Below are 112,830 nucleotides of genomic sequence, written 5' to 3'. Positions count from 1 at the left end.
CCGCTGGCCCGGGCGGTGTACGGCTGATGGTGCAGCAGCCGCCACAACTCGAAGCAGGGGTGGGAGAACGCCACCCGCACGCCGGCCCGGGCGGCGCGGGCAATTGCCTGGTCGACGTCCTCGTGCTGGTCCCGGTCGAAGATGCACCAGACGACCGGCATGAGTTCTTCCGGCAGCCCACGCACCTGCTCCCGCAGCCTGTCGAGCAGGTCGATCGCGTCCTCGACCAGATCCTTGGGCTTACGGCCCGAACCACCCGTGCCGCGTCCCCGCTGGCCCCGTGAACGGCGTGTGTCGTTGGCGATGTGGACCTCGTTGCGCCGGACGGGTTGGAGGTCCTTCACCAGGTCGACGTACTGGGGCTCCGTCAACTCCCCCTCGGTGAAGACCCACACGTCCCGCCGGCGCGCGGTCCCTCGGGGCGGCCTCTCGTACGATTCGCGGCCACGCCTGCGCACGGTCACGCGGCCCCCTCCGCGCCACGCAGCGCACGCAGCCGCCGGCCGATCTGCCCCTCACTGAGGGCAGGGACCCCGCCGAAACGGCCGGCCAGGTATGAGACGAGCAGGTCCTCGCCGGGGCGCGGCTGCGCATCGGTGAGCGGGAACAGCGAGCTCGCCCCGCTCTTGTCCTTCTCCACCAGCCACACCTGGCCCGGGTCGAGCAGGCGGTCGCCGGGCTGGGCGCCGAGGACGGTCACGTCGTGCGATGTGAAGATCAGTTGGCCGCCCCGGGTGTTCACCTCCGGGTCCTGGAAGAGCCGGATCACCTCGGCTGCGAACCGTGGGTGGAGGCTGGCGTCCAGTTCGTCGATGAGGAGCACCCTTCCCTCGTCGAGGGCGATCAGCGCCGGCCCCAGGAGGGCGAACCACGAACGGGTGCCGAACGACTCGTCCTCCCAGGCCACCGGGTAGCTGTCGCCGTGGGAACCGGCATGCCAGAGCCGGACCTCCTGTTCCGTCGAGGTGTCGTGCGGGTCGACGAGTTCGATGCGTTGGATGCCGAGGTCGGCGACGCGGAGCAGGGCCTCGATCCGGTCACGCTTCACGCCGCGCAGCTCCTGGCGGGTGAAGTCCTCCCGGATCCGCAGGTTCTTGTCGGGGCTGGCCCAGAGCAGGTTGCGCCTGAACCAGGCGAACAACGGGCCGAGCTGCGGATGGTTGCTCGCACCCGCGACCGAGAGGAACAAGGCGTCGGGGCGGGTCAACCGGACGAGTTGCGCCCGGTCCCTCAGCCGCTCGCTGGGGAACTCGAACTGTCTCGCGCGGCTGGCGTCCCGGTCTAACCAGACCTGCCGGTGGCCACGGGGATAGGCATGCAGCCACTCCCCCTCCACCCGCTCGGCGCTCAACTCGAAGCCGTACGTGTACCGGACACCCGACTCGATGAAGTCGATCTCGAAGAACGACACCCGCGAGGCCGCCTCCGGGTCGAGGTTGAAGACCTCTCGCGGTACTCCGGGCCTGGACGCCCAGTCGGCGTAGGAGCGGAGGACCGCCTGACGCATCTCGTAGAGGGCGATCAACAGGTTCGACTTGCCGGAGGCGTTGGCTCCGAAGACGCCGATGAGCGGGTAGACCGCCAAGCCCTGTCCTGCCTCAAGCTGGACGTCACGTACCCATCGGGTGTCGTCCGCCGCCTGGGCGACGAGCAGCACCTCCTGCTCGTCGCGGAAGGACCGCACGTTGGCGACCCGAAAGCTCAGCAGCATGCCGCCTCCTCATCGCGGCCAGCGTAACGAGGTGACGGCGTCGGTCCACTCGGACACGACGCGCCGGTCACGGACGCATCGGTCAGCCCGCCGGCCGCTCGGCGACGAACACCCCGACACCGTGGACACCCTCGACCCAGCCCTGCATCTGAAGGACCAGGATCGCTTGCCGCACGACCGTCGCCGACACGCCGTGCTCCAGTTTGAGCTGCGCGGTCGACGGCAGCTTGTCTCCTGGCGCAAGCTCGCCGGACTCGATCCGCTCACGGATGTTGTCGGCAAGCTGCGCCCACTTTGCCTTAGCGGGCATCCACACTCCCAGGTCTGCACCGCCATTCGACCACGAACTACTACCCACAACAAGTAAGGACCAGCTCTTCCTTGCTTTACACATCCTGTTGTGTAAAGCTGGCGGCGGCTGGCTCCCAGGTCTGCAACCCGGAGCCGGTTGTCCTGGCCAGGACGCACCCGGTCGACCATCCCCCGGTCGGCCGGGTGCCACCCCACCGATCCGGCGAGGAAGGGCGGGAAGGCGTGTACTCAACGATCGACAGGGAGCGGTTCCGCGTACCCCAGGGGTGGCGGTGAGGTGGCCGGGCCGGCAGCGCGGCGCGGCGCCGATCCCCCTCGGCCCGCGCCACCGGCGGACCTGGCGCGGATGGCGGCGCTGGTGCTCGTGCGGCCTGCGCTGGACGGCGTGCCCGGACCGGCACGCGACCCCGCCCACCGAGCCGCCGGCCCCACCGCCGCGCAACGCCCGCTGGCGGGACGGGTTCGCCGGGCCGGGCGCGCGGAACCGGCGCAACGATGGCGGTCGGTGGTGACGGGGACCGGCCGGCACCTGCCGCTACGCCCGCTCTGGCTCTGCCGGGCCTGCGCCGCCCCCTGGCCGTGCGCCACGGCCCGGCTCACCCTGCTCCGGGAGTACGCCGACGACCGGACCGCGCTACTGATCCACCTCGCCGGGCTGCTGCACGAGGCCACCGGCCACCTGTACACCCTCAACCCGCACGACGCCCCGGAGCCGGGGCAACTCTTCGACCGGTTCCTGGCGTGGGCCCGCGTCCGCCGGTCAGACGGCACGACACGCAGGGCAGCCAGCGCCGAACCTGAAGCAACCGATAACAGTCGATCAAACCGGCCGACAGCCTGAGGATCTCGGCCGCCCGACCGCCCGACCGCCAGCGAACCAGGGCATGAGGCGGCGCGCGCCTGCAAGACAGCACTCAGGATCCCCCTCGGACGGTATGACCGAGATCCCAAGATGCGGCAAGACGAACGCCGCGCCGAGGCGGCTTAGGTGGTAACAGCCCCCGTGACTAAGCTCTGACCATGCTCACGCGGCTGGAGGTGCAGGGTTTCAAGAACCTGCTCGACGTAGGTATCGATTTCGGCCCGTTCACCTGCATTGCCGGAGCGAACGGCATGGGCAAGTCGAACATATTCGATGCGATCGAGTTCCTTTCCTACCTGGCCAGCGATACCCTCGTCGAGGCCTCTCAGCGGGTACGCGGGTCCTCCGGGGTACGAGGTGGAGACCCTCGCGATCTCTTCTGGGACGGCTACCGGGATCATCAGCACCAGATCAAGCTTGCCGCAGAGATGATCGTTCCCGCTGAGGTTGAGGATGACCTGGGCACCCCAGCGGAAGCAAGTACCACGTTCTTGCGGTACGAGGTAGTCCTCGGCTTCGATCCCCCGGTCAAAGAGGGCAGCATCGGCCGGTTGAGGCTGCTGGGCGAGGAATTGCGACACATCACCCGCGGCGAGGCGCCCAAACATCTCCGCTTCCCGCACAACGCAGGCAAGTTCCGCAGCGCCGTCTTGCGCGGCGAGCGGCGGGGAGGCCCCTTCCTGTCGACCGAGCAGCGTGAGACCGGGACCGTCATCAACGTGCATGGTGACGGCGGGAGCCGTGGTAAACCGCAGCCGAGAGCGGCAGCTCGAGCTGGCCGCACCGTCCTCAGCACTGTTGCCACCAACGATTATCCGACGATTCTGGCAGCACGTCGCGAGATGCAGAGCTGGCGACGCCTGGCTCTGGAACCGTCGGCCCTGCGCACCCCCGACGGCTTCTCCGCTTCGCGATCACTAGGCCCCGACGGCCGACACCTGGCCGCGACGCTTTACCGCATCGCCAACGAATCCGGAGGGGAAGACCAGAAAGGCAACCCAGAGGCCGTCTATGCACGGGTGGCTGGCCGGCTCTCCGACCTCGTCGGTGTCGGAGTCGAGGGCGTCTCGGTCGAACTGGATCAGGTACGCGAGGTGTTCACGCTCTTCCTTGAGGAGCGAGGCGATCTGCGTTTACCAGCCCGGGCACTGTCTGAAGGAACGCTGAGATTCCTTGCCCTCTGTGTGCTACTTGAGGACCCTACCTTCACCGGGCTGATCTGCATGGAGGAACCTGAGAACGGGATTCATCCCGCCAACCTCCCCGCGATGCTGGAGCTGGTCCGTGACCTCGCCGTGGACGCGAGGAATGCTCCCGCCGAAGCCAACCCGTTCCGACAGGTCATCGTCAACACACACTCCCCCTGGGTAGTCCAGCTCTGTGATCCCGCAGATCTACTGCTGGCAGATGTCCGCCCTCGTTCGGGGCCGAGCGGCACGATCACCCGATCGCTGTCGCTACTTCCGTACGCCGAGACCTGGCGAGCATCGACTGGCGGCCCCACGTTCTCGAAGGCGGATGTGGTCGCCTACCTTGCGGCACCGGCCGGCGCTCAACTGCGGCTTCCCTTGGATCTGATCGCATGAGCATGCGGTCCTACTCCGGGCTCTTCGTCTCGGAGGGCAGCTCAGATCTCCCCTTAGCGGACATCATCGAGGCACTATTTTTCAACCGTGGCGTCACGGTCCGCCTCAGCAAGCCGGACTTCTCCCTGTTCAACAAGGTGTCGAAGGACGTGCGCTCGCGAGTTGACGCTGGGCTGAAGCTCGTCGGCGGCCCGGTCGACCTGATCGTCGTCCACCGTGACGCAGACAACGCCGGACACCATGCTCGGCAGCAGGAGATCAGGGCGGCGGTGCAGCCCGTCGGTGGGGCCGCACAGCTCGTACCCGTCATTCCGGTTCGGATGACCGAAGCATGGCTTCTGCTCGACGAAGTCGCGATCCGTCAGGTCGCCGGGAATCCCCGAGGGCGAATGAGTTTGGGCCTACCGAAGGCCCACGAGATCGAGTCGATCGCCAACCCCAAGGACGTTCTCCGCACTTGCTTGGTGAAGGCCGCAGACGAGACCGGCCGCCGCCGAGAGGCGATGGTAAAACGGTTCAACCAACACCGCCGTCAACTGCTGGAACGCCTGGACCCGACCGGTGGCGTCGTCGGGCTCGCGAGCTGGGGCCGCCTGGTCGCCGACGTGGACGAGACAGCCAAGCGATGGGACTCAGTCGACGCCGGCTGAGGCCTGTCCGCGAGGCGTGTCGTATAAGCGGATCTCCTCGCGTAGGTGGTCGTACTGGCCCTGGAGCAGTCGTAGTTGCTCCTCGACCCGCTCGGCGTACCGGTGTCGTCCAGGCAACGAAACAACACTATGGGCGTCGTGAGCCAAGCTCCTTCATCCCGCTCACCGCGTCCGATCGGGGTCGCGTGCCCGAAGATGGGGGTATGCGCATCCTCATGGCCGGCGCGTCCGGCTTCCTGGGCACCCGGTTGGTCGACCGCCTGAAAGCCGACGGGCACCAGGTCACCCGCCTGGTCCGGCGGGCGGCGCGTACCCCCGACGAGCGACGGTGGGATCCGTCCGCCGCGCAGCTCGACCCGGCGGTGGTCGCCGACGCCGACGCCGTGGTCAACCTGGCCGGCGCGGGCGTCGGCGACAAGCGGTGGAACGACGCGTACAAACGGCTGATCCGGTCCAGCCGGGTCGACACCACCACCACGCTGGCCATCACGATCGCCGGCATGCCGGCCGCCGACCGCCCGGCGGTGCTGCTGAACGCCTCGGCCGTCGGCTGGTACGGCAACACGGGCGACCGGGTGGTCGAGGAGGACGCCCCGGCGGGCGAGGGCTTCCTCGCCGACGTCTGCCGGGTCTGGGAGGCGGCCACCCGTCCGGCCGAGGACGCCGAGGTACGGGTGGTCCGGCTGCGCACCGGCCTGCCGCTGCACCGCGACGGCGGGCTGCTCAAGCCGCAGCTGCTGCCGTTCAAGCTGGGCGTCGCGGGGCGACTCGGCAGCGGCCGGCAGTGGCTGCCATGGATCTCGATGGCCGACTGGCTGGGCGTGGCGCAGTTCCTGCTGGACCGCGACGACGTGGCCGGCCCGGTCAACGGGGTCGGCCCGGCCCCGGTCACCAACGCCGAGTTCACCAGGGAGCTGGCCCGCCAGTTGCACCGCCCCGCGATCGTGCCGATCCCGGCGCTGGCCCTCAAGGCGGCCCTCGGCGGTTTCGCCCAGGAGGCGCTGACCAGCGCCCGGGTCCTCCCGGGGGTGTTGACCCGGGCGGGCTTCGTCTACCACCACCCCGACCTGCCGGGTGCCCTGCATGCCGCCCTGCGCGACTGAGCAGCCGCCCGCCGCCGCCCGGCCCCGGCGCAGCGGGCGTCGAGGGACACCAGCGCGGGCGGAAGGGCCGCGACCAAGGGACCGTGTCTGACCGGCGTGCCCAGGTCCGGTTGGTAACGTCCGCTGTGTGCCGTCCTCCCCGTCCCCGGCCACCGGACCGACGCCCGCCCCCGCCGCCGCCCCTGTTCGCAGCCGCGACCGGCGGGCCGACCTGGTCGTCGTCCTCGTGGCGCTGGCGCTCGCGGTCTGGGTGACCAGCGGGCTGTGGCGGGACCCGGACCAGCGGGCGATCACCGTGAACTCCAGCGACCAGGCGCTGTTCGAGTGGCTGCTCGCCTTCGGCGGGCACGCGCTCACCCACGGCGAGAACCCGCTGTTCACGTACCTGATCAACGTCCCCGACGGGGTGAACCTCGCGGTCAACACCTCGATCACCGTGTACGCCGCGGTGTTCGCCCCGCTGACGTACCTGGTCGGGCCGCCGGCGACGTTCCTGGTGATCCTCACCCTCAACCTGGCCGCCACGGCGGTGGCCTGGTACCTGCTGCTGTCCCGGCAGTTCGTCCACAGCCGGCTCGCGGCGGCGATCGGCGCGCTGTTCGTCGCGTACTCCCCCGGCATGGTGTCGCACGCCAACGCCCACCTGAACTGGACGGCCGGCTGGCTGGTGCCGCTGCTGGTCTGGCGGCTGTTCGCGCTGCGCCGCACCGCGCACTGGCTGCGCGACGGGATCATGCTCGGCGTCGCCGTCGCGGTGGCCTTCTCCATCGCCGCCGAGGGGCTGTTCTTCACCGCCCTGGCGCTCGGCGTCTTCCTGCCCGTCTGGGCGCTGCACCCGAGCCGGCGGGCCGCCGCCCGGGCCGCGCTGCCCAGCTTCCTGCGCGGGCTGGGCGTCACCGCGCTGACCGCCGGGGTGCTGCTGGCGTACCCGCTGTGGCTGCACTTCGCCGGGCCACAGCGGTTCCACGGCACCGGCTTCGACCCGATCATCCACTCCGAGGACATCGCCGCGTTCGGTGCGTACCCGCGCCGGTCGCTGGCCGGCGAGGCCGGGTGGGGCACCTCGCTCGCGCCCAACCCGACCGAGGAGAACTCGTTCTTCGGGGTGCCGCTGCTGCTGCTCGCCGCCGTCTGCCTCGGCTACCTGTGGCGGCGGGACCGGGCCCGTCGGGCCACCGTGTGGGCGCTGGGCGTCACCGGCGTGGTCTTCGCGGTGCTGTCCTGGGGCCCCCGTGCCACGTGGCACGGGGAGCGCACCGACCGGCCACTGCCGTTCCTGCTGCTGGACAACCTGCCGGTGGTCAACGCCGCCCTGCCGTCCCGGCTGGCCCTGGTGGTGGCCCCGGTGATCGGGCTGCTGCTGGCGTACACCGTCGACCGGCTGCGGGCAGACCCGCCCCGGCACCGCGCCGCGTCCGCCGCCTGGGGCCTCGGCTTCGCGGCGGCGCTGCTGCCGCTGCTGCCCACCCCGCTGCTGACCAGCGTCCGCGAGCCGGTGCCGGCGTTCATCACGGCGGGCACCTGGCGACAGTACGTCTCCCCGGGCGGGGTGCTCACCCCGCTGCCGCTGACCCTCGACGTGACCCCGGACGGGCAGCGCTGGCAGGCGTACGCGCTGGCCCACCGGCAGGGCGAGTTCCGCATCCCGGCCGGGTTCTTCCTCGGCCCGGGCGGCCCCGACGGCCGGGGCCGGATCGGCCCGCCGCCGCGCACCTTCGACACCCTGATGGACCAGGCCGGCAGCACCGGGCTGGTGCCGATCATCACCGAGGGCAGCATCGAGGAGTCCCTGGCCGACCTGCGGTACTGGGGCGTCGAGGTGGTCATCCTCGCCGACCGGGTGCACGGCGCCAAGTACGACCTCGACGAGGAGGCCCTGCGCCGCACCGCCACCGCCCTGCTCGGCCCCCCGCAACGCGTGGACGACGTCTGGCTCTGGAAGATCCCCCCACCCTGACCCCCGTCCCCTTCCTCCCGCGATCTTGCACTTCGGGCCCGGGCGAAAGGCGTGAAAAGGGCACCCCGGGGGCCGTAACTGCAAGATCGCGCGGGGCGGGCGGGGGCGGGGTGGGCGCGGCGGGGTGGGTGGGGTGGGCGGGGCGGGGTGGGCGGGTGGTGAGCCGGCTCACCGCAGGTGACCGGCGGGTACGGGTCTAGGGTGGTGGCGTGACCGCGACGATTCCGGGGCTGACCGCCGTACGTGCAGGGGTGCTCGACTACCAGGCCGCATGGGACGAGCAGCGGCGGCTGCACGAGTCGGTGGTGGCCGGCGAGCGCGGCGACACGGTGCTGCTACTGGAGCACCCGAGCGTCTACACCGCGGGCAAGCGCACCGAGCCGTGGGACCGGCCGATGGACGGCACCCCCGTCGTCGACGTGGACCGGGGCGGCAAGATCACCTGGCACGGCCCGGGGCAGCTCGTCGGGTACCCGATCGTGCGGCTGCCCGACCCGGTGGACGTGGTCGCGTACGTGCGCCGCACCGAGCAGTTGCTGATCGACGTCTGCGCCGAGTTCGGGCTGGCCGCCGGCCAGGTCGAGGGACGCAGCGGCGTCTGGGTGCCCGAGGACGCGAAGGGCCCGGCCCGCAAGGTGGCCGCCATCGGCATCCGGGTCGCCCGGGGAGTCACCCTGCACGGCTTCTCGATCAACTGCGACTGCGACCTGGCGTACTTCGACCGGATCGTGCCGTGCGGCATCCGCGACGCCGGGGTCACCTCGCTCACCGCGGAGCTGGGCCGCCCGGTCACCGTCGCCGACGTGCTGCCGGTCGTCGAGCGGCACCTGCCCACCCTGACCGCCTGAGGCACCTACCCTCGGCGGATGCAGATCGATCTCGTCACCCTCGTCGTCGCCGAGTACGACCCGGCCATCGCCTTCTTCACCGAGCTGCTCGGCTTCGACCTGGTCGAGGACTCCCCCGCGCTGACCACCGACGGCCGCCAGAAGCGCTGGGTGGTGGTCCGCCCGCCGGGCGCGCAGACCGGCCTGCTGCTGGCCCGCGCCGACGGGGAACGGCAGGAGGCGGCGGTCGGCGACCAGACGGCCGGCCGGGTCGGCTTCTTTCTCCGGGTCGACGACTTCGAGTCCACCTACCGCCGCCTCCTCGACGCGGGCGTCGAGTTCCTCCGACCGCCGCGCACCGAGCCGTACGGCCGGGTCGCCGTCTTCCGCGACATCACCGGAAACCCGTGGGACCTCCTCGGCCCAGCCTGACCCCGGGCCCCGGCTCCCGGGCCGGGCCGAGTCGGTCCCGGTCCGGGTCCCGGAGTTTCGGCTCCCAGCCGGGCCGGGCCGAGTCGGGCCGAGTCGGCTCGGCCCGACCCCGCTGTTCTGGCTGCCGGGCCGGGGCCGGGCCGGTTTGGCCGGGGCTGTCCCGTCCGGCGGGCGCTACGACGTGCTCCGGATGCCGGGCCGCAGCCACGGCCCGCACAGGATGATCGCGACACCGATGCCGGCGCCGATCACCGTCTCGACCCCCCGGTCGAACAGCAGCGACGAGACCGGGCGGGCCGCCGCGAGCTGGCCTATCAGCAGCGCCATCGGCGTGACGAACAACAGGGCCAGACCGTAGTTGCGCCCGACCAGCAGCTCCGTGACGATCTGGAGCACCGCCACCACCAGCACGGTGGCGACCGCCGGAAGCTTCGGCGCGAGCAGTGCCACGCTGGTCAGCAGGCCGAGCAGGGTGCCGAGGACCCGGTGCCCGGCCCGCACCAGCTGGGCGCCCCGGCCCCGGGCGCTGAGCGGGGCGACCGCCGCCACCATGGCCCAGTACGGGTGACCGATCCCGACGGCGGTCGCCGTGCCACCGGCGAGCGCCACCGCGAGGGCGTAGCGGGCCGGCTCCCAGCTCCACACGTGCGCGAGCCGGGCCGGGCGGCTGTCCAGCCGGCGGAGGAAGCCGCCGACGTTGCCGACCACGCCCGTAACGCCAGGACCAGCGGATGTGCCGCCCGCACCAACCGGGAGGATCGGGCCGCCCGTAACGCCGGGACCAGCGGATGTGCCCGTCCCACCGGTTCGACGGGACGGGCACATCGGCTACGGGGTGAGCCGGTGCAGGTCGCGGGGGAACGCGGTGACCTCGCGGACGTTGGCCGCGCCGACCAGGCGGGCGACGAAGCGTTCCAGCCCGATCGCGAAACCGCCGTGCGGCGGCATGCCGTGCCGGAACGCGTCGAGGTAGCCCGCGTACGGTCCGACCGGCTCGCCGCGCGCCGCGAGGGCGGCCAGGTAGTCGTCGTACCCGTGCAGGCGCTGCCCGCCGGTGACCAGCTCCAGCCCCCGGAACAGCAGGTCGAACCCGTTGGAGTACGCCGGCCGGGCCGGGTCGGGGTGGGTGTAGAACGGCCGCTTCGCCATCGGGTACCCGGTGACGAAGACGAACTCCGAGGAGTGCTCGGCGCGGGCCCACTCCCCCAGCGCCCGCTCGTGGGCGGGGGCTAGGTCCGGCTCGTCGGCCGGGGCGCCGGCGATCCGCAGGGCCTCGGTGAAGTGCACCTCCGGGATCCGCGCCGGCACCTCGGGCGGGGTCACGCCCAGCGTGGCCAGGGCGGCGCCGGCCCGGTCCGCCACGGTCGCCAGCATCCCGGCGAGGGTGTCCCGCAGCACGGCCATGACGTCGCGGTGGTCGGCCACGAAGCCCAGTTCGGCGTCGAGCGAGGTGTACTGGGCCAGGTGCCGGACGGTGTCGTGCGGCTCGGCCCGGAACACCGGCCCGACCTCGTACACCCGCTCGAAGACGCCCACCATGAGCTGCTTGTAGAACTGCGGCGACTGGGCCAGGTACGCGGGCCGGCCGAACCAGTCCAGCGCGAAGACGTTCGCGCCGGACTCGGTCGACGAGCCGACCACCTTCGGGGTGTGGATCTCCACGAAGTCGCGGGCGTCCAGGGCGGCCCGGAAGCCGGCCACCGCCGCCGCCGAGATCCGCAGCCCCGCCGAGCGGGTCGGGTGGCGCAGCGCGACGGGCGCGTGGTCGAGCTGGGTGGGCAGGCTCGCGGTCAGCGCCGGCCGGTACAGGTCGAACGGGGGCGGGACGGCGGGCGGGCCGAGCGGTCGTACCGTCGGGTCGGTCAGCTCGACCCCGGCGGGGGCCGCCGGGTTCGCGGTGGCCGTGCCGACCACCTCGACGACGGTCTCCTCGGTGAGCGCCTCGACGGTTGCGCGGACGGCCGGGTCGGTGACCACGACCTGGGTCAGGCCGGCGGCGTCCCGCACGATCAGGAACGTCACCGACTTGAGCAGCCGGCGGCGGTGCACCCAGCCGGCGACCCGGACGGTCGCGCCGGCGTGGGCGGGGAGCTGGGTGGACAGGATGCGTTGCACGGTGGGCTGCTCCTCGATCAATCGCAACGCCTTCGCCGCTGCAGGGCGGCGAAGCGTCGCCTCAGCCCCGGGAGGTGTGGGCGAGCGGGTCCTCGCGGTGCCACCACACCTTCGCCCCCGCTCGCGCGGGGGCCTCGTCGTCGCCTGATGACCGGGGCCAACCGGGCGGGCTCTACTGGGCGGGCGCCGGCAGGGCCGCCGCGCACGCCGTTCTTCCCGCAGCTCGGGAGGGTCTTCGCGCGCCGACGCCAGACCGCCTCGCAGCGTTCGGCGGCTCTCTCGACTGGCGGGGCGTCGCGCTACTCGGCTCCGTCACAGCTTTGCCGCAAGCTAGCACCCTGCGCGGGGGCGGGTAACGGGATTTTCGGCGGTGGCGGTGGGCGGCGTCACAGAGATCAGGGGGTGACGGCCGTCGCCTCACGTCCATCGACAGCGACCGTCCGGCGTAGGCTCGATTCGTGACGATCGAGCACTTCGCGCCGACGACGCCCCCGACCGAGCAGCCGACGACCAGCCCCGCTGCGCGTACCGCCACGGTCGCCCCCGAGGGGCGGCGCATGCTGCGGATCGAGGCGCGCAACGCCGAGACACCGATCGAACGCAAGCCGCCGTGGATCAAGGTCAAGGCCAAGATGGGGCCGGAGTACACCCAGCTGCGCGGGCTCGTCTCGCGCGAAGGGCTGCACACCGTCTGCCAGGAGGCCGGCTGCCCCAACATCTACGAGTGCTGGGAGGACCGGGAGGCCACCTTCCTCATCGGTGGCGACCAGTGCACCCGGCGCTGCGACTTCTGCCAGATCGACACGGGCAAGCCGGCCGAGTTCGACGCCGACGAGCCGCGCCGGGTGGCCGAGTCCGTGGTGTCGATGGGCCTGCGCTACGCCACGATCACGGGTGTCGCCCGCGACGACCTGCCCGACGGCGGCGCCTGGCTGTACGCCGAGACGGTCCGCCAGATCCACGCCCTCCAGCCGGGCTGCGGCGTGGAGCTGCTGATCCCCGACTTCAACGCGGTCCCCGAGCAGCTCGCCGAGGTCTTCGGCTCGCGCCCGGAGGTGCTGGGGCACAACGTCGAGACGGTGCCCCGGATCTTCAAGCGGATCCGGCCGGCGTTCCGGTACGACCGCTCGCTGGACGTGATCCGGCAGGCCCGCGCCGACGGCCTGGTCACCAAGAGCAACCTCATCCTCGGCATGGGCGAGGAGCGGGCCGAGGTGTCCCAGGCGCTGCGCGACCTGCACGAGGCGGGCTGCGAGCTGATCACCATCACCCAGTACCTGCGCCCGACGCCCCGGCACCACCCGGTGACCCGCTGGGTCAAGCCGGAGGAGTTCGTGGAGCTGCGCGAGGAGGCCGAGGAGATCGGCTTCGCCGGGGTGATGAGCGGTCCGCTGGTGCGCTCGTCGTACCGGGCCGGCCGGCTCTACCGGCAGGCGCTGGACGCCCGCGACGCCGTCCGCGCCTGACCCGCGGCGCGTCGGACGGGCCTCGGCCGCCCGGCACCATGGCCGTTCCGAACGGGGCACCGCCACGAGCCGCGCCGCGCTGGGTCGGACCGGGAGCTGCCCGGCCGACCCGGCGGGATGCGCCTGGTGACGGTCGACGGCTGCCGGATCTGGCTGCCGGGCTCCTGACCGTCGGCCGTTCGGGGCCGGTGCGGCGGCCTCACGCGTGCTAGATTCCGCGCGTTCGAGGGCCAGACGTCCCATCCTGCGGGGCGGCACTTGCCGTCAGACGTCGAAGATGGTGAATTTAGTCATGCCCCTGCCACATACGGTGATCATCGGTGCCGGTCCCGCCGGCCTGACCGCCGCCTACGAACTGACGAGGCGGAACGCCCCCGTCGAGGTGCTCGAGACGGACGACGTGGTGGGCGGGATCAGCCGCACCGTCGAGCGGGACGGCTGGCGGTTCGACATCGGCGGGCACCGGTTCTTCACCAAGGTGGCCCGGGTCGAGGCGTTCTGGCACGAGGTGCTGCCCGACGGCGACTTCCTGCTGCGCCCCCGGATGAGCCGGATCCACTACCGGGGCCGACTGTTCGACTACCCGCTGCGGGCCGGCAACGCGCTGGGCAACCTGGGGATCGTCGAGGCGGTCCGCTGCGTCGGGTCGTACCTGTGGGCGCGGATGCGACCGCCTGCGGACCAGAGCCACTTCGAGGGCTGGGTGTCGGCCCGCTTCGGCACCCGGCTGTACCGGATGTTCTTCAAGACGTACACGGAGAAGGTCTGGGGCATCCCGGCCACCGAGTTGCAGGCCGACTGGGCGGCCCAGCGGATCCGCAACCTGTCGCTGGCCGGGGCGGTGCGCAACGCGCTGCTGCCCCGCCGGGCCCGGGCCGACATCACCAGCCTGATCGAGGAGTTCCAGTACCCCAGGCTCGGCCCGGGGATGATGTGGGAACGCTGCGCCGAACTGGTCACCGAGGCCGGCGGCGTGGTGACGCTGAGGGCCCGGGCGGCGACCGTGCACCGCGCCGACGGCCGGGCGGTCGCGGTGACCGTGGCCGGGCCGGGCGGCACGCGCCGGGTCGCCGCCGACCACGTGATCAGCAGCATGCCGCTGCCCGCGCTGGTCCGGGCCGTGGACCCGCCCGCGCCGCCGGAGGTGCTGGCCGCCGCCGACGCCCTGCGGCACCGCGACTTCCTCACCGTGGCCCTGGTGGTGCCGGCCGCCGCCGGCTTCCCGGACAACTGGATCTACGTGCACACCCCGGGGGTACGGGTCGGCCGGGTGCAGAACTTCGGCTCCTGGTCGCCGTACCTGGTGCGGGAGGGGTTCACCTGCCTGGGGCTGGAGTACTTCGTCGACGTCGGCGACGACCTGTGGGACGCCGCCGACGACGAATTGATCGCCCTGGGCACCGCCGAACTGGAGGCGCTCGGGCTGGTCGACGCCGGTGCGGTCTCCGCCGGGTACGTGGTCCGGATGCCGAAGGCGTACCCGCTCTACGACGCCGGGTACGAGCAGGCCGTGGAGACCGTCCGCGCCTGGCTCGCCGAGGCGGTGCCGAACGTGCACCCGGTCGGCCGCAACGGCATGCACCGCTACAACAACCAGGACCACTCGATGCTCACCGCGATGCTGACCGTGGAGAACATCCTCGACGGCGACGAGCACGACGTGTGGACGGTCAACGTCGAGGAGGAGTACCACGAGCAGGCCGACGGCCCCCCGGCAGCCGGGTCCACCGGCCGGCACGGCACCGGCCGCGCCGCGCCGGTCCTGCCCCGCCGATCCTGACCGGCCGGAGCACCGGGCGCGGATCAACCCCGTTGTACGGCGACCACTAGACTCTGCGACATGGCAAAGCCCCAGGAGAAGGTCTCGTTCGGCCAGCGGCTGAAGCAGATCGGGATGGTGTTCCAGTTCACCGCCAAGCAGGACCGGTGGTTCGCGCCGCTGACCGCCGGCGCGGTGCTGATCCCGCTCGCGCTGACCGTGGTCGCGGTGATCCTCTGGGGCTGGTTCTGGCTGCCGCTGGGCATCCTGATCGCCCTCCTCGCCGCGCTGATCGTGCTCAACCTGCGATCCAACAAGGCGATGATGAACGCCGCCGAGGGGCAACCCGGCGCGGCGGCGCAGATCATGGAGAACATGCGGGGCGACTGGCGGGTCACCCCCGCCGTCAGCGCCACCACCCAGATGGACATGGTGCACCTGGTGATCGGGCGCCCCGGCGTGATCCTGCTGGCCGAGGGGAACCCGCAGCGGGTCCGCGGCCTGCTGGGGCAGGAGAAGCGGCGGCTGACCAAGGTCATCGGCTCCGCCCCGCTCTACGACTACGTGATCGGCCAGGCCGAGGGTGAACTGCCGATCCGCAAGCTGCGAATGACCCTGATGCGGCTGCCGCGCAGCCTCAGCGGCAAGGACGTCAACGCCCTCGACAAGCGGCTCAAGGCGCTCACCGCCCGCCCACAGATGCCCAAGGGCGCGATCCCGAAGAACATGCGCCCACAGCGCGGTGCCTTCCGCCAAACCCGAGGCCGCTAACCCCCGACCCCGCAGGGCCGCGCACCCGCGCCCGGCCCTGCAAGACGCGCTATTTCACGGAAAGAGTGGCCTCCCGGCGCTGGGAGGCCACTCTTTCCGTGAAATAGCGCTCTTTCCGTGGGCGGGGGGGTCAGGCCCCAGGGCGAGGTGGGACGGGGGTGTCCCTGGTGGGGGCGGGGTGGTCAGGGGCGGGGGGCGGGGGTGATGGCCGAGCCGGTTAGGCGGTCGTGCAGGCCGCGGCGGTGCTCGTCCATGATCAGGGCCGGGACCACCAGGGCCAGCAGGATGCCGCGCAGCAGCGCGCGGGTCAGCCCGATCCGGCCGCCGTCGGCCCAGGACACGCAGCGGATCCGGGTGATGTACATGCCGGGGGTCTGGGCGAACAGACCGAGGAAGAGGGCGTACTCGACGATCAGCACCACGACGGGGGCCCAGCCGTCGCGGACCGGGTCGGCGAAGAAGTAGGACACCAGCAGGCAGAGCACCCAGTCGATCACCAGGGCGCCGAACCGACGGCCCAGGGTGGGCGGGACGAAACCGGGGTCGGTGGCGGGGGGCGCGGGCTGCTGCGGCGTGGTCACAGTCGCCAAGGGTAGTCAGGTACGCCGGGATGGTCGGATCGGCACCGACCGCCGAATCGGACCAAAGGCGGTAATCTGCGGTACAAGGCCACGCGGGGTATCGTCCGAACGGACAACGGATGGCTACTGACCGGCGAAGATGACGCAGCGCGAGCGACGTAACACGACAGAAACACTCAAGATACGGCCGGGCAACCGCGCGGTCATAGCGTCGCCAGGAGCCAGCCACCCGTGGACGTGCCAGGAGGACGTGTGTTCGCCAATCCCGAGGAACTCCTGCGATACCTCAAGAACGAGGACGTGAAGTTCGTCGACGTACGTTTCTGTGACCTGCCCGGCGTGATGCAGCACTTCAACCTGCCGGTGGAGTCCTTCGACGACAGCGTCTTCAGCGACGGTCTCGCCTTCGACGGGTCGTCGATCCGTGGCTTCCAGACGATCCACGAGTCGGACATGCTCCTGCTCCCGGACGTCGCGAGCGCCTTCGTCGACCCGTTCCGCGCGCAGAAGACCGTCGCGCTGAACTTCTTCGTCCACGACCCGTTCACCCGCGAGGCGTACTCCCGGGACCCGCGGAACGTGGCGAAGAAGGCCGAGGCGTACCTCGCCGCGAGCGGCATCGCCGACACCGCGTACTTCGGCGCCGAGGCCGAGTTCTACATCTTCGACTCGATCCGCCACGAGACCTCGGCGCACCAGTCGTTCTACTACATCGACTCGATCGAGGGCGCCTGGAACTCGGGCCGCGAGGAGCCGGGCGGCAACCGCGGGTACAAGACCCCGTACAAGGGCGGGTATTTCCCGGTGCCGCCGGTCGACCACTACGCCGACCTGCGCGACAGCATGGTCCGCCGCCTGGTCGACGCCGGCTTCACCGTGGAGCGGTCGCACCACGAGGTCGGCACCGCCGGCCAGTCGGAGATCAACTACAAGTTCTCCACCCTGCTCCAGTCGGCCGACCAGCTCCAGCTCTTCAAGTACCTGATCAAGAACGAGGCCTGGGTCAACGGCAAGACGGCCACGTTCATGCCGAAGCCGCTCTTCGGCGACAACGGCTCGGGCATGCACACCCACCAGAGCCTGTGGCTGAACGGTGAGCCCCTGTTCTACGACGAGACCGGCTACGCCGGCCTGTCCGACATGGCCCGCTGGTACATCGGCGGCCTGCTGCACCACGCCCCGTCGCTGCTGGCCTTCACCAACCCGACGGTCAACTCGTACCGCCGCCTGGTGCCCGGCTACGAGGCCCCGGTCAACCTGGTCTACTCGCAGCGCAACCGGTCCGCCTGCACCCGCATCCCGGTGACCGGCAGCAACGCGAAGGCCAAGCGCGTCGAGTTCCGGGTGCCCGACCCGTCGAGCAACCCGTACCTCGCCTTCTCGGCGATGATGATGGCCGGCCTGGACGGCATCAAGAGCAAGATCGAGCCGCCGGAGCCGATCGACAAGGACCTGTACGACCTGCCGCCGGAGGAGTGGGGCTCGGTCAAGCAGGTTCCGGGCTCGCTGCCCGAGGTGCTCGACGCGCTCGAGGCCGACCACGACTACCTGCTCGACGGCGGCGTGTTCACGCCGGACCTGATCTCCACCTGGGTGGGCTGGAAGCGGGCCAACGAGGTCGACCCGGTGCGCCTGCGCCCGACCCCGCACGAGTTCGCGATGTACTTCGACTGCTGAGCCCTCGGGTCAGCACGCTCCTCCAGCACCGGCCGGGCCGGCTCCGCAGCACGCGGGGCCGGCCCGGCCGTCTTTCGCCCGTCACCCGATGCGCCGCCCCCAGATGCGCCGCCCCCAGATGCACTGCCCCCCGATATAACTTCGCGTCCGATATATTGAGGGCGTGGACACACCGCTGCGCGAACCAACGTTCCTGATCCTCACCGCACTGGCCGGGGAGCCGATGCACGGCTACGGGCTGATCGGCGAGGTCGCCGCCATCTCCGACGGGCGTGTCTCGCTGCGCCCCGGCACCCTCTACGGCGCCCTGGACCGGCTGGTCGACGCCGGCCTTGTGCAGGTCGATCGGGAGGAGATCGTGGACGGCCGACTGCGCCGCTACTACCGCCTCTCCCCCGCCGGCGACGCCACCCTCACGGCCGAGACCGAGCGGCTGCGCCGCAACGTCGAGGCGGCCACCGCCCGGCTGAGCCGCCGGGCTGCCGCCCGGTCGGGCACCGCACGCCTGGCGGGAGGGCTGGCATGAGCGGGAGCCAAGGGGCTCGCACGGGCGAGCTGGAGCGCCGCTACCAGCGGCTGCTGTGGGCGTACCCGTCGGCGTACCGGCGGGACCGGGGTGCCGAGCTCGTCGGAACGTACCTCGATCTCGCGAGCGAGGGCCGGCGCCGGCCCTCGCTCGCGGACGCCGCCGACCTCGTGGGCGGCGGCCTCCGCGAGCGGCTGCGGGCCGCCGGCACCGCCGGCCTGCTTTCCGGGGTACGCCTCGCGGCCGTCCTCGCCTTCCCCACAGCGGCCGCCCTCGCGGCCGGGTGGTCGGTGCTGGAATCGCACCCGCCGGCCCCGGAGTTCCAGCTGCGCACGTTCGGCCCGTTCGCCAGCCTGGGCGTGGTGGCCTGGGCCGCCTGGCTGGTCGCCGCCGTCACCCACGCGCTCGCCCCGGCCCGGCACGCGCGCTCGCTGATCGGGCTGGCCGTGCTGCTCACCGCGCTCGTGCTGCCGGCGGCGGCGCTGACCGGCGCGCCCCGGCCGCCGCTGTCCGTGCTGGTGCCGCAGCTCGCGCTGGGCCTGCTGGCGCTCGCCCTGCCGGACCGGCTGCCCCGGTGGGTCCGCCTCGCCCCGGCGGCCGTCGCCGCCCTCGCCGCCGCGCTCGCCGTCCGCTGGCTCGCGCCCGAGGGCGGCTACGTCAGCTACCACGGCGCCATGGAGTCGCTGGTCGCCGTCGGGGGCGCGCTGCTGATCGTCGCGTTGGTGCTCGCCCTCGCCCTCGCCGGCCGCCGGGACGCCCGAGGCGCCTGGGCGCTGCTGGTGCTGCTCACCCCAGCCGGCCTGCTCTCGGTGCGGGCGCTGGCCGAGCAGTTCATCGGGCAGAACCCGTACTGGGCGGCCCTGGCCGGCACCGCCGTGGCCGTCACCCTGCTCGGCCCGGCCCTGCTGTTGTTCGCGCTGGCGGCTCGCCGTGGCCGGCCAATCCCGGGGCGGGCGGGCGGCTGCTGCCCCACCTGCGGCGCGGCGCGCTGAACGATCGGTCGCCTCGCCCCGCCCCGACCGACGGGGGCGGGCGGGGCGAGGCGACCGCTCCCGTTCAGCGGGCGAGCAGGGCGTCCAGCTTGCCGAAGGAGCTGCCCCAGCCCTCCCGGGCGCCCGCCTCGACCTCCCGGGTGTACGGGCCCTGGCACAGCACGAGGCGGGTCTTGTCGTCGCCCTCGTCGTGGAACTCGATCCGCATCTCCAGCCGGGCCCCGTCCGGGAAGCCGGGGACGCCGTGCACCTCCTCGTGGCCGACGAGCAGCTCGTTCTCGACCACCTCGGTGAACGTGGCGTCGACCGGGGAGCTGAAGCTCGGGTCGGCGTCGTTGACCATGACGAACCGCTGGTGGCCGCCGACCCGGGCGTCGACGCTGACGGTCTCCCGGGGCACCGAGAAGCCCACCGGGCCGAACCACCGGGCGAGCTGGTCGGGGTCGGTGAACGCCCGGTAGACCAACTCGCGCGGCGCGTCGAAGATCCGGGTGATGACCAGCGTCTCGGTGACTTCGGTCTCGCTCATGGCGTTGTCCTCTCTCATTGCTTGCTCTCGTCGTCGGTGGGTGCCGCCTGTGCCTGCCGCATCCGCCGCAGGTGCGCGTCGAGCCGGTCGAAGTTCGCGTCCCAGAACCGCCGGTACCGCTCCATCCAGGCCGTGGCCTCCCGCAGCGGCTCCGGGTTGAGACTGCTGGAGCGCCACTGGGCGGACCTGCTCCGGGAGATCAGCCCCGCGTGTTCGAGCACCTTCAGGTGTCGGGAGATCGCCGGGAGGCTGATCGCGAACGGCTCGGCCAGCTCCGTCACCGTGGCGTCCCCCTCGGCGAGCCGGGCAAGGATCGCCCGGCGGGTCGGGTCCGCCAGCGCCGCGAAGATGACGCTGAGTCGATCGGTAGGCTCGATCTTAACCACCTCGTTAATTAACCTATCGGTTAAACATAGAGGTGGCACCCCTTTCCGTCAAGCACCTCCGGCAACCCCGATGTGGCGTGCCCACAACACAGTCGGCGCAGCACAGTCGGCGCAGCACGGTCCGTGGGGAGCGGGGTCGGGGAGCGCATACCACCGAATGAAGGCAGCAACGGGCCACGTACACGCCCGGCACAAAGACAGGAACGGGGTGGGCGCGCAGACGGGGCAGCTCCACAGGCGCGCGATGGTGTGCCCGCTCCGGCCCGGACACCGAGGACATACCCCCGGAAAACCGAGCTTCCCTTCGGGACATCGCCTGGCCCGCCGCCCTGACGGCGAGGACGGCTCAGCTCCGACGGCAGTCAGCGGGGCTGAGCGCCCCAACGTCGACGGGACGGCAGCTGGTCAGCGAGCACCAGCAGCCCAGCACCGCCGGCCCGCGCGGGCCCTGCCAGGTATCGACCGGGGGGCGATCACCGGCGCACCCCCGGTTCAGTCGGCTCCTGCGGCAGCGGGGGTCGGGGTGCGGTCGGCCCTCGCCGACCGTACCCATCGCACGACCACCCAGATCAGCAACAGCGTCATCAGCGGCGCACCGGGCACCTTGGTGTACCGGGCCAGGCCGGTGCCGTCCGGCAGCACCAGGAATGATCCGACCAGCGCGACCCCGGCGAACCACGTGCCCCGCCGGGCGGTGGCGGCGAGCACCGTCAACGGCCAGATCCAGTACCAGGGGTGCACGATCGGGGAAAACGCGACGGTGGCGGCCAGCGCCAGACCGGCGTAGAAGAACGGGTCGCGGGTGCGGGCCCGCCACCAGAGCCAGACCAGCAGCACGGCCAGCGCGACCAGGCCGACGGCCCGGGTCACCGGCAACGCGTCGACGTGCGCTCCGAAGATCACCGCGACGTAGCCGACGGTCTGGCCGACCGCCGTCGAGGGCGACGTCCAGGCGATCACGTCGCCCCCGCTCTCCAGGCCACCGATCCAGCCGAAGTCCAGGCCACCGGCGTAGGTCACCCCGACCATCGTGGCGACCGCTCCCCCGACCACCGGTGCACCGTCACGGAGCAGGGTCCGGATCCGGTACGGCCCGGCCATCGCGGCCAGCGCGGCGAACGGGATCACCACCAACCCGGTGATTTTGATCGATACGGCCAGGCCGAGCAGCACCCCGCCGGCCAGCAGCGGGCCGGGCCGCCCGGGCCGGGCGGCCACCACGGCCAGACCGGCGACCAGCAGGCCGACCATCAGCGCGTCGTTGTGCGCACCGGCCACCAGGTGCACACCGATGAGCGGGCTGGCCAGGGCCAGCCAGAGCGCCCGCCCGACGGGGACCCCGCAGCGGCGGGCCAGCACCGGCAGGCAGGCGGCGGTCAGCGCCACCCCGGCGACCGCGAGCAGCCGGAACGCGACGACGGCGGCGGTCAGCGAACCGGTCGCCTTCACCACCGCCCCGGCGAGCACCACGAACAGCGGCCCGTACGGGGCCGGGGTGTCCCGCCAGATGTACGAGATGGAGTCCAGCCACGGGCAGGGCAACGCGGACACGCCCTGCTCGTACGGGCTGATCCCGTTGGCATAGCTGGCGCCCTGGCAGGCGTACGCGTAGACGTCCCGGCTGGCCATCGGCGGGACGACCAGCAGCGGCAGCAGCCAGAGCCCGACGGTGACCAGGGCCCAGCGCGCGGACGGCGGCCCGTCCCGCAGCGACCACCACGCCCAGGCCATCAGGGCGGTGCCGAGCAGCCAGGCCGCGATGATCACCGGCCCGTTCGGCCCCTGCCAGATGCTGACGGGGGTGGGGCGCAGGTCACCCTTCGGGAACGCCCCGCCGAGGTACGCGGACACGGCGAGCAGCAGTGAACCGGTCAGACCCGTCCAACGCGCGAGGTGGTGAGGCACGCCCGCCATGCTGCCAGTACGGTGGTCGCGGTACGGAGGTGGGCATGCGACGCGGTGCGGTGGTGGCGGTGTCCGCCGGGTTCGCGGCCGTCCTGGGCGTGGGGTACCTGCTCCTGCCGAGGATGGGCTCCGACCTCTCGGCCCAGGTGGCCCGCGCCGACTTCTTCGCCGCGCACGGCCCCGCCCTGGTGGACCTGCGGTGGTACGGCGGCATCCAGCCCCTCGGCTACAGCCTGGTCTCCCCGCCGGTGATGGCTGTCCTCGGCGTCCGGGTGACCGGCGTCCTCGCGCTGGTGGGCGCGGCGGCGGCGTTCGCCGCGCTGCTGGTGCGTACCGGGGTGCCCCGCCCGCTGCTCGGCGGCCTGGTCGGGGTGGTCACCATCGCCGGCAACCTCGTCTCCGGCCGGGTCACCTACGGCCTCGGCGTGGCGTTCGGGCTCGCCGCGCTGCTCGCGCTCACCCTGCCGACGAGCGCGCCCCCGGGCCGTCGCCGCCTACGTGTCGGGCTGGCCGCTGCCGCAGCGCTGCTGGCCTCGGCGACCAGCCCGGTCGCCGGCCTGTTCGTCGGGCTGGCCGGGGTAGCGCTGCTGCTCACCCGCCGGTACGGCGACGGACTGCTGCTCGGGGTCGCCGCGGCGGTCCCGCTGGCCGTGACCGGGCTGCTGTTCGGCGAGGGCGGCTGGATGAACATCAGCCGCACCGACACAATGCGGGCGGCCCTGACCAGCCTGGTGGTGGCCGCGCTGGTGGCGTACCGGCCGGTCCGGGTGGGCGCGCTGCTGTCGGCGGCCGGGGTGCTGATCGCCGCGCTGGTGCACACGCCGGTCGGGCTGAACGCGACCCGGCTGGTGGTGATGTTCGCGCTGCCGGTGCTGGCCGCCGCCGCCCGGCTGCCGGAGCGGGCCACCTGGCGGCTGCCGGCCGCGCTGCGTCGGGGCGGGGCGGCCGGCACCGCCCTGGCGGCGCTGCTGGCCGCCGTCTGCTGGTGGCAGCCCCCGGTGGTGCCGGCCGACCTGCGTGGCGTCGGCGGCCCGACGACCGAGCCGGCCTACTTCGCCCCGCTCCGCGCCGAGCTGGCCCGACGTGGGCTCACCGGGCGGGTCGAGGTGCCGCCGACCCGCGACTACTGGGAGGCCGCCCTCCTCGGCGACGTCCCGCTGGCGCGGGGTTGGTTGCGGCAGGCCGACATCGCCCGCAATCCGCTCTTCTTCACGACCGTGCCGGGCGCCGCCGGGACCGGCGTTCCGCTGACCACCGAGAGCTACCGGGCCTGGCTGGCCGACAACGCCGTGCAGTACGTCGCCGTGCCCGACGCCGACCTGTCCTGGGTGGGGCGCGCGGAGGCGGAACTGGTCGACGGCGGGCTGCCGTACCTCACCGAGGTCTGGTCCGAGCGGCACTGGCGGCTCTACGCGGTGTCCGACCCGACGCCGCTGGTCGCGCCGCCGGGCATGCTGACGGGGCATGATGCCGGCTCGATGACAGTCGAGGCTCCCGCCGGGGCGGCCGTGTCGATCCGGATCCGGTACAGCCGATGGCTGACCACCGATCCCCCCGCGCGGCTGTCCCGCGCCGGGGAGTGGACGACGATGACCGTGCCGACCACCGGCCGGTACACGATCCGCTGACCGGCGGCTCCGCCCTGCCGGGGCTCAGACCCCGGCGTCGAGGACGCGTTCCATCGCCGCGCGGGAGCGGCGGCCGGTGCGCAGGTACTCGTCGAGGAACTCGCCCGGGTCGTCCCGGCCGAGCAGCCGGACCACCCCGGCCAGCTCCACGCCGTGCCGGGGCAACTGGTCGCCGTCCCGGCCGCGGACCAGCATCAGCGCGTTGCGGACCTGCGCGGCCAGGGTCCAGCCGGCCACCATCTCACCGGCGTCCTCCGGGGCGACCAGGCCGGCTTCGGCCGCCGCCGCGAGCGCGTCGAGGGTACGCGTGCCGCGCAGCGCCGGTAGCCGACCGGCGTGCCGGAGCTGGAGGAGCTGCACCGCCCACTCGACGTCGGCGAGGCCGCCCCGGCCCAGCTTCGTGTGGGTGGCCGGGTCGGCCCCCCGGGGCAGCCGTTCGGTCTCCACCCGGGCCTTGATCCGGCGGATCTCGACGATCTGTTCCCGGGTCAGCCCGTCGGCCGGGTAGCGCACCGGGTCGACCATCGTCTCGAACTCGGCGCCCAGGTCGGCGTCGCCGCAGACGAACCGGGCGCGCAGCAGCGCCTGCGCCTCCCACACCTTCGACCAGCGGGCGTAGTACTGGGCGTACGCGGCGAGGCTGCGCACCAGCGGGCCCTGCCGGCCCTCCGGGCGCAGGTCGGCGTCCACCCCGAGCGGCGGGTCGGGAGCCGGGGCGGACAGCAGCCTGCGCAGCTCCTCGGCGATGGCGTGAGCGGCGGCGCGGGCCGTGCCCTCCTCCGCCCCGGGCGGCTGGTCGTAGACGAACAGCACGTCGGCGTCGGAAAGATAGTTCGACTCGTACCCGCCGAGCCGGCCCACGCCGATCACCGCGAACCGCAGCCCGGTCGGGGCCGGCCGGGCGGCCCGGGCGGCGCGCAGCGCGGCGGCGAGGGTGGCGTCGGTGACGCCGGCCAGCGCGGTGCCGACGGTGGTGATGTCGGCGAGGCCGAGCGCGGCCCGCCCGGTCGGGTCGGGGCGGGTCGGGGTGGGGGCGAGCGACCCGGCGCGGCTGAGCACGTCGGCGCAGGCGATCCGGACCAGTTCCCGGCGGCGCAGGGCGCGGACCGCCCGGGTCGCCTCGACCGGGTCGGTGTGCCGGGCCGCGGCGGCGGAGAAGCCCTCGCAGAGCACCTCGCGGGGGCGCGGGGTCAGCTCGTTCTCCTCGGCCAGCAGCCGCAGCGCCTCCGGCTCCCGGGCCAGCAGGTCGGCCGCGTACCGGGAGGAGGAGAGCACCCGGGCCAGCCGGCGGGCCACCGGGCCGGAGTCGCGCAGCAGCCGCAGGTACCAGGGGGTGCCGCCCAGCTTGTCGGAGACCTTCCGGTAGTTGAGCAGCCCCCGGTCCGGCTCGGGCGCGTCGGCGAACTCGCTGAGCAGCACCGGCAGCAGGGTGCGCTGGATGGCGGCGGTGCGACTCACCCCGCCGGTGAGGGCCTGGAGGTGGCGCAGCGCCCCGGCCGGGTCGGCGAAGCCGAGGATCTCCAGCCGGTGCCGGGCCGCCTCCGGGGTGAGCCGCAGCCCGTCGGCGGGGACCCGGGCCACCGACTCCAGCAGCGGCCGGTACAGCAGCTTGGCGTGCAGCCGGCGTACCTCGGTGGCGTGGGTGACCCACTCGGCGCGGAACTCCTCGACGGCGCTGCGGCCCGGGGTGGCCGCGTAGCCGAGCGCGGCGGCGAGCCAGCGCAGCCCGGCCGGGTCGGCCGGCACGGTGTGGGTGCGGCGCAGGCCCTGGAGCTGGAGGCGGTGCTCGACGCCGCGCAGGAAGCGGTACCCGCGCAGCAGCGCCTCGCCGTCGGCCCGGCCGACGTAGCCACCGGCCACCAGTGCGCGCAGGGCGGGGATGGTGCCGGGTGCCCGCAGCGCCTCGTCGCCCCGGCCGTGCACCAGTTGCAGCAGCTGGACGGCGAACTCGATGTCGCGCAGCCCGCCCGGCCCGCGCTTGATCTCGCGGTCCAGCTCCTTCGGCGGGATGTTGTCGATGATCCTGCGGCGCATCGAGCGAACGTCCTCGACGGCCTCCGGCCGCTCGGCGGCCCGCCAGAGCAGCGGGGCGAGCTGGTCGATCCACTCCTGGGACAGCGCCAGGTCGCCGGCCGCCGGGCGGGCCTTCAGCAGCGCCTGGAACTCCCAGGTGCGCGCCCAGCGCCGGTAGTACGCCAGGTGGCTGGCCAGGGTGCGGACCAGCGGGCCCCGGTTGCCCTCGGGGCGCAGCGCGGCGTCGACCGGCCAGGCGACCAGGCCGCAGATGTGGATCAGCCGGGTGGCGACCGTGGTGGCCGCCGGCAGCTCGTCGTCCTCGGCGCAGAGGAAGATCACGTCGACGTCGGAGACGTAGTTCAGCTCGCCGCCGCCGCACTTGCCCATCGCCACCACGCCGAGGCGAGGCCGTGGCGTGCCCTCGGGCAGCTCGCCCACCGCGATGTCGTAGGCCGCGCCGAGGGTGGCGTCGGCCAGCGCGGAGAGCGCGGCCATGGTCTGTTCCAGGGCGCGACCGCCGGTCAGGTCGGCCGCCGCGATCCGCAGCAGGGCCAGCCGGTACGCCTGGCGCAGCACCGCGATCGGCTGGGCGGACGCGGTGACCCGGGCCGCGGCCGTCAGGTCCAGCCGGCCCTCGGCGGCGGGGGCGAGCCCGTCGGGGTCGGTGGCGAGCACCGGCCACTGGCCGGCGTTGGCCACCAGGTGGTCGCCGAGCGCCGACGACGCGCCGAGCACGGCGATGAGCCGCCGGCGCAGCCCCGGGTCGGCGTGCAGGGCGTCCAGCAGCGCCGGGTCGGCGGGCTCGCCGGTGGCCCGGCGCGCGGGGTCCGTCGGCCCGCCGCCTCCTCCGGTGGCACCCGTGGCCCGGCGCGCAGCCGTCGATCCGCCGCCGCCGGTGCTGCCGGCCGCGCGGCTCTCGGCCTCGGCGAGGCGGTGCAGCTGGCGCAGGGCCAGGTCCGGGTCGGCGGCCCGGGACAGCGCGGCCAGCAGCTCGGCGGCCCGCTCGTCGACCGGCTCCTGTTCCTCCGGCCGCCACAGGCCGAGCCCGGCCGGGCCGAGCAGGTCGGCGGCCCGGGAGCCGCCGTCGGCGGTGCCGAAGCCGTAGCGGGCCAGCCGGCCCCGGGCCGGTCTGCTGATCACGGGTCAGTGCCCGAGCAGGGGCAGGTTGCGTCGGACGCCGTCGCCGCTGAGCTCACCGAGGGCGAGGGCGGCGAACCGGATGGCGAACGGCTGCCACACCTCCTCGATGTCGGCCATCACCCGGTCGCAGGCGGCCACCACCAGTTCCGGGTCGTAGCCCAGCTGGTCGAGCAGGGCGGAGTCGGTGGCCCAGTCGGCGATCATCGCGGTGTCGGGCTCGATGTGGAACTGGAGCCCCCAGGCCCGGTCGCCGAGCCGGAACGCCTGGTGCGGGTAGCGGGTGGAGGCGGCCAGCAGGGTCGCCCCGTGCGGCAGCTCGGTGATCTCGTCGGCGTGCCACTGGAACACGTCGGGGATCAGCGGCACGTACCGGAACAGCAGGTCGGTCTCGGCGGCGTCCCGACGGCCGACCACGGTGGGGCCGACCTCGGGCCCGGACGGGCTCAGCTCGACGACGCCGGCGTGCGACGTGGCCAGCAGTTGCGCCCCGAGGCAGATGCCGAGGGTGGGCACCCGGTGCCGGACCGCCTTGCGCAGCAGCCCCTCCAGCTGCGGGAACCAGGGGGCCCCGAGGGTGCCGTCGGGCAGCGGGTACGGCTTCTGCTCGCCGCCGAGCACCACCAGGGCCACGTACCCGTCGAGGTCTGCGGGCAGTTCGTCCCCGGCGTGCGGGCGCAGCACCCGCAGCTCCAGGCCTCCTTCCACCAGCCATTCGCCCAGGCGGCGGACGTCGTCGGTCGGGTCGTTCTCGATCACCAGCGCGGTTGCCACGCCGTCGAGGCTATCGGGTACGCCGGCCGCGGCCCGGAACGCCTCGGCGCGGTGCTCCCCGAGGCGACAGCGGCCGGGCGTCGACGGGCCGGCCCGGGGTCCCGGCCGGCGGCTAGGCTCTGCGGCTGTGATCACCGACGACGCCGTCCTGCGCCCACCGGTCCTGCGCCCCGGGGACACGGTGATGCTGGTGTCCCCGTCCGGGCCGATCCGGCCGGAGCGGGTGGCCCGGGGCATCGAGCTGCTCACCGGCTGGGGGCTGCGCCCGGTGCTCGCGCCGAACGCGTACGCCCGGCAGGGGTACCTGGCCGGGTCGGACGAGCTGCGCGCCGCCGACCTGAACACGGCGTTCGCCGACCCGTCGGTGCGCGGGGTGATCTGCACCCGGGGCGGCTACGGCGCGCAGCGGGTGGTGGACGCCGTCGACATGGCGGCGGTGCGCCGGGACCCGAAGGTGGTGGCGGGCTTCTCCGACATCACCGCGTTGCAGCTCGCCCTCTGGCGCGGCGCCCGGCTGGCCGGCGTGCACGGCCCCGGGGCGGCCTGGCTGGACGAGCGCACCCCGCTGCGCTCGGCCGAGTCGCTGCACGCCGCGCTGATGACCACCGAGCCGGTCACCGTCGCCGCCGTGGCCGGGGAGGAGACGTTCGGCGTACGGGTCGCCGGCCGCGCCACCGGGACGCTGCTCGGCGGCAACCTCTGCCTACTCGTCGCCACGCTGGGCACCCCGGACATGCCGGACCTGACCGGGGCGGTGCTGCTGGTCGAGGACGTGCAGGAACCCCCGTACAAGGTGGACCGGATGCTGACCCAGCTGCGCCGGGCCGGTGCCTTGGACGGCCTGGCCGGGGTGGCCGTCGGGCAGTTCACCGGCTGCGCGGACGAGTGGGACACCAGCGTCGCCGACGTGCTGACCGAGCGCCTCGGCGACCTCGGCGTCCCGGTCCTCGGCGGCCTCCCGATCGGCCACGGCCAGGGCCAGCTCACGGTCGGCGTGGGCGTCCCGGCCACCCTCGACGCCGACGCCGGCACCCTCACGGTCGCGCCGGCCGTCCGCTGACCCCTCAGGGGGTCAGGTGGGCGACCGCACCGCGTTCCAGGGCGGCGTGGACCGTGCCGTCGGGCAGGACCGCGAGGCCGTGGGGCTCCGAGTCCGGGGTGGGCAGGTCGTACGCGTCGACGCGGCCGTCGGGGGTGACGTGGCCGATGCGGTTGGCCGCCCACTCGGTGAACCAGCAGCCGCCGGCCGGGTCCGCGACGATCGCGTGCGGCCGGGCGGCCCGGTCCGGCAGCGGGTACTCCTCGATCCGGCCGTCCGGGGTGATCCGGCCGAGCTGACCGGCGGCGATCTCGACGAACCAGAGGGCCCCGTCGACGCCGAGCGTGATGCCGACCGGCCCGGCGGCGTCGGTGGGCAGCGGGTGCAGGGTCACCGCGCCGTCCAGCGCGATCCGGCCGACGGCGTTCGCCTGGTTGAGGGTGAACCACAGGGCGTCGTCCGGCCCCGCCGTGATCATCGACGGGAACCCGCCGCTGACCGGCAACGGGTACGCGGTGACCGTCCCGTCGGTGCCGACCCGGCCCACGGTGTCGTTGCTCATCCCCGCGTACCAGAGGGCCCCGTCGGGGCCGGCGGCGATGCCGCAGGGTGCGGTGCCGGCCGGCAGCGCGAGCGACGTCGCCGCCCCGGCGGTGGTGATCCGGCCGATCCGGTCGTCCCCGGAGCGGGTGAACCAGAACGCGCCGTCCGGGCCCGTCGTGATGATCAGCGGGCGGCTCGCCGGGTCGCCGGGGTGGGCCCGCACCGCGCCGTCGGCGGTCACCCGGGCGATCCCGCCGGTGCCGGCCAGGGTCAGCCACAGCGCGCCGTCCGGCCCGGCGGTGATCCCGTACGGCCCGCAGCCCGCGTCCGGCAGGACGGTCTCTCGAATGGTGGGGGTAATCATGGGTGCCCGCCTGTCTGTCTGCTCGACTCGATCCACCCTGTATGCCGGGCCGTGCCGTGGCAACCGGTTTGTCCCCGATTCGAAACCCGATTTTCAGCTCGCTGACAGGGTCACCACGGCCCTTACCCAGCTCACCCCGTCACTGTCGGTGATGTCATCCCATCCGAGCAACGAAATGGAGAGCGAATGTCCCGCACGATTTCCAAGAAGCAGTTGCTGGCCGGCCTCGCGGCGGCAGGCGTACTCACCGTGGGGATCGCGGCGCCGGCCGTCGCGTTCGCCGAGGACAGCTCGACCCCGAGCGCGAGCAGCAGCGAGGGCACCGACCGGCAGCAGCAGCGGGCCGACCGGCAGTCCGAGTTCGCCGAGGCGCTCGCCAAGGAGCTGGGGGTCTCCAAGGACAAGGTGACCGCGGCCCTGGACAAGGTGCGCGAGCAGAACAAGGCCGACCGGCCGGAGCGCGGCGAGCGTCCCGACGCCGCCGACCGGCAGGCCGCGCTGAAGGAGCGGCTGAACCAGGCCGTCAAGGACGGCAAGCTGACCCAGGAGCAGGCCGACGCCATCACCAAGGCCGCCGAGGCGGGCGTGTTCCCCGGCGGGGGCGACCGGGGTCACGGCCACGGCGGCCCGGGCAAGGGCGACCAGGCCAAGGGCAAGTGACGCCCGCGCGGCCCCGCCCCTGTCGGGGTGGGGCCGCGCACCGGCGCGCCGACCGGGGAGGGGTCCCGACGTCTCGGATCCCGTCCCGTCCGCCCGGACAGGACGGTTACGGGGCGGGCGGCGTGAACACCCCGAAGTGGTTCCCCGCCGGGTCGGCCAGGTGGCCGAAGGTCAGCCCGCTCGGCGCGCCGCGCGGCGGCACCAGCACCCTGCCACCGGCCGCCTCGGCCCGCCGGCAGGCGTCCGCCACGTCGGCGACCTGGGCGTAGAAGATCGCGTAGTTCGGCGTGCTGCCGTCGGACGCGCGGATCGCCCCGCCGATCCCCCCGTCCCGGCCGTCGGTCACCCGGTACGACCGGCCCGGCGCCCCCTGCTCCTCGAACGCCCAGCCGAACAGCTCCCCGTAGAAGCGCTCCGCCTCCTCGGGCCGGTCGGTGCCGATCTCGAACCAGGTGATCGCGTTGGTCGTGGTCATGTCTGCCTCCCGTGCGCCGCGCCGGCCGGTCGACCGGTGCCGTCGGAGATCAGCCTCGACCTGTCCCGCGACACCGTCCTGTCGGTGTTTCCCGGCGGTCAGCCGGGATCGGCCGCCCCGCCCAGCGGTGCCCCGCCCCGCCGCCGATCCCCCGCCGCCCGGCGGTCGCGGGTCCGGACCCGGCCATCGCGAGTTCAGGCGAGGGTGAGCTGGCGGACGATCCGCTGTGGGATGTCCAGCTCGTCGGGGCGCAGCTCCCGGGTGACCGGCTCCGGCAGCGCCGTCACCGAGCCGATCCGGTCCACCCGGAACGCGCGCAGGCCGTCGCGCAGCCGGCACCAGGCCAGCAGATACCAGTGCCAGGGGTTGCCGAGGAAACCCAGCGGCTCCACGACCCGCTCGGTGACGGCCCCGGCCCGGTCGGCGTACCCGAGGCGCAGCACCCGGCGGGCGGTGACCGCGCCGGCGACGGCGGCCGGGACGGGCGCGGCGGGCCCACCGCCGATGAGGTGCACCCGGCCGGCGAGCCGGCGGGCCTCGGCGGCGTCGGCGGGCGGCATCACCGCGAGCAGCTTGCGCAGGGCCGTGGCTCCCGCCTCGGTGAACGGGCCGCCGCCGAGGCGGTGCAGCGCCACGGCCATCGCCACCGCCTCGGCGGCGGTGAGGTTGACCGGCGGCAGGGTGTGCGCGCGGTCGACGACGTAGCCGCCGGTGCGGCCGGTCTCCGCCCAGATCGGCACCCCGGCCTGCTGCAACGCGCCGATGTCGCGCTCGATGGTGCGTGAGCTGACCTCGAAGCGGTGGGCGAGCCAGCGGGCGCTGCGCGGCCGGGGCGACACCGCCCGCAGCTCCTCGACCAGTGCGTAGAGGCGGTCCGTTCGGTTCACGCCCGCAGGTTAGCCGCCGGGTGCGACGAGGCCGGGTCAGGCGGGGCTGGGCGAGGGCCGGGCCGCGTCAGGCGATGCAGGCGCAGACGATCAGCGCGGCCCCGAAGTGGGTGGCGGCGCTGATCCAGGCGGCCGGGTGCGGCTCGTCGGAGCAGATGACCTCGCCGAGCCGGCCCGGGGTGAGCAGGTCCAGCACGAAGAAGGCCAGCGCCATGACCAGCAGGCCGATCAGCCCGAAGATCACCGTGGAGGCCAGCCCCTTGGCGAAGTCGCTGTAGCTGGTGAGGATCGCGGTGAACACGATCCCGGCGATGCCGAGCTGGTTCGCGGCGAGCAGCAGCCCGGCGTTGGTGTTGCGCCGCACCCAGATCAGCTCGCGCAGCTTGCCCGGGGTGAGCAGGTCGACCAGGCCGAAGCCGGCCGCCATCAGACCCACCCCGACGACCCCGAACACGACGCTCTGCCAGGCTCCGCTGAGCAGGTCCTCCAGCACCGACTGCCTCCCGACCACCTACCGCCCGGCGGGGGTGCCGGCGCGGTGATCGAGACGATAGCGGCCCGCCGCAACCCCCGGCAGCCCGCGCCGGCGGTGAGCCCTACAGCGACAGGTAGCGCTGCCGCTCGTAGGGGGTGACCTCGCGGCGGTACTGCTCCCACTCGGACCGCTTGTTGCGCAGGAAGAAGTCGAAGACGTGCTCGCCGAGCACCTCGGCGACCAGCTCGGAGCCGGCCATCACGTCGATCGCCTCGGACAGGTTCTCCGGCAGCGCCTCGTATCCCATGGCGCGGCGCTCGGCGCTGCTCAGCGACCAGACGTCGTCCTCGGCGCCCGGGGGCAGCTCGTAGCCCTCCTCGATGCCCTTGAGGCCGGCACCGAGCATCATCGCGAAGGCCAGGTAGGGGTTGGTGGCCGAGTCCAGCGAGCGGACCTCGATCCGGGCCGAGTTCGGCTTGCCGTACGCGGGGACGCGGACCAACGCGGACCGGTTCAGGTGCCCCCAGCAGACGTACGCGGGGCTCTCGGTGATCCGGTCCGGCAGCGCCTGCGGGAAGAGCCGCTTGTACGAGTTGACCCACTGGTTGGTGACCGCCGTGTACTCCCGGGCGTGCGTGAGCAGCCCGGCGATGAACGACTTCGCCACCTTCGACAGCTTCATCGGGTCAGCGCCGTCGTGGAACGCGTTGCGCTCCCCCTCGAACAGCGACAGGTGGGTGTGCATGCCACTGCCGGGCTGGTCGGTGAACGGTTTCGGCATGAAGCTGGCCTGCACGCCGGTGGAGAGGGCCACCTCCTTGACCACGTGCCGGAAGGTCATGATGTTGTCGGCGGTGGTCAGCGCGTCGGCGTAGCGCAGGTCGATCTCCTGCTGGCCGGGGGCGACCTCGTGGTGGCTGTACTCCACGGAGATGCCGATCCGCTCCAGGGCCAGCACGGCTTGGCGGCGGAAGTCCCGGGCCACCGCGTGGGTGGTGTGCTCGAAGTAGCCGCCGGTGTCGACCGGGACGGGCACCGAGCCGTCCTGCGGGCCGTTCTCCAGCAGGAAGAACTCGATCTCGGGGTGGGTGTAGAAGGTGAAGCCCTTCTCGGCGGCCTTGGACAGCATCCGGCGCAGCACGTGCCGGGGGTCGGCCCAGGACGGGCCGCCGTCGGGGAGCAGGATGTCGCAGAACATCCGGGCGCTCTCGCCGCTCGCCCCGCCCTCGAAGGGGAACACCTGGAAGGTGGTCGGGTCGGGCATGGCCACCATGTCGGACTCGAAGACCCGGGCGAAGCCCTCGATCGCCGAGCCGTCGAACCCGATGCCCTCCTCGAAGGCCGCCTCCAGCTCGGCGGGCGCGACCGAGACGCTCTTGAGGGTGCCCAGCACGTCGGTGAACCACAGCCGGACGAACCGGATGTCCCGCTCTTCCAGCGTACGGAGGACGAACTCCTGCTGACGGTCCACTTCCACCCCTCGCGACACTGTTGCCCATCACCGGCCGGGCTTCCCGCCCAGTCTCCACCGGGTCCTTTACGCAGACGTTACGCGACCTTTCCGGGCCGCGTCCTGTCGTGTCCCGCCACCTGGTGGGCGGGCCGGCGGACCTGTTCCCACGGGCCCGCGGCGAGGCCCCGGGACGCCCGGGCCGGTAGCCGCCGTCTCCCGGCCGCCCGCCGTGTCGGGCCCGTCCGGCTGAGGCAAGATGAGGGCATGCCCACCCTGCGTCTCGCCCTGTCCCAGGTCAATCCGAGCGTCGGCGACCTCGATGACAATGCCGGCCTGGTCCGCCGGTGGACCCGGCGGGCCGCCGACGCCGGCGCCCAGCTCGTCCTGTTCCCGGAGATGACGCTGACCGGGTACCCGGTTGAGGACCTGGTCTTCCGTCGGTCCTTCGTGGCCGCGTCCCAGGCCGCGCTGCGCCGCCTCGCCGCCGACCTGGCCGCCGACGGCCTCGGGGAGTTGCCGGTGGTGGTCGGCTACCTGGACGCGGACGGCCCGCCGCAGGTCAGCGCCGACGCCAAGCCGGGCCACGGTGCCCGCAACGCCGCCGCCGTGCTGCACCGTGGCGAGGTGGTGGCCACCTACTTCAAGCACCACCTGCCCAACTACGGCGTGTTCGACGAGGACCGCTACTTCGTCCCGGGCGACACGCTGACCGTGGTGCGGATCGGCGGGGTGGAGGTGGCACTGACCATCTGCGAGGACCTGTGGCAGGCCGGCGGCCCGTTCGCGGTGGCCCGGCAGGCCGGGGTGGGCCTGGTGGTCACCATCAACGGCTCGCCGTACGAGCTGAACAAGGACGACGTCCGGCTGCCGCTGGTGCGCCGCCGGGCCGCCGAGGCGGGCGCCACCGTGGCGTACGTCAACATGGTCGGCGCGCAGGACGAGCTGGTCTTCGAGGGCGACTCGATGATCGTGGGCGCGGACGGGACGCTGCTGACCCGCGCCCCGCAGTTCGTCGAGCACCTGCTGCTGCACGACGTCGAGCTGCCGGCGACGCCGGAGCCGGTCGGCGGCGCCGGGGAGCTGGAAGGCGGGATGCGGATCGTGCGCGCCAAGGTCAGCGACCTGCTGCCGCCGGCCCCGGGAGAGGTGGCGGTCGGCGGGATCATCCAGCCGGCGGCCGACGAGGCCGAGGTGTGGCAGGCGCTGGTGCTGGGCCTGCGCGACTACGTCGACAAGAACCGGTTCCCGTCGGTGGTTCTCGGGCTCTCCGGCGGCATCGACTCGGCGGTGGTGGCGGCCCTCTCGGTCGACGCGCTCGGCCCGGACCGGGTGGTCGGGGTGTCGATGCCCAGCCAGCACTCCTCGGAACACTCCCGTGAGGACGCGGAGGACCTGGCCAAGCGCACCGGGCTGGACTACCGGGTGCAGCCGATCCAACCGATGGTGGACACCTACCTGGCGAACCTGTCGCTGTCCGGGGTGGCGGTGGAGAACCTCCAGGCCCGGGTGCGCGGGGTGCTGCTGATGGCGCTGTCGAACCAGGAGGGCCACCTCGTCCTCACCACCGGCAACAAGAGCGAGCTGGCGGTCGGCTACTCCACCCTGTACGGCGACTCGGTCGGCGGGTTCAACCCGATCAAGGACGTGTGGAAGACGCTGGTCTGGCGGCTCGCGAAGTGGCGCAACGCGGACGCCGCCCGCCGGGGCGAGACGCCGCCGATCCCGGAGAACTCGATCGGCAAGCCGCCGAGCGCCGAGCTGAGCCCCGGCCAGCTCGACAGCGACACACTGCCCGACTACGACGTTCTCGACCCGATCCTGATCGGGTACGTCGACGGCGACCTCGGCCGGGCCGGGCTCGTCGAGTCCGGCCACGACCCGGCGGTCGTCGACCGGGTGCTGCGGATGGTGGACACCGCCGAGTACAAGCGCCGGCAGTCGGCGCCCGGCACGAAGATCTCGATGAAGGCGTTCGGGCGGGACCGCCGGCTGCCGATCACCAACCGTTGGCGCGAGGACGGCTGATCCGGCGGGGTACCCCGGGCGCCCGGCGGCCGGCCCGCGCCGCCGCCGGGGAGTGACATCCTGCACTGACGCCTCCCGCCGCCGCCCGCCCGGTGCGACGATCGCGGCGGAACCCGGGGACCGCGAAGGCGGCCTCGAGGAAGGAGACAGTCATGGTGGAGTCCACCCCGACCGAGGTGACGGCGCTGTACGGCGGCCCGGCCACCCGGCGGGTCCGCACCCGCGACCTGCTCGCCGCCAAGGAGCGCGGCGAGCGGTGGTCGATGCTGACCTCGTACGACCAGTACACGGCGTCGATCTTCGACGCCGCCGGCATCCCTGCGCTGCTGGTCGGCGACTCGGCGGCGAACAACGTCTTCGGCTACGAGACGACGCTGCCGGTGACCGTCGACGAGCTGCTGCCGCTGGTCCGCGCGGTGGTGCGGGCCACCCGGCAGGCGCTGGTCGTCGGCGACCTGCCGTTCGGCTCGTACGAGGAGGGGCCGACGCAGGCGCTGCGCACCGCGGTGCGGTTCATGAAGGAGGGCGGCTGCCACGCGGTGAAGCTGGAGGGCGGCCGGCGCTGCGCGGCGCAGATCGCCGCGATCGTCGACGCCGGCATCCCGGTGATGGCGCACATCGGCTTCACCCCGCAGCGCGAGCACACCCTCGGCGGGTACCGGGTGCAGGGGCGGGGCGACACGGCCGACGACGTGCTCGCCGACGCGCGGGCGGTGACCGAGGCGGGCGCGTTCGCGGTGGTGCTGGAGATGGTGCCGGGCGAGGTCGCCGGGCGGATCACCGCGGAGCTGCCGATCCCGACCGTCGGCATCGGGGCCGGCCCGGACACCGACGCGCAGGTGCTGGTCTGGCAGGACATGGCCGGCCTGCGTACCGGGGGGGCCCCGCGCTTCGTGAAGCGCTACGCCGACCTGGCCGGCGCGCTGACCGACGCCACCCGCCGGTTCGCCGACGAGGTCCGCGGCGGCGAGTTCCCCGCCGCAGAGCACACCTTCTGACCGGTACGCGGGTTGCGGTGGGCGCCCGGCGGGCGCCCACCGCGTCCACAATCTGGGGATGTTCGACTTCGGCATCTCCGGCTACCGGCCGGCATGGCTCCAGGGGCGGGCGGCCGTCGAGGCGGCCCACGGGGACCGGCTCGCGGCGCTGGCCGGGCGCCCGCTGACCCGGGCCTGGCTGGCCTGGGACCTGGACGACGACTCCTGGTTCGCCGACTGCCCGGTGCTGCTGGACTTCGCCGGCGAGCAGGTCGAGATCAACCACCAGAAGTTGGACGACCTCTCGGTCACCTGGAACTCGGTGTGCCCGTTCGACGGGCCCGCCTGGCCCGGTTTCCGGCTGGCCTGGCGGGCGGAACCACTGCCCGACCTGGCCGCGCTGCGGGGCCAGGAGCTGCGCGCGGTCACGCTGCTGGAGTGGCGGGGAGCCAAGCACGACCTGGCCAACGGGACCGCCGCGATCGGTCTCACCTTCCCCCGGGGCGACCTGGTCGTCCACAACGCCCTCGACGAGAACGCCCTCGCCTTCGGCCCACCCGACCCCCGCTACCGCCGCCATCCGCTGCCCCGGCGCCGGTAGCCCTGGTCGGGAACTGCCCGTCCGGGAGCGCCAGCAGCGGCGCGCTGACGTGATCCTCACGAACGCCCGCCGCGCCGGTGGGCGCCCACCGCTGTGAGAATCTTCGCTGGAACCGGCCGGTGGCGCGCTCAGGCCAGCGCGAACAGGACCTTCCGGGCGACCGGGTCGGCGGTGACCAGCCGGACCCGGACCCGCTCCCCCAGCGGCAGCTCGCCCGTGCAGCGGGCCCGCACCGGCGGGGAGTCCAGGGCCACCGTGCCGCCGGGCTGCCGGCCCGGCTTCGGCTGGCCGTTCGGCGGGGTGTCCACGTCGAGCACCGCCGCGTCGAACGTCTCGCCCACCCGGTGCTCCAGCAGCACCGCCTCGGCCAGCTCGACCGCGCCCCGGGTGGCCGCACCGGCGGTCCGGTCGGTCGCGGCCATCGCCTCCGGCAGCTTCGGCAGCGCGGCCCGGGCCCAGTCGGGCACCGCCCGCCCCTCGTGCAGGGCCAGGCACACCTCGGTGGCGTACCGGTCGGCCAGCCGGCGCAGCGGCGCGGTGACGTGGGCGTACGCGGCGGCGACCCCGCCGTGCTCCGGCCGGTCGGGCGGCCCGCCGTCGAACGCCGTGTACGCGGCGCCGCGCATCAGCTCGGCCGCCTGGTCGACGAACGCCGCCGCCCGGGGCTTCGAGGCGTCCAGCCCCGCGAGCACGTCGCCCACGCCCACACCGGCCGGCCAGTCGACGCCGAGCGCGGCGGCTGCGGTGCGCAGCCGGGCCACCGCCTCCGGCTTCGGCGCCGGCATGGTGCGCAGCAGCCCGATCCCGCCGGCCAGCATGAGGTCGGCGGCCGCCATCCCGGTGAGCAGGGAGATCTGGGCGTTGTGGTCCTCCATCGGCACCGGCCCGCGCAGCACCAGCCGCCAGCCGTCGCCGTCCGCCTCGACGTCCTGCTCCGGCAGCGGCAGGTTCACCGCGCCCCGGCGCAGTCCGCGCGCGGTGAGCAGGGCGCCGATCTCGGGCAGCAGAGCGATCGGCTCGGGCAGCCGCCCGGCGTCGGCGTCGGCCTGGACGCCCGCGTAGTCCAGCTTGGCGCGGCTGCGTACCAGGGCGCGTTCCAGCGTGACGGCGACCGTGCCGCCGTCGGGGTCGAGGTCGACGGTCCACACCACGGCCGCCCGATCCTGGCCCGGCAGCAGGCTGGCCGCGCCCTCGCTCAGGGTGTGCGGGTGCAGGGGCACGTTGCCGTCGGGCAGGTACACGGTCTGCCCCCGCCGCCAGGTCTCCTCCTCCAGCGCGCCGCCGGGGCGCACGTGGGCGGCGACGTCCGCGATCGCGTACCGGACCCGGAAGCCACCGCCGGGACGGTGGGCGAGGTGCATCGCCTGGTCGAGGTCCCGCGAGGTGGCCGGGTCGACGGTGACGAACGGGATGTCGGTGCGGTCGGCGGCGGCACGGGGCGGGGCGGCTGCCGCCGCCTCGGCCTCGCGCTGCGCCACGGGCGGGAACTGCTCGGGCAAGCCCAGCTCGCGGCGCAGCGCGCCGAAGTCGATGCGGGGTGCCAGTACGCGTCGGATCACCACGGGGTCAATCCTGACACGGGTGATCCGCTCCCCGGCACCCTCGCGGACCCGCCGCCCGGGCCGCGTACCGGTGCGGGTGGCGGGCCGGCGACGGACGGTCAGCGGCGGGCGGCGATGCTCAGCCGGTGGCCTTGCGGGCCGTCGCCCGGGTACCGCGCGGCGCGCTCGCGCGGGCCGCCGCCGTCCGGGGCGCCGCCGTCCGGGCCGTCGCCTTCTTCGCCGTGGTCTTCTTCGCCGGAGCCTTCTTCGCCGCCGCCTTGCGGGTGGTGCTCGACGAGGTGGCGGTCGCCTTCTTCGCCGGGGCCTTCTTCGCGGCGGCCTTGCGGGCACCGCCGGTGGGCCGGGTCGAGGCGGTCTTCGTCGCGGCGGTGGTCTTCTTCACCGGGGCCTTCCTGGCCGCGGTGGTCGTCTTCTTCGCCGCCGTGGTCGTCTTCTTCGCCGCCGGCGCCTTCTTCGCGGTGGCCTTCGTAGCTGCGGTGGCCTTCGTCGCCGCAGTCTTCGTTGCCGCAGTCTTCGTCGCCGCAGTCTTCGTCGCCGCGGTGGCTGCGGCTGTGGTGGTCCGCTTCGCCGCCGTGCCCGCGGCGGCGGTCGTCCCCTTTCCCATGCTCCGGGCGGCCGGGGCCTTCTTCACCGTGGTCCTGGTGGCCGGGGCCTTCTTCGCGGCGGTCTTCGAGGCCGGGGCCTTACGTGTGACGATCTTCGTCGTGGCGGCCTTCCTCGCGACCGCCGCCTTCGCCGGCACCCGGCCCGCCCCGGCGCCGGAGGCGTTGGGGGACGCCTTGGTCACGGTCGACCCCCGGGCCGCCGCGCCGGCCGTCCCCGAGGGGCGCGCGGCCGTGGCACGGGTCCCGCCCGCGGCCCGTCCGGCCGTGGCGGTCTTCTTCGCGGGCGTACGTTTGGCGGCCGGGCGGGTGGTGGCCTTCTGTGCTTCGGCCATCTGGGTTCCCTCCTTGGGGACATGCGCTCGCGTGCCTCCTCACGGGGCACGGAGTTCCTCGACGCGGGCGATCCCGCGCCGCTTATCTGTCCTCCCCGGCCCAACGGGCGTCCGCGGCGTCCCACGCGTCGTTACGCTCCCGCACCTGCTGCAGGGCGTTCTCCGCGTCGGATGCCGAGGCGTACGGCCCGAGCACGTGCCGCGCCGCGCAGACGTCGGCATCGGTCTCGACCCGGTGGTGTCGGGTGCACCAGTAGTAGTGCCCACCACTTCCGCTGTCGCTCATGGGATCACTGTGCACCGCGAACCGCCCGACCGCCACCGGTTCAACCAGAACCGGTGGCGGCTTCCACAGTAGACGTGCTGGTCAGCGGCCGGGCCGGAACCGCGAAACCCGCCGGACCGGGTGCGTCTGCCGTGCCCCGCCGGACGTACCGGCTCGTCTTCCGGCTGACCCGCGGGCAGTTCGACCGGCTGGTCGGCCGACCGCTCGACGCGACGGGCGGCGGCACCGGACGCTGGAGGGCCGCCCTCAGCTGATCGGCCTGCCAATGATGTCGGAGCAACCGCTTGACCTGGGGAACTTCATATCAGCTGGACCCGAGATCAACCATCCGTCGGAGCGTCCCACTTACGGGACTGGCGGGACCAGTAGCCTGGGCCGCTCAGGTCGATGCGACGACCTCCGTGTGCGCCGGGACCGCCCGTGTGCGAGCCTCGTCGGAGCATTTTCACTGCGTCGCGCCACCTGTCACCGCGGGGTCACCCTCGGCACGGAGACGGTGGCGCCGGCCAGCCATAGCTGGGGAGAAGAACTGTGGCGAATCTTGACATCGCGCTGAAGAGCGCGATGAGTATCGATGGGGCGATCGGGGCGGCGCTCGTCGACTACAACAGCGGCATGACGCTCGGCGTGGCCGGCGGCACCGGGGAGATCGACCTGACCGTCGCCGCCGCCGGCAACACCGACGTGGTACGCGCCAAGATGCGCACCATCGAGATGCTGAAGCTCGACGACGAGATCGAGGACATCCTCATCACGCTCGGCGGCCAGTACCACCTGATCCGGCCGGTGACCAGCCGCACCGGCAAGGGGCTCTTCCTCTACCTGATGGTGAGCAAGAGCCGGGCCAACCTGGCGATGGCCCGTCACCAGCTGCGCACGATCGAGGAGAGCCTGGAGTTGTGAGCGGACTGGACAACACCGGGACGGCTCTCCCCCGCCGCACCGCCCGGCCGCCCGAGGGGATGCCACCGCCCCGGTCGCTCCCGCCGTCGCTCGCGGGGAACCCGACGCTGCCGTACCCGCAGATCGGTCAGGCGCTGGCCGAGCTGCGGTTGGAGATCCCCGGGGTGCACGGCTGCGTACTGGGCGGGGTGGACGGTCTGATGATCACCCACAACATGCAGACCGACGTCGACCCGAGCGACCTGGCGGCGCTCGCGGCGACCACGTACGGCCTGGGTCGTCAGGTCGGCCTGCGGCTGGGGCAGGGCGACTTTCAACAGTCCACGGTCCGCAACGCGCTCGGCTACCTGAGCGTCTACGCGGTCAGCGCGCAGGCGCTGCTCGCCGTGGTCGGGAGCGACACCATCAACGTGGCCCGGCTGCACCTGCACGCCCCGCCGGTGGCCGAGCGGCTCGCCGCACTGCTCGACGGCGTGACGCCGACCTCCCGGCAGCGGTGACCCGACGCCCGCCGCCGAACTGACCGGACCGGCAGCGGTGACCCGGCGCCCACCGCCGAACTGACCGGACCGGGAACACGCGGGCGGGGCGCCGCCACGGTCCGGCCGTGCCGACGCCGCAACCGCTCGTGCCGGCCCGGGGCCACCCGCCCCGGGTCGGCACGCCACAATGCGGCATGGACCCGGACGTACGGCGGTACATGACTGACCTGGTCGGGGCGACCCGCGACGTGCTCGGCACCGACCTGGTGGGTGCGTACGCGGCCGGCTCGGTCGCCCTCGGCGCGTACCAGGCGGGGCGCAGCGACATCGACGTGGCGCTGGTCTGCGCGCACGCCCTGACCGACGGGCGCAAGCGGGAGCTGGTGGCCCGGCTGCGGCACGAGGCGCTGCCCTGCCCCGCGCGCGGGTTGGAACTGGTCGTCTACCGACGGGAAATGGCCCACTCCGGCACCCCGGAGCCGGGCTTCGAGGTCGAGCTGAACACCGGCGCCCGGATGCCGTTCCGGGTGACCTGGTCCGGCGACGGACGGCCAGCGGCGGACGGCCGGTTCTGGTACGGGCTGGACCGCAGCATCCTGCACTCCGGCGGGCTGGCCCTGGCCGGCCCCCCGGCGGCGGAGACGTTCGCCGACCTGACGCCGGCCGACCTGCGCCGGCTGCTGGTGGACGCGCTGACCTGGTGGCTCGCGCTGCCGACGCCGCCCGGCGACGCGCCGGCGGCCGGCGCCGAGGACGCCGTGCTCGGCGCCTGCCGCTCGCTGGTGCGCTGCCGCGACGGGGTGTGGCTGCCCAAGGTCGCGGCCGGACGGCGGCTGGTGGAGCGGGGGCATCCCGAGGCGGCGCTGGTCGAGCGGGCGATCGCCGCCCGGCACGGCGGCCCGCCGCCGGGCGGCCAGACCGCGCGGGCCTTCCAGCGGGCCGTCCTCGACGAGCTGCAAGCGATGCTATGACCTTACTGATATATAGCCTGTCATGGATATATAGATAGCCTGTCATCACGATCTCGGACCGCGTACGACCAGCTCCGACGCGGTCGACGACAGAGGAGACCGACAGATGACGCTCCCCCGCAAGGTCGCTGCCCTCGGCGTACTGACCGTATCGGCGATGGCCACGGCCATGATCGGCGGCCCGGCAACCGCGGCACCGACGACCGGTGAGATCCGCGCCGCCGGCGGTGCCACCGCCGTCCCCTCCAGCTACATCGTCGTGCTGAACGACGCCGCCGTCGGCGGCAAGGCCGGCACCCGGACCGCCGCCGTCACCAGCTCCGCCGACAAGCTCGCGAAGCGCTACGGCGGCGACGTCGCCCAGGTGTACGGCGAGGCGCTCAACGGCTTCGAGGCGCGGCTGTCCGAGGCCGCCGCCAAGCGGCTGGCCGCCGACCCGGCGGTCGCCTTTGTCGAGCAGAACCACAAGGTCACCGTCGAGACCACCCAGGCCAACCCGCCGTGGGGCCTGGACCGGATCGACCAGACCAACCTGCCGCTGAACAGCGCCTACAGCTACACCAGGACCGGGTCGGGCGTCACCGCGTACATCGTCGACACCGGCATCCGGACCACCCACACCAACTTCGGCGGGCGGGCCGTCGACGGCTACGACGCGGTCGACAACGCCCTGCCGGCCGCCGACTGCAACGGTCACGGCACCCACGTCGCCGGCACCGTCGGCGGCTCGACCTACGGCGTCGCCAAGAGCGTCCGGCTGGTGGCCGTGCGGGTGCTCGACTGCGCCGGCAGCGGCACCACCGCCGGCGTCATCGCCGGGGTCAACTGGGTGACCTCCAACCACCAGGCCGGCCAGCCGGCGGTGGCGAACATGAGCCTCGGCGGCGGGCTCAACTCGGCGCTGAACACCGCCGTGGCGAACTCCGTCGCCGACGGCGTCACCTACGCGGTGGCCGCCGGCAACTCCAACGCCAACGCCTGCAACTACTCGCCGGCCTCCGTGGCCAGCGCCATCACCGTCGGCGCGACGCAGAGCAACGACGCCCGCGCGTCGTACTCGAACTACGGCACCTGCGTGGACATCTTCGCGCCGGGCACCAGCGTCCTGTCCGCCTGGTACACCAGCAACACGGCGACCAACACCATCAGCGGCACCTCGATGGCCTCGCCGCACGTGGCCGGCGCGGCCGCCCGCGTCCTGCAGAGCAACCCGACCTGGTCCCCGGCCCAGGTGGCGTCGTACCTGGTCTCCACCGCCACCCCGAACGTGGTGGGCAACCCGGGCGCCGGCTCCCCGAACCGCCTGCTGTACGTCTCCCCCGCCAACTGATCCTCCCACCCCCCCTGGTACGGCCCCGGAGCGCCCGATCGCTCCGGGGCCGCACCGCGTCCGGCGTCAGGCCGGGACGGGCGCGGTCGGTGCCCGGGTCGAGTTCCGGGGCGGGCTGTGCTGGGCCGAGCCCGGTCCGGCCCGGGAGCCGTTCCACCCGCCGACCCCGTAGCACCCCGGTTCACCTGCTGAAACGGGCGTAACCGACGCCCCCGACGGCGGGTTGATCCCGATGACGTGGGCGAATGCCCGCGGGCACGCGTCACGGCCTGGGGGTGAGCGGTGCAGCGCAGACTTCTCTCCCTCGCCCCGCTGCTCGCCTGCGTGCTCCTGTTGCATCTCGGCTTCGCCTTCGCCACGGCGCTCCCCGGACCCGCCACGACCCACGCCCGGGTGTCGGGCGCCGCGCCGCCCCGCACCGATCCGCCGGTCCGCACGACACGAGACGGCGTCGCGTCGCGGGCCGATTCGGTACGGCTCGAAGCGCACCTCCCCGTGACCACCCTCGCCGCGCCGGCCGGGCAGTCGCCGAAGCGGACCGTGGTGGCGAACTTCGCCGGTAAGGCGTGCGGCTCGGTCACCCGCTCCGGGCGCAACAACCCGACGACCGACCGCCGCGACCCGGTGGGCCAGGCGGCGTGCGCGCCGCCCGACGCGCCGCAGCGCCGGGCCAACATCGCCGACGGGCGTCCGCTGAGCACAGTCACAGGCCCCGACCCGATCCGGTCGAGCGTCCTGCGCTGCTGACCGCCGCGCGTCGCGAGTCCCCGCCGCACCCGCCCGCCCACCGCACACCCACCGCCTTCCCGAGCCACTGCCGGGCAGGCGGCAGCGGCGCAGACCCGAACGGCCGGAGCGGCCCCGCACACCCGTCGACCACGCGCGCCCCACCGACCCGTACCGCCGACCGAAGCCGGCGGTGCGCCCGGCCTCACGCCGACGGTGGCGCGCCCCCGTTGCTCGCCCCCGCCTCCCGGAGTGGACCATGCTGTTTCCCGCCCAGTCCTGGCGCGCGCTGCGCGCCGACCTGCCCGCCTCCATCGTCGTCTTCCTCGTCGCGCTGCCGCTCTGCGTGGGCATCGCCGTCGCCTCCGGCGTACCCGCCGAACTGGGCCTGGTCACCGGCGTGGTCGGCGGCCTGGTCGTGGGGTTCATGCCCGGCAGCAGCATGCAGGTCAGCGGCCCGGCGGCCGGGCTGACCGTGCTGGTCGCCGAGGCCGTGGACCGCTACGGACTGGCCGGCCTCGGCACGATCGTGCTGGTCGCGGGGCTGCTCCAGGTCGGCCTGGGGCTGCTGCGGCTGGGCCGCTGGTTCCGGGCCATCTCGGTGGCCGTGGTGCAGGGCATGCTCGCCGGCATCGGCCTGCTGCTCATCGTCGGGCAGCTCTACGTCCTGGCCGGCGCCGCCACGCCGCACACCGGGCCGGGCAAGTTCACCGGCCTGCCCGGCCTGGTGGGCGACCTCGTCACGTCCACCACGGCGCAGGTCTCGCTCTGCGTCGGCGTCGCCACCATCGTGGTCATGGTGCTCTGGGACGCCCTGCCCGGCCGGCTGGGGACGGTCCCCGGCGCGCTGGTCGCCGTGGCCGGGGCGGCCTGGGCCACCGCCGTGCTCGGGCTGCCGGTGGACACGATCAGCGTCGAGGGCCTGATCGAGGCGGTACGGCCCTCGCTCGGGCACTGGGGCACGTTGGCGGACGTCGGCGTGCTCGCCACCATCGCGACGTTCACCCTGGTCGCCTCGGCGGAGAGCCTGTTCAGCGCGGCGGCGGTCGACCGGCTGCACCAGGGCCCGCGCACCGACTTCGACAGGGAACTCGTGGCGCAGGGCGCCGGCAACACCGTCTGCGGCCTGCTGGGCGCGCTGCCGATGACGGCAGTCATCGTACGCAGCTCCGCGAACGTGCGGGCCGGCGCGCGGACGAAGGCGTCCCGGGTACTGCACGGGATGTGGCTGCTGCTGTTCGCCGCCGCCGCGCCCGGCCTGCTCGGGCTGATCCCGCTGCCCGCGCTCGCGGCCGTGCTCGTTCACGCCGGGGTGAAGCTGCTGCCGCTGCGGGCAGCGCCGCAGCTGTGGCGGGGGCAGCACCAGGGCGAGGTGGTGGTGCTGGCGGTGACCGCCACGGCCATCCTCACCATGGACATGTTCACCGGCGTGCTCGTCGGCCTCGGCCTGGCCATCGTCAAGACGGCGTGGGAGACGTCCCACGTACGGGTCACCGTGCGGGACGGCACGGCCGGGCCGATCGACGTGACGCTCTCCGGGAACGCGACATTCCTGCGGCTGCCCACCATCCTCACCACGCTGAACGGGCTGCCGTCCGACCGGACCGTACGGCTGGACCTGCGCGGCCTGCGGCACGTGGACCTCGCCTGCCGGTCGGCGCTGGACTCCTGGATCGAGACGCACAACGGCAACGCGGGGGTGTCCGTGCAGATCGTCGCGCCGCGCCCGGCCGAGGACGACCGGCCCCGGACGGTCGACGCCACCGAGTGACCCGTCCCGCCGGCCGGGCCGCGTTCAGGCCGGGCTGATGTGGGCCGCCAGGATCCGCCAGCCACGATCGCCGTACGTCCACGTCCTGGTGTACCGGAGCCTCGCCGTGACCGGGACGCCACCGAAGGTCCCCGTCACCCGGCCCAGGAAGAACGTCACCCCGGTCGTCCCCTCGACGATCAGGTCCAGTTCCTCCTCCACCAGTTCGTCGATGACGGAGGTCCGGTCACGGTGGGCGCTGAGGTCGTCCTGCTTGGTGAACCTGTTCCCGTCCGGGCCGAAGGCGATCAGGCGCTCGTCGAGCAGCCCATCGAGAGCGGCCACGTCCCCCGCCCGTTGGGCGGCCTGAAGCCGTCGCTCGGCGTCGAGCAGCTCGGCCTCAAGTTCGCTGTCCGGCATCGCGCCATCCTCCTCGGGACGGACCTCGTCGGCAAGCCCGGTCGCTGCCCGCGGCGCCGTCGCTCGGCCGCCGGTTGTCCGGCCCGCCCCCAGCGTACCGAAGGTTCGGGACGACGGCCGGGCCCCGACGTCACGACCCTATGCGAGTCGCCCCCGAGCCGCACGGGACGACCGGCGTCCGGGAGACCGTCGGTGGGACCTGCTTCAATACCGGTCGGATTCGAGAACGAAGAGGGTGCGGACAGCATGGGAACCTGGGGCAGCGGGAACTTCGACGACGACACGGCGGCCGACCATCTCACGGACCTGACCAACCGGCTGATCGCCGAGGTCACCGAGGCGATGTCCGGCGACCCGTCCGGAATCGAGCCGGACGACTACTGGGGCGTCGCGGTGCCCTGCAACCTGGAACTGCTCCACCTCGTCGCGCGGCAGAACTACGTCGGGGCCATCCTGCCCGACCCGGCCACCATCGCCGCCTGGAAGACCCGGTTCCTGGCCGTCTGGGACGAGACGATCGACGGCCTGGAGCCCGGCCCGGAGTACCGGGCGCAGCGGCGCGAGGTCCTCGTCCGCACCTTCGACCAGTTGGCCGAGCTGGCGATCAGCAAGAGCTGACGTGGTCGCCGTTCACCGGCGTACGGGTTGGCGTGTGCCCGGCAGGAGCTGATCATGGCAACCAAACCGCCGCACCACCGACGCGTCGCCGACGACATCGAGCAGAGAATCAAATCGGGCGGATCCCGGTCGGCATCGGGCTAGACGATCAGGGTCTCGAACCGGCCCTCGCGGCGGCGGACGTGCCCGCGCCAGCCGGCGAGCAGTGCGATGACGGTCCAGCCGGCGGCACCGGAGACCAACGCCACCAGCCTCCCACGGGAGCCGACTCGATCGGCGTCCCGGAGCGGGACCACCCCGTCCGGATCGGTGAGCACGACCAGGGTGTCGCCGACCTGGTAGCCGTGGTTCCTGCCCCGATAGATCATTGGCTCGTCGAGCGGCCCGTCCTCGCCCCGCAGGGTGAACGCGTGTCGCTTACCGGCGACCTCGACGTTGACGATGGTCACCTGCTGACGGACGCCGCGCTCCTCCAGCACCGCCTCGGGGGCGAACTGCACCGACCCCACGAGGACGAACAGGGCGGGAACCATCGCGAGGAAGGCCAGCCACGCCGCCCGGTGCAACACGCCCACGACCGACGCGAAGACGACGCAGAGGGCGAGGCCGGTGATGATCGGCACCGCCTTCGGCCAGCCGACCGTGGCGTACGCGACGGCGGTACTCAGCCCGACGACGGCCAGGCCGAGCAACACCACCAGCATGGTCCTCCGGACCGACCTGCCGGCCGACCAGGCGCCCGCCGCCGGAACGCGACCGGTCGGGGGCCCTCCGGGTTGGGGGAATCCGTACGGATACGGGTTGTGTCCGGCCGGCCCCGGCCGGGCGGCTCGCCCGTCGACTGGCTGCCAGGGGCCAGACTGCATTCGTCCTGGTGGGGTGGGGTGTGCGGGCACGGCAAGATCGTAACAGCGACCCGAGACCCGCTACTGCGAGCAGAACGCCCGACCCACCCGATCAGTTCACCGGTCGCCGCGCCCAGAACAGGGTGTGCCCGCTCGCGCCCTCGGGGACGAATTCCTCTGCGGTGATCGTCAGTCCGGCCCGCCGTAGCCAGGACCGGTAGGTGGGGGCGTCCGCCTGGCTCCACCACATGGCGGCGGGACCGTCGAGCCAGGCGTCCTCGGTGCCGGTCCACGCCTCGTGGCCGACGGTGGTCAGCAGCCAGCCGCCGGGGCGTAGCCACGTCGCGATCCGTTCGACCAGACGCGGCTGGTCGGGCAGGGGTATGTGGATGAGGGCGTAGAGGCAGGCCACGGCGTCGAACGACTCCGGTGCCAGGTCGAGCTGGGTGGCGTCCGCGCGCAGGAAGGTGGCGGTGGGCACCAGGCGGCGGGCCCGTTCGATCTGCACGTCGCTGATGTCGATGCCGGTGACCTGGTGCCCGGCGTGGGCGAGGAAGCGGGCGACCGGCACGCCGCAGCCACAGCCGAGGTCGAGCACCGCAGCCGAGGCCGGCAGGCGCTGGTGCAGGTCGGCGAGCCAGGGCGCGTACTGACCGTCATCGGCTTCATCCGCACGGTAGTGGTAGGAGAGCGCGTCGTACCCTCGTCGGACCAGGTCCCGCTCGTCGTCGCCCATCCTGGTGAGACTACGAGTCCCGTACACCCGGCCGGCCGCACGCCTGCGGACTGCTGCCCTGCGTGCGGCCTCCGGCCACTGCCACTACCGCCAGTGTGACGGAAACGACGCTCAGTGAGGCAGTTCGCGCCAGGTCGGGCTGCTCCCGCGCCAAGCCCCGGCGAGAATGCTCGCCGAGCTGCGGCTGGAACACTCCAGCACCTTTGAACGGCCTTGCGCGCCACCGATCTGCGCCTGAACTTCCCAGCGCTGACCATCAGTACGGATGTAGATGTCGCGACGTCCCCGCGGCGTCGCCTCCCCATTCCACCAGTGCTCCTCGACGTTCACCTCGCGACCGTACCAGGAGACGCCAGTACCGCCAGGGTCGTGTCCCCGCTGCCCGGCCCGGACGAGCCCCCGCAGCCGCACCCCGGCCCCTCGCCCGCTCCTGGTCTGTGCGCCGCAGAGTCCTCGCTCAGCACGAGCAAACGGGGCCTCACCTGCGGCCCGACCGATCCGTACGTCGGTGTCACCTCATGAGGGTGATGCGTCCCACCTGCTGCTTGACGGTTGGTCCAGGGATTGTCGTCCGGGTACGGGGCGCCAGTCCGGTCGGCCAGCCGGGCAAGGAGCCGGCGGTACTCGTCGGCTGTGCCGATCGCGACGCGGTGTTCGGCGTGCTCGGCGTAATGGCGCAGGACGTCGGCGGTGAACCACGGATGCACGGTGTCGATCCGCAGCCGCTTCTTCGAGCCAAGCCCTCGGCGGCCCCTCCGGAGAGGGTACGAGAGGGACAAGTGAGCTGGTGGGCACGCAGCGACGGTCGCGCGGTCAGGTAGGCCCACACCAAGCACGAAAACAGCGGCAGTCCCGCTGAGTACGCCGGAATAGAACCCAGCACTTCCGCTGAACCAGGACGGAGCCTGGACCCGACCACTGTGGGCCGTCGCCGGGCCGTCGGGGTCACCCGACTCCAGGTAATGCTCCATGCGGACCGGAGTGCCTGTCGCCGCGCGCTCTTCACCGCCATGGCGTACGCCGACTTGTCGTACGCGCCGATCTGGCGTCGCAGAACGGCGCCAGCACCTCTGCCATCGGCGCCTCCATCGACCAGCCGCCGGAGCACCGGGGCCTCGACCGCGGGATCGAGCGCCGCATTGCCGAGCATTGCGTGCAAGGTGTTCACCCCGTCGGCGGCGGTCGACCGGGCGTCGGCTCCGTCATCGAGGAGCACGACCGCAATGCCCGCGCGGGTCGCCGGAGCCACGTTGGTCAGGGCAGCCATCAGGACGCTGCGTCCCTTGCCTCGGCGTTCGCCTAGTGCGGCGTCGTACCCCTACAGGAATGCGTCGAGTGAGCGCCGCTGCGCTTCGAACACGATGTCCACCTGCACCGTCCTCGCCGCGAACCTACAGCGCCGGGCGAGGAGCTGCCGTCGCAGCGCGGCCTCGTCGAGCGGAGGTGGCCAACGGGGCGATCCGCAGCGGGCTTGGGTGCCGTAGCGGCGGGATCGGCCGCTGCGCGGCCGGTCGGTCAGCCCGGCCAGTCGGTCAGCCCGGCCAGTCCCAGCCGGGCGAACCGGTGCCGCAGGCGTCGCGGGCCAGGGCGGGGCGGGGCCGCGCTGATAGCGTCGAGGGGCAGCCGGACACGAGGAGGGCACGTGGAGCGCGGCGAGGTCTGGTGGGCGCAGATCGACGAGAAGCGGCCCGTCGTGCTGCTCTCGGGGGGTGTGGAGCCAGAGTTCCGGGCCATGCAGATCGTCGAACCGGCCACCTCGGCGCAGAAGCTCGGGTTCGCCCTGATGTCTGGTGAGCAGGCAGTCGACGCCGACGAGCGGCGCCGGATCGTCGAGGAGGCTGGGCCGGACCCGCGCGCCATCGGCATCGAGGTCTTCTTCGGAGCCGAGGAGGGCCTGGGAGAGAGCGGCGTGGTGCGCGTGGCGCTGCCCAAGGACGGGAAGATCTTCTGCACCTGGAGCACGACCATCGGAAAGGAATACCTGATCGAGCGGATCGGCACCCTCTCCCCGGCCAAGCAGCACGAACTGGACGTCGCACTGAAGCTCGCCGGCGGCGAGTTTCCCCCGCTTTGATGGAGCGGTCATCACCTGCTGCCGGTTGGTGCAGGGGTGCCGATAGGTGGCTCGGCTGGGTTGCCGGTCGGCACCCCCAGCCGCCCCGCTGTGTTCAGTTCAATGCCACGCGAAGCATCCGCTTCTGCCGCTGACAAGGGGCGGCCCCGACGATCCGGACAGCGGGGCGCGAGTCAGGCGCTGCCCGGGGGCGGGTGGGGGCACTATCGTTCTGGCGTGCACATCCGTTTTGACGTTCCAGCCGATCCCGCCTACCCAGGCCGCGTGGCCGCTGCGCTCAGCAGTGTTCGGCTGCGCAAGTACGGTTATATCGGCGCGGTGCTGGCGGCGGTCGGGGCGATCGGTTTCGCCGTCTCGCGGGGGTTCGCGTGGGGCGACCAGATCTCGCCGCTGTGCATGGTGATGGTCGTGGGTGGCGTGCTGTCGATGCTGTACTCGCCGTGGGTGCGGTTGCGCGCCCGGCGGCGCTCCGGTCGTTACGCGGTCGAGGGCGCCTACGACATCACCGACGACAACATCATGATGCGCAGCGGCTCGGAGTCCGGCGGCATCGCCTGGGACGGGGTCGCCCAGGTAAAAGACACCCCTGAGTTCTGGATCGTGTACGTCGGCCGGATGCCGGCGACCGTGATCCCACGCCGCTTGATGTCCGCCGAGGACGTCGAGACATTGCGATCCTATATGGCCAAACGTGGGCTGCTCCAGCCTCGGTGAACTCGTTTACCGCGATCAGCGCACTGAGGTATCGCAGATCAGTTGGCGAACGACTGCCGCACATCAGTAGACGGAGGACACTTGTGATCCGTCAGCTGATGCGCGACGCGGTTCTGCCAGGTGATGTGCGACAGGGTCCGGCGATCGAGGGGCGGCAAGTCAGCCGCCGACGAAACGGCCTGTCATGCCGGTGAAGCGCGCACCCTTGGCTTCCGGAGCGACGTCACGTGACGAGCACGGCGGTGAGCATCGAGAGATACGACTCGTGGGCGAGACGCAGGCTGTCAGATCTGCATGTCGAACGTCGCGGTCCGGATCTCATGCATCGGCGGGCTGGACGGCTCCGATGCCGTGATTCCCAACTCCTCCCGAAGCTCACGGACAAGGCTCCCTTTCGGATCCTCCCCCTCCTCAACATGGCCGCCCGGCAGGTCCCACACGTCGGGATACCAACGGCGTCCGGCGTTCCGATGACACAGCAACACCCGATCGCCGTCGCGAAGAACGGCCGTCACAATCCGGACCGGACCGGAGTCGTCAGCGGAGATCGTCATCGGCACATTCTGACCCATGCGGATCTGCCGCCAAGCGATCGCACAGGGCGGACGAGGCTCCGTAACCGTCCGTAGGGGTGCGGTGCTTTCGCAAGGTCATGTCCGGGCCGCTGGCGTGCCGAGATCGGTGCGCCAGCGGCCTAATCGGCGCGGTCGATGGTGAGGTCGCTGTCGACCAGCTTCGTGCGCCATTCAGCCCGAAGCTGTGGATGCTGCTTCAAGTCGGATCGCACCTCGGCCACTGCGGCGTGCCGATGGGGACCGACCGGAGCGAAGCTGAAGCCGGTGTCCTGCTCAGGCAGGGCGTCGATGCCCGTCAGATCAGGCCCGTCGTCACATCGCATCTCGAGGCCGCGATCAAGCCCGTGGGGCCATCACTGCCCTCGTCACTTCCTTGACCGCGTGGAGGAAACGCGCTTAGCGCCTCGTCTCGTACCTGGCCAGAACCACCCCGCCGGGAAACGTCCGCGTCTCCACCAGGTTCAGGTTCACCCAGCCATCCAGCGCGGTGAAGAACGGCGTGCCGCCGCCCACCAGGACCGGATGGGTCACGATCGTGTACTCGTCGATCAGCCCGGCCCGCATGGCCGCCCCGGCGAGCGTTGCGCCACCAACCCTCATCGGCTCGCCGTCCTCAGCTTTGAGCCGGGTGATCTCCGCGACCGCGTCGCCGGTGACCAGGCGAGTGTTCCAGTCGGCCTTCTCCATCGCCGAGGAAAACACCACCTTCGGCGTGTCCCGCCAGTTCCGCGCGAACTCGATCTGCGCCGGGGTGGCATTGGGCTGCTGGTCGCCGGTCGGCCAGTAGGAACTCATATTCCCCCACAGCTTGCGCCCATACAGGAACAGGCCGATCGCCCGCTCCTGATCGAGCCACAACTGAAACAGCTCGTCGCTCGGCACGCCCCATCCGAGGTCTTCGCCGGGCGCGGCGATGTAGCCATCCAGTGTCAGGTTCATGCCGTAGATCAGTTTCCGCATCGAGCCATGCCTTCCGTCAGCCGGTTTCGGAAGCTTAGACCGATTCAACGCACGAAACTGACCGGTGCGCGATCCGGCTCGCAGGTAGTCCTCGCACTCGGGGCACAGCGTCGCCTACGCGGACCGATCACCACCAGACGAACATCCCTCGGATGCTCTGGGGCATCGGTGACACCCGGCGCCTCCACCGACCCGGAATCCTGTAACGAAACGCCCCCGACCGTGGTCGTAACCGGGAACGAAACGCGGTGCGTAGCACCCGGTTGAGGGACCGAGATCGAGCAGCCCGAGACGGGGCGCCGTCGGCGGTTCTGCTCAGGCAAATGCCGGGTCCGACTCCACCGCAGTCAGAAAGTGTCGGTGGCGTAAGGCATCATCCTCGGCCCGCGACAGATGGCAGCGCGGACACGGGTCGAGGAGGCACGCATGACGCACCACGTTGGCACCACTGGTTGCGTCCACGGAAGTGGTGTACGACTTGCCCGTGATGGGCGTGTTGAGTAGATAAGAGACGGCCATCGCGTCGATCCTTCAAGACGACCAAGTCAGAGAAGGAAGAGAGAACGCGATGGCCGCATCAGAGAGTGTGAACCCTGTTGACCTGCTGCGCGAGCAGATCGAGGGCGCGTCGCCGGATGTGTTGCAGGCGATGGTCAAGGTGTTCGCGCAGGCGGTGATGTCCGCCGAGGCGGACGCGATCTGCGGTGCTGGTTACGGGCAGCGCAGTGACGAGCGGGTGAACTCCCGCAACGGCTACCGGCCTCGGGAGTGGGACACCCGGGCCGGGACGATCGACCTGGCGATCCCCAAGCTGCGGCAGGGCAGCTACTTTCCCGACTGGTTGTTGACCCATCGCCGGCGGGCCGAGCAGGCCCTGGTGTCGGTCGTGGCGACGTCCTACCTGCTGGGTGTGTCGACCCGGCGGGTGGAGAAGCTGGTCGAACAGCTCGGGATCCGGCAGCTGTCCAAGTCGCAGGTCTCCGAGATGGCCGCGCACCTGGACACGCAGGTCGAGGCGTTCCGCAACCGGCCCCTGGACTCGGGCCACTACCCGTTCGTGTGGATGGACGCGCTGACGATGAAGGTCCGTGAGCACGGGCGGACGGTCAACGTCCACGCGCTGGTCGCGGTCGGGGTCAACGCCGACGGCCAACGCGAAGTCCTCGGCGTGGACGTGGCCTCCGACGAGGACGGCGCCGGCTGGCTGGCGTTCCTGCGGTCGCTGACCGCCCGCGGCTTGTCCGGTGTTCGTCTGATCATCTCCGACGCCCACGCCGGCCTCGTGGCCGCGATCGGCGCGGCCCTGCCCGGATCCTCATGGCAACGCTGCCGCACCCACTACCTTCGCAACCTGCTGACGAAGGTGCCGAAGTCGGCGCAGCCGTGGATCGCCACCCTCGTCCGCACGATCTTCGATCAGCCCGACGCCGACGCCGTCCGAGCCCAGTTCGACCGGGTCATGGCCACCATCGAGGCAAAGTTCCCGGCAGCTGCCGAGCACCTCGACGCCGCCCGCGACGACCTGCTCGCGTTCACCGGCTTCCCGCATGAGATCTGGCGACAGATCTGGTCGAACAACCCTCAGGAACGGTTGAACAAGGAAATCCGCCGCCGCACCGACGTCGTCGGGATCTTCCCCAACCGCCCGGCGATCATCCGCCTCGTCGGCGCGGTCCTGGCCGAGCAGACCGACGAATGGACCGAAGGCCGCCGCTACATGGGCCTCGAAATACTCGCCAAGGCCCGCATGGTCACGATCGAGACCGGCCAACACGACACCGACCAGCCCCACCCCACCCCGATCGCCGCATAACATCAGACCGGATCCCGCGATGGCCGCCTCTTACACCACCAGCGCGGACGTGACCGCACCACTGAGGGTGCTGCACGTCGTGCCACTCGGCCAATATCGACCAGCAACGGCCATCGACGTCCGGACATAGAACCAGCTCAGAGCCTTGATCGTGGCTCTGAGCTGGTGAGCGACGGACGAGTCGACCTGTACGCCGGATCATGAACCCAGCACCCCGCTGACCTGGGGCGAAGCCTGGCCCCGACCGCTGTTGGCCGTCGCCGGGCCATCAGGGTCACCAGACTTGCAGGTGCTGCTCCATGCGGGCCCGGAGCGCCTGTCGCCGCGCGCTGTTCACCGCCATGGTGTACGCCGACTTGGCGTACGCGCCGATCTTCAGCAGGTCCAGGTCGCCGTAGGAGAAGAGGACGTCGTAGAACGGTGCCAGCACCTCGTCGGTGTACCGGAACTGCGCAAACAACACCTGCAACGGCGTGCCGAACTCATCCGCGACACCGTTGACATCGGCACCTCCATCGATCAGCCGCCGGAGCACCGGCGCCTCGATCGCGGGATCGAGCGCCGCATTGCCGAGCATTGCGTGCAAGGTGTTCACCCCGTCGGCGAGGGCCACCCGGGCGTCGGCTCCGTCATCGAGGAGCACGATCGCAATGCCCGCGCGGGCCGCCGGAACCACGTTGGTCAGGGCAGCCATCAGGACGCTGCGCCCCTTCACCTCGGCGTTCGCCTGGGCGGAGTCGTACCCCTCCAGGAATCCTTCGAGTGAGCGCCGCTGCGCTTCGTACACGACGTCCACCTGCACCCCCTCGGCGCGAACCTACCAGCACCGGGCGAGAAGCTGCCGTCGCAGCACGACCTCGTGGAACGGTTCAGCGTGCCCGCGAGACGTTGTTCGAGGCAGCCCTACGGAAGCTGCAGGAAGAGTGACTGATCGTGACCCTTCAGGGTTCGCCGGCTTCTCCGGTGAGACGCTGCACAACGCCGATCCAGGAAACCTTGGGCAAGGTCCGCATCGGGCACCTCACAAGGACCGACCATCGACACCCGGACGTAGAACCAACTCGCGGACGCGCACAAAGGCCGCCAACGACGCCCTGCCTCAGAGGCATGATCCGACACTCAGTCGGAAGCCCTCACGGGACGGGTGAGGTCAGCGACCGCACCAGGCACGGGCCGGACCAAAAGCCCGCTGGTCAACAGCACTGCGGGTGGCGGGCGGCGAACCGCGGGCGCCGCAACGAACGGCGGACCATACTGGCAGGGTGGAGGAGGACCTCGTCGAACTACTGGCCTCGACCGGAGTCACCTGCCGGTTGTTGGTCGAGCAGACGCGGGGCCCATACCACCGAGCTGTGCATCCCGAGCGTCGGGAGATCACCGAGGACCGCGATGGTCTCCCGCTGCGCCTCGGGCTACGCCTACTGGCGGCGGACGCCACCACCCCCCTCGCGGACGTCCTCGTCGAGGTCTGGCAGGCCGACCACGTGGGTCGATACTCCGGCTTCCAGCCATTCGAAGCGAGGCCGGGACAGGTGGTCACCTCGGAGTCGGTGCCGCAGGATGTGATCGCCCCCGGTGAGACGTACCTGCGGGGCAGCCAGCGCACCGACGAGCGCGGGATGTGCGCGTTCAACACGATCTACCCGGGCTGGTACGCCAGCCGCACCGTGCACATCCACCTCATCGCGCATCTCGGCGACTGCTCGGTGACCACGCAGCTCTACTTTCCCGACACGGTCACCGACGAGGTCTTCAGTCGCCCGCCCTATCGGGGCCGGCCGCAGCGCGACACCACCAACGCCACCGACAGCATCTTCGCCGACGGCGGTGAGCAGATGATCCTGGACCTGCAAGGAGGTCCGACGACCGGCTACACCGGGGTCCTCTGCCTCGTCCTCGACCGGCAAGCGCGACCTGCCTCGGCTGCGGGTCCTTCGGCGAGAAGCGACGGTTGATCGTGGCCAGCACGGAGCAGATCAGGGCCACCATCGAGGCCCACCTCGCCGCCGTCGGCGCCGCAGACGCCACCGCACTGGCAGATCTCTACGCACCGGATGCCCGTCTGCATGACCCCGCTGGCGGGTCCCCAGTCACCGGCCGAACGGCCATCGAGCAGCACTTTGCCGGCGTGCTCACCGAGCAACGGACAATGGAACTCGTCATGGTGGCGATCGCCGACCACCACGCCGCGTTCCACTTCCGCGCCACGCCAGCCGACGGCCCCACCAGAGAGGTCATCGACACCATGACCTTCGACGACGAGGCCATGATCACTTCAATGCAGGCGTACGCGAGCTGACACCAAAACCGGTCGGAGTGACCTGCGTAGCCTGCCGTCCGGCTACATGCGGGGAATCGCTCCACCGAGGCCGCGAATGCTGAGGTGTCGTCCACCCAGGGGAATGCCCAGCCTGTGGCTGCACCACCAGCTCCGCATTGCGCAGGAGCGCAGCCAGCTCGCGTACCGCTGTGCAGCTCGGCCAAATGTCATACTCGCCGACCAGCACCAGCACCAGCACCAGCACCAGCACCGGGAGCGCCGGAGCAGCACCGGCAGCGCCGGGTCCGGTTTCGAACCGGCATGGAAGCCATTTGTGGCGGGCTGGGCGAACTGGTCCGGCTCGGCGGCCTCCTGCGCCCGCGCTTCGGCGTCCACCCGCTTGGCTGGCGTGCGCGGATCGGGAAAGATCGACCGCGAGGTGACTCACGTGCGGATCCCAGCTTCGAGTCATCCACGCCTACGAACGTCGTCATCGACGATGACGGCTTCCGCGCATCGGCACGACCCGCCGCCGGCGCGGTCCGCTTGCCGCAACTTGCCGTAGCGTGCGGTTCGCGGCAGATGAGGAGTTGTCTTGACCGCGTCCGGCTGCCCGTTTGCGCCGCGACCGCAGCCACATGCGCACGCGGCAATCTCGCTCACTCGGGGAGTCGGGCGCGGAATGCCTGACGCGCATAAGGTCGGCTCGACACCGCGATCTTCGCGAGAACAGGACGGGACACGACATGGGCCAAGGCACCCGCAACGAGGTGCTCGGCCGCCTGGCTGAGGCAGTTGGGTCCATCACAGTCGCACACCCGACGCGGGTTGCCATCGACGGACCACCCGCCGCCGGCAAGACCACCCTCGCCGACGAGCTGGCCGCCATCCTGCGCGACCAGGGCCGCGACGTCATCCGCGCGACGATCGACGATTTCCTCTTCCCCCGGGCACAGCGCTATCCGCGCGGCGAGTACTCGGCCGAAGGCTGCTACTTCGACACCCACGACTACGACGCGCTGAACCGGCTTCTACTTGATCCACTCGGCCCGGGCGGAGATCGGAGCTTTCAATACGCGGTCTATGACCGCACAGCGGATACTGCGCTTTCCCCGCCGGTCACCACTGCCACTGCCGACGCCGTGCTGGTCTTCGACGGCGTCTTCCTCATGCGCCCGGAGCTGATTGATGGGTGGGATCTGCGCATCTTCGTGTCAACCGCGCTTGAGAAGACAGTGGATCGTGCCGTGATCCGAGAGCGCCGGGTGTCATCTCGGGCTGAAGTCGAACGGCGCTGGCGCGAGCGTTACATCCCCTCCCAGCAATTCTACTTCGCCACGGTCTGCCCGACCGATCACGTCGACATTATCGTGCACAATGACGAGCCCCAGGAGCCGGTATGGGAGACTCGAACACACTGATCGCACTCGATTCAGCAGATCAGTTCGCCGAGACGCATACCCGCCGCCACCCTGCGGAGGATCTTGCGACCTGTGCACAATCGTGGCACCTCTGGCCATGCGGCGAGGTGCGGGTGACCGGGAGTGACCACGCCCCGCTACACGTAATGCAAGTCGGCTGTTTACCGACGGGGGCGGAAGGCGTCGCCCGCCGCCCTGATCATGTCCCGCCAGCCCTGCTAGTCCCACCTGATGCTTGACGAATCCGTCCCAGCACATGCACGACAGTCAGCCTTGATTCCTCGGTCGCCCCGGTTACAGTCGGTGACATCTGAGTGCCTGCGGGCGCACTCAAATTCAGGCAGAGAACGAACCATTGCCGCCAAGACGCCATGCACGAGGGGAAGGCCGCCCAGCTCGCTGATCCCGACCCATGCGATGTCGTCATGCTCGTCAGGTGCACGGTTGGTCGGAGAGCCAACCCAGTCTCCAATTTGCCAGACGCCCACGTGAACAGCGTCCTCACCACTGCCGGCATGCAAGACGCCCAACCGTGAAGCGGACTCCGCCACGATGTGAACACCGAGCTCCTCGTGCATCTCACGCGCGAGGGCTTGTAGTTCCGACTCACCCGCTTCGACCTGCCCCCCGGGCAGATCCCAGACATCTGGGTATACCCGTTTGGTCGGCCTGCGGTGCACTAGCAGGACCGCGCCGTTTTCAACGAGTGCGCCCGTGACGACAACATGCATGACGGGAGTAGAGCACAGGGATAGGACAAGCTCCCCGAAGCCAAAAGGGGCGCGCAGACGTCCGGATCTTCCGCGATCGAATCGCTACGCGGCGTGGCTGGCAGCCCATCGCCGGCGGTTCGGCCAGACCTCGATACGCGCCCGTGTCGCGGACCGTGAAGGCTTCCGCGGCGCCCTTTGAGGATCATGTCGGGCATCAGGTGGGACGTGGGCATCACGCATGTCCCGTGACAGGACAGCAGTCCCACCACATGCTTGACGAATCCGTCCAGCGGGTCTGTGGATCTAACGGCTCTGGCTCGCTTTCGGTGGTTACATTCTGTAGCGGCACCGCAGGCGTGCGCGCGAGCCACTGACGTCGGCGCTTCAGGGCTGGCCGGTTTCGTGTGAAGGCTGGCAACCATGGATCCGCTACGCCTTTTGCCCCGATAATGCAGATTTAGACAGTGCTGCCGTCCGGACGAATGGGCCGCCACTCTCTGCTACCACCGAATGTGAGCCAGAGCCGAATGTGAGACAGAGCCCTTAGCGAGACAGGCCCCACCTAGCGCACCCAAGATCAGGCCGTCGCCAGGCCGTCGCCAGGCCGTCAAATGTCGACCAAAGTTGCCCAACAACGGCCATAGGCACCCGAGAATAGGACAGCTCAGAGCCTTGATCACGGCTCTGAGCTGGTGGGCGACGGACGAGTCGACCTGTACGCCGGATTATGAACGCGATTCGTGCCCTGAGCAGGCGTTTCGTTCGGCATGCACCTGCTCAGGGCGTCGCCAGGGCGTCTGGCGAAATTCACGCTGCCTCGGCGATGGGCAAGCCACTCGAACACGGGATCGCACCGCCACTACCTGGTCGCCGCCGGACGCAAGAGGTCCAAGGAAACAAGGAAGACGGCCGTTCCGTCCTCGGCGGCTACCCGGTCGGGCTCCGTCGAGACCAGGACCAACGGCACCGACGAGGCATCGGACGCGTCGCGGAACTCCTCGACGACGCACCGCACCGCAACCGGCCTCGGCAACGCCGCCTCGGGATCCAGGTCGGTACCGAAGATCGGCGCCTTGTCGACAAGCGACCATGCGCGGCCCTGCGCATCGGTGAACACGACCCGGACCACAGCCGGGAAGAAGGACCGGTCCACCCAGTCGACCGCTTCGCAGGCAAGCTCGACGTGATCACCAGGTCGGAGGGCATGTCGGTCCATCTGTTCGAACTCCTGCCGGTCGAAGCATCTCGGGTGGCGGTGCGCAGGTTTAGGTGCTTCACCCTCTCGACGCCGCAGCGAGTCCGCAAGGGCCTCCAGCGTCCGGGCTCTACGACGCTGCGAACAGATCGTCGATCGCACGACGGGTGCGTTCCTCGCTGGCCGGCATCAGGTGCGTGTACACCCGAAGCGTGAACCCGGGGTCGGCGTGCCCGAGGTAGGACGCGAGGGCCTTGATGCTCTCCCCCGCGTCGAGCAGCGACGAGGCGTAGAAGTGGCGAAGCGCGTGCATCCCGGTGGCCCGGGTCGGCGTGATGCCGGCGGCGAGCACGGCGGGGCGCCAACTCTTGCCGTCGAAGGTCCGCCGGTTGATCGCACCCCGCCGGGTGGTGGTGAACAGCAGCGGCACCGTGACTCGCTCCGCGCTGGCCGGGTTCTCCCACGGCAGGGTGAGCGTCACCGGGTCGCTGTCCTTGAGGTGCTGCCGCAGCACCAGGGCGACGGAGTCCGGGAGCGGCACCCGGCGGTCACGGTCGTTCTTGGGCAGCCCGAAGACGAGCCGGGAACGGACGAGCTTGACCTGACGCGAGACGTGCACCCAACCCGCGTCAAGGTCGATGGCGTCGACGCCGAGCCCCAGGATCTCCCCCTGTCGCAGTCCGCAGCCGGCGCCCAGGTCGACCATCGGGCGGTACCGCTGGGCGAGGCCACCGCGGATTGCCGAAACCTGGTCGTACCGCCATGGCACCACCCGACGTTGCACCGGTCGCGGCGGCGTGACCGACTTGGCCGAACAGGGGTTCTTGGCGATCCGTTCGTCGTCGACCGCCGCGCCGAGGATGGTCCGCAGGTGCGCGAAGACGACGGCCCGGGTTGCCGGAGCCAGCCTGCCGACCATCCCGGCATCCCACTCCCGGATATGCCCCGGCTTGATCGACGCCAGTTGCCGAGAGCCGAAGAACGGCAGCAGGTGCTTCCGTACCCGGAACTCCACGCTCTCCCTGGTCGACTCGTCGAACGAACGCGTCCGCAACCATGTCTCGGCGTACTCGACGAAGGTCATCCGGCCGGCGACCGGGTCGACGTAGGAGCCCCGGAGCTTGTCCGTTTCGGTCGAGACAAGGAACGCGTCAGCGTCTCGCTTGGCCCGGTCTGGGAAGGACTTCTTGCGTTCCTTGCCATCCGGCCCGATGTACCGCACCCGGTAGCGCAGCCCCTTGCCGAACAGTTCCGTCTTCACCCGCTCCCGTCGCCCGTCCGGGTGCCGTTGGATCTTGTACCAGCGATCTTCTACGTGTGCCATCAGGCCGCCGCTGCCTGCTCACGGAACCACGCCCGGACCGCTTCCGGCTCGTACCGCAGGTGTCGACCGACCCGAGCCGCCGGCGGACCATACTTGACCTTCCGCCAGCGGTACAGCGTCTCCTGCGGTACCCGGAGGTACGCCGACACGTCCCGAACCGTCCAGAGCCCTTCGTTTGCCATTACAGCCCCTCCCCCGTCGTGCTTGCTGGCCGGTTCGTCGTCTCGCCCGGATGTGGCTGTGCGGCTCGGTCCTTCGCGGCAAGGAGCTCGGAGCGCCACCGGGCACGTTCGCCGATCGAGCGGAGGAGTCGGTGTGTCAGGGATGGCACGTCGGCGTCATCCGGTCGGGCCAGCTCCCAGGCGTGGCGGACCGGTTCGACGGTGGCGCCCTGGTCGTCGACGCCGTCGAGGCCGACAGTGACCCCGAGCAGCGCCCGCACCCAGGCCCGTACGTCGTGCTTGTGGTCAGAGAGCGTCTTGCCCGACCAGTCACGCGAGATGAGGATCCGCCGACCGCCGATGCCGAGGGTGTCCCGCTGGTGAACCTTGCCCCTGCACCGCCCCGGCTTGAGCTTCGCGTTCGCCTTCTTCGGCTGGACGCCGTAGAGCAGCCAGTTCGCACACCGGTCGGTGCACGGGGTGACCCTCAGCGCGTGCCAGAGCCGGTCGAGGTGCTTGCGCTGCCGGTCGGTGGTCGCTTTGTGGCAGTCGCCGGTGTGCTTGGTGATGTACTTCGTGACATACCGAATGGTCCGTTCCGCGTCGGCGGTCCCGGGCATGACGCCGCGCGCGTCGACCTGGGCACCGAAGCGGGCGACGTGCACCGGTTCCGCGTCCGGGTCCTCGTCGAGAGCGTCGAGTGCTTCGCCCCAGGTGGTCAGCGGCCGGCGGGTGTCCGGGTCGACCCACGCCGAGGCGTCCTCGTCCCACACCGGGGGTCGGTCGGCGGTGTACCGCTGGACGTCGACCGCAGGCCACCACACCTGGTGATACGTCGCCGCCGCCACGGTGCGCAGCGTGTCGCGGGGAATCGTGCCCCGGATGGCGAAGTGCGCGTGAGGAGCAAGACGCCGTTGCGGCTCGACACAGCCGGCGTACTGGACGTTCCAGCCCTCACACCGCCGCAGGTTCTGCCAGAACCGATCGAGGAGCCGGGGGAAGTGGACCGCGTCCCAGGCCGCCCGCCGGTAGTCGTACCGGTCGGGGTTGACCGGGGTGCCGTCGGGGCGGACCGGGCCGTATGAGTCGAGAGTGAGCGTGAGCCACATCGACGGGCGATAGGTCGAGCCGTCCGAGGCGGTGTACGTCTTGCCGACGGTGCGCCGCTCGACCTTGCGCCGAGGAAGTTCCGGGGCATCCTGCCGCCGTTTGGTCGACCGCTTGCGGCGCCGGCCGGTGTCGTCGTCCTGGTCCTCGTCGCCGGTCGAGTGTGGGGGCGCGACTCGTCCCCGGAGCCCTTCGGCGGCAATCGCGTCTTCCACCTCGTGGATTGCCTCGTCGAGGTCGGCGACCTGGTCCCACTGGGCCGCCCGGGACGCCTCGTCACGGGAGAACTCAAGGTGCCCGCGCAGCAGGATCAGCGCCTTCTGTTCTTCGGTCGCCGGTTCCGGGGGCGGTAGCGGTTCGTCGTCGCGGTGCCAGCCCTCACGAATCTGTGCCTGCCGCAGCCGGCGGTTCTTCTTGGCGCACGGCGCGCACTTGTCCTCCCGGGTCGCCCCACACGGAAGGTCGATGACCTCGGTCAGGCCGGTGTCGAGGTCGGTGCGGCGCATGGGGAGCGGGCGGACGCAGACGCCGTACTCGGTGGCGATCTCTTTGAGCACGTCGACCGAGCGAGGGAGTGCCATGCGGGCCGCCCGCGACCCCGGCCGAGGAGTTGCAGCCGGGGTCGGGGCGGGTTCGAGGCCGGGCAGGGTCGCAGCGGTCATCGGATGATCCCGACGACGTGCGGCCGGTTCGGCTGGACGACACCACGGGGAGGCAGCACCGCCGCAGGGGCGGAGATGACGGCCGGCGCCGGGACAGCCGGCGGGACGGGGGCGGCCGGACGCTCGGGGTCGGGGTCGGTGGGGGCCTGCTCGGGTACCTCGTACCGGTCGGTCGGGGGTTGGTCGGGTTCGGGAGTCGGTGGGGTGGCCGGGGTGTTGGACAGGACGACCTTCACTAGGGCGAGGAACGCCAGGGAGGGCACGGCTGCCACGGTCCAGCCCCACACCGAGGGTTCCGCTTCGGCGACCTGGGCGGCGAGGGAGAGCAGCGCGAACGCGACGAGCAGCGAGGCGACCAGGCCGACCGGGCGACGAGTACGCCGGCGGGCGCGGAGTTCCAGGCCGAGGTAGATCGCCATCAGTTCGACGGCAACGGCGTTGGCCCAGCCAATCCAGTTCGGTTGACCGTGGGCTACGGACAGGTCGTGGACGTGGGTGAAGGCGGCTGCGCCGGCCATCGTGCCGATGGCGAGCAGGATCACCAGGCGTACGGCGGATTCGGTCCGGTGGTTCATCGCTGCTCTCCCTTCGGCTTCTCGCGGATGGTCAGGTCAATGCGGATGCGCCGGCCGTCCATGTCGCGGCGCCGGGTGATGAAGTGGGCGAGCCCGTGCAGGGCGGCGGCGGTCTGGTCGGCCGGGCCGACGAGGCGGATGCGCAGCGGACGCCGGAACCGGTTGACGAAGCGGGTGAGGGGGTTCATGGCGGTTACCTCCGGGCCGGTCGGATGTCAGTGCGGATGTAGTCGGGAGGGGTGCCGAGCGCGGCGACGGCTTCGGAGAGGCAGCGCCACAGCGCCCACGCCTCGTCGGGGGTCAGGGACATCCGTCGCCGGCCGCCGCCGACCGCCAGGTAGACCGGGTACGGGTCGGGCCGTTCGGGGTCGACCCGGACGGACACGGCGGTGATCGGTTCGGGGGTGCGGAGCCGGTAGAACCGGCGACTGTTCGGGGTGGCGGTCACCGCGGATCACCCCTGCCGTCCCGGTCGAGGAGGTTGCGCAGCGCATCGGGCAGTAGCGGCCCGGAGTGCTTGCGGGGCAGGGGAAGGCGTACCGGTTCGGTGGCGGTTTCGCGGCCGACCTGGGCGAGGATGTCCGACGCGTCGACGGGTGCCGGGTACTGCCGCGCCATGCCCCGGATGTCGTCGTCACCGACGTACGAGAAGCGGACCCGCATCGGGTCGGGGGTGCCGTCGAGGATCACGTACCCGACGCCCTTTGCCCATCGGGGCATCTGGTCGGCCAGGGCACCCCGGTTGCGGGCGCCTTCGCCAAGGACCAGGTCGACCTGAGACGCCTCAGTGAGCCCGAGCGCGATGCGGGTCGGGAACAAATCCCGGAACGGCAGCACCTCCTTGCGCGGGTCCTGCAACGCGGCCACCACCAGGACCCCGACCCCGGCACCCTGCGACAGCAGCAGCCCCAGCGAGCCGGCGATGCGCTTGCGCAGGTCCACATCCTGGAGGTACGCCGTCAGCGCCGCCATTTCGTCGACGACGACCACGACCAGGGGGTCAGCCTCAGTCGGCGTGTGCACCCGGACGGTTCCGGCCAACCGGGTCTGACGCTCGCGCAGGACGGTCACGGCCTCGTCGAGCAGGTCCGCCATGGCCTCGAACGACTTGCAGGCGAACCGGGCGAACATGGGACGGCCGAGCGCGAACTCCATCCCGCCCTTGGGGTCGATCACCCAGAGCCGGACCAGCCCGGAGGCGATCCCGCCGCCGAGGACCCGGACGAGCGACCAGAGCACCGAGCCCTTGCCGGACCGGGTGGCACCGCCGACCAGGACGTGAGTGGCGAGCAGGTGAAGCGACCAGGTACGCAGGTCCTCCCGGCGGGCCAGCGGCAGCGCGGTGAAGTCCGGCACCGCCGGCACCGGGAACGGCGGGACCACGGTCCGCAGCGCATCGGTACGCACCAGCGCCAGGTAGACCACCGTCGGCCGGTCCCGGTACCGCACCCTGTCGACGAGCCGCAGCAGCCAGGCGCCGCGCCCGGTACGGGTCGGCGGGTCGCCGGGACGTTCCGAGTAGACCCGGGCGTGCCGCCGGCCGAAGGCGTAGGCGAGATTGGCGCTGACCTTCTGGAACTGTTCTGGCGTCTGGCCCCGGACCATGCGGACCGTCAGCACGTCGAGCGCCTGGTCCGAGCGGACCCGCAGGAGTTCTGGCAGGACGCCCCGATGGTCGTACGTCTCAGCGAGCCCACACAACGTCATGGCCTCACGCCAGACCCGCCGGTAGACGAACACCCGCCGGAACGAGCCGAGCAGCGGACCCGCCAACCAGGCCCACCAGGACGATTCATCCCGCCAACGCCACAGCGCCGAGGCCGCCGACATCAGCACGAGCGGCACCACCAGGCCGGACCAGCCGAACTCGACGTACAGCGTGAGCGCCAGAACCGCCGAGGCCGTGGCCACCGGGTGACGCAGGCACCACCAGAGCGCCCGCCAGGACCAGCGCAGCACCAGGCCGAGCAGCACCGCCCAGACCGGCAGCTCGAACCGCTTCGGCCGGATCACCATCAGATCCCCGGCCGTCGTCATCAGCACTTCGCCGCGAGGCCGCCCGATCACTTGACACCCCGCAGCGACACGAACCGGCCCGACGAGTCCCGGACCGGAGGAAACGGAAGGACGAGCTGCCCGACGCAGCCGTCACACCGACCATCGGCACCCGTGGCCGGATCGAACCGGGACTGACACACACCACACCGAGGCCAGCCACGGCCAGCCGGACGCATACCCTTGGACACGTCACTACCTCTCTCGACAGAGCAGGGGGAAGAGACAGAGAAGGGCGGGGCTGCCGTCCGCCAAGATCAGACAGCCCCGCCCACACTCAAAGCGGCTACGCAGCCGCCTTCTGCTTGCCGGCCACGCCCGCCGGGGCACGCAGTGCGGTCGCCCGCAGCGAGTACGCCATCCGACCGTTGCTCGCCACGTACGGCGTGACCGTCATGCCCTCGAACTCGACGCCCTCGAACGGAGCGCCCGACGGCGGAACCGGCTGGTAGTCCGCCGAGATCTTCACCGTCGTCTCCCGTGAGCGCTTCCCCAGCTCGGGGTCAAGGTCCATCACGCGCACCTGCCACACCCGCTGGCCGGTCAGCTTGTCCTTCGCCGGAGACCGCCGGCCGGTCTTCTCGTCGTAGTCCTCCACCTCACCCAGCGACTCGGGCACCAACGCGCACCCCGCCGGGAACACGTCCTCACAACGCACGGCGAACCTCGTACCGCCACGCAGAGCCATCGCTCAACCTCCCGATCTCACCTGACCATCCTGACTAGCCAGGTGGTGTGGATCAAAGGTAGGCCGGCTTGGCTAGTCATGTCAATGACAGTGTGGGAACTTTCCTAGCCTGGCTAGTCAGCGGTACCGTCCGTGCATGGCCCTTGACCCAGATGACCCGCGCACGCCGTCGCAACAGATCGCGGCCACCCTGCGCGCCGAGATCAAGACCGGGAAGTTCGCGCCCGGTGAGAAACTGCCGTCGCAACACGACCTCGTCGAGCGGTTCAGCGTCGCCCGCGAAACGATCAAGGCAGCCCTCCGCAAGCTGCAAGAGGAACGGCTGATCGTGACCCGTCAGGGCAGCGGCACCTTCGTCCGCGCCAACACGGAACGCCCGGTCGGACTACGCCCGCACGTTGAACGAGCGTTCGAGGCCACGAACGTCACGATCGACTTCGCCGGCTTCTCCGGCGAGACGCTGTACAACGCGATCCAAGAGACCTTGGACAAGGTCCGCATCGGACGCCTCACCCCGGAGTCGATCCGCGTACGCGTGCTGATCTCCGACATGACCGCCCCCATGGCGATCCCCTGCCGAGCCGAGGACCAGGCCGACGACCCCGGCATCCGCGCCCGAGCCCTCCGCATCACCGACAGGTCGATCCACGCCCTCACCGACGCCGTACAGGAACTAGCCGATCTCGGGTTGGTCAAGACCGCCACCATCGAGGTACGGGTTCACGGCGCCGCACCCCTGTTCAAGCTGTTCATCATCAACGAGCAGGAAGCGTTCTTCGGCTTCTACCCCGTCGTCGAGCACACCGTCTCCGTAGACGGCAAGCCGATGGCCATCTACGACGCGATGGGCAAAGACGCCATCCTGTTCCCGTTCACGCCCAGCGACGAGGACACCAGCAACGACGCCCTCTACGTCGAACAGGCCCGCGCCTGGTTCGACAGCATGTGGGGCACGATCGCCCGCGAGTACACGTCGTGACCGCCGCCGACCTGACCCAGGTGATCGACCGCGCCCGCGTCATCCTGCTCGACTTCGACGGACCCGTGTGCAGCATCTTCGCCCAACACCCGGCGTCGACCGTCGCCCAGGGGTTGCGCCGGCTACTCGTCGACCAGGCCGTCACCCTGCCGCCCGAGATCCTGGCCGAACGTGATCCGCTCGCCGTGCTCCGCTTCACCGCCACCGTCGGGCGCCCTGCCGTCGTTCGCCTGGTCGACGAGGCCATGACCCGCGAAGAGATCACCGCGGCCCGCACCGCCGAACCGACCCCGTACGGACGGGAAGTCATCGTTGCCGCCCAGCAGACCGGCCGACGGGTCGCCGTGGTCTCCAACAACTCCGCTGGGTGCGTCCACGCCTATCTGAGCGCCCGCCGACTGACCTCGTATGTGTATCCGGTGATCGGTCGGCCCGAGGCAGCACCCGAGCGGATGAAGCCGGACCCGTTCCCGGTGCTGGCAGCCGTGCGGGAGCTGGGCGCCGAGCCGGCGGAATGTGTTCTCGTCGGTGACTCGGTCAGCGACATCGAGGCCGCCCACGCCGCCGGGGTCACCGCCATCGGGTACGCCAACAAGCCCGGCAAGCGCGAACGGCTCGCCGCCGCAGACGCCATCATCGACAGCATGGCCGAACTGGTGACCGCCTTCGCCGTCGACGAGCTGTAGCACCGCCACACCGCACACGAGCGCCCCGGGAGATCGTCACCGGGGCGTTTCTCGTGTCGTCAATCGACGTGCGGCAGCCGGTCTGCACCGGAGACGGCACGCCCAGATGTCCGCCTGGAGCTAGTCCAGGTCCCCACGCTTGGCGGCAACCCACGCCTCCACATCCTCGGCAAGCCAGACGTTGCCCATCTGAAGCGTGGCTACCGGCTCAGGGAAGTCACGCCGGCTGGTGATCTGGTAGACGCGCTGCCGCGAGATGCCGCCGAGCATGGTCCGGATCTCCCCCGAACCCACCAACCGCAGCTTCTTGCCCATGACGCTGACGCTAGGCACACGCCGACTAGGTCTGCATCAAGTTGATGGACGCCTAGTATGCGCACGCTCTAGTCATCTACTCTTGACGGATGACTAGGTACAAATGGTTCCAGCGCCCCGCCCAACCCGTGGACTACGTAGCCGGTGAGCCAACCCCATCCGCGCACGACCGGGAGCCGCAGACGGGGACCAGTCGAGATGTCGCCTCGCCCCCAGAACAGCCCCGACGACCAGGGTCGGCGCGTGGCGTTCGGTGAAGGCCACCAAGCAGCGCAACCAGAGGTGAGCCGTGTCGATCCCGCAGAGACGGCCAGAGCCCCCGTTTCTCGTCCTGAGAGCCGGCTACATCGTCGACTTCCATCACCGCGCCGACTGCTCGGAATGCTCTGACGACGGATGCCCACGCCTGACGGCGGCCGGCGAAACCCTACGCGCCTGGCGAGACAGGAAGGACCGAAGTGAGGGCCGGTGACGTGCTCCACCTGACCCGCGCGGCAAGCCCTCAGTTCGTACGGCCGATCTTCTTTCGTCTCATCAAGGTCCGCGCGGAGCTACACACCTACTACGGTTGGACGTGGCTGGACGGCTATCAGCTAGACGACAAGGGCGACGCCGTAGCCCGCAGAGAGCTGTACGTCTTGGAGGCAGGCGTCAGGTTGATGAACTTACCTCCCACGCCACGGCCGAGAGCCATGCGTGAAAGGGTTAGCCCGCGATCCGCAGAGGACAGGCCGTTGACGTTGACACAAAAAGCCGGAGACTCGTGAAGGCTCACGCAACATTTGCTTGCACTGCCCTCCATCGACTGATGCGCGACACACGCCCGCCAACTGATCTGCGACACCTCAGCGCGCTAATCGCGGCAGAAGCGGACGGGCAGGGCGGACGGCGGTTCGAGCGCGTTTAGAGCGTATCGATCGCGGGGATCGATTCGGGCGCGACGCTGACCGGTAGCGGGCCTGTCTGGCATCCTGCCGGGGTAGAGGAATGGGCGTACGACGGCAGAATGTTCCAGATCACCTCGATGTACGCGCTGCCCGAGGCTTCACGCGCTCAAGAGCTAGAAGCGATAGGAGAGCAGACAGCGAACGAGCACCCTCCTTGGCTATGAGTGAGCCGACAGAACCAACCCAGCCTGACCACGCTCTCTTTGATCCGATGGATTTGCAGAACCTCTCACTTCATGGCTGGTAGCCAAGAAAGACTGAAGCTCCGCGTGGCGGAACTCGTAGCCGAGACCCGAAATCCGCATCAGCCCAGCAGACTGAGCCCAATCCAAAAAACGACCCACGAAGAAAGGAAAGCCGAACTTCATTCGAGTCACATGCGCTGCAATCAAATAATGAGCTGCCGACGACGAGTAGAGCCATCCAGAGAAGGCCAGCAACCCCAAGAGGAGACCTCCAGTAAAACCAATCATCTCGCCGATATAGACTCCATAAAACAGGCCAGCAAGGACAGCACCCATCAACGCGTAGACAGTGTCATAGCGCAGGGGCGCACGCGGCCCTAAATCACTAGCCTGAGCCGCAGAGGAGTCACCCAGAGCCATTAGCGAAATGCCTAGGAAAACAAGGATTCCCATGGATATTCCATACCACGGTTTAAATGAACCCATGAAGCTAACCAGAAGGGCAAACAAAATCCCAGCCACCATAATAAGCAGCGCCCTGGGATTACGCAGACGCCCAAGCCTCAACCGAGATGGACGACGAGCACGACTCGGACCATGCCGAGCAATCAGCGACACCAAGAACAAGTAATTCGAAAAGAAGATCGCGATATCAAGCCATGACCACACTCCCTCCTCTTCCCAGAAAGAGCCGAAGTTATTCACAATGCCATATACAAAGAAAGGAACGTGACACATAAGCCAGAAAGAATATTTATAAGTACGCGAAAATGCCTGTTCTGGAACAATGTCGAGAAGGTGATGCAATACAATCTGCGAGGTTGGGCTCTTGCCGCTGGTCATCATGCTGGCTATAGCACGTAGATAACGTTGGGCAACATCCGGCGAGTATCGCTTTGTTCCATACAGACGCACCTTCGCCTGAACGTAACTCTCGAGCAAGAGACTTTCAATTCTATCGGAATAACAAGCCTGCGATTCCTTGACCCGACGACCGTCGCCCTTAACGCTTTCTAGGGGAAGAAGTGCATTCGGATCACCACCAGTCAAGTAAAACTGAACAGCTACTGAGAGCTTCCAAGGGTTGGATAGCAATCTCTTGACCTCGCTCGCGCCAGCCCCTCGCAACTTGCTAAAAAGAGTCGACCACGCCTCTTGGTCAGCCTCCCCTCGACAGTGCATCGAGATGTATTCGATTGATTGAGGGACGGTGAGGGGCTTCAGTACGATCTCATCAGCATCCCGTACCCCTTGTCCGAAACGCCCGTAGTATCTGGAGCCCGAACGACAGACAACGACTAATCTCACGCCAGGGTTTTGGGCGATATAGTCATTAATCTTAGCAACGACTAACAATGCCCTGTCGCTAACCTCTTCTGAGTCAAGCTCATCTAGGCCATCGAGGATGGGAATAATAACTCTTCGACGCAACAGCGTTATGCAGACCTCTCGGGAAAGGCGATACCTCTCGGCCAACTGTCCAGTCAACCAACCATACGCATCAAGGTCAGCAGACCACGACGCGAGATTGAAATAGACAGGAACCCCGATACCACTATCACCTTGCGAAGAGCTTCTATCTAGTTCGCGCTTTTGCAGCAAACCCACGAGAAGCGACCGCGCTAGGACCGTCTTTCCGCTTCCTGGCTCTCCTAGTATTACTAGGCGACCCCGAGTTTGAGCAAGGAAGAATTCCGCCACTTCCCCGAGGTCACCTCCCTTAGAGACACCCCGATTGCTGGGACGAGACTTCCCGCGACGACCTGTGGTCGAGAGGACGAATCGAACCGCCGCCGGCCGCGAGTCGAGACGATCTGTAGCAAGCAAGCGCGCTAATTGGGTACCTTCAAGGCGAAGCACCTCATCGGCGAGCCTTTCGGCCACCTCTTTTAGCTGGTCCTTGGACGGATGATTAGCGGAGCGCCATTTATCGAGAAAAGTGAGCACCACGCCAAGCGCACCCACCGATAATGCCAAGATATTTGCCCATCCAACTTTGCTGTCGAAGCGTGCCGCATCATGCCGTTCAAGCCACGCCGCTCCAGGCACCCAAGCTGCCGCCAACACAAGGAAGGCCATTGCGACAATCTTGCCGATGCGCCCAAACCAGACACTCCGCGACAACTTTCCCACCAAAGCTCCGTCATCCACTTCTTCGATGGTCGGTAAGTTGACCAGCAAACCTTAAGGCCCTTAGTCGATCAATCCAACCTAGCGGCCCATATCGATAGCCCCAATACGGTACAGCATTACCCTCCTGGTGCGCACCACTGCTAGACAGTAAGGTCTTCATGCCACCCCTGCCAGCGGCGCATTCGGCAATGAATAAAGTTGCCGAATTTCCCTTTGTTTGATCAAGGCACCGCGCTCCGCGCGGTGCGGGGCGGCAAGCCCGGCCGGCGGCAAGCCGCCCCGGCCGCCTACGGCGCCGGGGCGGTGAGCCACCGACAGCCGCCGGGACGCCCGCCCCACCGCAGCAGGAACCAGGTCCAAAAAGGCCGTGACGGAAGCCGACGGGGCTGGTCTGGTCGTGTGGTCGGGGCTTCCGGCTGCCGCACCAGTCCAACCCCGGGACTGGCTTGCCACCGGATCGCGGGGTCGCGGCACCAGCTCCACCGCCAGGACGTGCCCGGCCCTCCCCCGCAGCCGCCGGCCATCGACTCAGGCCCTCAAGCGCCGACCAGGAAGGGGCCCTCAGGACGGCATAGCGTGCCGGACCGAGGCAAGGCCAATTGACCCAGCGCTCAGGGCGTCTCCAGGGCGTCAGGGCGTCCTCAGGGCGTCAAACGCCGGCCAATGTTGACCAAGAACGACCATCGACACCCGGACATAGAACCAGCTCAGAGCCTTGATCACGGCTCTAAGCTGGTGGGCGACGGACGAGTCGACCTGTACGCCGGATTCTGTGCCCGGCGCGTACCCCTCGCGGGGTCCGCGCCAGCGGCGGCCATCCATCTAGGCCTGCCGTCGCCGGCAGGCTCGTGCGGCCTACCCGCAGACATCGGGCGGGCAGCCCTCAAGCGTCTGCGCTGGGCCATCATCTTGCGATGGCGGCCCATTTTGGCCTTGCTCCGGGTGGGGTTTACCGAGCCATCCCGGTCACCCGGGATGCTGGTGGGCTCTTACCCCACCGTTTCACCCTTACCGTCCCCGTTGGGGTCGGCGGTCTGTTTTCTGTGGCACTGTCCCGCGGGTCGCCCCGGGTTGCCGTTAACAACCACCCTGCCCTGTGGAGTCCGGACGTTCCTCGGCGACGGGCCGCAGCCCGTCGACGCGACCGCCCGGTCGACTCGTCCGTCGCACTCCCCATCCTAACGACGTGGCGTCCGCGTCTATTGCGCCCCACCCTACGAGTGGGTGACGCCTCTCAGAGGACGCCGATCGTCACGACGCCCAGCCCGCGTAACGCCGGCCGGGTAGGCGGCATATGCCGACCGTCACCGTCCGTCCGTCACCAGTTCGACGCAACCTGCTCGTTGAAGATCCGTTCCCCTTCGCCCACCTCGGCGAACCGACCGGAGCCGACTACCCGGCCGGACAGGTCGAGCGCCCTCAGGCCGACCTGCGCACCCACGGGAGGGCGAGCTGCGCGGCTCCGTCGCGTACCGGAGCGAATGCCTGAACCTTGCCATCCGTCACGGCCTCGACCAGGACGGCAGCGGCGGTCCGACGAGGCACCGCGGGCAGCCTGTCGGTGAGAACGGCGTTGGCCGCCGGAACGCGCCGGCAGTCGGACCGCAGCCGGGTCAGCCCCCGCGCCGTCTGGCTCCTCACCGTAGTTAAGCGACGAAAGAAGCCAGCCTGGCTCACGCGTGAGTGGAGTGCTGGAATCCGACACTTGCCAGGCTTCCTGTCAGAGTGACAGTAAGCATATGGTTGATTCATGTCCGACGATCATTGGGTCGCACCGACCGTTCTCCTTGCGGTTGACCTCGTCATCCTCACGCTGCGGGAATCCCGTCTTCAGGTCCTGCTGGTAGAGCGTGGCGTCGAGCCCTGCCAGGGCACCTTGGCCTTGCCTGGCGGTTTCCTCAGCCATGAAGAGGAAGACCTCTCGGCCGCCGCCCACCGAGAGCTTGCCGAGGAGGCTGGTTTGGGACCGGATCAGTTGCACCTCGAACAACTCGGCATCTACGGTGCGCCGGATCGTGATCCAAGGGGGCGGGTGGTCTCTGCGGCTTACCTGGCCATCGCACCTCGGCTGCCTGAGCCGGTTGCCGGCACCGATGCGTCAGGGGCGTATTGGACGCCGGTGACGCAGGTGCTGTCCGGTGACGCGCATCTGGCCTTCGATCATGAGCAGATTTTGACCGATGGTGTCGACCGGGCGCGGGAGAAGTTGGAGCGGTCGGCGCTCGCGACCGCCTTTTGCGGCCCGACCTTCACGATCTCAGAGCTTCAGGACGTCTACGAAGCGGTGTGGGGGGTGCCGCTCGATGCGCGGAACTTCTACCGCAAAGTGCAGAGCGTGGACGGCTTCATCGTTCCCGCCGGTCCGACTCGCAAGACGGAGGGTGGGCGTCCCGCTCGGCTGTTTCGATCCGGCCCTCGCACGATCCTGCACCCTCCGATGACCCGACCTCACGGCCAGACCAGCAAGGAGACAGCGTGAGCACGAACAGCGGTCTCGTCGTGATCCTCACGGCGCTGAACCTCGAGTACGAAGCGGTCCGCGACCAGTTGACCGACCTGCAGGTGCGCCGGCACCCGGCCGGCACCCGTTTCGAGGTCGGCAGGATCGACCAGAGCGACTGCCGGGTCGCGCTGGGACTGGTTGGCAAGGGCAATCATCCGGCTGCGGTGCTCGCGGAGCGGGCGATGGCCGAGTTCTCTCCGGCCGCCGTATTGTTCGTCGGAGTTGCTGGTGGTCTGTGGCCCAACATTCAGCTCGGCGACGTCGTCGTCGCCAGCAAGATCTACGCCTACCACGGCGGCACCAGCGAGGACGATGGCTTGAAGGCCCGACCGAAGGCGTGGGAGATCCCGCACGAGGCCGACCAGATCGCCCACCACGTCGCCCGGTCCGCCACCTGGCGTGGTGGTCTTCCCGCAGGCTCAGCGCCTGTTGTCCATTTCGGGCCGATCGCCGCAGGGGAGGTCGTGCAGGACTCAGGGATCTCCGAACAGGCCCAATGGATCCGCCAGCACTACAACGACGCCGTAGCGGTCGAGATGGAAGCGGCCGGTGTGGCCCAGGCGGGACACCTCAATCGCGCCCTGCCCGTAGTGGTCATACGTGGCATCAGCGACCACGCCGACGGCAGCAAGGTAGCCAGCGACGGACAGCACTGGCAACCGAGGGCCGCACGTCACGCCGCCACATTCGCCACCGCACTGGCGCAAGAACTGATCAACGACGGTCCGGCCGGCCAGCCGGGCTCTGCGGACCGGGACGGGAGCCCAACGATGCGCATGAGCAACCGCAACATCGCCACCGGGAACGCTCGGGTCGGGGTGCAGGCCGGGCAGATCTACGGCAACGTCACCGTCGGCGCTGGCGCCGAGCGGCCGATCGACCTGGCAGCGAGCATCGCCGACTTGCGAACCCACCTCAAGCAGGCCCACCTCGACGGACAACTGGATGAAGAAACCTACGCTGCCGCCGAGTCGGAACTGGATGCGGCAACGGAATGCGTCTCGGCGGCCACACCCAAGAAGGGTGGCCTGCTGGTCGTGCTCAAGCGGTTGCGGGGTCTGGTAGCCGACGTGACTGAGTTGGCGGCGCGGCTGGCGTCGATCATCGCCGTGGTCCAGGGAATGTCATGACGACCCCGACCGCGACCAACGTCGCCCAAGGAGATGCGCACGTCGACGTACAAGCAGGAGTGGTTCACGGTGATATCAACTTCTACCGGCTACCGCCGAACCCAAGTCCAGAGGAGCAGTTTGTCTTCGCGTTGAAGTATCTCGACGCGCGAGTTCGTGATCAGGCGCGCACGCTCATCGAGAAGGCGATTGCCGGCGGGTATGTCACCACCGAGGTCCAGTTCTACCGGCTCATCGCTCTGCTGAGCGGACGCACCCTGCGCCAACTCGCCCCCGAGGAACTGGATCGCCTCACCGCTATCTGCGCCAACCTGCCCCACCTCGATGATCGTGACGAGTGGGCCGCAGGGTTGAAGGCGATCATCCGCCTCTTGGAGCCGGTCCGCGACGCCGAGGCGGAACTGGTGGTCAAGGAGATCGATGCACTGAACCAGCGCCAACGCGACGGGATCTACGGCCACCTCGAGGCGCTACTCGAGGGCGCGATGCAGGATGAGATGTGGCGGAAGTCCGTCGCCCTAGCGGAGTCGCAGCGCATGGAGGGGGATCGATTCAGCCGGGTCTGGAAATTCTTCCACCCCGCGCCCGCTCAGCCTCGAACCCTGCCGGTGCAGCCCGCCGCTGTTCCTCTCCGGGACTGGCTAAGCGCTAGTGCCGGCGCTGCCGTGTTTACCATCGCCGTGGTGCAGTTGATCGTGCTGGTGGCGGCTCGCGGCACGCTCGATCCGTTCCTTGGTCTGCTCGTCGGCCTGATCGGGCTGGCTGCCTTCTGCGTCGGCGGGGCGGACCGGTACTACCGTCGGACACGGCTCCGCGCGAAGGAAGGACAGATTCGTCCACCACAGCAGCGGCGACAAGAAGCATCACCGGGAGGCTTCGCCCGCAAGGTGGATCGGCTCTTTGCCCGCTACTTCGGCCGATACGTCCCCCGAGGAACCAACCGTACCTACTGGCTCGCCCAGACGGCGGGGATCCAGCGGCACCTCCGCGACGAGGTGGTCGAACTCTACCGAGAACAGCGCATCCAGGCAGCCCGAGTCGCCTGGCTCGTCCGACACTTGGTGAGCGATGTCCGAGGGCAATGGGAACGGGACACGCTGACGGCGTACCGCCAGCAGTTGCGCACCCCCTCTAGGACCAAGGCCCTCCACGTCGGTGGCCTGGCTCTCCTCACTGTGGGAAGCCTCTGGGCCGCTCCTGCCGTTGTGACCAGCGCTCCCTTGTCCGGCACGGGTTGGCTCCTGCTCGCGGCGGCGTCCGCAGTGCCAGCGGTGCGCTCGTCGTTCCGGATCATCGCCGAACGACGCAGAGTCGCCGACGACCAAGCGGAACGAAACGACAAGGACAGGGCCCGCTGGGCGGCATACCGCCGCTGGTGCCACAAGCTGTCCGACAAGCCGTCGGACACCGAGATGGCCGCTTGGTTGGAAGGCGACCGCAAAATTCTGGTCGACCAGGCCATGCGGCAGTACCGAGTCCGCCCCAGCCATGTGATCGCACATGCCTTCATCGAGGCGCCAGGACCCTCCTGCAAGAAGGCGCGGTACCCACAGGGTCCGTGGCGGTACGCCAGGTATCGTCTGCTGCTGTTTCTGCTTACCGACGACGGTGTCCGGCAAGCCAACATCGACCTCGATTTTGTAACCGCTACAACCCGCACCACCCAACGGCTCAATTACCGCTTCGACGCCGTCGCCGCCGTCCGGATCGACGGCATCGCTACCCAACAACAGACCTTCGAGTTGACGCTCTTCAACGGAGCTCCCATCTCCATCCGAGTGAGCGAACCTGACAATGAGTCGCTCCAGCACGACGAGGATCCAACCAAGATCGCTGAACTGTCGCTGGACGCCGCCGGGCTCAGCCACACCCTGCACGTCCTCGAAGGCGTCGCCGCCGAAGGCAAGGAATGGGTGAAACACCGACACCATCGCGCCGACGAAAAACTCGCGAACTTCCCGAGTACCATACGTGGAATGCTCGACTAACTCATGGCGGCACTCGTACCTCTACAGGGAATCGGCTATAACTGATGCCATTAGGGGCGCCGCGTGACGGTAGCAAATGATTCGAAAGGCTATCCCAAAGCGATCGCGTTTCCGCTGCTCATGGCATGTGCGGGTCGGCCGAACCGTCCGGCACCCGGCGTGGTGCGCCCGACCCGGTGCACCTTCTGAACCGGCCAGCAAGCCCGCTCTGCTGGTCGGCACTGCGGCGAGCCTGTCCGCGATTGTCGCGGTAGGCGGCGCGGACCCAATCGGCAAGGCGCTCGCCGGATAGCCGGCGCTGTCCATCCTCGCTCCGGTCAAGTTGCCGTTCTCCATGTTCGTCATGGAACCGATGATCAGCGGATGACCGTCCGGGACGATCAGCGGACGTCCTGGGGACGACCCCGGCGGCGGCCGTCACCGGCAACGACGCGGCGGGCGGTGCGAAGGTTGAGTCCGCGGTGGCGCGGTCCCTTCCGGCGCGTACTAGCCTCGGGGATCGTGGATCTCTCCAGCGCCGCGCTCCTGGTCGCCGCCGGTCTCGCCGCGGGCACGGTGAACGCGGTGGCCGGGGGCGGTTCGCTGATCACCTTCCCGGCCCTGATCGCGGTCGGCCTGCCGCCGATTCCGGCGAACGTGAGCAACTCCGTGTCGGTCTTCCCCGGTTACGTGGCCAGCGTGGCGGGCAGCCGGGCGGACCTCCCGCGCGGGCGGTCGCTGTGGCTGCTGCTGCCGACCACCGTCGCCGGCACGATCGTCGGCTGCCTGCTGCTGCTGGCCACCCCGGCGCGGGCGTTCGAGCTGACGGTGCCGTTCCTGGTGCTCGGGGCCACGGCCGTGCTCGCCTTCCAGGATCCGCTGCGCCGCCTCGTCGGGCACCCGGCCGACCTGGCTCCGCGCCGTCGTACGGTGACGGTGCAGGCCATGGTCGCGGTCGGCGCGGTGTACGGCGGCTACTTCGGCGCGGCGCTCGGGGTGATGCTGGTGGCCGGCCTGGCCCTGGTGCTGGACGCGACGCTGGCCCGGGTGTCGGCGGTCAAGAACCTGCTGTCCGCCACGGTCGGGCTGACCACCCTGGTGGTCTTCGCGCTGTTCGGTCCGATCAACTGGGCCGCCGTCGCGGTGGTCGCCCCGGCGACCCTGGTCGGCGGGTACGCGGGCGCGCGGCTGGTCCGTCGGCTACCGCCGGTGGTGTTGAAGACGCTGATCGTGGTGTTCGGCACCGGCATCGGCCTGTACCTGCTCTGGCGCGCGCTGCGCTGAGCCCGCGACCGGGGCCGCCCGGGGAACGGGGCGCGCCGCGCTGAGCCCGCGACCGGGGGCCGGCAGGGAGCGGGCTCAGCGGCGGCTCAGTACGCCTCGCCGACCGGCTCCTCCGGGGTGTGCTCGGCGTCGGTGGCGGCCCGGTTCCAGCGGGACCAGAGCACCCGCTCGCCGTAGCCGGCGGCCATCACGTGGGCGAAGGCCAGGTAGACCAGCACGCCGACGGCGAGGACGCCGAAGCCGACCCAGAACGGCAGGGCGAGGCTGTGCTCGGCGAGCTTGCCGGAGATGATCGGGGCGGGCGCGGCGGCGCCCCAGCGGACCAGGTTGAACGCGCCGGTCGCCACCCGGCGGTCACCGGAGCCCAGGCCGAGCGCCAGGTCGGTGAGGTTGGCGTTGGCCAGGCCCATGAACAGGCCGGAGATCACGAGCACCACCAGCGACATGGCGGTGCCGGTCGAGGTGGCGAACAGGGCCATGCAGACCAGCAGGCCGGCGATGGCCACGCCGACGGTCTGCACGGCGCCGATGCGGTGGGCGAGCCGGTGGCCGATCACCAGGATGCCGGCGGCCAGGCCGAGGCCCCAGCCGGTGAACGCCAGCCCCAGCGGGACGATGTCCAAGCCGAGGAAGAGCGGCGTGTAGCCGAGCACCACGAAGAAGACGAAGTTGTACGCGGCGGTGACCACGCACAGGGTGACGAACGCGGGCTTGCGGTAGGTCGAGAAGATCTGCCCGACGCGTACGGGCGCCTGCCGGTTGGCCGGCTCCCGGATCCTGCGGGACGCGACGGCCAGGGCGAGCACCATGAACACACCGCAGACGAAGAACGGCAGCCGCCAGCTCACCTGGCCGAGCAGGCCGCCGATCAGCGGTCCGACGGCGAAGCCGAGGCCGAGCGCGGTCTCGAAGAGGCCGACCACCCATTCGCGGTCGTTGGCGAGGTTGACCAGCACCACCATGGCGGTGGCGAAGAACATCGCGTTGCCCAGCCCCCACACGCCGCGCAGCACGGAGAGCTGGACGATGTCGTTGCTGAACGAGGCTCCGATGGCGGCCAGGCCGACCACCGAGACGCCGGTGATCAGCACCGGCTTGAAGCCGAACCGGCCGCTGGCCAGGGTCGCCGGGATCATCCCGACGGCCATCACCGCGATGTACGCGGTGAACAGCAGCTCGACCTGCCAGGCGGTGACCCCGATGGCCTCGCCGATGGCGGGCAGGATCGGGTCGACCACGGCGATGCCGGCGATGGCGAGGAAGGCCACCAGTGTGGTGGCGTAGATGGCACTGCGGTTGGGCTCGGTACGCCGATCCACTCTGCCTCCCAGATAGCTGTATCGTACAGGCAATTCGGTTGTATCATACAATCATGAGCGACGACCACACCACGGGAAGCGGGCCGGACGAGACCGCCCTCGCGCGGATCGAGACCGAGGTGGCGATGCTGATGCGCCTCGGCGAGGCGACCCGACGGGCCACCGGCACCGCCGAGCACCGGGTGCTGGACCGCGCGGCGTACGTGATCCTGCGGCACCTGGCCGTGGCCGGGCCGCAGAACGTGTCGGCGCTGGCCGCCCGGCTCAACCTCGACGGCTCCACGGTCACCCGCCAGGTCTCGGCGATGCAGCGGGACGCCCTGATCGCCCGGTCCCCCGACCCGACCGACGGCCGGGGCACGGTCATCTCCCCCACCTCGGCGGGGCTGCACCGGATGGACGCCGTGCGGGCGGCCCGCACCCGGCTCTACGGGGACATCCTCGCCGACTGGACGCCCGGGGACCGGGACACCCTCGCCGACATGCTCGCCCGGCTCAACGAGGCCCTGGAGAACCGCGCCCGCCGCTGAGCCGACCGATCGGCGCGCGGCAGGGCCCCAGGTCGACCTGGGGCCCTGCCGCGCCGCTCAGGCGACGGGTTCGGGGGCGGCGTCCGCGCCCCGGGTGGCACCGGGGGTGACGCGCGGGTCGCCCTCGTCGGCGAAGTAGTCGTCCGCGGTGGTGCCGTCGGCGCCCTCGGCCACCCGCGCGGCCCGCAGGGCCAGGGTGACCAGGGCGGCGACCACGAGGTTCGCCAGCACGGCCACGATGCCGACGTAGATCGTCTTCGTGGTGTCGAGGCCGAATTCGCCCAGCGGGAACGCCGAGCCGCCGAAGTGCGCCCGCTTCGTCGCCGGGTTGGGGATCTGGTAGAGCATCCACATGCCCAGGCCCATGCCGGCCGCCCAGCCGGCGACCAGCGCGCCCCGGTGGAACCAGCGGGTGTAGAGGCCCAGCGCCACCGCCGGCAGCGTCTGGAGGATGATCACGCCGCCGATGAGCTGAAGGTCGATGGAGAACTGCGGATCGAGGAAGACGATGCAGGCCACCGCGCCGACCTTCACCACCAGCGAGGCGATCTTCGAGACGTTCGCCTCCTGGGCGGGGGTGGCGTCCCGCTTCAGGTACTCCCTGTAGATGTTGCGGGTGAACAGGTTCGCCGCCGCGATCGACATGATCGCCGCCGGCACCAGCGCGCCGATGCCGATGGCCGCGTACGCGACCCCGGCGAACCAGTCCGGGAACTGCTGGTCGAACAGCACCGGCACCACCGTGTTGCTGTCCACGGTGCCGGCGGTCGCCCCGGGCAGCGGCTTCACCCCGGCCGCGATGGCCATGAAGCCGAGCAGCGCGATCAGCCCCAACACCAGGCTGTACGCGGGCAGCGCCGACATGTTCCGCTTGATCACGTCCCGGTTCCGGCTGGCCAGCACGCCGGTGATGCTGTGCGGGTACAGGAACAGCGCCAGCGCCGAGCCGAGCGCCAGGGTGACGTACTGGAGCTGGTTGTTGGCGTTGAGCAGGATCCCGTCGTTCGGATTCGGCGACGCGGCGAACTTCGCCTCGGCGGCGTCGAAGATGTTGCCCCAGCCGCCCAGCTTCTGCGGCAGCCAGATCACCGCCACCAGGATCACGATGTAGATCAGCGTGTCCTTCACGAACGCGATCAGCGCGGGCGCGCGCAGCCCCGACTGGTACGTGTACGCGGCCAGGATCGCGAACGCGATGATGATCGGCAGGTGCCGGGCCACCGCGCTGTCCCCGGTCACCCCCATGGTCTTGAGCACCGCCTCGATGCCGACGAGCTGCAACGCGATGTACGGCATGGTGGCGACGATGCCGGTGATCGCGATGAGCAGCGCCAGCACCGGCGAGTCGAACCGGCTGCGGACGAAGTCGGCCGGGGTGACGAAGCCGTGCCGGTGCGAGACCGACCAGAGCCGGCACAGCACCAGGAACACCAGCGGGTAGATCACGATCGTGTACGGCACGGCGAAGAACCCGGCCGCACCCGCGCCGAACATCAGCGCCGGCACCGCCACGAAGGTGTACGCGGTGTACAGGTCGCCGCCGACCAGGAACCAGGTGACCCAGCCGCCGAAGCTGCGCCCGCCCAGCCCCCACTCGTCGAGGTTGGCCATGTCCTTCGGTGCCCGCCACCGGGCCGCGACGAAGCCCATGGCACTGACCAGCAGGAACAGCACCGTGAAGACAATGATCTCGGTCAGGTGGTCGCGCCACATCACTGCACCACCTTCGTTCGCGACTGCGGGGCTCGCAGGCCCGGCTCACTCCTCGCGCTCACCGGTCACCCCGCTTCTTCGTGAGCCGGTAGACCAGCGTGGTGGTGGCCACCCCGAGCAGGATGTAGGCCAGTTGCAGCCAGTAGAAGCGCGGGAACCCGAACACGCGCGGCGAATCGGCGTTGAAGAACACCGGAATCAGCGGCACCACGATCGGGATGAACAGCAGCCAGTTCCAGGGGCTGTGGTCCTTCGCCCTGGACGACGCCGAGCCGGGCGTCTCCGGTTCGGGTGCAGCCATCCGACACACCTCCGGGAAGTCGTATCTCGCCAGTGACGGCCGCACGCTACGACCACGTGACCCCCGCCACACCCGATCGGCGTCCACCAATGCGCCAACCGGCCCCCCACCTGCGCCGAACGGCCACCCACCCACCCACCACCCACCCACCAAAACCCCGCGCACTTTCACGGAAAGAGTGGCCATTCCTCGGCGAATGGCCACTCTTTCCGTGAAAGTGCGCGGGGCGGGGGTGGGGTCAGGGGGTGGGGAGGTGGGCGGTGTCGTTGATCGAGCGGACCGCCAGGCCGCCGTCGGGCCAGCGGTCCAGGACGGAGATGCCGGCCGCGTCGAGGTAAAGCCGGTGCAGGAACGCGTCGTCGGCGCTGAGGGCGTCGCGCAGCACCAGCTTGATCGGCGAGACGTGCGAGACCACCACCACGATCTCCCCGGGGTACGCCTCGATCAGCGCGTCCGTGACCCGGGTCGTCCGGGCGGCGACCTCGGTGAACGACTCGCCGTCCGGTGGGGCGACGCGGGTGGAGGCGAGCCAGGCGTCCAGCTCCCCCGGCCAGCCGGCGCGCACCTCGGCGAAGGTGCGCCCCTCCCAGGCGCCGAAGTCGCACTCGATCAGGTCGCCGGCCGTGCGTACCGGGACGTCGCCGAGCGCCCCGGCGATCGCCTCGGCGGTCGCCGTACACCGGGACAGGGGCGAGCTGACCACGGCCGCGACGGACGGCGCGAGGGCGGCCACCCGGGCGGCTGTGGCCCGCACCTGGGCCCGGCCCCGCGCGGACAGCGGCACGTCGCCCCGGCCGGAGTAGCGGTGCTGCTCGGTGAACTCGGTCTCGCCGTGCCGGACCAGGATCAGCCGGGTGGCGGTGTCGCTGGGCTGCGGTTCCCAGGAGGCGGGGATGGTGGCCGGGTCGGAGCCGGCCCCCCGGGTGGCGGCGCGGGCGGCTGCCTCGCGGGCACGGGCCCTGGCGGGCGAGTCCGGGGCGGCCACCTCGCGCGGCGGCTCGACGATCGCAGCCGGCGCGGCGGTGCGGGCCGGCTCGACGATCGCAGCCGGCGCAGCGGTGCGGGCCGGCTTGCCGGCGGCGGCGTCCATCGCCGCGTTGGCGAGGGCGTCGGCGTGCCGGTTGCGTTCCCGCGGGATCCACTGGAAGCGCACCGCGGCGAACCGGCCGACCAGGGCCGCCGCCTGCGCGGCGAGCGGACGCAGCCCCGGGTGCTTGATCTGCCAGCGCCCGCACATCTGCTCGACCACCAGCTTGGAGTCCAACCGGGCCTCGACCTCGGCCGCGCCCAGCTCGGCGGCGGCCTCCAGGCCGGCGATCAGCCCACGGTACTCGGCGACGTTGTTGGTGGCGGTGCCGATCGCCTCGGACCGCTCGGCCAGCACCTCGCCGCTGGCCGGGTCCCGGACCACCGCGCCGTAGCCGGCCGGGCCGGGGTTGCCCCGGGACCCGCCGTCGGCCTCGATGACAACCGCGCGTACCGCCATCGCGCCTACAGCCCGGACTCGTTGGTGCGGACCATGATCCGGCGGCACTCCTCGCAGCGGACCACCTCGTCCGGGGCGGCCTTGCGGATGCGGGCAATGTCGGCGCCGGAGAGGTCCAGCCGGCAGCCGCCGCAGCGGGCGCCGGTCAGCAGCGCCGCGCCGAGGCCGCTGTCCTCGCGGATCTTGTCGTAGAGGGTGACCAGTTCGCCCGGCAGGTCGCCGGCGAGGGGCTGGCGGGCGGTCCGCTTGAACTCCTCCTCCTTGGCGATCTCGGCGAGGGCCTCGTCACGACGCTGCTCGGTCGCGGCCCGCCGCTCCCGCGCCTCGGCCGCCCGCCGCTCGATGCCGTCGAGCACACCCTGCGCGGTCTCCCGCTGCTCCATCAGCTCCAGCTCGGCGTCCTCCAGGTCGCTCTGCCGGCGGTTCAGCGAGACCAGTTCGTGCTGGAGCGCCTCCAGTTCCCGGGCCGGCCCGGTGCCGGCGGCGAGCCGCACCTCGTCCTTGTTCTTGCGGGCCCGGACCTGCTCGACGTCCTTCTCCAGCCGGGCGATGTCCCGGTCCAGGTCGTCGACGGCAACCTGGGCGCGGACCCGCTCGTCCTCCAGCGCGGACAGCTCCCGCGCGAGGCCCTCCAGCTCCGCCCGCTCGGGCAGGGAACGGCGGCGGTGGGCGAGCTGGGCGAGGGAGGTGTCGATCGCCTGGAGGTCGAGCAGGCGGCGCTGGACCTTGGGGTCAGCCTTCACGGTCTGGGCTCCTTGTCGTCCGCGGCGGGGCGGGGTCGGGGTCGGCGGCGGACACCGGGGCGGCGCCGCCGGGCGCGGGGTCGATGGTGACGGGGTCGGCGGGTGCCGAGCCGCCGCCGGGCGCGGCGGCGTGCACCGTCCACGGGTCGGTGTCCAGGTCGGACACCATGGTCTCGACGCCCAGCTCCGCCCGAAGCAGGGCGGCCAGGTCGTCCAGCCAGGGTCGTTCGGTCGCCCAGTGGGCGGCGTCGAGCAGAGCCGGGCCACCGGCGGCGAGGTGCTCGCCGGCGGGGTGGTGGCGCAGGTCGGCGGTGAGGTAGGCGTCGACGCCGGCCGCGGTGGCCGCGCCGAGGAAGGCGTCCCCCGAGCCACCGCTGACCGCAAGGGTACGCACCGTCCGCGCCGGGTCGCCGGCGGCGCGGACGCCCCAGGCGGTGGCGGGCAGCACGGCGGCGGCGTACCGGGTCAGCTCGGCGAGGGTCATCGGCCGGGGCAGCTCGCCGATCCGGCCGATCCCCCGGCCCGCGCCGGCGGCCGGGGTGCCCGGGGCCGGGGGTTGCAGCGGGCGCAACCCGGTCAGCCCGAAGCGGGCCGCCAGCGCGTCGGAGACGCCGGGATCGGCCACGTCGGCGTTGGTGTGCGCGACGAGGAGCGCCACATCGGCTTTGATGAGTTGGTGGACGATCCGCCCCTTGTACGTCGTCGGGGCGACCGAGGAGACCCCGCGCAGCAGCAGCGGGTGGTGGGCGACGATCATGTCCACCCCGGCGGCGAGGGCCTCGGCGACGGTCTCGGGGACGACGTCGACGACGCAGGCCACCCGGCGGACCTCGGCGGTCGGCTCGCCGAGCACCAGCCCGACCCGGTCCCAGTCCTCGGCCCAGGCCGGCGGGTAGTGCCGGTGCAGCGTCGCCACCACGTCGGCCACCGTCGGCGGTGTCGGGGTTGTGCTCACGGCGGGCCACTCTACCGGCGCGCGCCGTAGGTCAGGGCCGCGGCTGTGGACAGGGCCCCCGGGTGCAACGGAATCCGTCGACAAGGGGGCCCTGCTCCTCGATCAGGCGGCTGGGGTGACCGGGCAGCGCCGATCGCGGAGCGCCGCCAGGCCGGCGCCCCACGGGAACGTGTGCAGGTGACGCTCGCCGGCGCCGGGTGGATGCAGCGGCACGACGTGCTCACCGAAGACCACGTCCACCCCCCACTCGGCGAGCCGGGTCAGGCTGGCCCGGAAGGCCGGATGCCCGGCCATCGCGGCGTTGGTGAACGGCACCGCCACGATCGGCACCCCCTTGCCCTGCGCCTCGACCAGCAGGCCGAGGGCGAGGGTGTCGGTGATCCCGGCCGCCCACTTGTTGACCGTGTTGACCGTGGCCGGGCAGACGATCATCGCGTCGGCCGGCGGCAGCACGTCCAGGTCACCCGGGTCCTTGTACCTACTGCGGACCGGATGGCCGGTCTGCCGGGCCAACGCCGGCCGGTCGACGAACTTCGCGCCGTCCGGCGTGGTGACCACGCAGACCTCCCGGCCGTCCTGCTGGGCCAGCTCGACCAGGCGGCCGACGTGACCGGCCAGCGGCGACCCGCAGGCGATGACGTAGAGCACCCCATGGCGCTCGCTGCCGCGGTGCGGACCGTTCATACCGACCCCCGCCGCGCTCATACTCCCACTCCCATGTGCTCAGCCAACTCCGCAATCGGCGGAGGCAGCGCACCCCGTGTGCGACGTAGGACGTCCGACATCACCTCGTGGGCGATGGGGCGGCAGCGGATCTCCGAGGGCGCGAGCCGGTCACCGCGCAGCAGCATCTCTCCGGCGGTGGCCACGTCGCCGATCTGGGCCATGCCCCGGGCGATGTCGAGCAGATGGTGGGCCCGGCGCTCGGGGAGCAGGCCGTTGAAGGACGACTCGGGGATGCGCTGTTGGTGCACCTCCACCGCCCGCCCCCCGTCGCCCAGCTCCACCGCGGCGGCGGCCCGGTGCAGCTCGACGTTCGTCGGGCCGAAGGAGGTCCAGTAGTGGTTCTGGTCGCCGCCGAGCAGGACGGCCGCCTCCTGGGCGCCGTTGATCAGGTCGTCCACGGTCGCCGAGTCGCCGAGCCGGGCAGCGGCCATCGCGCCTTGGAGCAGCAGGATCCCGTAGACGGAGAGCCGGTCCGGGGTGGCGTCGTTGCCGCCGCCGGGGGCCAGCCGGTTGGCGATGTTGACGTTGAGCTCCAGCGCGGAACGGGCCCGCCCCATGGCGACCATCGCGTTGCAGACCCGGGTGGTGGCGATCCCGGCGAGGAGTTGGTCGTCGGCCCGCTGGGCGACCGCCATCGCCCGGTCGGCGGCCAGCCAGGCCAGGTCGCACTCGCCGAGCTTGCGCAGCACCGAGGAGGCGATCTGGTACACCTGGCCGAGCAGGTGGGCGGCGTCGCGGGCCTGGTCGCCGTCGTGGCCGGCGTCCGCGGCCTGGGCGTCGCGCAGCAGCTTCGGCAGCGCCCGGATGAGCATCCCGTAGCGGCCGTACTGGTAGGTCAGCCAGGCGTGGTTGACCGCCTTGCGCATGTCCACCAGCGGCGGCGGGAACGGGGCGGCGTCGAAGTAGGCGCTCATCGAGTCGTACCGCTCCAGGGCCGCCCGGATCTCCTGGACCTCGACCGGGTCGATGCAGTTGAGCACGTCGGTGCGCCGCTCCGGGTCCTTGCCGAGCAGCAACTGCACGTCGACTTCGAGAATGTAGGCGATCTCGTAGAGGACGGAGAACTTGTCCAGCCGGCGCACCCCGCGCTCGACCTTGTCCACCCAGCTCTTGGACTTGCCGAGCCGGTCGGCGAAGACCTGCTGGGACATCTTGCGCCGGCCGCGCCAGTACGCCACCCGCCGACCTATGGGTAACTCGTCCATGTCCATTCCTCCCCTGGCCGGGCCGGTTGGCCTCGGCGGCGACCGTACGGACGGATCAACGGTCCGTTCGTTCTCAAGTTTTCGCTGGTCGCACAGCCTGTACGTCGGCCGTGTGGTCAGCACTCTTAGCTTTCGTGCAAGTTGCATCAGCCGTTCCGTCAAGTCAACGAACGCGGGTTACGGCAGTGACGGCGCTCGACAAGCGACCTGGCACCTACCGGTCCGGGCGAGAGGAGTTCGTAGGCATGTGGGGGAACGTCGGGCCGCGGGTCGCACAGCTGTCGCCGCTGGAACGGGTCCGGCTGCGCCGGGTCGCCGTCCGCTACGCCGTCCACGGCTGGGAGGTGACCCCCGGCGCATGCCTGGCCCGCAGCCGCTTCGTGTGCGGTCGAGCCGGCTGTCCCACCGTCGGCTGTCATCCCGCCCTGGAGGACTGGGAGCGGGCGGCCAGCACCGACGCGGCGCGGGTGGCGACCTGGTGGCGCAGCCGCCCGTACGGCGTGCTGCTGCCCACCGGGCGGGCCTTCGACGTCCTGGAGGTGCCGGCCCACCTCGGGCGGGGGGTACTCGACGTGGTCGGGAACCACCCGGCCGGCTTCGGGGTCCGCGGCCCGGTGGTGGTGACGCCGACCGGGCGTTGGATGTTCCTGGTCCGTCCCGGCGACCCGCTGCGCCCGGAGCTGGAGCACTGCTTCCACGTGGTCCGGCACGGCGTCGGCTCGTGGATCCCGGCGCCGCCGACCCGGCTGCCGGAGGGCACGGTCCGCTGGGCGGTCGCCCCGGAACAGGCGCGCTGGCAGCTCCCGGACTCCTACCTGGTGCAGAACGTGCTGGTCGACGCGCTGCGGGCCACCGGCGTGACGCTCACCCCCGAGCTGCTCCCCGGCCACCTGCCACTGCCACGACGCGGCTGGTGAACCCGCCCCGCCGCACCCACGCCGCGGCGGACACCGTCAGGTAGCCACGCGCCGTGGCCAGTTGCGACCGGTCCCGCCACACCCCTGCCGCGCCGACGCCGCTGGTGGATCCGGCCGCCGTCGGCCCGACGCGGGCGGGCCCACCTGTCGGGGAGCCGACGCGTCCCGGGCAGCGTCCCCGCGCCCCGGGACGTCGTTGACCCGGGCGAGGGGGCGACAGCGCCCCGAGCGGGGGTGTGATGTCCAGCAGGGATGACGCGGCACGCCGGCCAGACGGCGCGGAACCGCCACCGCACCACCGACGCGGGCACCGCTGGCCGCCGACCCGCCCGGCCGGCTCTCGCCCCGGCCGCCCCCGCCCCGGAGGCGCCCATCCGGCCGGCACCCGCCGCCCCGCCGGCTGACCACCCCACCCCCACCCACCGCTGACCACCCCACCCCGCCGCTGACCGCCCCGCCCTCCGCGATCTTGCAGTTCGGGCCCGGTCACACCGGGACGAAATGCCCGCCCCCGGGGCCGCGAGTGCATGACACGGCGAGCGGCGGGGCGCAGGTCCGTCAGTCGGGGAGGAGGGGGAGGCGGGGGGAGTGCAGGCAGCGGGCGTCGTCCGTGATCACCGCGTGCAGGTGGCCCGGGAGTCGGTCGAGCCAGCCGATGCCGGCCGCCCCCATCGCCACCGCCGCCGTGGCGTACGCGTCGGCGACCCCGAGGTCCGGGCCGACCACGGTGACCGAGCGCAGGCCTACGGCCGGGACGCCCCTACGCGGGTCGAGCACGTGGTGTCCGCGCTCGTACACCCCGGAGGTGGCCACGGCCAGGTCGGTGCCGGTGAGCACCAGGCAGGCCGACGACTCGTCCCACGGGTGCCGGACGCCTACCCGCCACGGCCGGCCGCTCGCCGAGTGCCCCCGGACGCGGACGTCCCCGCCGGCGTTCAGGCAGTGGTTCGGCGCCCCGGCAGCGACCAACCGGTCCGAGGCGACCTGCGCCGCCCAGCCCTTCACGTAGCCGGACGGGTCCAGCCGCCCGGTGGCGTACGCGTCGAAGAAGCCGTCCGTGGCACCCCACAGGTCGGCGCAGCGCTCCAGGACCGTGCGCAGGTCCCCGGACGCCTCGGACAGCGGCACCTCGCCCCGGTCGAACCGGCACACCTCGCTGTCGGCCCGGTACGTGCTGAACCGGGCGTCCACCTCGCGGAGCCAGGCGAAGACGTCCCCGGTCAGCTCGCGCAGCCGCGCCGTGGGCAGGTCGTCGGCGAGGTCGAGGCTGATCGCCGTACCCATGACCTGCTCGACCCGGCGCAGGCCGGGGCGGGTCACCGGCACGATCACGTCAGCGGGCCCGGTCGAGGGCGGCCTGCAACGACTTCCGGTACGAGGTGCTGGTGGCGGTCGCCCCGGAAACGGTGTCCAGGTCGGTGCCCTGCTTCCGCACGACCTGCCCGGCGGTGCCGCTGTACCGGCCGTCGACCTCCTCGCTGCGCCGGTCGGACTGCGCGGTCTCCTGGGGCAGTTCCAGCGCCACCACGTCGACGATCCGGGTCCCGGACAGGGTGATCTGCACCTGCACGTTGCCGTACTCGTTGGAGACCACCGACCCGGTCACCTTGCGGGTGGTGGACTTCGGCGGCGCGGTGGTGGTGGTGCGCGGCGCCGAGGTGGGCCGGGCCGAGGTGCCGGTCCGAAAGCCCGGGGTGCGGGTGGCGTGGGACTTCGGGGTGACGGTGGCGCGGGCCGACGCGGCGGAGGTCGGCGTGGGCGCGGCCGACCGCCCCGGGGCCGGCCCGGACGGCACCACCGACGGCCGGAGGGCGGACAACTCCTGGGCGACCGGGCTGGCCTCCGGGGCGCCCTTGAGCACCACCAGCGCGGTGGTGCCGGCCGCGAGGCCGGTGATCGCGAGCAGCACACGACGCATGGGGCCTTCCTTACAGCTCGAAGGTGGCGAGGTGGATCTGCCGGCGCGGCACGCCGGCCCGGCGCAGCGCCCGGACGGACTGTTCCATCAGGCCGGGCGGGCCGCACAGGTAGACGTCCCGACGGGCCACGTCGGGCACCAGCCGGCGCAGGCCCTCGGCGCTCATCACCTGCCGGGGGCCCTGGTCGTCGCGGGAGCCGATGACGTACCAGACGTCGGTGCCCCGCTCCTGGGCCAGCCAGTCCAGCTCCCGGTTCAGCAGCACGTCGTCGGGGGTGCGGGCCCGGTAGATCAGGGCCGCGCCGGGCGGCAGCTCCTCCAGCATCGCCCGCAGCGGGGTGATCCCGCTGCCGCCGGCGATCAGCAGGGCGCGCTCCCGGGTGCGGTGGGCGGCGGTGAACGTGCCCGAGGGGCCCTCCGCCCAGACCCGGGTGCCCTGGTCGAGGTCGCGCAGGTCGGCGGTGTGCCGGCCGACCACCTTGACGGTCAGCCGTAGCCAGCGGCCGTTCGCGGCGGCGGAGACGGAGAACGGGTGCGACTGCCACCAGCAGCCCCTGGTGAGGAACCGCCAGCGGAAGAACTGCCCGCCGAGCAGGTCGATGCGGTCGAGCCGGTCACCGGTGAGGTAGACCGAGACGGTGTCCGGGCTCTCCGCGACCACGTCGGCCACCCGCAGCCGGTGCCGCAGGTTGAACCGCAGCGGGGCCACCACCCGGCCCCAGAGCAGGGCGGCGGCGACCAGCCCGTACGCGGTGATCCAGCCGGCGCGTACCGGGCCGGCCGGGAAGAGCTGGGCGCCGTTGCTGAACTGGTGGCTGAAGCCGAGCAGCAGGACCAGGTAGCTGGCCAGGTGCAGGTGGTGCCAGAGCTCGTAGGGCAGGGCGGTGCGGACCGCCCGGATCCCGGTGAGGCCGAGCAGTACCAGGATGCCGGCGGCGGCGACCGCGGCGACCATGTCCTCGTACTCGCGCAGCAGCTCGCCGGCCTGGCCGAGCACCGACCGCCGGCCGGCGGCGTAGCCGACCACGATCAGCGACAGGTGGGCCAGCACGGTGACCACCAGGGTGGCGCCGACGTCGCGGTGCCAGCGGGAGATCCGCTCCCCGGCGAGGCGTCCCAGCAGGCCGAGGCGGCTCATCATCAGCACCTGCACCAGCAGCAGGTAGCCGGCGACCAGGCCGGCGATCCGCCCGGCGGCGGTCAGCACGGCGCCGGTGCTGTCCAGCGAGCCGGCCGGAGTGTCCAGCCACCACGGCAGCACGGCCGCGACCAGGCCCACCCAGAACAGGGTGGTCAGCGCCCGCCGGCCGCCCGGCCCACGCCGGGGCACCGCCGCCTGGGGTACGGGCGCAGCCGACCGGCCGCCGCGCCGGGACGGGATCCCGGTGCGGCGGCCGGCGGCGTGGGTGTGCTGACGGGTCACGCGTACAGCTTCATCGGGGTGAACTTCTGCCGGGGGAAGATCTTGTCCACCTGCGCGGTGGTGAGCCCGAACCGGCCCTGGGCGACGGATCCGTACACGTTGAACATGTTGTTGTACTCGGGCACGTCGCCGGAGTCCAGCTTGTCCAGGCCGTTCCAGGTGCCGAGCAGGGAACCGGTGAGCTTGCGGCCGGACAGGACGGTGACCACCCCGCCGTGGCCGTGGTCGGTGCCGCCACCGTTGGAGGAGACCCGGCGGCCGAACTCGCTGGACACCATGATCGTCACGTCGGCGGCCTTGTCGCCCAGGTCGGTGAAGAACGCGGCCATGGCGCCGGCCAGCTCGTTCAGCCGCCGGTGCAGTTGGCCGCCGGAGCGGGTGCCCTGGTTCTCGTGGGTGTCGTAGCCTCCCATCCCGACGGTGGCGACCCGGACGTTCGCCCCGCCCTTGATGAGCTGGGCGAGCTGCTGAAACGCGTTCCCGACGCCCTCGTACCTGACGCCCTCGACCGCCTGGTACGGCTTCGCGGCCAGCTTCTGCGCGGTGGCCAGCGCGCCGAGGCCGTCCTGCACCGCCTCCTCGACCGGGTGGTTGATCCCGGTGAACAGGCCCTTGATCGCCTTCTCGGTGGCGGCCCGGTACCGGGCGTCGCCGTTGAGCCGCAGCGAGCCGACGCTGTTCATGGACAGCGCGCCGTTGGTGCCGACCAGCGACCGGGGCAGGGTGCTGCCGATGCCGACGCTGCGGAACGCGGTGCCCTTGCCGAGGTTGTCGACCAGGCTGTCCAGCCAGCCCCGGCCGCCGGTCTCGCTGGGCAGGCCCCCCAGGTTGCAGGCGTCCGCGGCCTGGAAGTGGCTGCGGGACAGCCGCTCGTCGGAGACCGCCGGAATGAAGCCGAGCTGGCCGGCCTTGAGCCACCGCTCCAGCGGCTTGAACGCGCTGGTCAGCTTGAACCCTCGGCCCAGGGCCAGGGAGTCGTCGCCGAGCAGCAGGTCGGGGCGGGCCTTGGCCAGCACCGGGTCGCCGGCCGGGGCGACCAGGCTCAGCCCGTCCAGCCCGCCGTAGAGGAAGACGTGGATCAGCGTGCCGGTCTTCGTGGCGGCGAACGAGGCGGAGGTGGTGACGAACTGGGCGGTGGCCAGCGCGGTGGCGGTGGCGGCGGCCCCGGCCACGAAGGTGCGCCGGGTGACCCCCCGACCGTCCTGCTGGGCCTCCTCCAGCTCCTCAAGTCGCCGGTAGCGGTCGGTCTCGGCGGCGTTCTCGGCGGCGACGATGTCGGCCTCCGCCCGCAGCAGCGCCTCGGCCGGGTTGTCGGCCAGCCGCCGCAGGTCGGGGCATTCGGGGTGCAGGGGGAACGAGTGCACAGTCTTCTCCATCGGATGCCTCACCGGAGGTGGTGCTGGGGGGACGCGAGGATCGCCCGCGCGACGGCTGCGACGGCCCCGTTGAACGTGGCGTCGACCCTGGCGCTCGCCGAGACCCCGGCGACGTCGAGGATCAGCTCCCGCTCCCGGGCGCTGAGCTTCTGGTGCACCAGGCGCTGGGCCAGCGCGTCCACGTACGCCCCGGCGGTGGCCGGCGGCCGGGCGACCAGCTTCTCCGGCCTGGTGTACGTGAACTGGGTGCGCCAGCCGCCGATCAGCTCACCTGCCTCGTTCCAGCCGTTGACCATCGCGCCGGCCGAGGTCCAGGCGACGTAGACGTCCGGGTAGCCGTCCGGGGTGGGTTGGCCCATCGGGTACTGGCCCAGCTCGCGCATCTTGTCGTGGATCTGCCGCAGCCCCTGGGCGAACGCGGTGCGCTTGTTGTCGCCCTGCTTGAACCCGGGCGCCGCCTGCGGGGAGACGCCGAGGGTGCGGTACGTGGCGACCAGGTACTCCATCGGCCGGCGCACCTTCTGGCCCACCGACGCCCAGAACTCCGAGGAGCTGAAGAGCGTCATCAGCATCGGCCTGATCATGCCCTTGCTCGCCGAGTACGTCTTGGCCAGGCGCTCCACCAGGGACTTCGGCGGGGTGTCCGAGACGAACCGGGTGGCCAGGCTCTGGGCCACATACCTCGCGGTCGACGGGTGCAACGCGATGTACGCGATGTACGCGTCGATGGCCGCGTCGGCCTTCTTCGGGTCGTCGGAGTTGTTCGGGTGGGAGAAGCCGAGGACCTTCACCTTGCCCAGGTAGTGCCGCTCCGGGCGGAAGACGTACCTGCCGTCGTTGACGCCGCGGCCGGTCTGGAGCAGGGCGGCCTGCCGGACGTCCTTCTCGCTGTAGCCGCCGTCGACGCCCACCGAGTACAGCTCCAGGTTCTCCCGGGCCAGGTTCTCGTTGACCGCGTCGGCACGGGAGTCGTTCTGGCTGAGGTAGAGCAGCAGCGCCGGGTGCTTGTTCGCGGCGACCAGCATCTCCGGGTAGCTGCCCAACGCGTGCTTGCGCACCACGTCGGCGTCGAACGAAATCCGGTACACCTCGCCGCCGTCGAAGTTGGCGGCGACGTGCAGGAAGTCGTTCCAGAAGTCGACCATCACCTCGAAGAGCTGGCGCTCCGACCAGATCTGCCGGGCGATGGTGGCGTCGACCACCTCGCGCTCGGGCTGCGCGCCCCGCTCGTTGAGGGCGTCACGCCGGTCGCGTAGCTGCTGGGGGCTCAGCTTGAGCGTCGGCAGGTCGGCCAGCTTCAGCTCCGCCGGGGTGGGCGCGAGCTTCTCCGGCTCCAGTTGCTGGCGGACCCAGGCGTCGATGCCGAGCCGCTTGATGTCGGCCGTCAGCTTCGGGGTGGCGCCGAAGGTCGCCCGGCTGGCCAGGTGCCGGATCGGGTCCTTGGCGAGCACGGTCTTGACCGTGACCTCGGTGGCCTCGGCGGCGGCGGCCGGGCCGGAGAAGGTACGCCCGCCGGAGGGGCTGTTCTTCTTCAGCGCCTCGCCGGCCCGGGAGCCCATGTAGCTCTCGTTCTGCTCGGTGTAGGTGCGCACCGTGCTCGGCCGCTGGCCGCTGGGGCGGGCGGGGGTGCCGTCGGTGACCGTGGTGCCGGTGGCGTCGCCGACCGGGGCGTCGTCGCCGAAGAGCCCGCGTACCTGCGGGGTCATGGCCAGGGCGGCACCGCCGGCCACCACCGCGGCCGTCCCCCCGATGGCGGCGAGGGCGCGCCGCCGGCCCACCCTGCGGCCCGGGTCGTCGTCATCGTCGAGGTTGGGCAGTCCGTAGCCGGGGGTCGCGGCCTGCGCCGGCCGACCGAGGCCGTCGGGGCCGACCCACTGGGGGCCGCGCCGCGCCGGCCCGGGGGCGGCGGGCGGATGTCCCGGGTACGGGCCGGCCGGGGCGGGGTGGGCGCCGGGGTACGGATGGTTCGGCTGCTGGCCGGTCGGGCCGTGGGGGGCGGACGTGCCGTGGTCGCGGTAACCGTCCGGGGTGGGGTGCTGTCGTCCGTCCCAGCCGCGGTCGTCCCGCGGCCGGCTCGGTGGCACATTCTGGTCGGCCATGTACCAATCCCGTTTTCGTCGAACGCCGGCACGGCTGCGCCCGGGGGTGGGGCGGGGTGCGGCGGCTACTGCTGGAGGAGTTGCCACGGAAGGTAGCCGGGGGGTGAAGGGCCTTCAAGACACGCCGAACCAGCCGGTGGAGGCACTTAAGGCGGCGCTCAACACCACCGGCGGGGGGTCCGTTTCGACTGCTGCCGGGGGCGACGTCCGGAGCAGGACGAACACGCACCGGGCGGGCCCGGACGTGCCGTTTCGCACCGTCCCGGCGCGAGGTGCGCTGTTCCACGGCACAGGGAAACTTAAGGCGGGAGTAAGGCTGCGCTCAGGCGGCCACGACCCGGGGAACCGCGCTCCGGCAGCGGTGGACGGATCGCCGGCGGCCGCTTCCCGCCCGGCGGCCTGTCGAAAGTAGCAGCAGGAGGAGCGCGTGAGCCGCCGCCGCAGCGGGTATGCCGCCGAACCGCTGAACGCGTGAGGGGAAGGCACCGCCATGCTCAGCAAAGAGGATCAGCGCAGGTTCGAACAGATCACCCGTCAGCTCCGGGAGAGCGATCCGGAGTTCTTCGCCCGCCTGGAACACCGGGCCCGGGCCCACCGCGGCCGGTACCTGATGCTGTTGACCATCGTGCTGTGGGCCTCGCTGCCGGCGGCGACCGTGCTGGCCGGCGGGCTGGCCGGGGCGATCTTCGCGGTGGTACTGCTGGCCAACGCCGCGCTCATGTGGCGGTTCCGCCGCCGCTGGCTGTGACGCCGGCCCGGCCGCCGGTCCGACGTGGACCGTGGCCAGGACCCTCCCCGCCGGACGGTCCGCCGTCGGCCGGGGCCCGTCATCGCGTCGTCGGACGGGACCCCGACGCCGGTGCCCGGCCCGCCTCCGGGCGGGCTTGGCCGAACTCCCGGTACGCCCGGCGCAGCCGTTCCAGCAGACCGGGCCCGCCGAGCGCGGGCGCGGGCGCGCCGAGCTGCCGCAGCAGCAGGTCCGGGCCGGTCGACAGGGTCGGCGGCCGGTCCGGCAGCGGCACCGGAGGCACCCAGAACCGGTCGACGGCCTCGTCCAGCGGCGCCGGGGGCAGCGCGGCGAGCGCCCGAGCCGCGCCGACGGCCGGCGCGACCCGGCCACCATCGTCCCTCGTGGACGGCGACCCCGAACCGCCGCCGGCAGCCGCCGGAGCGACCGACCCGGCACCGTCCGGGGCGGCGGCGCGCAGGTCGCGCAGCCGGTCCAGCAGCTCCGCCCGACGCCGTCCCCGCCAGTGCAGCAGCTCGAACGGGTCCGCGTCGAACGCCTCCGCGAGCAGGTAGAACGCCGCCGCGAGGTGCTTGCACGGGACGGCGAAGTCGGGGCAGTCGCACCGCTGGGCCAGCTCGTCGACCCCGGCGGGGAACAGCGGCGCCCCGACACCGGCGCACAGCTCCTCCAGCTCGGCGGGGAGGTCGCCGGCGAGCAGCCGGGCGCTGAAGAACGCCTGCGCCGCCAGCTCCGCCTCGATCCGGTCCCACAGCGCCGCCGGGAACGGCTCCAACGCGATCCGCACCCGGTACGGCCCGGGCCGGGAGCCCTGCACCCGCGCGGTCACCACGCCGGGGGCGACGTCGAGGCTGAGCACCTGGCCCGCCCGCGCGTACGACCGGCCCCGGGTGAGCCGGGTGCCCAGCGCGAACGACTCCAGCACCTCCAGGAATCGGCGGGACCACCAGGACCGGCCGATCGCGCCCCGGGCGCTGCGGGCGCGCAGCCCGCCGTCCACCCGGCGCGGCCGGCCGTAGTCGGCGAACCGGCCGGTCGACGCCGACCCGTCCGGCGGCGGCCCGGTCACTCGGCCACCGCCCCGGCCTCCAGCGCGAACAGCTCGCGCAGCCGCTCGGTGGACAGCTCGGTCACCCACTGCTCGCCGGAGCCCACCACGGACGCGGCGAGGCTCCGCTTCTCGGCGATCATCGCGGCCACCTTCTCCTCCACCGTGCCGGCGCAGACGAACTTGCGGACCTGCACCCTCCGGCGCTGGCCGATCCGGAACGCCCGGTCGGTGGCCTGGTCCTCGACGGCGGGGTTCCACCACCGGTCGACGTGGACCACGTGGTTGGCGGCGGTGAGGGTCAGCCCGGTGCCGCCGGCCTTGAGGCTGAGCACGAACAGCGGCGGCCCGTCGGCGGACTGGAACCGGGTCACCATCGCGTCCCGGTCGGCCTTGCCCACCCCGCCGTGCAGGAAGAGCACCTCCCGGCCGAACCGGGCGGAGAGGTGCCCGCGCAGCATCCCGCCGAACTCGGCGTACTGGGTGAACAGCAGGGCCCGCTCCCCCGCCGCGAGCACCTCGTCGAGGATCTCCTCCAGCCGGGCCAGCTTGCCGGACCGGCCGGCCAGCGCGGACCCGTCGCGCAGGAGCTGGGCGGGGTGGTTGCAGACCTGCTTGAGCCGGGTCATCGCCGACAGCACCAGGCCGCGCCGCTCGATGCCGTCGCTGGATTCGATGCGGGCCAGCATGTCGTCGACCACCGCCCGGTAGAGCGACGCCTGTTCGGCGGTGAGGTTGCACAGCACCTCCATCTCCAGCTTCTCGGGCAGATCGGAGATGATCGACGAGTCGGTCTTGAGTCGGCGCAGCACGAACGGGCCGGTCATCCGGCGCAGCCGCTCGGCGGCCTCGGCGTCGCCGTGCCGCTCGATCGGCTCGGCGTACGCCTTCCTGAAGCTGGCGGCCGGGCCGAGCAGGCCGGGGTTGGCGAACTGCATGATGGACCACAGGTCGGCGAGCCGGTTCTCCACCGGCGTGCCGGTGACCGCCACCCGGTGCCGGGCCGGCAGCGACCGGACCGCCTCCGCCTGCCGGGTGGCGGCGTTCTTGATGGCCTGCGCCTCGTCCACCACCAACCGGTGCCAGTCGATCCCGGCCAGCTCTACCGCGTCCCGGGTGGCCACCGAGTAGGTGGTGAGGACCAGGTCCGCCGCGTGCACGACCGCGGCGAACCCATCCCGGCGCGCCCGGTCGGCACCGTGGTGCACGTGTACGCGCAGCGTCGGGGCGAACCGGGCGGCCTCCCGTTGCCAGTTGCCGACCAGCGACATCGGGCAGACCAGCAGGGTCGGCCCGGCGGTCGGCGGGTCCCCGGCGATCAGGGCCAGCAGCTGCACCGTCTTGCCCAGCCCCATGTCGTCGGCGAGCACCCCGCCGAGGCCGAGCGACTGGAGGAACGCCAGCCAGGCCAGCCCTCGCCGCTGGTACGGCCGGAGCGTCCCGGTGAACGTCGGCGGCGGGTCCAGCGGGGAGAGCCGCCGCTCGGCCTGCCCGGAGAGCAGCTCGCCGAGCGCCCCGTCGGCGGTCACCTCCAGCACCGGGAGCGTGTCGTCGGAGTCCGCGTCGGCGAGGCCGAGCCGGAGCAGGTCGGCCACGGTCAGCTCACCGGCCGAGCGAAGCATCCGCAGCCCGGCGGCGAGCCGCCCCGGGTCCAGCTCCACCCAGCGCCCCCGCAGCCGGACCAGCGGCGTCTTCAGCTCCGCCAACGCGGCCAGCTCCTCGGCGGTGAGCGGCTCGTCGCCGAGGGCCACCTCCCACCGGTAGTCGACCAGCGCGTCCAGGCCGAGCCCGCCGTCGGCTGCCGCCACGGTGCCCGGCGCGGTGCGGCTGCGGGCCTGCAACCGGGCCCCCAGCCGGGACGAGGGCCGCCGCCACCAGGACGGCACCAGCACCCCGAAGCCGGCGGCGTGCAGCACCGGAGCGCCGTCGCGCAGGAACCGGTGCGCGCCCTCGACGTCCAGCTCCAGGGCCTCCGGGGTGGCCGTACGCAACGCGGTGTCCAGCTCCGGCCAGAGCCGGCTGGCCCGGCCCAGCTCGGCGAGCAGGGTCTCCTGCGGGGAGTCCAGCCGGCCGGCGAGGGCGGGCACGGTGTGCGGGGATCGCCAGACCTGCCCGGCGTCGACGATCAGGCTCGGCTCGTCGGCGGCCTGGAGCCCGAACTCGACCCGCCAGCGGGCGGCGTCGGGGAGCGTCCCGCCCTGGTCGGCCACCGCTTCCCCCAGGTCCCGGGCCCCGGCCGGCACGTCGCCGAGCGGGTCGGTCAAGGCATCACCGATCGGGTCGGCTGCCGGCTCCACCAGGCGGAAGCTGGCCCGGACCGCGCCGCCGGCCGCGTCCCGCTGCCAGTCGTCCAGCTCGGCGCGCAGCGCCGCGAGGGCCCCCGGCTCGGCGGTGAACTCCCCGGCCGGCCCGGTCAACGCGGCCAGCCAGGCCGGCACCGCGCCGGTCGGCCGGCCGCCCCGGGTCGGCGTGGTGCGGGTGAGGGCGGCCCGGGCTGCGGCGTCGGTCAGCGCGTCGAGGGCGTCGGCGACCACAGCGCCGGGGGGTAGGTCGCCGGCGGCCCGGGCGGCCGGCGGGAGGGCCAGGGCGAGCGACCGGGCCCAGGCCGCGTCGGCGCCGGTGAGCAACGGCCGCCACACCGCCCGCGCCGTGACCGCACCGGTCCGCGCGGGCCGGCGCCGGGCCCGCGTCGGCCCGCCGGCCGGGCGGAACGCCGGCTCCGCCCGCGCCGCCAGGGCCCCGGGGTCGTCGTCCTCGGGCCGCGACGGGGCGACTCCGGGCAGGACGCGGCCCCGGCGGACCAGGTCGGCGGCGAACTCGGCCAGCTCGGCCAGGTGCCGAAGGCTGGCGCCGGGCACCCCGACGTGATCGCCGGTAGCGCGCAGCAGCGCGAGCGCGTCCGCCGGGGCGTACCGGAGGGCGGGGGCGCGCCAGCCGGCGAGGGTGACCGACCCACGGACCGGCTCGGCGACGGCGGTCCGAACCAGCTCCGTCGAGTCGACCGGCGAGCCCGCCCGGGTGGGCAGGCGCAGCAGCACCGACCCGGCCTCGGCGGTCCCCGGCCCGGTCGTCCCCGGCGCGCCGGGCGGCCGGCCGGTGGCCGCCGACCTGGTGGTCTCGGGGCCCGCGGTCGCCGGCCCGGCGGGTGGCGGGCCGGCGGTCCGCAGGTCGGCGGGTGGCGGGTCGGCGGTCCGCAGGTCGGCGGGTGGCGGGTCGGCGGGTGGCGGGCCGGCGGGGTCGAGGGCTGCGGCCAGGGCGGTGGGGTCGGCGGCGAACGGGTGGGGCCGCTCGCGGGGGGCCCGGCCGGGACGGCGGGGTGCCTGCGCCGGCAGGGCGGTGTCCTCGGCCCAGACGGCGAGCCCCGAGCCGGGCAGCCACGCCCCGTGGATGACCAGCACCTGTCCCCCTCCGACCGACGACCACCGAGAATAGCCGGGCGCGGCCGGACCGGACCGGGACGCCGCCCGACGCCGGCTGGGTTTCCTTCGGCGCCTTTCCGGGGGGCGGGTGCGCCGGCACAGCCCGAGCCGACGCCGCTGGAGCGAGCCCCGCCGTTACCGTGGGGCCCATGTTCGATCTTCTCGTGCTCGGCGGGCTGGGGGTGGACCTTCGGGTACGCGTGCCACAGCTTCCGCTGCCGGCCGCCGACTCGCTCACCGTCCCCCCGATCGACCTGCGGGTCGGCAACACCGGCGCCGGGGTGGCGCTGGCCGCCCGTGCCCTCGGCCTGCGGGTGGCAGTCGTCGACGTGCTCGGCACCGACCCGGCGGGCGAGGTGGTCCGGGCCGCGCTGGACCGGGCCGGGGTGCACACCGTGCTGGCCGTGGACCCGGGCGGGACCCGCCGGTCGGTGAACCTGGTGGACCCGGCCGGCCGGCGGATGTCGCTCTACGACCCCCGCCCCTGGCAGGGTCCGCCGCCGTTCGCGCCGGAGCGGCTGGCCGCGCTGGCCCGGGACGCGGCGCACGTACACCTGTCGATCATGGATTGGGCGCCGCCCGTGCTGCCCGCGCTGCGTGCCGGGCTACCGGCCGGGATCGGCCTCTCCACCGACCTGCATGACTGGGACGGCGACAACCCCTACCACCGCCCGTTCGCCGAGGTGGCCGACCTGGTTTTCGTCAGCGGCGTCCGGCTCGGCGAGCGGGCCGGGGCGGTCGTCGCCGCGCTGGCGCCCCGGACCACCGTGGTCACCCGGGGCGCGGACGGTGCGGAACTCTTCGTCGCCGGCGGGCCGCCCGCCCGGGTGCCCGCCGCCGCGCCGCCGGGGCCGGTGGTGGACACCAACGGCGCCGGGGACGCGTTCGCGGCCGGCCTGGTCTCCGCCCGGCTGCGCGGCGCGGGGCTGCCCGAGGCGGCGGCGTACGCGGCCCGGGTCGCCGCGGCGGCCTGCGCGCACGACGGCATGGAGTACCCGCCAGGGCTGCTACCGCCCGGGTGAGCGGCCCGGCCGAGGTGGGCGCGCCACCCGGCCGTCCGGGTGGCGCCGGTGGTCAGACCGCCCCGGTGGAGCCGTCGGTCAGCTCGCGCAGAATGTCGGCGTGGCCGGCGTGCCGGGCCGTCTCCTCCACCATGTGCGTCAGGATCCAGCGCAGGGAGACCTCGCCGAGCTGCGGGTGTGGCACCACATGGTCGAGGTCGAAGCGCGCGGCGACCGCGCGGGACCGGTCGCAGGCCCGCTCGTAGCCGGCCAGGAGGGACCGCACCGTGTCGGCGTCGTCGAGGATGAAGCTCGCCGCCGCCTCCTCCTCGGTGGTCGGGCAGACGTCGCCGGGCTCCGGGGCGAGCAGGTAGGGGAACCAGTTCCGCTCGACCAGCGTCAGGTGTTTCACCAGGCCGGCGAGGGTGGTGAGGGAGGGCACCAGCCGACGCCGGGCGTCGGCGTCGCTGAGGCCGCGCAGTTTGCGCGTCACGGTGGCGCGGTGGAAGTCGAGGAAGGATTCGAGCACGGCGCGCTCGTCGCCGGTGCGGGCCAGCACCGGCCCGAGGGTGGGGTCGATCGCGATCTCCGCCATCTACGGACCCTAACCGTCACCCCCGGCTCACGCTGCCCCGCTCGCCCGCGCCTCGCAGCGGGAGATCTTGGTAGGAAACGGCCCCCGGAAGGGCCGTTTCCTACCAAGATCTCGCCCGCCCCTGCGAGCGCGGCGGGCGCTGCCGGGGATCTCCTGCGGGGCTGCGGTCGCCCCGGCAGGATTGGGCGCATGGCAGCAACGGAAGAGATCCCGCTCGCGGGCGGCACCGCCGACGGGCAGGCGGTCACGGTCGAGCTGGACAGCAACGGCCGTCCGCCGTTGACCCACCACCACCTCGGCGAGCACGGGCTGGCCGAGGCCGAGATCTACGAGTTGGAATCGGTGGCCGAGGGCGGCCATGGGTGGCTCTACCGGTGGCGGGGGTCGGCCGTCTGACCGCCCGGCGCCCCGGTCGGGCGAAGCCGGCCGTCCACCCGGCCCGGCAGCCGCGACGAGCGCAGGCTCTCCAGCACCGCGCCGGTCACCTGCGACGTGCCCCGGGCCTGGTCGCAGACCTCGGCCACCCGGCGGGCCGTCTGCGCGGCGCGGGCCTCCCGCTCGTCCCACAACCGGTCCACCTCGGCCAGCAGCGGCCCCTCCACCTCCCGCTCCACGCCGCGCAGCGCCGGCACGCCGAGGCGCTGGGCCAGGTCGAAGACCTTCCCCGCGTACGGCAGAGGCAGGAACGGGGTGCCGACCATCGCGGCGAAGATCAGGAAGTGCAGCCGCATGCCCACGGCCAGGTCGAAGTGCCGCATCAGTCCGAGCACCTGCCGGGGCGAGTAGTCGCCGTGCAGGATGCGCCCCCGCTCGGCGGCGGTCATGTGCGACATCACGCCGTGCGAGTGCCGGATGTCGTCGCGTTCCATGGGCACGAAGAGCACGTACGCGTCGATCCGGTGGATCAGGAAGTCGGCGATCTGGGCGATCAGCCGGTGGTAGCCGTCGACGTCGAGCCGTTCGGCGGCCCGGCCCGGCTCCCGGACGCTGAGCCCGACCAGTCGCCGCCCGGCCGGCACCCCCTCCTCGCGCAGGAACCGCTCGGGGAACTCCTCGGGCTCCAGCAGGAACGCCGGGTCGGCGGTCACCGTGATCGGGTTGATCAGCCCGGCCTCCTCCAGCACCATCCGGGACTCCTGGTCCCGCACGGTGACCTCGGTGGCGCCGGCCAGGGTCTCCCGGACCATCCCGGTGTCCACCCCGTCGCTGAGCGGCCCCACCCCCACCGCGTACGTGAGCAGGGGCAGGCCCCGCTCCTGGGCCACCCGGACCACGCGCAGGTAGCGGCGGGCCTCCCGGTCGTAGAGGATGCCGCCGCCGCCGAGGATCAGCAGGTCCAGCTCGGCCAGCACCTGCGCCGAGTCGACCCGGCTCACCCCCTCCCAGGGCACCGCCTCCACGTCGGGATGCGCCCGGGCGGTGTGGTCCGGGTTCCGGGAGAAGACGATGATCCGCGCGCGCGGCTCGTGCGAGCGCAGGTCGGCCAGGAGGCCGGTCAGGATCGCCTCGTCGCCGAGGTTGCGGCCACCGTACGAGCCCAGCACACCGATCGTCAGTGCGGTGCGGTCCCCCATCGCCTCGCTCCTCCCGGTGTGCGTCCGGGCAGGGTTCCCGGTGTGCGCCCGGGCGTCCGGCCTCCCGGTGTGCGTCCGGGCAGGGTTCCCGCTGGGTACGGGGGCACACCTGCGACGTTCAGCCCGAGCCGGTCGAGGCCGGGGCCGACGAGTTCGGCCTCGACGAGCCCGATCATCCGTGCGGCGTCGCCGCGTCCCCGGTGCGCGGGATGCACCTCGATGTCGTGGATCCACGGGGTGCTGGGGCCGCCCGGGCAGGGCAGGGTCCAGCCGACCTCGACGTCGTCGACCAGGGCCAGCCGCAGCAGCACACGCCGGCCCCGCGTCACCCGGACGCGGGGTAATCGGTTGCCCGGCCCGCCGGCCGCGCGCCAGGATGGGCCGGTGAGCGAGGCGACGCGTACCCGGATCAAGTGGGTCGACCTGCCCGGCCACGTGCGCGCCGCCGTGGAGGAGATCATCGGCGACCGGGTGGTGGCGGCGACGACGCAGCCTGGCGGCTGGTCCCCCGGCAGCGCCGACCGGGTGCGCACGGCCGGGGGCGCCGGCGGGCGTTCGTCAAGGCGGTCAGCCCCGCGCAGAACGACCACAGCCCCGTCCTGCACCGCGCCGAATCGCGCAACGCCGCCGCGCTGCCCGCGCACACGCCCGCGCCCCGGCTGCGGGGCTGCCACGACGACGGCGAGTGGGTAGCGCTGGTCTTCGACGACGTGGAGGGCCGCCACCCGGCCACCCCGTGGCGGGGCGACGAACTCGCCGCCGTGCTGGACGCCCTGGAGGCCATGGCCGCCGCGCTCACCCCCGCGCCCGTCGCGCACGCGCCACGCGCCGCCGACACGCTGGGGAACGACTTCGCCGGCTGGCACCGGATCGCCGCCGACCCGCCGGAGCACCTCGACCCGTGGGCGCGGGCCCGGCTCGACGAGTTGCGGGCCCGCGCCGACCACGGCGTCGCCGCGCTGGCCGGCGACACCCTCTGCCACGGCGACCTGCGGGCCGACAACCTGCTCGTCGGCCCGGACGGCCGGGTGAGCGTGGTCGACTGGCCCTGGGCGTGCCGGGGCCCGGCCTGGCTGGACACCGTGCTGCTGCTGGTCAACGTCCGGCTGCACGGCGGCCACGACACCGAGGCGCTGCTGCGCGCCCGGCCGCTCACCGCCGCCGCCGAGCCGGACGCGGTCACCGGCGTGCTGGCCGGCCTGGCCGGCTTCTTCGCCGACCGGGCCCGGCAGCCCCCGCCGGTCGGCATCCCGGGGCTGCGGGAGTTTCAGCGGGCCCAGGCCGACGCGGTGCTGGCCTGGCTGGCCGAGCGCCTCGACCGACCGGCTACTCGGTCGGCCAGTCGATGTCGCGCGACCGGATCCGCGCCGCCAGGATCCTGATCCAGCCCGCCTCGGCGGCGACGACGTTGCGCCAGTAGGCGACTTCGAGCTTGTACGCCTCGGGCACCCCGGCGGGCTCCTGCCGCAGGGCCGTCAGCCGCTGGCCCAGGCGGGCGGCGCGGTCGTCCAGGATCGACGCCGCGTCGTCGGCCGGGAGGAGCATCAGGTAGGCCACGGCCATGACGAAGTCCGGGGAGGCGACCTGGGCGTCGCTGAGCCCCTCCACGACCTTGCGGCTGAATTCCGCCAGCCCCGCCTCGGTCACCTCGTAGGGCGTGCGCGGCGGCCGGTTTCCCACCCGCTCGGGGGCGCGGGCGGCGACCAGGCCGGCCCGTTCCAGCGCCTTCAACAGGGAGGTGACGGTGCTGCCGGTCACCGACAGCTGCCCGTACCGGTCGCGTAGCCGCGTCGCGACCTCGTAGGCGTGCGACGGCTGCTCGACGAGAAGCCCGAGCAGCGGCAGCACCAGGCTGTTCCGGGAGGCGTCCAGGGGCACCGGGACAACCTAGTAGACGTATACGCCTAAGAGCAACATCAGACCCGGGCCGGGGGCCTCACCGCCGTACTCGACGACCGACGGCGGCCCGGTCAGGCCGGCGCGCGGACCTGGGTGGTGAGGAACGGGATCACCGCGGCGGGCAGCGCCGGCGAGGCGACGATGTCGTAGTGGGTGAGGCCGGGCAGAACGGCCAGGCGCGACGCGGGGCGGTCGGTGCCGTCCCAGCCGGCGTCGCGGTGGCCGCCCCCGAGCAGCCCGAAGAACTCCGCCACGTGGCCGACCGGGATCGAGTCGGCGTCGGCGAAGACCAGCAGGGTCGGCAGGGCCAGGGCGGCCACCTCGGCCGACCAGTCGTACTCGCGGCGGAGCAGATCGCCGGTCTTGGCCCAGAGCGCCGGCCAGTCCTGCGGGCGCGGGGCCACCCGGGCGTACAGCTCGTGCGGCGGGGTGCCCCGCATCCGCTCGCCCGTCCGCTCGTCCTGGGTGCCCATCGCGGCCAGCACCTCCGGGTACCAGCCCTGCCGTCGGCAGGGGGCGGAGACCACCACCAACCGTCGCACCAGGTCCGGGTGCTGGATCGCGACCCGCAGGGCCACGCCGCCGCCCAGCGAGTAGCCCAGCACGTCGGTCTCGCCGAGGCCGAGGTGGCGGATCAGCGCGGCGATGTCGTCGGCCATCGACCCGTACCGCAGCGGGCGGTCGACGTCGGCGGTGCGGCCGTGGCCCTGAAGGTCGACCGCGACCACCCGGCGGCGCCCGGCGAGGGCGGGCAGGATCGGGGCGAACATCTCCACCGCGCCGTACCCGCCGTGCAGCAGCACCAACGGGCGGCCGGAGCCGTGCACCTCGTACCACAGCCGCAGGCCGTTGACCTCCGCGTAGCTCACCAGGACACCTCCGGCTCGTCCGGCCACTCGCCCCGATCCAACACCAGCCGCACGAAATTCAGGGGTGGATCGCCCCCGACCCACCCCACGACGACGTCCAGCGGGGCCGCCGACCGCCACGGGAGGCCGGGGTCTGCCAGGACGACGGGGTACGCCACCGCGGGCGTCCGGGCGCGGGCCTCCGCCGACGCGGTCACCAGGGGCAGTGATGATGCCGGCCGGAATCCCCTCCTATCCCGGCCGGACGCACGGGTCGGCGATCGTGTAGGTCGGGCTCTGCGCCGTGCGGCCGTCCACCGCGGTCGCCCGTACCGACCAGGTCAGCGCCGACGCGCGCAGCCCTCCGACGGTCACCCGCCCGGCGGATCCGTCCACCGTCGTGGCCCGGGTCGACGTGCGGCCGCCGGCAGGTGTCCAGCGGACCTCGGCGCCGCCGAGCGTGGCACTACCGGTGGCCTGCACCGCGAGGCTGTACGTCTCCGCACCGCACCGCACCCGCGCGGTGGCGGAGACCGTGAACGGCGCGGCGACCTGCGGTGCGGCGGTCGGCCGGGGCACGGTCGGTGGTCTGCTCGGTGCCACGGTCGGTGCCGGTGCGGTGCCACCCGGCACGAGATCGGGCGCGGCGGGCGCATCGGTCCGGGCGGCCCCGTCGCCGTCCGCCGGCCCGGCGACGGGGCCGGACGTCGCACCGCCGGCGCCGGCCGGAGCCGGCGGGTCGGCCTCCGTGGCCGTGCCGGACGGCAGCGGCGTGGCGGTGGCGGGGGGTGACACCGGCTCCCCGGCCGACTGACCGAGCACTTCGGACACCGGTTGGCCTGAGCCGTCCTGGCCTGCGGTCGGGCGACCGGGGGCCAGTGCCCAGGTGCCGAACACGGCGATGAGGATCAGCAGCGCCACGGTCGCGGCCAGCCGCCGACGGTTCCGGTCGCGGTCCGCCCGCGAGGTCGCCCGCACGGCGTGCGCCGTTCCGCGCGGCATCGCCGCCGCACCGCCCGGGGACGCCGTCGCACCGCCGCCCGCTGGAGTGGGCCCGCCGGCCGGCCCGTCCGCCGGCCCGGCATCGCCGGATCCGGAGGGTTCGTCGGCCGCCGGCCCGGCGTCGGCCGCCGGGCCGGCCGGGACCGCACTCGCCGGATCGACTGCCGCGTCCGACGCCGGATCGGCCGGGACCGCACTCGCCGCGTCGGACGGCGGGCCGGCGAGGACGTCGGTCGCGCAGACCTCGGCCAGTCTCGGCCACACCGTGTCGGCGACGACCAGGAAGGCCGGTGCCGTGTACGCCGACAGCAGCGCGGCCGGGCTGAGCTGTTCCCGCCGGAGCAGCCCGCACACCGCGCAGTCCTCGATGTGCCGCGAGACCCGCTTGCGCAGGGTCGGGGTGAGCCGGCCCTGCCAGCCGTCGATCAGGTCGGCGAGGGTGGGGCAGTCCCGGGCCCCGGTACGGGCCACCAGCAGCGCCCCCAGCGCCCGTTCGAGCTGGGTGCGGGCGCGCGACAGGCGGGCGTGCGCGTGGTTGGCGGGCACCCCGAGGGCCGCGCCGATGTCGGCGGACGACAGGTCGTGGCGGATGGCCAGGTGGACCACCTCACGGTCGCCCGGGTTCAGCGCGGCGGCCGCGGCGTGCACCAGGTCGCGTACCTGCTCGGCGTTGACGCCCGTGGTTGGGTCGGCGGTGTCAGCCACCGGCTCGCCGGCCTCCTCCAGCGGCAGGGAGCGGGACCGCTCCCGGAGCTGCCGGAGGCACTCGTTGCGCACGATCGCGTACAGCCAGGAGCGCAGCCGGTCGGGCTCGCGGAGCTGGTCGATGCGCTGGCTGGCGGTGAGGAACGCGTCGTGGACGGCGTCCGCGGCGGCCTCCGGCTCGCGCAGCATGGTCCGGGCGTACGTGTACAGCCGGTCGGCGTACCGCCGGTACATGCCCTCCAGCCCGACCCGCTCGCCGCGACGCACCGCCTCGACCAGCGCGGTGTCGTCCTGTGCCGCCGTGTCCATCGTGTCCCCCGCTGCTCGTCAACGGTGCCAGTAAAGCCGGGAATTTTTTTCTTCGGAACTTTCTGTTGGCATCCCGACCCGACCGCGCTCCTACCGGTGTCGAACACCTCCTAGAAAAGGAAGACACCATGCGAGAAGGATTGAACCGGAACCGTTGGTCGCGTCGGACTGCCGCCGTGGGCGGGTGCGTGCTGAGCGCGCTCGTGCTCGGCCAGGTGGCCCTCACCGGACCGGTCGCGGCGGTGCCCGGCCTGAGCTTCAAGACGACGACCAGCCCCAGCAACAGCGTCGCGAAGTCGCAGAACGCGACCTGTCCGGTCGGCACCAAGGTCATCGGCGGCGGCGGCGCGATCACCGGTTCGGGCCTCGGGCAGGTCGGCATGGACATCATGGTGCCGCTGGTGGGCTCGGACGCGTACTCGGTGACCGGCCGTGAGGACGAGAACGGCGTGGCCGGCAACTGGGCGGTCACGGCCAACGCGGTGTGCGCCCCGTTGCCCCCGGGCCTGGTGACCGTCTCCGGCAGCTCGGCGCCCAGCCTCGGCACGTCGAACTGGTTCGAGAAGTCCTGCCCGGCCGGCAAGCACGCCATCGGGGTCGGTGGCGCGGTCGTCGGGGCGTCGAACAGCGAGATCGTCCTCGAGGATCTGCGCATCAACCAGAACAGCGTCGTGGTGGCGGGCGCCGAGGACGGCACCGGCTTCGCCGGCACGTGGTGGTTGGACGCCACCGCGATCTGCGCCGACCCGCTGCCCGGCGAGCAGCGCGTGATCGACGACAGCGTCTACAGCTCCACCGCAACCCAGTCGGTCACGGCCACCTGCCCCGCCGGCACGCGCGTGCACGGGGTGGGCGGCGAGATCCTCGGCGGTGAGGGAGAGGTGCGCCTGACCGAGATGCGGGCCACGTCCTCGACCGTCGTCACCGTCCGCGCCGCGGAGGACGAGAATGGCTTCAGCGACACCTGGAAGGTGCGCGCGTACGCCGTCTGCGCGAGCTGACCGGCAGGTGTCCGTAGTCCCGCGCCGGGCGTCCGGCGCGGGACCACCACCGTTCGGCCCACCTCACGGTTCGGGGCGACAGCCCTCACCGGACAGGTTCACCGCCGACGAACCTGACCGGTCACCGCGACATGGCCGGCGTGGCGACGCCACGACGCCCTCGGCTCCTGACAGGCCCAAGCGGTCAGTCCGCAGCCACTGGCATCGTTCGGGTCGCCGACGACGCCGTGGAGTATCTGGTGCTCGGTGACGTATTCGCGGGCCATGTCCTCGACCTGGTCGAGCCTGCGCGCCTGCGAATGAACGCCTCGTAGTCCGGGCACGCTGATCGACCACCAGTTTCCTGAGCGCACGCATACGGCGGTGTCTTCGTCATCGGCGGTAGTCCCTTCTACCTGAGGCCGAGGTCGCGCAGGAAGCGGGGCCGGAGGTTGCTGACGGATCGATCGCGACCAGGCGCAGGCCCCTCGGGCGCCCTGACGCTCGGATCGTCCTCTCCGAAAGCGCGTTGGGTGAGGATCCGTAGTGCGTCTGCCGAGGAGGCATCGTTTGGGGTGTAGATCTCGAGGCGGTGATCGGGGCTGTCGGGCTGTAGCCAGACTTGGTAGGCGATGCTCGCCGCGCCGACCATTGGGTGTTGGAGATGCATGTCCCCGGTGGTGCAGTCGGCGACTTCACCGGTTGCCCACATGGAGCCGAACTGGTCGCTGCGCATGGTGAGTTCACCGATGAGGTTCGCCAGGCGCGCGTCGGTCGGGAACCGTCCGGCGGTGAGACGCAAGTAGGCGACGTGGACTCGGGCGAGCTCGTCCCAATTGCGGTGCAGATCCCTGGTGAGAGCGTCGAGGAAGAACATCCGCGGGATCGAGGGACGACAGCCCGGATCACGGGGCGCCTCGAAGTCGACGTGCTCGGCGAGCAGCGCGTGTCCGGTGCGGTTCCAGGCGAGGACGTCGCCGCGTCGGCCCAGCACGATCGCTGGCGTCGCCTCGGCCAGTGATTCGAGCAGCGCGAGGACGCGCCGGTGGGGCTGCTCGACTGGTGGTTCGGCAAGGCCGGACCGGGAGGGCTGGCGGGCGAGATTGTGAAGGTGTACGACCTCCACGTCGTCCAGTTTCAGAACTCGTGCGAGGGCGTCGAGAACCTGTTCGGAGGCCGTCTCGGCCTGGCCCTGCTCCAGCCGTGTGTAGTAGCCAGCGCTGACCCCTGCCAAATGGGCGAGCTCCTCGCGGCGCAGCCCCGGAACTCGGCGGGCGCTCCCGTAGGTTCGTAGTCCGATCTCGTCTGGGGTGACCCGGTCGCGGCGGCTCTTCAAGAATGCTCCGAGGCTTTCCATGACATCGAGACTAGGTGCCCGCCGCGCGTGGCTGGGTGTACCTGCTGGGTGTACCCACACCAGGTGCCTGGATGCTCCCGGCTCTGCGCTGGAGCGTTGCCGGCATGACGCAACACACCTCACGCACGACCAACGTCCGAGCTTGGCTCGGGCTGCTGGTCGTCCTCGGCCCGGTGCTCATGGTCTCGATGGACGGGTCCATCTTGTTCCTCGCAATGCCACGAGTCAGTCAGTCTCTCAATCCCAGCGCTGACCAAGCACTGTGGATCCTGGACGTCTACGGCTTCTCGGTCGGCTCCCTGCTTATCGCATTCGGAGATATCGGCGACCGCTACGGGCGACTCAAGCTGCTCATGATCGGCGCGATCTTCTTCGGCATCGGTTCGGCCGCCGCCGCGTTCGCGCCCACACCGGCGCTACTCATCGCCGCCCGTGCCGTGATGGGGATCGCCGGCGCCACCTTGCTTCCGTCCGCCTTGGCGGTGCTCAGTGAGCTGTTCACCGACCCGAAGCGTCGGGCCCAGGCCATCGGCATCTTCGCTGCGGCCTTCGCCGCGGGATTCGCAATCGGACCGGTCATCGGTGGCGTGCTGCTGGAACGCTTCTGGTGGGGATCGGTGTTCTTGATCAATCTTCCCTTAATCGCCCTGTTCCTGTGTTTCGCACCCATGTTGCTCAGCGAGGTGCAAACCACCCGTCCCGGACGAGCCGATCCGATGAGTGTCGTGACCTCTGCGGTCGGTCTGCTGCTAGCGATCTACGGGCTCAAGCACGCTGCCGCCGAGGGCCTCTCCGTATCGGCGGCGCTCGCCGGGCTCATGGGGGTCGCCGTGCTGGCATGGTTCGGCGTCCGTCAACGACACCTGGACCATCCACTCATCGACTTCTCTCTCTTCCGGGATCGAGTCTTCACCATCGCGGTGATCACCGGGCTTCTACCGCTGGCCGCGTGGTCAGCAGCCGCCTACCTGGCTGGCATCTACTTGCAGTCCGTCCTTGACATTCCGGTCCTGCAGGCTGCCTTGCTGGCGCTACCGGGAGCCGTTGTGCTCATCACGACTTGCATCCTCACCCCTGTGGTGGTCGATCGCGTCGGGAAACGCTCCGCGCTGCTTGTCTGCCACTTCTCCATCGCCACCGGGCTGCTCCTGCTCTTGCCCACCACCATCACTGGCGGGATCGGCTGGTACGTCGCTTCCACTGCGATCGCTGGCATCGGCTACGGCATCTCCTTCGCAGTCGTCGCTGACACCGCCGTCGGCGCGGTCCCGTCCGAGCGAGCAGGCTCAGCAGGCGCGATCGCCGAGACCAGCAACGAGATCGGTAACGCCCTGGGCATTGCACTGCTCGGCTCTCTGGCAGCACTGCTGTTCCGGCTCCAAGGGCCCGACCTCGCGCCGACCCTGGACAAAACGCTTCAGCTCACCGGCCTGACAGACAC

The 112,830-nt window shown here is 71.8% G+C and carries 110 protein-coding genes, 1 other RNA gene and 2 pseudogenes (2 of these 113 only partly in view); 48 read left to right on the top strand and 65 right to left on the bottom strand.

Translation table 11 applies throughout. The features are described from left to right. The 3 genes from OG559_RS20125 to OG559_RS20115 form a co-directional block, all read right to left on the bottom strand. On the bottom strand, positions 1 to 395 hold the 5' portion of the coding sequence (locus OG559_RS20125; protein WP_405105906.1) for an RloB family protein. The gene continues 223 nt to the left of window position 1, outside the view; 395 of the gene's 618 nt are visible here — the first part of the coding sequence; it begins with the start codon at positions 393 to 395; the stop codon falls past the left edge of the window. 65 nt (positions 396 to 460) lie between these two features. Next, the gene (locus OG559_RS20120) at positions 461 to 1,711 is read right to left on the bottom strand and encodes an ATP/GTP-binding protein (protein ID WP_405105904.1); all 1,251 of its coding nucleotides are present in this window, start codon (positions 1,709 to 1,711) and stop codon (positions 461 to 463) included. A gap of 82 nt (positions 1,712 to 1,793) precedes the next feature. Beyond that, a complete protein-coding gene (locus OG559_RS20115; RefSeq protein WP_405105902.1) occupies positions 1,794 to 2,021 on the bottom strand; it encodes a winged helix-turn-helix domain-containing protein in 228 nt (75 codons plus the stop codon). A 507-nt stretch (positions 2,022 to 2,528) separates the two neighbouring features. On the opposite strand from OG559_RS20115, the gene OG559_RS20110 reads away from it, so the two are divergent. From OG559_RS20110 to OG559_RS20080, 7 genes are all read left to right on the top strand, one after another. Continuing rightward, on the top strand, positions 2,529 to 2,864 hold the full coding sequence (locus OG559_RS20110) for a hypothetical protein (protein WP_405105900.1): 336 nt from the start codon (positions 2,529 to 2,531) through the stop codon (positions 2,862 to 2,864). Between the two features lie 179 nt (positions 2,865 to 3,043). After that, positions 3,044 to 4,471, top strand: a complete 1,428-nt coding sequence (locus tag OG559_RS20105; RefSeq protein ID WP_405105898.1) for an AAA family ATPase — start codon at positions 3,044 to 3,046, stop codon at positions 4,469 to 4,471. Then, a complete protein-coding gene (locus tag OG559_RS20100; protein WP_405105896.1) occupies positions 4,468 to 5,121 on the top strand; it encodes a hypothetical protein in 654 nt (217 codons plus the stop codon). Before OG559_RS20105 ends, OG559_RS20100 begins: the two co-directional genes overlap by 4 nt. 203 nt (positions 5,122 to 5,324) lie before the next feature. Further along, positions 5,325 to 6,224 (top strand): TIGR01777 family oxidoreductase, encoded by a 900-nt coding sequence (locus tag OG559_RS20095; protein ID WP_405105894.1) that lies wholly within the window; start codon positions 5,325 to 5,327, stop codon positions 6,222 to 6,224. A gap of 127 nt (positions 6,225 to 6,351) precedes the next feature. Beyond that, entirely contained in the window at positions 6,352 to 8,181 is a 1,830-nt protein-coding gene (locus tag OG559_RS20090) for a DUF2079 domain-containing protein (protein ID WP_405105892.1), read from the top strand. A 209-nt stretch (positions 8,182 to 8,390) separates the two neighbouring features. Continuing rightward, complete coding sequence (gene lipB, locus OG559_RS20085) at positions 8,391 to 9,029, top strand: lipoyl(octanoyl) transferase LipB (protein ID WP_405105890.1); 639 nt, start codon at positions 8,391 to 8,393, stop codon at positions 9,027 to 9,029. A gap of 18 nt (positions 9,030 to 9,047) precedes the next feature. After that, complete coding sequence (locus OG559_RS20080; protein ID WP_405105888.1) at positions 9,048 to 9,440, top strand: VOC family protein; 393 nt, start codon at positions 9,048 to 9,050, stop codon at positions 9,438 to 9,440. Positions 9,441 to 9,614: 174 nt separating this feature from the next. Here OG559_RS20080 and OG559_RS20075 read toward each other — a convergent pair whose 3' ends face one another. Both OG559_RS20075 and aspS read right to left on the bottom strand, forming a co-directional pair. Next, positions 9,615 to 10,148: an FUSC family protein gene (locus OG559_RS20075; protein ID WP_405105886.1), complete on the bottom strand. Its 534-nt coding sequence runs from the start codon at positions 10,146 to 10,148 to the stop codon at positions 9,615 to 9,617. Between the two features lie 120 nt (positions 10,149 to 10,268). Then, a complete protein-coding gene (gene aspS, locus OG559_RS20070) occupies positions 10,269 to 11,555 on the bottom strand; it encodes an aspartate--tRNA(Asn) ligase (RefSeq protein ID WP_405116813.1) in 1,287 nt (428 codons plus the stop codon). 458 nt (positions 11,556 to 12,013) lie between these two features. On the opposite strand from aspS, the gene lipA reads away from it, so the two are divergent. The 3 genes from lipA to OG559_RS20055 all read left to right on the top strand — a co-directional run bounded on the left by lipA (position 12,014) and on the right by OG559_RS20055 (position 15,551). Continuing rightward, entirely contained in the window at positions 12,014 to 13,021 is a 1,008-nt protein-coding gene (lipA, locus tag OG559_RS20065) for a lipoyl synthase (RefSeq protein WP_396671048.1), read from the top strand. Positions 13,022 to 13,313: 292 nt separating this feature from the next. Beyond that, positions 13,314 to 14,801 carry an NAD(P)/FAD-dependent oxidoreductase gene (locus tag OG559_RS20060; RefSeq protein WP_405105884.1) on the top strand — a complete coding sequence of 496 codons (1,488 nt, stop codon included), beginning with the start codon at positions 13,314 to 13,316 and terminating at the stop codon, positions 14,799 to 14,801. Between the two features lie 60 nt (positions 14,802 to 14,861). Continuing rightward, positions 14,862 to 15,551, top strand: coding sequence for a DUF4191 domain-containing protein (locus OG559_RS20055; RefSeq protein ID WP_405105882.1), 690 nt, complete (start codon positions 14,862 to 14,864; stop codon positions 15,549 to 15,551). A 182-nt stretch (positions 15,552 to 15,733) separates the two neighbouring features. Here the strand turns inward: OG559_RS20055 and OG559_RS20050 are convergent, their stop codons facing one another. Further along, positions 15,734 to 16,132, bottom strand: coding sequence for an RDD family protein (locus tag OG559_RS20050; RefSeq protein WP_405105880.1), 399 nt, complete (start codon positions 16,130 to 16,132; stop codon positions 15,734 to 15,736). A 252-nt stretch (positions 16,133 to 16,384) separates the two neighbouring features. On the opposite strand from OG559_RS20050, the gene glnA (OG559_RS20045) reads away from it, so the two are divergent. From glnA (OG559_RS20045) to OG559_RS20035, 3 genes are all read left to right on the top strand, one after another. Further along, positions 16,385 to 17,809, top strand: a complete 1,425-nt coding sequence (gene glnA / locus OG559_RS20045) for a type I glutamate--ammonia ligase (RefSeq protein ID WP_405105878.1) — start codon at positions 16,385 to 16,387, stop codon at positions 17,807 to 17,809. Positions 17,810 to 17,972: 163 nt separating this feature from the next. Further along, the gene (locus tag OG559_RS20040) at positions 17,973 to 18,335 is read left to right on the top strand and encodes a PadR family transcriptional regulator (protein ID WP_405105876.1); all 363 of its coding nucleotides are present in this window, start codon (positions 17,973 to 17,975) and stop codon (positions 18,333 to 18,335) included. Further along, on the top strand, positions 18,332 to 19,327 hold the full coding sequence (locus tag OG559_RS20035; RefSeq protein ID WP_405105874.1) for a hypothetical protein: 996 nt from the start codon (positions 18,332 to 18,334) through the stop codon (positions 19,325 to 19,327). The genes OG559_RS20040 and OG559_RS20035 overlap by 4 nt, the downstream gene beginning before the upstream one ends. Before the next feature lie 64 nt (positions 19,328 to 19,391). Here OG559_RS20035 and OG559_RS20030 read toward each other — a convergent pair whose 3' ends face one another. The 3 genes from OG559_RS20030 to mptB all read right to left on the bottom strand — a co-directional run bounded on the left by OG559_RS20030 (position 19,392) and on the right by mptB (position 22,147). Then, entirely contained in the window at positions 19,392 to 19,856 is a 465-nt protein-coding gene (locus tag OG559_RS20030) for an SRPBCC domain-containing protein (protein WP_405105872.1), read from the bottom strand. Positions 19,857 to 19,870: 14 nt separating this feature from the next. Further along, positions 19,871 to 20,242 carry an ArsR/SmtB family transcription factor gene (locus OG559_RS20025; protein WP_405105870.1) on the bottom strand — a complete coding sequence of 124 codons (372 nt, stop codon included), beginning with the start codon at positions 20,240 to 20,242 and terminating at the stop codon, positions 19,871 to 19,873. 492 nt (positions 20,243 to 20,734) lie between these two features. Next, positions 20,735 to 22,147, bottom strand: coding sequence for a polyprenol phosphomannose-dependent alpha 1,6 mannosyltransferase MptB (gene mptB / locus OG559_RS20020; protein WP_405105868.1), 1,413 nt, complete (start codon positions 22,145 to 22,147; stop codon positions 20,735 to 20,737). Positions 22,148 to 22,191: 44 nt separating this feature from the next. On the opposite strand from mptB, the gene OG559_RS20015 reads away from it, so the two are divergent. Further along, complete coding sequence (locus tag OG559_RS20015) at positions 22,192 to 23,775, top strand: hypothetical protein (protein WP_405105866.1); 1,584 nt, start codon at positions 22,192 to 22,194, stop codon at positions 23,773 to 23,775. 24 nt (positions 23,776 to 23,799) lie between these two features. Here OG559_RS20015 and OG559_RS20010 read toward each other — a convergent pair whose 3' ends face one another. Next, complete coding sequence (locus tag OG559_RS20010) at positions 23,800 to 26,928, bottom strand: bifunctional [glutamine synthetase] adenylyltransferase/[glutamine synthetase]-adenylyl-L-tyrosine phosphorylase (RefSeq protein WP_405116811.1); 3,129 nt, start codon at positions 26,926 to 26,928, stop codon at positions 23,800 to 23,802. A gap of 6 nt (positions 26,929 to 26,934) precedes the next feature. Next, on the bottom strand, positions 26,935 to 27,702 hold the full coding sequence (locus OG559_RS20005) for a type 1 glutamine amidotransferase (RefSeq protein ID WP_405105864.1): 768 nt from the start codon (positions 27,700 to 27,702) through the stop codon (positions 26,935 to 26,937). A 127-nt stretch (positions 27,703 to 27,829) separates the two neighbouring features. On the opposite strand from OG559_RS20005, the gene OG559_RS20000 reads away from it, so the two are divergent. Continuing rightward, positions 27,830 to 28,762, top strand: a complete 933-nt coding sequence (locus OG559_RS20000; RefSeq protein WP_405105863.1) for an LD-carboxypeptidase — start codon at positions 27,830 to 27,832, stop codon at positions 28,760 to 28,762. Between the two features lie 4 nt (positions 28,763 to 28,766). Here OG559_RS20000 and OG559_RS19995 read toward each other — a convergent pair whose 3' ends face one another. Beyond that, entirely contained in the window at positions 28,767 to 29,648 is an 882-nt protein-coding gene (locus tag OG559_RS19995) for a virginiamycin B lyase (RefSeq protein ID WP_405105861.1), read from the bottom strand. A gap of 186 nt (positions 29,649 to 29,834) precedes the next feature. Here OG559_RS19995 and OG559_RS19990 point away from each other — a divergent pair, with 186 nt between their 5' ends. Further along, the gene (locus OG559_RS19990) at positions 29,835 to 30,308 is read left to right on the top strand and encodes a hypothetical protein (protein WP_405105859.1); all 474 of its coding nucleotides are present in this window, start codon (positions 29,835 to 29,837) and stop codon (positions 30,306 to 30,308) included. Positions 30,309 to 30,414: 106 nt separating this feature from the next. Here OG559_RS19990 and OG559_RS19985 read toward each other — a convergent pair whose 3' ends face one another. The 4 genes from OG559_RS19985 to glnA (OG559_RS19970) form a co-directional block, all read right to left on the bottom strand. Then, a complete protein-coding gene (locus tag OG559_RS19985; RefSeq protein ID WP_405105857.1) occupies positions 30,415 to 30,783 on the bottom strand; it encodes a VOC family protein in 369 nt (122 codons plus the stop codon). A 194-nt stretch (positions 30,784 to 30,977) separates the two neighbouring features. After that, the gene (locus OG559_RS19980; protein WP_405105855.1) at positions 30,978 to 31,670 is read right to left on the bottom strand and encodes a helix-turn-helix transcriptional regulator; all 693 of its coding nucleotides are present in this window, start codon (positions 31,668 to 31,670) and stop codon (positions 30,978 to 30,980) included. A gap of 67 nt (positions 31,671 to 31,737) precedes the next feature. After that, on the bottom strand, positions 31,738 to 32,163 hold the full coding sequence (locus tag OG559_RS19975) for a DUF350 domain-containing protein (protein ID WP_396671066.1): 426 nt from the start codon (positions 32,161 to 32,163) through the stop codon (positions 31,738 to 31,740). 103 nt (positions 32,164 to 32,266) lie between these two features. Further along, positions 32,267 to 33,616, bottom strand: a complete 1,350-nt coding sequence (gene glnA / locus OG559_RS19970) for a type I glutamate--ammonia ligase (RefSeq protein WP_405105853.1) — start codon at positions 33,614 to 33,616, stop codon at positions 32,267 to 32,269. 246 nt (positions 33,617 to 33,862) lie between these two features. Here glnA (OG559_RS19970) and OG559_RS19965 point away from each other — a divergent pair, with 246 nt between their 5' ends. The 3 genes from OG559_RS19965 (at position 33,863) to OG559_RS19955 (ending at position 37,201) form a co-directional block, all read left to right on the top strand. After that, a complete protein-coding gene (locus OG559_RS19965) occupies positions 33,863 to 35,623 on the top strand; it encodes an NAD+ synthase (RefSeq protein WP_405105851.1) in 1,761 nt (586 codons plus the stop codon). A 152-nt stretch (positions 35,624 to 35,775) separates the two neighbouring features. Continuing rightward, a complete protein-coding gene (gene panB / locus OG559_RS19960; protein ID WP_405105849.1) occupies positions 35,776 to 36,621 on the top strand; it encodes a 3-methyl-2-oxobutanoate hydroxymethyltransferase in 846 nt (281 codons plus the stop codon). A gap of 58 nt (positions 36,622 to 36,679) precedes the next feature. Beyond that, positions 36,680 to 37,201, top strand: coding sequence for a hypothetical protein (locus OG559_RS19955; RefSeq protein WP_405105847.1), 522 nt, complete (start codon positions 36,680 to 36,682; stop codon positions 37,199 to 37,201). A gap of 128 nt (positions 37,202 to 37,329) precedes the next feature. On the opposite strand, the gene OG559_RS19950 is transcribed toward OG559_RS19955, so the two are convergent. The 3 genes from OG559_RS19950 to OG559_RS19940 form a co-directional block, all read right to left on the bottom strand. Further along, positions 37,330 to 38,763, bottom strand: a complete 1,434-nt coding sequence (locus tag OG559_RS19950; RefSeq protein WP_405105845.1) for an RNB domain-containing ribonuclease — start codon at positions 38,761 to 38,763, stop codon at positions 37,330 to 37,332. A 118-nt stretch (positions 38,764 to 38,881) separates the two neighbouring features. Continuing rightward, positions 38,882 to 39,700 carry a histone gene (locus tag OG559_RS19945; RefSeq protein ID WP_405105843.1) on the bottom strand — a complete coding sequence of 273 codons (819 nt, stop codon included), beginning with the start codon at positions 39,698 to 39,700 and terminating at the stop codon, positions 38,882 to 38,884. An 82-nt stretch (positions 39,701 to 39,782) separates the two neighbouring features. Then, positions 39,783 to 39,986, bottom strand: a complete 204-nt coding sequence (locus tag OG559_RS19940; protein WP_387025640.1) for a hypothetical protein — start codon at positions 39,984 to 39,986, stop codon at positions 39,783 to 39,785. 131 nt (positions 39,987 to 40,117) lie between these two features. On the opposite strand from OG559_RS19940, the gene OG559_RS19935 reads away from it, so the two are divergent. The 7 genes from OG559_RS19935 to OG559_RS19905 all read left to right on the top strand — a co-directional run bounded on the left by OG559_RS19935 (position 40,118) and on the right by OG559_RS19905 (position 46,169). Further along, positions 40,118 to 40,240, top strand: a complete 123-nt coding sequence (locus OG559_RS19935; RefSeq protein WP_405105840.1) for a hypothetical protein — start codon at positions 40,118 to 40,120, stop codon at positions 40,238 to 40,240. A gap of 277 nt (positions 40,241 to 40,517) precedes the next feature. Then, a complete protein-coding gene (locus OG559_RS19930; RefSeq protein WP_405105837.1) occupies positions 40,518 to 40,889 on the top strand; it encodes a hypothetical protein in 372 nt (123 codons plus the stop codon). Continuing rightward, the gene (locus OG559_RS19925; protein WP_396671074.1) at positions 40,886 to 41,389 is read left to right on the top strand and encodes a roadblock/LC7 domain-containing protein; all 504 of its coding nucleotides are present in this window, start codon (positions 40,886 to 40,888) and stop codon (positions 41,387 to 41,389) included. Before OG559_RS19930 ends, OG559_RS19925 begins: the two co-directional genes overlap by 4 nt. 176 nt (positions 41,390 to 41,565) lie before the next feature. Further along, positions 41,566 to 42,342, top strand: a complete 777-nt coding sequence (locus OG559_RS19920) for a nucleotidyltransferase domain-containing protein (protein ID WP_405105835.1) — start codon at positions 41,566 to 41,568, stop codon at positions 42,340 to 42,342. Positions 42,343 to 42,448: 106 nt separating this feature from the next. After that, on the top strand, positions 42,449 to 43,672 hold the full coding sequence (locus tag OG559_RS19915; protein ID WP_405105833.1) for a S8 family peptidase: 1,224 nt from the start codon (positions 42,449 to 42,451) through the stop codon (positions 43,670 to 43,672). 282 nt (positions 43,673 to 43,954) lie between these two features. Then, positions 43,955 to 44,419 (top strand): hypothetical protein, encoded by a 465-nt coding sequence (locus OG559_RS19910; RefSeq protein WP_405105831.1) that lies wholly within the window; start codon positions 43,955 to 43,957, stop codon positions 44,417 to 44,419. Positions 44,420 to 44,657: 238 nt separating this feature from the next. Next, positions 44,658 to 46,169, top strand: coding sequence for a SulP family inorganic anion transporter (locus OG559_RS19905; protein ID WP_405105830.1), 1,512 nt, complete (start codon positions 44,658 to 44,660; stop codon positions 46,167 to 46,169). Between the two features lie 24 nt (positions 46,170 to 46,193). Here the strand turns inward: OG559_RS19905 and OG559_RS19900 are convergent, their stop codons facing one another. Next, positions 46,194 to 46,568: a nuclear transport factor 2 family protein gene (locus OG559_RS19900; protein ID WP_405105828.1), complete on the bottom strand. Its 375-nt coding sequence runs from the start codon at positions 46,566 to 46,568 to the stop codon at positions 46,194 to 46,196. Between the two features lie 246 nt (positions 46,569 to 46,814). Between OG559_RS19900 and OG559_RS19895 the strand changes: the two genes are divergently transcribed. Continuing rightward, positions 46,815 to 47,186: a DUF4259 domain-containing protein gene (locus OG559_RS19895; RefSeq protein WP_405105827.1), complete on the top strand. Its 372-nt coding sequence runs from the start codon at positions 46,815 to 46,817 to the stop codon at positions 47,184 to 47,186. A 140-nt stretch (positions 47,187 to 47,326) separates the two neighbouring features. Here the strand turns inward: OG559_RS19895 and OG559_RS19890 are convergent, their stop codons facing one another. The 3 genes from OG559_RS19890 to OG559_RS19880 form a co-directional block, all read right to left on the bottom strand. Next, entirely contained in the window at positions 47,327 to 47,890 is a 564-nt protein-coding gene (locus tag OG559_RS19890) for a hypothetical protein (protein ID WP_405105825.1), read from the bottom strand. A 253-nt stretch (positions 47,891 to 48,143) separates the two neighbouring features. Beyond that, the gene (locus OG559_RS19885) at positions 48,144 to 48,767 is read right to left on the bottom strand and encodes a class I SAM-dependent methyltransferase (RefSeq protein WP_405105823.1); all 624 of its coding nucleotides are present in this window, start codon (positions 48,765 to 48,767) and stop codon (positions 48,144 to 48,146) included. Between the two features lie 111 nt (positions 48,768 to 48,878). Next, positions 48,879 to 49,097, bottom strand: coding sequence for a hypothetical protein (locus tag OG559_RS19880; RefSeq protein ID WP_350882678.1), 219 nt, complete (start codon positions 49,095 to 49,097; stop codon positions 48,879 to 48,881). Positions 49,098 to 50,409: 1,312 nt separating this feature from the next. Here OG559_RS19880 and OG559_RS19875 point away from each other — a divergent pair. Together OG559_RS19875 and OG559_RS19870 are read left to right on the top strand one after the other, a co-directional pair. Continuing rightward, entirely contained in the window at positions 50,410 to 50,841 is a 432-nt protein-coding gene (locus OG559_RS19875; RefSeq protein ID WP_405105822.1) for a hypothetical protein, read from the top strand. 216 nt (positions 50,842 to 51,057) lie between these two features. Further along, positions 51,058 to 51,555 carry a YcxB family protein gene (locus tag OG559_RS19870; protein WP_405105820.1) on the top strand — a complete coding sequence of 166 codons (498 nt, stop codon included), beginning with the start codon at positions 51,058 to 51,060 and terminating at the stop codon, positions 51,553 to 51,555. Between the two features lie 284 nt (positions 51,556 to 51,839). Here OG559_RS19870 and OG559_RS19865 read toward each other — a convergent pair whose 3' ends face one another. From OG559_RS19865 to OG559_RS19855, 3 genes are all read right to left on the bottom strand, one after another. Continuing rightward, the gene (locus OG559_RS19865; RefSeq protein WP_405105818.1) at positions 51,840 to 52,109 is read right to left on the bottom strand and encodes an NUDIX domain-containing protein; all 270 of its coding nucleotides are present in this window, start codon (positions 52,107 to 52,109) and stop codon (positions 51,840 to 51,842) included. A gap of 140 nt (positions 52,110 to 52,249) precedes the next feature. After that, positions 52,250 to 52,453 carry a hypothetical protein gene (locus OG559_RS19860; RefSeq protein WP_405105816.1) on the bottom strand — a complete coding sequence of 68 codons (204 nt, stop codon included), beginning with the start codon at positions 52,451 to 52,453 and terminating at the stop codon, positions 52,250 to 52,252. A 73-nt stretch (positions 52,454 to 52,526) separates the two neighbouring features. Then, positions 52,527 to 53,090: a dihydrofolate reductase family protein gene (locus tag OG559_RS19855; protein ID WP_405105814.1), complete on the bottom strand. Its 564-nt coding sequence runs from the start codon at positions 53,088 to 53,090 to the stop codon at positions 52,527 to 52,529. A gap of 568 nt (positions 53,091 to 53,658) precedes the next feature. On the opposite strand from OG559_RS19855, the gene OG559_RS19850 reads away from it, so the two are divergent. After that, positions 53,659 to 54,903, top strand: coding sequence for an IS256 family transposase (locus tag OG559_RS19850; RefSeq protein WP_405105812.1), 1,245 nt, complete (start codon positions 53,659 to 53,661; stop codon positions 54,901 to 54,903). A gap of 274 nt (positions 54,904 to 55,177) precedes the next feature. Here OG559_RS19850 and OG559_RS19845 read toward each other — a convergent pair whose 3' ends face one another. Further along, positions 55,178 to 55,699: a hypothetical protein gene (locus OG559_RS19845; RefSeq protein ID WP_405105810.1), complete on the bottom strand. Its 522-nt coding sequence runs from the start codon at positions 55,697 to 55,699 to the stop codon at positions 55,178 to 55,180. Between the two features lie 466 nt (positions 55,700 to 56,165). Here OG559_RS19845 and OG559_RS19840 point away from each other — a divergent pair, with 466 nt between their 5' ends. The 3 genes from OG559_RS19840 (at position 56,166) to OG559_RS19830 (ending at position 58,584) form a co-directional block, all read left to right on the top strand. Further along, positions 56,166 to 56,858 carry a hypothetical protein gene (locus OG559_RS19840; protein WP_405105809.1) on the top strand — a complete coding sequence of 231 codons (693 nt, stop codon included), beginning with the start codon at positions 56,166 to 56,168 and terminating at the stop codon, positions 56,856 to 56,858. A 2-nt stretch (positions 56,859 to 56,860) separates the two neighbouring features. Continuing rightward, positions 56,861 to 57,202, top strand: coding sequence for a nuclear transport factor 2 family protein (locus OG559_RS19835; RefSeq protein WP_405105807.1), 342 nt, complete (start codon positions 56,861 to 56,863; stop codon positions 57,200 to 57,202). Between the two features lie 707 nt (positions 57,203 to 57,909). After that, positions 57,910 to 58,584, top strand: coding sequence for a uridylate kinase (locus tag OG559_RS19830; protein ID WP_405105805.1), 675 nt, complete (start codon positions 57,910 to 57,912; stop codon positions 58,582 to 58,584). A gap of 218 nt (positions 58,585 to 58,802) precedes the next feature. On the opposite strand, the gene OG559_RS19825 is transcribed toward OG559_RS19830, so the two are convergent. From OG559_RS19825 to OG559_RS19780, 10 genes are all read right to left on the bottom strand, one after another. Next, positions 58,803 to 59,315, bottom strand: a complete 513-nt coding sequence (locus OG559_RS19825; protein ID WP_405105803.1) for an NUDIX domain-containing protein — start codon at positions 59,313 to 59,315, stop codon at positions 58,803 to 58,805. A gap of 841 nt (positions 59,316 to 60,156) precedes the next feature. Continuing rightward, positions 60,157 to 60,513, bottom strand: a complete 357-nt coding sequence (locus tag OG559_RS19820) for a hypothetical protein (RefSeq protein ID WP_405105801.1) — start codon at positions 60,511 to 60,513, stop codon at positions 60,157 to 60,159. Between the two features lie 109 nt (positions 60,514 to 60,622). Beyond that, the gene (locus tag OG559_RS19815) at positions 60,623 to 61,816 is read right to left on the bottom strand and encodes a tyrosine-type recombinase/integrase (RefSeq protein ID WP_405105798.1); all 1,194 of its coding nucleotides are present in this window, start codon (positions 61,814 to 61,816) and stop codon (positions 60,623 to 60,625) included. Next, entirely contained in the window at positions 61,816 to 61,998 is a 183-nt protein-coding gene (locus OG559_RS19810; RefSeq protein ID WP_018732821.1) for a helix-turn-helix domain-containing protein, read from the bottom strand. The genes OG559_RS19815 and OG559_RS19810 overlap by 1 nt, the downstream gene beginning before the upstream one ends. Further along, positions 61,998 to 63,746, bottom strand: coding sequence for a replication initiator (locus OG559_RS19805; RefSeq protein ID WP_405105796.1), 1,749 nt, complete (start codon positions 63,744 to 63,746; stop codon positions 61,998 to 62,000). Before OG559_RS19805 ends, OG559_RS19810 begins: the two co-directional genes overlap by 1 nt. Then, the gene (locus tag OG559_RS19800) at positions 63,743 to 64,321 is read right to left on the bottom strand and encodes a DUF2637 domain-containing protein (RefSeq protein ID WP_405105794.1); all 579 of its coding nucleotides are present in this window, start codon (positions 64,319 to 64,321) and stop codon (positions 63,743 to 63,745) included. The genes OG559_RS19805 and OG559_RS19800 overlap by 4 nt, the downstream gene beginning before the upstream one ends. Next, positions 64,318 to 64,509, bottom strand: a complete 192-nt coding sequence (locus OG559_RS19795) for a hypothetical protein (RefSeq protein WP_405105792.1) — start codon at positions 64,507 to 64,509, stop codon at positions 64,318 to 64,320. The genes OG559_RS19800 and OG559_RS19795 overlap by 4 nt, the downstream gene beginning before the upstream one ends. A 5-nt stretch (positions 64,510 to 64,514) precedes the next feature. Beyond that, entirely contained in the window at positions 64,515 to 64,769 is a 255-nt protein-coding gene (locus tag OG559_RS19790) for a hypothetical protein (protein WP_405105790.1), read from the bottom strand. Next, positions 64,766 to 66,358: an FtsK/SpoIIIE domain-containing protein gene (locus OG559_RS19785; protein ID WP_405105788.1), complete on the bottom strand. Its 1,593-nt coding sequence runs from the start codon at positions 66,356 to 66,358 to the stop codon at positions 64,766 to 64,768. The genes OG559_RS19790 and OG559_RS19785 overlap by 4 nt, the downstream gene beginning before the upstream one ends. Positions 66,359 to 66,662: 304 nt before the next feature. Beyond that, positions 66,663 to 67,064, bottom strand: a complete 402-nt coding sequence (locus OG559_RS19780) for a transcriptional regulator (RefSeq protein WP_405105786.1) — start codon at positions 67,062 to 67,064, stop codon at positions 66,663 to 66,665. 136 nt (positions 67,065 to 67,200) lie between these two features. Here OG559_RS19780 and OG559_RS19775 point away from each other — a divergent pair, with 136 nt between their 5' ends. Further along, positions 67,201 to 68,043 (top strand): GntR family transcriptional regulator, encoded by an 843-nt coding sequence (locus OG559_RS19775; protein WP_405105784.1) that lies wholly within the window; start codon positions 67,201 to 67,203, stop codon positions 68,041 to 68,043. Then, a complete protein-coding gene (locus OG559_RS19770) occupies positions 68,040 to 68,729 on the top strand; it encodes an HAD family hydrolase (protein WP_405105782.1) in 690 nt (229 codons plus the stop codon). Before OG559_RS19775 ends, OG559_RS19770 begins: the two co-directional genes overlap by 4 nt. Positions 68,730 to 68,849: 120 nt before the next feature. On the opposite strand, the gene OG559_RS19765 is transcribed toward OG559_RS19770, so the two are convergent. After that, positions 68,850 to 69,044: a helix-turn-helix transcriptional regulator gene (locus OG559_RS19765; protein WP_405105780.1), complete on the bottom strand. Its 195-nt coding sequence runs from the start codon at positions 69,042 to 69,044 to the stop codon at positions 68,850 to 68,852. 458 nt (positions 69,045 to 69,502) lie between these two features. Here OG559_RS19765 and OG559_RS19760 point away from each other — a divergent pair, with 458 nt between their 5' ends. Next, positions 69,503 to 69,811, top strand: a complete 309-nt coding sequence (locus tag OG559_RS19760; RefSeq protein ID WP_405105778.1) for a hypothetical protein — start codon at positions 69,503 to 69,505, stop codon at positions 69,809 to 69,811. Positions 69,812 to 70,149: 338 nt separating this feature from the next. On the opposite strand, the gene OG559_RS19755 is transcribed toward OG559_RS19760, so the two are convergent. The 3 genes from OG559_RS19755 to OG559_RS19745 all read right to left on the bottom strand — a co-directional run bounded on the left by OG559_RS19755 (position 70,150) and on the right by OG559_RS19745 (position 73,750). Beyond that, positions 70,150 to 72,327 (bottom strand): NACHT domain-containing protein, encoded by a 2,178-nt coding sequence (locus tag OG559_RS19755; protein WP_405105776.1) that lies wholly within the window; start codon positions 72,325 to 72,327, stop codon positions 70,150 to 70,152. Positions 72,328 to 73,052: 725 nt separating this feature from the next. Further along, positions 73,053 to 73,469: RNase P RNA component class A (gene rnpB, locus OG559_RS19750), an RNA gene on the bottom strand. Between the two features lie 158 nt (positions 73,470 to 73,627). Beyond that, complete coding sequence (locus OG559_RS19745; protein WP_405105775.1) at positions 73,628 to 73,750, bottom strand: hypothetical protein; 123 nt, start codon at positions 73,748 to 73,750, stop codon at positions 73,628 to 73,630. A gap of 309 nt (positions 73,751 to 74,059) precedes the next feature. Between OG559_RS19745 and OG559_RS19740 the strand changes: the two genes are divergently transcribed. The 4 genes from OG559_RS19740 to OG559_RS19725 all read left to right on the top strand — a co-directional run bounded on the left by OG559_RS19740 (position 74,060) and on the right by OG559_RS19725 (position 79,193). Beyond that, positions 74,060 to 74,788 carry an NrtR DNA-binding winged helix domain-containing protein gene (locus OG559_RS19740; protein WP_405105773.1) on the top strand — a complete coding sequence of 243 codons (729 nt, stop codon included), beginning with the start codon at positions 74,060 to 74,062 and terminating at the stop codon, positions 74,786 to 74,788. Beyond that, complete coding sequence (locus OG559_RS19735) at positions 74,785 to 75,942, top strand: purine phosphorylase (protein WP_405105771.1); 1,158 nt, start codon at positions 74,785 to 74,787, stop codon at positions 75,940 to 75,942. Before OG559_RS19740 ends, OG559_RS19735 begins: the two co-directional genes overlap by 4 nt. Next, positions 75,939 to 77,930: a hypothetical protein gene (locus OG559_RS19730; protein ID WP_405105770.1), complete on the top strand. Its 1,992-nt coding sequence runs from the start codon at positions 75,939 to 75,941 to the stop codon at positions 77,928 to 77,930. Before OG559_RS19735 ends, OG559_RS19730 begins: the two co-directional genes overlap by 4 nt. Before the next feature lie 501 nt (positions 77,931 to 78,431). Beyond that, positions 78,432 to 79,193: a sulfite exporter TauE/SafE family protein gene (locus OG559_RS19725; protein WP_405105768.1), complete on the top strand. Its 762-nt coding sequence runs from the start codon at positions 78,432 to 78,434 to the stop codon at positions 79,191 to 79,193. 86 nt (positions 79,194 to 79,279) lie between these two features. Here the strand turns inward: OG559_RS19725 and OG559_RS19720 are convergent, their stop codons facing one another. Beyond that, complete coding sequence (locus OG559_RS19720; protein ID WP_405105766.1) at positions 79,280 to 80,512, bottom strand: MFS transporter; 1,233 nt, start codon at positions 80,510 to 80,512, stop codon at positions 79,280 to 79,282. 53 nt (positions 80,513 to 80,565) lie between these two features. On the opposite strand from OG559_RS19720, the gene OG559_RS19715 reads away from it, so the two are divergent. After that, positions 80,566 to 81,042 (top strand): MarR family winged helix-turn-helix transcriptional regulator, encoded by a 477-nt coding sequence (locus OG559_RS19715; protein ID WP_396671088.1) that lies wholly within the window; start codon positions 80,566 to 80,568, stop codon positions 81,040 to 81,042. Positions 81,043 to 81,099: 57 nt separating this feature from the next. Here OG559_RS19715 and mctP read toward each other — a convergent pair whose 3' ends face one another. The 7 genes and pseudogenes from mctP to OG559_RS19680 form a co-directional block, all read right to left on the bottom strand. Beyond that, positions 81,100 to 82,755, bottom strand: a complete 1,656-nt coding sequence (gene mctP, locus OG559_RS19710; RefSeq protein WP_405116809.1) for a monocarboxylate uptake permease MctP — start codon at positions 82,753 to 82,755, stop codon at positions 81,100 to 81,102. Between the two features lie 58 nt (positions 82,756 to 82,813). Further along, positions 82,814 to 83,056 (bottom strand): DUF3311 domain-containing protein, encoded by a 243-nt coding sequence (locus OG559_RS19705; RefSeq protein ID WP_405105764.1) that lies wholly within the window; start codon positions 83,054 to 83,056, stop codon positions 82,814 to 82,816. Between the two features lie 238 nt (positions 83,057 to 83,294). Beyond that, positions 83,295 to 84,542, bottom strand: a complete 1,248-nt coding sequence (locus OG559_RS19700; protein WP_405105762.1) for a bifunctional RNase H/acid phosphatase — start codon at positions 84,540 to 84,542, stop codon at positions 83,295 to 83,297. 5 nt (positions 84,543 to 84,547) lie between these two features. Then, positions 84,548 to 85,285 (bottom strand): zinc ribbon domain-containing protein, encoded by a 738-nt coding sequence (locus tag OG559_RS19695; RefSeq protein ID WP_405105760.1) that lies wholly within the window; start codon positions 85,283 to 85,285, stop codon positions 84,548 to 84,550. Positions 85,286 to 85,379: 94 nt separating this feature from the next. Beyond that, positions 85,380 to 86,240, bottom strand: a pseudogene (locus OG559_RS19690) (Nif3-like dinuclear metal center hexameric protein); the annotation flags it as partial. Between the two features lie 102 nt (positions 86,241 to 86,342). Continuing rightward, positions 86,343 to 86,924 carry a flavoprotein gene (locus OG559_RS19685; protein ID WP_405116806.1) on the bottom strand — a complete coding sequence of 194 codons (582 nt, stop codon included), beginning with the start codon at positions 86,922 to 86,924 and terminating at the stop codon, positions 86,343 to 86,345. A gap of 17 nt (positions 86,925 to 86,941) precedes the next feature. After that, on the bottom strand, positions 86,942 to 88,171 hold the full coding sequence (locus OG559_RS19680) for a helix-turn-helix domain-containing protein (protein ID WP_405105758.1): 1,230 nt from the start codon (positions 88,169 to 88,171) through the stop codon (positions 86,942 to 86,944). Positions 88,172 to 88,416: 245 nt separating this feature from the next. On the opposite strand from OG559_RS19680, the gene OG559_RS19675 reads away from it, so the two are divergent. Next, complete coding sequence (locus tag OG559_RS19675) at positions 88,417 to 89,088, top strand: bifunctional DNA primase/polymerase (protein WP_396671092.1); 672 nt, start codon at positions 88,417 to 88,419, stop codon at positions 89,086 to 89,088. 558 nt (positions 89,089 to 89,646) lie between these two features. On the opposite strand, the gene OG559_RS19670 is transcribed toward OG559_RS19675, so the two are convergent. Genes OG559_RS19670 through OG559_RS19650 form a run of 5 tightly spaced genes read right to left on the bottom strand, consistent with a single transcriptional unit; the run spans position 89,647 to position 95,904 of the window. Next, positions 89,647 to 90,372: an FAD:protein FMN transferase gene (locus OG559_RS19670; RefSeq protein WP_405116804.1), complete on the bottom strand. Its 726-nt coding sequence runs from the start codon at positions 90,370 to 90,372 to the stop codon at positions 89,647 to 89,649. A gap of 49 nt (positions 90,373 to 90,421) precedes the next feature. Beyond that, the gene (locus OG559_RS19665) at positions 90,422 to 91,006 is read right to left on the bottom strand and encodes an FMN-binding protein (protein ID WP_405105755.1); all 585 of its coding nucleotides are present in this window, start codon (positions 91,004 to 91,006) and stop codon (positions 90,422 to 90,424) included. Positions 91,007 to 91,016: 10 nt separating this feature from the next. After that, entirely contained in the window at positions 91,017 to 92,429 is a 1,413-nt protein-coding gene (locus tag OG559_RS19660) for a ferric reductase-like transmembrane domain-containing protein (protein WP_405105753.1), read from the bottom strand. Further along, on the bottom strand, positions 92,426 to 93,805 hold the full coding sequence (locus OG559_RS19655) for a DUF1501 domain-containing protein (RefSeq protein ID WP_405105751.1): 1,380 nt from the start codon (positions 93,803 to 93,805) through the stop codon (positions 92,426 to 92,428). The genes OG559_RS19660 and OG559_RS19655 overlap by 4 nt, the downstream gene beginning before the upstream one ends. A gap of 8 nt (positions 93,806 to 93,813) precedes the next feature. Further along, positions 93,814 to 95,904 carry a DUF1800 domain-containing protein gene (locus OG559_RS19650; RefSeq protein WP_405105749.1) on the bottom strand — a complete coding sequence of 697 codons (2,091 nt, stop codon included), beginning with the start codon at positions 95,902 to 95,904 and terminating at the stop codon, positions 93,814 to 93,816. A 490-nt stretch (positions 95,905 to 96,394) separates the two neighbouring features. Here OG559_RS19650 and OG559_RS19645 point away from each other — a divergent pair, with 490 nt between their 5' ends. After that, complete coding sequence (locus tag OG559_RS19645; protein ID WP_405105747.1) at positions 96,395 to 96,652, top strand: DUF3040 domain-containing protein; 258 nt, start codon at positions 96,395 to 96,397, stop codon at positions 96,650 to 96,652. A 79-nt stretch (positions 96,653 to 96,731) separates the two neighbouring features. Here the strand turns inward: OG559_RS19645 and OG559_RS19640 are convergent, their stop codons facing one another. Both OG559_RS19640 and OG559_RS19635 read right to left on the bottom strand, forming a co-directional pair. Then, on the bottom strand, positions 96,732 to 97,721 hold the full coding sequence (locus tag OG559_RS19640) for an SWIM zinc finger family protein (protein ID WP_405105745.1): 990 nt from the start codon (positions 97,719 to 97,721) through the stop codon (positions 96,732 to 96,734). Then, a complete protein-coding gene (locus tag OG559_RS19635) occupies positions 97,718 to 100,897 on the bottom strand; it encodes an SNF2-related protein (protein WP_405116802.1) in 3,180 nt (1,059 codons plus the stop codon). Before OG559_RS19635 ends, OG559_RS19640 begins: the two co-directional genes overlap by 4 nt. Before the next feature lie 371 nt (positions 100,898 to 101,268). On the opposite strand from OG559_RS19635, the gene OG559_RS19630 reads away from it, so the two are divergent. Beyond that, positions 101,269 to 102,141 carry a carbohydrate kinase family protein gene (locus OG559_RS19630; RefSeq protein ID WP_405105743.1) on the top strand — a complete coding sequence of 291 codons (873 nt, stop codon included), beginning with the start codon at positions 101,269 to 101,271 and terminating at the stop codon, positions 102,139 to 102,141. A gap of 52 nt (positions 102,142 to 102,193) precedes the next feature. On the opposite strand, the gene OG559_RS19625 is transcribed toward OG559_RS19630, so the two are convergent. Continuing rightward, positions 102,194 to 102,715, bottom strand: a complete 522-nt coding sequence (locus OG559_RS19625; RefSeq protein ID WP_405105742.1) for a DinB family protein — start codon at positions 102,713 to 102,715, stop codon at positions 102,194 to 102,196. A gap of 189 nt (positions 102,716 to 102,904) precedes the next feature. Between OG559_RS19625 and OG559_RS19620 the strand changes: the two genes are divergently transcribed. Then, positions 102,905 to 103,111: a hypothetical protein gene (locus OG559_RS19620; RefSeq protein WP_405105740.1), complete on the top strand. Its 207-nt coding sequence runs from the start codon at positions 102,905 to 102,907 to the stop codon at positions 103,109 to 103,111. On the opposite strand, the gene OG559_RS19615 is transcribed toward OG559_RS19620, so the two are convergent. Both OG559_RS19615 and OG559_RS19610 read right to left on the bottom strand, forming a co-directional pair. Beyond that, the gene (locus tag OG559_RS19615) at positions 103,084 to 104,289 is read right to left on the bottom strand and encodes a polysaccharide pyruvyl transferase family protein (RefSeq protein WP_396671101.1); all 1,206 of its coding nucleotides are present in this window, start codon (positions 104,287 to 104,289) and stop codon (positions 103,084 to 103,086) included. The genes OG559_RS19620 and OG559_RS19615 overlap by 28 nt on opposite strands. After that, the gene (locus tag OG559_RS19610) at positions 104,268 to 104,618 is read right to left on the bottom strand and encodes a GNAT family N-acetyltransferase (RefSeq protein WP_405105738.1); all 351 of its coding nucleotides are present in this window, start codon (positions 104,616 to 104,618) and stop codon (positions 104,268 to 104,270) included. Before OG559_RS19610 ends, OG559_RS19615 begins: the two co-directional genes overlap by 22 nt. 55 nt (positions 104,619 to 104,673) lie before the next feature. Between OG559_RS19610 and OG559_RS19605 the strand changes: the two are divergent. Continuing rightward, a pseudogene (locus OG559_RS19605) lies at positions 104,674 to 105,671 on the top strand (phosphotransferase). Here OG559_RS19605 and OG559_RS19600 read toward each other — a convergent pair. The 4 genes from OG559_RS19600 to OG559_RS19585 all read right to left on the bottom strand — a co-directional run bounded on the left by OG559_RS19600 (position 105,616) and on the right by OG559_RS19585 (position 109,052). Next, the gene (locus OG559_RS19600; RefSeq protein WP_405105736.1) at positions 105,616 to 106,167 is read right to left on the bottom strand and encodes a PadR family transcriptional regulator; all 552 of its coding nucleotides are present in this window, start codon (positions 106,165 to 106,167) and stop codon (positions 105,616 to 105,618) included. The pseudogene OG559_RS19605 and the gene OG559_RS19600 sit on opposite strands and share 56 nt — an antisense overlap. A gap of 92 nt (positions 106,168 to 106,259) precedes the next feature. Then, positions 106,260 to 107,057, bottom strand: coding sequence for an alpha/beta fold hydrolase (locus OG559_RS19595; RefSeq protein WP_405105734.1), 798 nt, complete (start codon positions 107,055 to 107,057; stop codon positions 106,260 to 106,262). Beyond that, a complete protein-coding gene (locus OG559_RS19590) occupies positions 107,054 to 107,254 on the bottom strand; it encodes a hypothetical protein (RefSeq protein ID WP_405105732.1) in 201 nt (66 codons plus the stop codon). Before OG559_RS19590 ends, OG559_RS19595 begins: the two co-directional genes overlap by 4 nt. Before the next feature lie 34 nt (positions 107,255 to 107,288). After that, positions 107,289 to 109,052, bottom strand: coding sequence for a sigma-70 family RNA polymerase sigma factor (locus OG559_RS19585; RefSeq protein WP_405105730.1), 1,764 nt, complete (start codon positions 109,050 to 109,052; stop codon positions 107,289 to 107,291). 188 nt (positions 109,053 to 109,240) lie between these two features. Here OG559_RS19585 and OG559_RS19580 point away from each other — a divergent pair, with 188 nt between their 5' ends. Then, positions 109,241 to 110,053, top strand: coding sequence for a hypothetical protein (locus OG559_RS19580; protein ID WP_405105728.1), 813 nt, complete (start codon positions 109,241 to 109,243; stop codon positions 110,051 to 110,053). Between the two features lie 98 nt (positions 110,054 to 110,151). Here OG559_RS19580 and OG559_RS19575 read toward each other — a convergent pair whose 3' ends face one another. Further along, positions 110,152 to 110,406, bottom strand: a complete 255-nt coding sequence (locus OG559_RS19575) for a type II toxin-antitoxin system HicB family antitoxin (protein ID WP_405105727.1) — start codon at positions 110,404 to 110,406, stop codon at positions 110,152 to 110,154. Between the two features lie 38 nt (positions 110,407 to 110,444). Then, a complete protein-coding gene (locus OG559_RS19570; protein WP_405105725.1) occupies positions 110,445 to 111,389 on the bottom strand; it encodes a helix-turn-helix transcriptional regulator in 945 nt (314 codons plus the stop codon). Between the two features lie 104 nt (positions 111,390 to 111,493). Between OG559_RS19570 and OG559_RS19565 the strand changes: the two genes are divergently transcribed. Then, positions 111,494 to 112,830, top strand: partial view of an MFS transporter gene (locus OG559_RS19565; RefSeq protein WP_405105723.1) — the 5' portion only. Its footprint extends 337 nt past the window's final position; 1,337 of the gene's 1,674 nt are visible here — the first part of the coding sequence; it begins with the start codon at positions 111,494 to 111,496; the stop codon falls past the right edge of the window.

Origin of the sequence: Micromonospora sp. NBC_01405 (assembly GCF_045040155.1) — a bacterium.
Taxonomy (GTDB): domain Bacteria; phylum Actinomycetota; class Actinomycetes; order Mycobacteriales; family Micromonosporaceae; genus Micromonospora.
The sequence above is the reverse complement of the archived record's forward strand: the minus strand, read 5'-3'. Positions and strand labels throughout refer to the sequence as shown.

Coding starts and splice junctions, on each gene's coding strand:
- OG559_RS20120 (WP_405105904.1), bottom strand. CDS start 1,711: ATGCTGCTGAGCTTTCGGGTCGCCAACGTGCGGTCCTTCCGCGACGAG.
- OG559_RS20115 (WP_405105902.1), bottom strand. CDS start 2,021: ATGCCCGCTAAGGCAAAGTGGGCGCAGCTTGCCGACAACATCCGTGAG.
- OG559_RS20105 (WP_405105898.1), top strand. CDS start 3,044: ATGCTCACGCGGCTGGAGGTGCAGGGTTTCAAGAACCTGCTCGACGTA.
- OG559_RS20100 (WP_405105896.1), top strand. CDS start 4,468: ATGAGCATGCGGTCCTACTCCGGGCTCTTCGTCTCGGAGGGCAGCTCA.
- OG559_RS20095 (WP_405105894.1), top strand. CDS start 5,325: ATGCGCATCCTCATGGCCGGCGCGTCCGGCTTCCTGGGCACCCGGTTG.
- OG559_RS20080 (WP_405105888.1), top strand. CDS start 9,048: ATGCAGATCGATCTCGTCACCCTCGTCGTCGCCGAGTACGACCCGGCC.
- OG559_RS20060 (WP_405105884.1), top strand. CDS start 13,314: ATGCCCCTGCCACATACGGTGATCATCGGTGCCGGTCCCGCCGGCCTG.
- OG559_RS20055 (WP_405105882.1), top strand. CDS start 14,862: ATGGCAAAGCCCCAGGAGAAGGTCTCGTTCGGCCAGCGGCTGAAGCAG.
- OG559_RS20035 (WP_405105874.1), top strand. CDS start 18,332: ATGAGCGGGAGCCAAGGGGCTCGCACGGGCGAGCTGGAGCGCCGCTAC.
- OG559_RS20030 (WP_405105872.1), bottom strand. CDS start 19,856: ATGAGCGAGACCGAAGTCACCGAGACGCTGGTCATCACCCGGATCTTC.
- OG559_RS20015 (WP_405105866.1), top strand. CDS start 22,192: ATGCGACGCGGTGCGGTGGTGGCGGTGTCCGCCGGGTTCGCGGCCGTC.
- OG559_RS19995 (WP_405105861.1), bottom strand. CDS start 29,648: ATGATTACCCCCACCATTCGAGAGACCGTCCTGCCGGACGCGGGCTGC.
- OG559_RS19990 (WP_405105859.1), top strand. CDS start 29,835: ATGTCCCGCACGATTTCCAAGAAGCAGTTGCTGGCCGGCCTCGCGGCG.
- OG559_RS19985 (WP_405105857.1), bottom strand. CDS start 30,783: ATGACCACGACCAACGCGATCACCTGGTTCGAGATCGGCACCGACCGG.
- OG559_RS19965 (WP_405105851.1), top strand. CDS start 33,863: ATGCCCACCCTGCGTCTCGCCCTGTCCCAGGTCAATCCGAGCGTCGGC.
- panB (WP_405105849.1), top strand. CDS start 35,776: ATGGTGGAGTCCACCCCGACCGAGGTGACGGCGCTGTACGGCGGCCCG.
- OG559_RS19955 (WP_405105847.1), top strand. CDS start 36,680: ATGTTCGACTTCGGCATCTCCGGCTACCGGCCGGCATGGCTCCAGGGG.
- OG559_RS19945 (WP_405105843.1), bottom strand. CDS start 39,700: ATGGCCGAAGCACAGAAGGCCACCACCCGCCCGGCCGCCAAACGTACG.
- OG559_RS19940 (WP_387025640.1), bottom strand. CDS start 39,986: ATGAGCGACAGCGGAAGTGGTGGGCACTACTACTGGTGCACCCGACAC.
- OG559_RS19920 (WP_405105835.1), top strand. CDS start 41,566: ATGGACCCGGACGTACGGCGGTACATGACTGACCTGGTCGGGGCGACC.
- OG559_RS19915 (WP_405105833.1), top strand. CDS start 42,449: ATGACGCTCCCCCGCAAGGTCGCTGCCCTCGGCGTACTGACCGTATCG.
- OG559_RS19905 (WP_405105830.1), top strand. CDS start 44,658: ATGCTGTTTCCCGCCCAGTCCTGGCGCGCGCTGCGCGCCGACCTGCCC.
- OG559_RS19900 (WP_405105828.1), bottom strand. CDS start 46,568: ATGCCGGACAGCGAACTTGAGGCCGAGCTGCTCGACGCCGAGCGACGG.
- OG559_RS19895 (WP_405105827.1), top strand. CDS start 46,815: ATGGGAACCTGGGGCAGCGGGAACTTCGACGACGACACGGCGGCCGAC.
- OG559_RS19890 (WP_405105825.1), bottom strand. CDS start 47,890: ATGCTGGTGGTGTTGCTCGGCCTGGCCGTCGTCGGGCTGAGTACCGCC.
- OG559_RS19885 (WP_405105823.1), bottom strand. CDS start 48,767: ATGGGCGACGACGAGCGGGACCTGGTCCGACGAGGGTACGACGCGCTC.
- OG559_RS19865 (WP_405105818.1), bottom strand. CDS start 52,109: ATGACGATCTCCGCTGACGACTCCGGTCCGGTCCGGATTGTGACGGCC.
- OG559_RS19860 (WP_405105816.1), bottom strand. CDS start 52,453: ATGCGATGTGACGACGGGCCTGATCTGACGGGCATCGACGCCCTGCCT.
- OG559_RS19855 (WP_405105814.1), bottom strand. CDS start 53,090: ATGCGGAAACTGATCTACGGCATGAACCTGACACTGGATGGCTACATC.
- OG559_RS19850 (WP_405105812.1), top strand. CDS start 53,659: ATGGCCGCATCAGAGAGTGTGAACCCTGTTGACCTGCTGCGCGAGCAG.
- OG559_RS19830 (WP_405105805.1), top strand. CDS start 57,910: ATGGGCCAAGGCACCCGCAACGAGGTGCTCGGCCGCCTGGCTGAGGCA.
- OG559_RS19825 (WP_405105803.1), bottom strand. CDS start 59,315: ATGCATGTTGTCGTCACGGGCGCACTCGTTGAAAACGGCGCGGTCCTG.
- OG559_RS19820 (WP_405105801.1), bottom strand. CDS start 60,513: ATGGACCGACATGCCCTCCGACCTGGTGATCACGTCGAGCTTGCCTGC.
- OG559_RS19815 (WP_405105798.1), bottom strand. CDS start 61,816: ATGGCACACGTAGAAGATCGCTGGTACAAGATCCAACGGCACCCGGAC.
- OG559_RS19810 (WP_018732821.1), bottom strand. CDS start 61,998: ATGGCAAACGAAGGGCTCTGGACGGTTCGGGACGTGTCGGCGTACCTC.
- OG559_RS19805 (WP_405105796.1), bottom strand. CDS start 63,746: ATGACCGCTGCGACCCTGCCCGGCCTCGAACCCGCCCCGACCCCGGCT.
- OG559_RS19800 (WP_405105794.1), bottom strand. CDS start 64,321: ATGAACCACCGGACCGAATCCGCCGTACGCCTGGTGATCCTGCTCGCC.
- OG559_RS19795 (WP_405105792.1), bottom strand. CDS start 64,509: ATGAACCCCCTCACCCGCTTCGTCAACCGGTTCCGGCGTCCGCTGCGC.
- OG559_RS19785 (WP_405105788.1), bottom strand. CDS start 66,358: ATGACGACGGCCGGGGATCTGATGGTGATCCGGCCGAAGCGGTTCGAG.
- OG559_RS19780 (WP_405105786.1), bottom strand. CDS start 67,064: ATGGCTCTGCGTGGCGGTACGAGGTTCGCCGTGCGTTGTGAGGACGTG.
- OG559_RS19775 (WP_405105784.1), top strand. CDS start 67,201: ATGGCCCTTGACCCAGATGACCCGCGCACGCCGTCGCAACAGATCGCG.
- OG559_RS19765 (WP_405105780.1), bottom strand. CDS start 69,044: ATGGGCAAGAAGCTGCGGTTGGTGGGTTCGGGGGAGATCCGGACCATG.
- OG559_RS19740 (WP_405105773.1), top strand. CDS start 74,060: ATGTCCGACGATCATTGGGTCGCACCGACCGTTCTCCTTGCGGTTGAC.
- OG559_RS19730 (WP_405105770.1), top strand. CDS start 75,939: ATGACGACCCCGACCGCGACCAACGTCGCCCAAGGAGATGCGCACGTC.
- OG559_RS19715 (WP_396671088.1), top strand. CDS start 80,566: ATGAGCGACGACCACACCACGGGAAGCGGGCCGGACGAGACCGCCCTC.
- mctP (WP_405116809.1), bottom strand. CDS start 82,755: ATGTGGCGCGACCACCTGACCGAGATCATTGTCTTCACGGTGCTGTTC.
- OG559_RS19705 (WP_405105764.1), bottom strand. CDS start 83,056: ATGGCTGCACCCGAACCGGAGACGCCCGGCTCGGCGTCGTCCAGGGCG.
- OG559_RS19700 (WP_405105762.1), bottom strand. CDS start 84,542: ATGGCGGTACGCGCGGTTGTCATCGAGGCCGACGGCGGGTCCCGGGGC.
- OG559_RS19685 (WP_405116806.1), bottom strand. CDS start 86,924: ATGAACGGTCCGCACCGCGGCAGCGAGCGCCATGGGGTGCTCTACGTC.
- OG559_RS19680 (WP_405105758.1), bottom strand. CDS start 88,171: ATGGACGAGTTACCCATAGGTCGGCGGGTGGCGTACTGGCGCGGCCGG.
- OG559_RS19675 (WP_396671092.1), top strand. CDS start 88,417: ATGTGGGGGAACGTCGGGCCGCGGGTCGCACAGCTGTCGCCGCTGGAA.
- OG559_RS19670 (WP_405116804.1), bottom strand. CDS start 90,372: ATGGGTACGGCGATCAGCCTCGACCTCGCCGACGACCTGCCCACGGCG.
- OG559_RS19665 (WP_405105755.1), bottom strand. CDS start 91,006: ATGCGTCGTGTGCTGCTCGCGATCACCGGCCTCGCGGCCGGCACCACC.
- OG559_RS19655 (WP_405105751.1), bottom strand. CDS start 93,805: ATGGAGAAGACTGTGCACTCGTTCCCCCTGCACCCCGAATGCCCCGAC.
- OG559_RS19650 (WP_405105749.1), bottom strand. CDS start 95,904: ATGGCCGACCAGAATGTGCCACCGAGCCGGCCGCGGGACGACCGCGGC.
- OG559_RS19645 (WP_405105747.1), top strand. CDS start 96,395: ATGCTCAGCAAAGAGGATCAGCGCAGGTTCGAACAGATCACCCGTCAG.
- OG559_RS19630 (WP_405105743.1), top strand. CDS start 101,269: ATGTTCGATCTTCTCGTGCTCGGCGGGCTGGGGGTGGACCTTCGGGTA.
- OG559_RS19625 (WP_405105742.1), bottom strand. CDS start 102,715: ATGGCGGAGATCGCGATCGACCCCACCCTCGGGCCGGTGCTGGCCCGC.
- OG559_RS19620 (WP_405105740.1), top strand. CDS start 102,905: ATGGCAGCAACGGAAGAGATCCCGCTCGCGGGCGGCACCGCCGACGGG.
- OG559_RS19615 (WP_396671101.1), bottom strand. CDS start 104,289: ATGGGGGACCGCACCGCACTGACGATCGGTGTGCTGGGCTCGTACGGT.
- OG559_RS19585 (WP_405105730.1), bottom strand. CDS start 109,052: ATGGACACGGCGGCACAGGACGACACCGCGCTGGTCGAGGCGGTGCGT.
- OG559_RS19570 (WP_405105725.1), bottom strand. CDS start 111,389: ATGGAAAGCCTCGGAGCATTCTTGAAGAGCCGCCGCGACCGGGTCACC.